The following is a 110,193-nucleotide window of genomic DNA, read 5'->3' as shown; positions in this document are numbered from 1 at the left end:
TCCGATGTGCTGACTCAACAAAGACCGGGGCCATTAGTCTCATTTCTAAAGGAGAGGGCCGGAGAAGGCGGCCGTGATGTCTTCTACAGGGCGAGAAATCGGGAAGACTCGCGGATGTATATCAATCCTATGGTTGATCCAGCCCGGTGATGACAGTGCCGTGACGTTATGAATACACTGGTAGGCACGGTGAAAGAACTCCTATCCATGGCCGGCGCGTCACCATCGGACTTGAAATCTGCGCCACAGGGTTCGGGTGTCCTCTCGGCGGTGCAGGCTCACGCCTGCTCAAGATGCCGGGCCGGGGCGAGATGCCCACTTCGCAAATTCGGCCGGACCGTCTCGGGATGCGAGTAAACCTGCCGTCCGGCACGCAGGCGCCCGACCAACACATCAATTCACAACGCTTAACTCGTCGCAGCCCCCGCTCGCTGCCTAGCTTTCCTTGCCGCTGTCCACCGACAGACGGACGCAGGGCCGGAGGGATGACCGTCCGGAAGATCCAAGCGGCCGAGCCCTGCGGCGGGCCGCCAAAGCCAGCTGCCGATCAAATTCCGACGCGAAGAGAGGAACCCGACCATGAAGACCACCGCTTCCGCCCTTCTGGCCACTGCCATCCTGGCCGCAGGCCTCCAACCCTCCGACGCGTCCGCGCAAGGCCAGGCGCCCGGCGTGCGCAACGTCGTCCTGGTACACGGCGCCTTCGCCGACGGCTCGGGCTGGCGCGGCGTCTACAACGATCTGACCGCCAGGGGCTATCGCGTCGCGATCGTGCAGAATCCCCTCACCTCGCTCGCCGACGACGTCGCGGCCACCCAGCGCGTGCTCGACCGCCAGGACGGTCCGACCATCCTCGTCGGTCACTCATGGGGTGGTACGGTCATCACCGAGGCAGGAGTCGATCCGAAGGTCGTCGGCCTCGTCTATGTCTCTGCGCTGTCGCCCGACGCCGGCGAGACGACCGCGCAGCAGTACAAGGGGTTCGCCGCCACCCCGGAATTCGTCATCGACGTTCAGAAGAGCGGGTACGGCTTTCTGAGCCCGAACCATTTCAAGGCGGGGTTCGCCCATGACGTCAGCGATGCGGAGGCCGCATTCATGCGGGATTCGCAGGTGCCGATCAACATGTCGGTCTTCGAAACCACTCTCAAGAACGCAGCCTGGCGGACGAAGCCGAGCTGGGCGGTGATCGCCACCGAGGATAAGGCGTTCGACAACGCCATGCTGGTTCACATGGCCAAGCGTATCAACGCAACCATCGTCGAGACGAAGGCCAGCCATGCCGTCTACGTGACTCAGGCGAAGGTGGTCGCCGACACGATCCACAGCGCTGCGCAGAGCGTGGTCAAAGCCGCGAAGTAACGACGCAGCGTCAGGAGACCGGCTGGAGCGCGCAGAAGGAGACTTCTGCGCGCTTCTTTGTTCCGGCGGGTAGTCTTGGCATACGATTTGATAAGCCATCGCGGATCGTTCGTCGCCTATCGGGGCGACGCAAAAGCCATCGGGGGGCGCGCCAGAGCGGAAGGGGCCGGCCGGCGTTTCCCGCCAGCGCGGCTTCGCGCTCATCCAGGAGGCGCGTGTTCGGATGCGCCGGCATGGGCCTGGGACGATGCCGATCGATCCAGTTCAGCATGTCGCTGAATTCATGCCGCTGGATGTCCCGGCCTGCCGGGTGGAAGAAGGTGGATCCGGAAGGAACGGATGCGCCATTCCCAACCCGGAACGAGAGGGACACGCCATGGAACCATCCGGGAATGCTGCCCCAGCACCGATCATTGGAGGCCGAGGCTCGGCGCCGCTGGCTGCGCGAGGGAGCACGCTCGTCGTGCGGGAATGGACCGGGCCGGGGCCGCGCTACCTGCACATCCACCGTTCCGACGACGAGGCCTGGCATGTGCTCGAAGGCGCGCTCCGGTTCCGCTTTGCGGACGCAGAGGTCGAGGCGCCCGCGGGTACGACCGTCTTTGTGCCCGCGGGCGTCGCGCATACCTACGAAATCGCGTCGGAGCCCTGTCGCTATCTGATCCTTCTCACGCCCAATCTCGACCGGCTCATCGCGCGGCTGCGGGACCTGCAGGACGTGTTCCGGATCCCCGAGACGCTCGCCGAACATGACACCGTCCTGTTCGGGAGAACGGATCCGGATCGCCCTGGCTGAAGTCTGCGAGGTCCGGTGCTCATGACGCAGGGAAGGGGCAAGCCCCTCCGTGACCTGCGCGGCCCCCAAGGGCTCAGGCATCCATCGGAACCGCTCGGCCTTCGTGCCCGCTGCGCAGGCGACCCGCACCATTGACGCGGCGCCGCCGCTTCGATATTTAGACGGTACTGGAAATATCGAAGAGACCGCTTCGAGCGGGGCTGGACCATGGAGAAAAAGGAGGCCTTGACGGCGCTGTCCGCGCTCTCGCAGGAGACCCGCCTGGATGTCTTCCGCATGCTGGTCCAGGCGGGTCCGGACGGACGCTCGGCGGGAGCCATCGCCGATGCGTTGGAGGTTACCCCCGCGACGCTCTCCTTCCATCTGACCCAACTCATGCATGCCGGGCTGATTCTCCAACGTCGTGAAGGTCGATCGCTGATCTATTCGGCCGATTTCGACCGCATGAACGGCCTCGTCGGCTTCCTCGCCGAGAATTGCTGTGGACATCCGGTCGATCCCGCCGCGTGCGGCCCGATCTGCGTGCCGTCCGGCGATGCAGCGAACGCCGCCGAGCGCGGCGACAAGGGCGCGGCCTCCCGTGCCTGACGCCGGGATCCGCCACTCGGCCGTGATCGCTGCCGGCGAGGCGGGCTGCTGCGCCCCCTGATCAATGAGGAGCGGGAACCATGGCCGAGGATCGCATCTACAACGTACTTTTCCTCTGCACGCACAACAGCGCGCGCAGCGTGATGGCGGAAGCGATTCTGAACCGCGACGGCAAGGGGCGCTTTCGAGCCTTCAGCGCCGGCAGCCATCCGGCCGGGCGCATCAATCCCAACACGCGCGACCTCCTGGAGCGGCTTCGCTTCCCGACTGACAGCCTACGCTCGAAGAGCTGGGATGAGTTCGCCGCGCCAGATGCCCCCCGCATGGACTTCGTCTTCACGGTCTGCGACAGCGCCGCCGGCGAGGTCTGCCCGGTCTGGCCGGGACAGCCGGTCACGGCCCATTGGGGCTTCCCCGATCCGTCCACCGCGCACGGAAGCGAGGCGGAGAAGGCTGCCTTCACGGCCGACGTGTTCCGCCAGATCCAGCATCGCCTCCAGGCTTTCATGAGTTTGCCGATCGCCTCGCTGGACCGTCTCGCCCTGAGGCGGAGGCTGGACGAGATCGGCCGCGAGACCAGCGGCGCGGCGGCCGAGGGACCGGCATGACCGCTGATGTCGATCCCATCACGGCAGCCCGCCCCGTCATGGGGATCTTCGAGCGCTATCTGAGCGTCTGGGTCGGGCTCTGCATCGTTGCCGGCGTCGCGCTCGGCCACCTGGCGCCCGGCGTCTTCCAGGCGATCGCCACGGCCGAGATCGCCCGGGTCAACCTGCCGGTTGCGGTGCTGATCTGGCTGATGATCGTGCCGATGCTTCTGAAAATCGACCTGGGCGCCCTCGGGCAAGTCCGGGAACACTGGCGCGGCGTCGGCATCACGCTGTTCATCAACTGGGCCGTCAAGCCGTTCTCCATGGCGCTGCTCGGCACGCTGTTCATCGGCCATCTGTTCGCGCCGCTTCTGCCGCAGGACCAGATCCCGTCCTACATCGCGGGGCTGATCCTGCTCGCGGCGGCGCCCTGCACCGCCATGGTGTTCGTGTGGTCGAACCTGTGCGAGGGCGAGCCGCACTACACGTTGAGCCAGGTGGCGCTGAACGACCTGATCATGGTCTTCGCCTTCGCGCCTCTGGTCGGTCTGCTCCTGGGCATCGCCTCGATCACGGTCCCCTGGGACACACTGCTGCTCTCGGTCGTCCTCTACATCGTGATCCCCGTGCTGGCGGCCCAGCTCTGGCGCCGCGGCCTGCTGGCATCGGGCGGCGAGGCCGCGCTGAACCGGACCCTGGGCGTGCTCCAACCCGTCTCGCTGCTGGCGCTGCTGATGACGCTCGTGCTGTTGTTCGGCTTCCAGGGCGGGCAGATCCTCGCGCAGCCCATGCTGATCCTGCTGCTTGCCGTACCGATCCTGATCCAGGTCTACTTCAATGCCGGCCTCGCCTACTGGCTTTCCCGCCGCTTCGGCGTCGCCTGGTGCGTGGCGGCCCCTGCGGCGCTGATCGGCGCCTCGAACTTCTTCGAACTCGCCGTGGCGACGGCGATCAGCCTGTTCGGCCTGGGCTCCGGCGCCGCGCTCGCCACGGTGGTCGGCGTCCTGGTCGAGGTGCCGGTGATGCTCAGCGTCGTCGGGATCGCGAAGGCCACGAGGCCGTGGTACGAGCGCGCAGACAGCGATTGAGGGGAGGGGACCTTGCGGGACACGGACATTTCCCAGGACGACACCTTTCCGAGCCTGGACGAGCGCTTCCTCGACACTCCCAACCTCGATCGGCTGAGGCCGGAGCGTGTCTCGACGCACCCGCCGCGCATCCTGCTGCTCTACGGCTCGCTGCGCGATCGCTCCTACAGCCGCTTCCTGGCCGAGGAATCAGCCCGCCTCCTGCGGCGCATGGGCGCCGAGACGCGGATCTTCGACCCTCGCGGCCTGCCCTTGCCCGACAGCGTGCCCGCCGATCATCCCAAGGTCGCCGAGCTGCGTGCATTGTCGCTGTGGTCCGAGGGGCAGGTCTGGGTCAGCCCGGAGCGGCACGGCACCATCACCGGCGTCATGAAGTGCCAGATCGACTGGCTGCCGCTGGTGAGCGGCGGAATCCGGCCGACACAGGGGCGTACGCTGGCGGTCATGCAGGTGTCGGGCGGGTCGCAGTCGTTCAACGCGGTCAACGCCATGCGGCTGCTCGGCCGCTGGATGCGCATGGTCACGATCCCGAACCAGTCCTCGGTCGCCAAGGCCTTCCAGGAATTCGACGAGGCAGGGCGCATGAAGCCTTCGCCCTACTACGAGCGCGTCGTGGACGTGATGGAGGAGCTCTGCAAGTTCACGCTCCTCGTCCGCGACCGCAGCGACTACCTGACCGACCGCTACAGCGAGCGCCGCGAGGCCGCCCTGAAGGCCGAGACCGAGGCGCAGGCCCTCGCCGCCGCCGCGATGGACGGCGAGAGGAAGGCCTAGCGTCCCATGGCGGGCGCCGTGGACGTCGTGGTGATCGGTGGCGGCCAGTCCGGGCTTGCCGTCGGCTATCATCTCCGGCGGGCAGGCCTCTCCTTCATCATCCTGGATGCCGAGGCCGCGCCCGGCGGGGCGTGGCGGCACGCGTGGCGGTCGCTGCGCCTGTTCTCCCCGGCCACGTGGTCCTCGCTTCCCGGGTGGCTGCTCAACGGCGGCGAGACGACCTATCCCGGCCGCGACGACATCCTCGGCTATCTCTCCCGCTACGAGGCCCGCTACGAACTGCCGGTCCGCCGACCGGTGACGGTCCGCTCGGTCGGGACGTCGGAGGACGACCTCGTCCGGGTGGTGACCGACGCCGGAGACTGGACGGCCCGTATGGTCGTGAGCGCCACCGGCACCTGGCGCCATCCCCTCATCCCGGATTATCCTGGCCTTGAGACGTTCCGGGGCGTCCAGATCCACTCCGCCAACTACCAGGCGCCCGAGCCGTTTGCGGGACAGCGGGTCCTGATCGTCGGCGGCGGGAACTCCGGCGCACAGATCCTTGCCGAGGTGTCCAAAGTCGCGGCGACGACGTGGGTGACCCTGCGGCCACCGGTGTTCCTGCCGGACGAGGTCGACGGCCGGGTCCTGTTCCACCGGGCCACCGCGCGCATCAAGGCGCTGCAGGAGGGGCGCGATCCGGACGCGATCCCGGGCGGGTTCGGGGATATCGTCATGGTGCCGCCCGTGGTGGAGGCCCGGAGCCGCGGCGTGCTGCGATCCGTCGGGCCTCCGGCGCGATTTACAGAAACCGGAGTGATCTGGCGCGACGGAGCATCGTCGGAATTCGACGCGGTCATCTGGTGCACCGGGTTCCGGCCGGCGCTCGATCACGTCGCCGGCCTCGGCCTCATCAGAGAGGACGGCACCATCGAAGTCGACGGCACCCGCTCGATCCGCGAGCCGCGGCTCTGGTTCGTCGGCTACGGTGGCTGGACCGGGCCTGCCTCCGCGACGCTGATCGGGGTTGGCCGCAGCGCGCGTGAGACCGCCGCGCGGATCTCCGAAGCGCTCGGCGCGGCGAGGCAGGGCGGGCGCTGAAGGACGTGCGCGCCCGGGACGAGGACATCCTTGCCACACGATCCCGTATTGTCGGGATCATCGAAATTATGCGTTGATGGCCCTCGTGCCCGCACGGGAGCATGAACGAGGGCTGGGATAGTCGATGACCGGGACGATGCTCGGCGGATTGGAGACCGTGGACGGCGGCGATGCGGGGCTGGTGGCGTTGCTTCGCGCTCATGGGCTGCCGACGGATGATCTCCGCGAACCCGGCCGGACGTTCTTCCGGCTCGGCACGCCTGACGGCACGACCGTGGGCTATGTCGGGCTGGAACTGCATGGCCGCGAGGCGCTCCTGCGCTCGCTGGTGACGGACGACGGGGCCCGTGGGCGCGGTCACGGCACACGCCTCGTCGAGCATGCCGCAAGCGAGGCGGCGGCGCTCGGCGTCGAGGATCTATATCTGCTCACGACCACCGCTGCGGACTTCTTCGCGGTGCGCGGCTTCGAGCGGGTGGAGCGCCGCAACGTGCCCCCGACGATCGCTTCCACCCGCGAGTTCGCCAGCCTGTGTCCTGCCTCGGCCACGGTGATGCGGCGGCCGCTGAGCAGGGTCTGATGTCACCCAGGCCCATGCGGACATTGGTTCCGGCCCTTTGCGCCGCCGAGATCCTCGGCATGGCCGGGTTCGCCTGCTTCGCGGCCCTGCTGCCGGAACTTTCCGCGGAATGGGGCCTGTCCAGCACCCAGGCCGGATGGGTGAGCGGCATCTATTTCGGGGGCTACATGGTGGCCGTTCCGGTGCTGGTCAGCCTGACGGACCGTATCGATCCGCGCCGGATCTACCTGGTCTCGACGCTGCTCTCCGGCGCCGGCGCGCTCGGCTTCGCGGCCCTGGCGGAGGGCTTTCTCTCGGCCATGGCCTTCCAGGCGCTCGCCGGAATGGGACTGGCCGGAACCTACATGCCGGGGCTCAAGGCGCTGAGCGACCGCCTCTCCGGTGCGGCGCAATCCCGTGCCACCGCGTTCTACACCTCAAGCTTCGGCCTCGGCACCAGCCTCTCCTTCCTGATGGCGGGCCAGGTCGGGATGTGGCTGGGATGGCGCTGGGCGTTCGGGCTGGCAGGCGTCGGAACGCTGATGGCGTTCCTGATCGTCGCCCTCGTGCTGGAGCCGCGGCCACCCGTCCGGCCGGAAGGACCTGCCCGGCACCTTCTCGACTTCCGCCCGGTCCTGTCCAACCGCCCCGTCATGGCGTCCGTAGTCGCCTACACGGCGCACAACTTCGAGCTCTTCGGCTTTCGCTCCTGGATCGTCGCATTCCTGGTGTTCAGCCAGGGCCTCCAGCCACCGGGCGGCTTCGCCGTCGAGCCGACGGTCGTGGCCGCGCTGCTGATCCTGGTCGGCATCCCCGCAAGCGTGCTCGGCAACGAGATGGCCCTGCGCATCGGCCGGGTGCGATGGGTCGTCGGGGTCATGGGGACATCCGCCGCGCTGGCCTGCGTGCTCGGCTTCGCGGCGCCGCTGCCGACCATGGGCGTCCTCGCCCTGTGCGTCCTGTACGGCGCGACGGTCACCGCCGATTCCGCGGCCCTGACCTCCAATGTCGTGGCGGTCGCGGACCCGGCGTACCGGGGCGCGACCATGGCGCTCTACTCGGCTGTCGGGTTCGCCGGGTCCTTCGCGGGGCCGCTCGTCTTCGGGACGGTCCTCGACCTGGTCGGCAGCCAGGAGGCGTCCGGCTGGGGCCTGGCCTTCGCGGCCATGGGCGCCGGCGTGGCGGTCGGCCCGCTGGCGCTCCTTGCGGAACGGGCCGCAAGTCGCAGAACCGGCACCTGCCGCTGAACGTCCGCCCGCGGCGCGCCTCCACGCCGTCCGGCCGGCCGACGACGCGCGCCGCGGGATCTGCTGCGCGCTCTGGCGCGAGCGTGCCGAAGGGGCTCCGGCGTCCCGGGGAATGAAGGCCCCGGATTTCTCCGGGGCCTTTGCGCGTCCGATCCGGACGATGCGCCGGGGGCAAGCGCCAAGGGTCAGCCGTTGACGGCGTCCTTCAGGCCCTTGCCCGCCGAGAACTTCGGCGCCTTGCTGGCGGCGATATTGATGGTCTCGCCCGTGCGGGGGTTGCGGCCCTCACGCGCGGCCATCTCGGCGACCTTGAAGGTGCCGAAGCCCGTCAGCCGCACTTCGTCCCCCTTCTGGAGGGAGGTGGTGATGCCGTCGAAGACGGCCTGCACCGCCTTGCCGGCGTCCGCCTTGCTCAGCCCGGACGTCTCGGCCACGAGGGCGGTCAAATCGGACAGGTTCATCACGTGCTCCTCTGCTGTCTGAACCGGCCGCACGGGAGGCCGGCAGCTCGACATGCTGATCCGTGCCCTACCTCGGCTAGCACGGAGCGCCGGCAAGCGGTTGGGACTTCAGTTGGGTCTGCCGGTCCCGGCGGGCCATCACGCTCCGTCGATCTCCCGTGTGACGCCTTCCCGGACCGGAGCCTGGTCCGGTGGTCCGGCTTAGACCATGATGCTGCCGGGCGCCGGCCGCGCGGCACAGCGGGGCAGGGCAGGGTGTGGCGGGAGGCACCAGGACATGGAGCAGGCATCATGAGCGGAAACGGCCCGGCGCCCCGCGTCGGATGCGGCGCCGCGATCATGCGGAGGCAGGATCCTGCTCGTCAGGCGACGGTGCCCGCCCGAGGCCGGGCACTGGGGGCTGCCCGGCGGCAAGGTCGACTGGCTGGAGCCCGTCCCCCGGGCGGTCGCGCGCGAGATCGCGGAGGAGCTCGGTATCGAGATCCGCGCCGAGCGCCTCCTCTGCGTCGTCGACCAGATCGATGCCGCGGCGCAGGAGCACTGGGTGGCGCCCGTCTATCTCGTGGAGGACGCGCGCGGCGAACCGCGCATCCTGGAGCCGGCGGCACTTGCGGAGTGCGGGTGGTTCGCGCTCGAAGGGCTGCCTTCGCCTCTGACCCGGGCGACCTTGGTGGCCCTTGACCACCTGCGTGACCGTGGTCCGGGAGGCCGAGCCGCCTCGGCCTGACGGCGGCCGAGCGGCTTCCAAAAGGAAGGAGCCGCCCGGGACCGAGGTCCCAAGGCGGCTCCTTCCTGCCGAATTTGCGGTATGCGGAGGGGACGGCCTCAGCCGGCCCCTCCGGCTACGAGCGCGAGCCCGGCGCCCTTCGCGCGGGACAAGGCATCCATGGACAGCGACGGGGCCGCCAGCACGGCGGCCGCCGCGACCTCGGCCTCGTCGAGCTCCTGCGGGGCCTCGAGCTTGTAGCCGCGCCCGTAGACGGTCTCGATGTACTTCCCGCCATCGGTCGCCTGGGCGATCTTCTTGCGAAGCTTGCAGATGTAGACGTCGATAACCTTGTCCAGCGTGTCGACGCCGGAGAGCCCGTAGACGGCCTCGTAGATCCGGTCCTTGGACACGACGCGGCGGTGGTTCAGCGCCAGGACCGTGAAGATCGCGTGCTCGCGCTGGCTCAACCGCAGGCGGATGCCGTCGATCTCGGGATCGCGCCCGTCGAGGAAGGCGGTGAGACGTCCGATGCTGATCGCGCTCGTGTTGTGGCCATGGGCGCGACGGCGCGCGGCCTCGATGCGGGCGGCGATCTCGGGTCCGTTGATAGGCTTCACGAGTACGTCGTCCGCCCCGGCCTGCAGGAGCTTCACCGTCGAGCCGGTGCACCTGAAATCGAGCAGGCAGACGACTGCGCAGCTCACGCCGTTGCGGCGCAGGTCGGCCACGATCGCTGCCGGATCGCCCCCGGATCCCACAACGACGGCATCATAGTCGCAGCGCTCCCGACCCATCCCGATCATGGTGCTGTCAAGTTCATCGGGGGAAATGATCTCGGTCGAGATACGCACCTTCTTCAGCATGCTGCTCGTAGCAACCGCGATTCCGCGGCTCTTCTCGATCAAGAGGATGCGCATAAGGGCTTCTCCACTTCGCCGGCCTTGGGAGGTTCGGGGCACGCAAGTGCTTCCAGCCCCCCTGAGCTTGTGGCCAAATGTCATCATTCGAGGCGGTGTCAGTCAATAAGGTGGTGCTACTTTCGGATTCGCGAGGATTGTAGATTTAACTGGCGCTTTACCGGTGTTTACCATTTTCGTCAGCGGAGCTCAGGCTTCCTTAAAGCAAAGAAATTTGGTATAAAATGCAATCTATACCCGAAACCTTTGGCAGCGCGCCGAGCGGCGGGCTTGGACCGAATCCCGCCAGCACCCTTTGCCGAGTCGCTGGCGGGAATCTGCCGCTTACACGTCCTTAACGAATTCGGTTGATGGGCACCTGTCCGGTCGTCGCAAAATTGGCACAGTCACGTCTCTAAAAAAGGGGTTATTCACCCGGTCCGGCTGGGGAAGGCGAATCAACAGCGGTGCCACGCGCCGCGTCGGGCGACACGAAATCTTCTCTTCAGATTCCGGTGCTATGGTACTTTCGCAACCAAGGGGGGCGGCCATGATTGATCGCGAGATCAGCGTGGTACACGAGCTTCAGGGTCTTCTCGTCAAGGCCTGCGAGCTGTCGGACGAAAATGGGCTTTCGCGCCTGCGCGACCTGCTGACCTATCTCAGCGAGGGTGCGGATCTCGTGGAGTTCCGCTGCGACGTCCCCGAGGGGCTCGAGCACAATCCCGTCCTGCGACGCATGCTCGCCACCGAGAGGCTTCTGACCGATCTTCCGATGGGACGCGCCTGATCCCGAAGCGGCCTCGGAACTTGCTGGCTCGGGAATCGAAACCCTGGTTTAGAACTCGACGCCTATGCTGATCCTCGCATTGTTTCCGCGAGGAGCGCATGGAAGACGTCAAGCTGGTCCCGGCCACGCGCGCCGAGCGCCGTCCAGCATCGCCGAGTGCAGCGTCCGATGCCCGGCAGGGCGCATTCGACGCTGCCGTGGACGAAGCGGGATCGCAACCGCAGCGAACCCCGACATCCGATCCCATCCCGCCGCGCGCCGGCGCCGAGGCGCCTGCCAGGCCACAGGGAGCCGCGCCCTGGACCGGCGCTGACGAGGCGCAAGGCTCCGAGCCGGCCGCGCTGATCGTTCCGAACCCCTACCTGTCCATGCAGCCGGTCCCGGCAGCCCCGGGCCTGCACCAGGCCGGAGCCGCGGCCGCCACTGCAGGCGGGGAATTGCCGGCGGACGGAGCGACGCTTCCCGCGGGCGCGATCCAGCCTGCCGGCGCGCAGGTCCCGCCGCCTGCCATTCCGGGCGCCCCGTCCAGCCCCGTGCCCACGCCCGATGCTGTCGCGGCCACGGCGTCGGACGCAGCCGCAGGCGCAACGCCGCTCCCGCAGCCCGAGCGGCCCGCACCGCAGGCGGGGCGTATCCAGGCCGGGCGGCCGGCGGCGGTCCCGGACGCCCCCCGGGCCGACGCCGAATCCGCGGGGGCCGCGGCGGCGAAGGCCGCGGCCGGCGCCCCGGAAAAGACCGGCGCCGGCGCGATCAAGGCGATGGTCCCGGAGACCGGTACGCAGCGCGAGCCCGGCCGCGACACGGCGGCGGAGGCGTCGGGACCCCTTGCCGGCCCGGCGCGCCCTTCGATCCCGCAGGGGGCAGAGGCAACGGCAACGACCTTCCGCGCTGCTGCCCCGGGCCCGGCGCCACACCCGTCCGAGCAGTTCCGTGAGCAGGTCGTGCGCGTGCTCGTCGCCGGGAAGAACGAGTTCCGCATCGAGCTGACGCCGCCCGAACTCGGCCGCGTGCATGTTAAGGCTGCCATGGACGATGGCGCGGTCGGGCTGGTGATCCAGGTGGACCGGGCCGAGACGCTGGACCTGCTGCGCAGGGACCTTCCCGCCCTTCAGCGCGCGCTCGGCGAAGCCGGCATGCGGCTCGACACCGGCAATCTTCAATTCCAGCTGCGCGGCGACGACGCTCCGCGTGGCTCGGGCCTGCCCTTCGCGGATCGGGACGGCACCGCCGGGCAGAACCGCCGCCACTGGGACGATCCCACGGCGGAGGAGGCCAGGGCGCCGCGGGAGATCGCGGTCGCCACGGCCGAGGGCGTCCTCGACGTATTGGTCTGATCCCGGAGCAGGTTGATGATTTCCAGCACCACCTCACCCAGCGGCGCCGCCGGATCCGGCGGCGCAGGGCTCGGCGCCGAGCAGAAGACGGACGCCAGCGCCACCTCGGCCGGCCTCACCGGCGCGGCGAAGGCCAGCGTCGACTACCAGTCCTTCCTGAACCTGCTGACGGCGCAGCTGAAGAACCAGGATCCGCTGGCGCCGTTGGACGGAACGCAGTTCGTGACCCAGCTCGCACAGTTCTCCTCGGTCGAGCAGGCGGTCCAATCGAATCAGAGGATGGCCGAGCTGCTGGAGGCCATGAAGGCCAGCGGCGCGCGTCTCGACATGGCCTATCTCGGACGTTCGGTCCAGGCGGAGACGGACGTCTTCGGCCTCTCGGGCGGCAAGGCTGAGGCGGTCTACGTCCTCGAGGGCGAGGCGACGAAGGTCAGCATCGACATCCTCGACGCCGGCGGGAAGGTCGTGCGCACGCTGCCCGGCGAGACGGCCTCGGGCAAGCACACGCTCTCGTGGGACGGCCGGAGGGCCGACGGGACGCAGCTTCCCGACGGCGCCTATCAGATGAAGGTGACGGCGGTCGGCAAGGACAAGCGTCCGGTGAGCACCGCGACCGTGGTGACGGACACCGTGGCCGAGGTCCGCTATATCGACGGCGGCACCGTGTTCGTGCTGAAGGGGGGCGCCCAGGTCTCGGGCGGCCAGATCCTCTCGGCCTCCTGACGGCACGGCCGCTCCGGACCCCGCGTTCGCAGCGGCCGACCGCGCCAGCCCTCCATCGCGCGGTCTCGACCGCGTCAGCGGTGCCAGCGCGGTGAGACCGCGGGCTCAGCCGCGCCGGTTGTCCTGGCGCAGCAGCCTTTCGAACAGAACCGCGCGGACGTTGCCGGGGCCGATCCGCTCTTCCGCGGCCTTCTGCAGGACCTGCGCCGCGGCCGCGGGGTCTACGGCCGGCCCTTCGAAGAAGCCGCTGCCGCTCAATCCGAAAAGCGCCTGGAGCAGGGCGTCTCGCAGCGTCGGCAGCCTTTGGCGCATGACTTCCGCCTGGGCGGGGCCGGACGCCTCCACCGTGAGCTGGGCGAGGACGATCGCGGTCGTTCTGCCGCCCGCCATCACGGGAACCGCGAACTGTCCGGCATCCACGAAGACCGAGGCGCTGGCCTCCTCTGCCGCAGTCCCGGCAGGTGCCGGCGCGCCGGGATTCGAGGGCCTGGCGAGCAGGCCGGCACCATAGCCGCCGGCGAAGGCGGCGGCTGTCGCACCGGCGAGGAGGATCAGCGCGCGCATGGCCTCACCACGGCATGATGATGTCGAAGATCTGCTGTCCGTAGCGCGGCTGCTGGACGTCGGTGATCTGGCCGCGCCCACCGTAGGAGATCCGCGCCTCGGCGATCCGGTCGTACTGGATCGAGTTCACGTTCGAGATGTCCTCGGGCCTGATCACGCCCGCGATCCGCAGCTCGCGCAGCTCGAAGTTGACCCGCACCTCCTGGCGCCCCGCGATCACGAGGTTGCCGTTCGGCAGCACCTCGGTGACCAGCGCTGCGACCCGCAGGGCGATCCGCTCGGCCCGGTTCACGGAACCCGTGCCCCTGCTGGTGCTGCCGCTGTCGAGCTCCACCAGGTTCTCGGGGTCGACCGCGTCCGGAAGCACGTTCTTGAGCTTGCCCTGCAGTCCGAAGAAGGAGGGAAGGGCCGCGTTCTCGCTGTTCTCGCGTTCGCGCTGGGTCTCGTTCTGGAGTTGCGCCTGGTCCTCGATGTCGATCAGCACGGTCAGGATGTCGCCGATCGTCTTGGCGCGCTGGTCGCGGAAGAAGCTGCGCGCTCCGACGCGCCAGAGCGACGAGCTCTCGGACTCGACGATCGACGGCGGCGGCATGGGCAGCGAGACGACCCTGGCCTCGGACTGCAGCGCGGGGTTGGTGATCTGGCTGATGGCGGGGGCGGAGCCGACCTCGGACAGCCGGGCGCAGCCGCCCAGGGCAGCCGCGGCGACAAGGGGAATCAGGCAGCCGATGCGCATGTCCGGGCTCCTCACGGCTTGACGGCGACCCGCTCGGGTCCGGTGACGGTCCCGGTGACGACCCCGCGGCTGGCCGCGTTCATGACGCGTACCGTGTCGCCGACGCCGCCGTCCTGCAGGGCGCGGCCCTGCGCCGCGAGGTGCAGCGCCCCGTCCTCGTAAACGAGGACCACGGGCTTGTTGCGCTCGACCACGATGGGCGCGCCGACCGACCCACGCATGATGATCCTTCCCGGCGAGAGCTGTCGCCGCGCGGCTTGGCCGACCAGCGTCGCGCGGTCGGTCAGGGTGGTGGCGGACAGCCGGTCGACGGGCATGGGAACGACGGCGAGGTCTCCTTCGCCGATGACCTCGCCGGGCAGCAGGCGCCGGGTCGGAACGGGCACGTCCACCTCGATCTCGGCGCTGCCGCCGACATCGAAGAGCCGCTCGCCGCTGGCGACGACGGCCTGGAACTGCCCCGTGCGCGGGTCATAGCGGAGGTCCCGCACGGCCTGTGCCGGGCCTGGGAAGGGCAGGGCGAGGCGCACCGAGACCCTGGCCTCGGACGGCATTGCAGGGCCGAGGGTGGCGGCGACCTCGGTCGCCAGCAGCTCCTCGACAGCGGCCGCCTGCGCTGGGCTTGCGAGCGGCGCCTGCAGGGCGAGCGCGAGAATGGGGACGAGCGCCGCGCTGCGGCGGGGGACGAGCGTCGCGCCGCGGCGGCGGATGCACGGCATGGCGGACGGTCTCAGCGGATCTGGTTGGCGGTCGCCGCCATCTGGTCGCCGGCCTCGACGACCTTGGAGTTCATCTCGTAGGCCCTCTGGGCGGCGATCAGGTCGGTAATCTCCTGCACCACGTTCACGTTCGAGGTCTCGAGGTAGCGCTGGCGGATCGTCCCGAAGCCCGGCGATCCCGCATTGCCGGTGGTCGGTGCGCCCGAGGCCGGCGTCTCGCGGAAGAGATTGTCGCCCAGCGCCTCGAGCCCCGCCGGATTGACGAAGACGCTCATCTCGATGCGTCCTTTCGATTCCGCCGTCGCGTTATCCGCGACATAGGCCAGGACCTCGCCGTTACGGTTGATGGCGACCTCGCGCGTGTTCTCCGGGAACTCGGTCACACCCATGACCTTGTAGCCATCGGCGGTGACGAGCGCGCCTTCCGGCGAGAGCTTGAAGCTTCCAGCCCGGGTATAGGCGGTCTCGCCGTTGGGCAGCTCGACATTGACGAAGCCGCGCCCCTCGATCGCGATGTCGAGCTCGTTGCCGGTCGAGGTCAGGTTACCCTGCGTGTTGATCCGGTTCACGGCGGCCGCCTTGGTGCCGAGGCCGATCTCGGTGCCGGCGGGCACCACGTTGCCGGTGTCCGAGGACACGCTGCCCTGGCGCCGCTCGCTCTGGTACATCAGGTCCTGGAACTCGGCCCGCGACCGCTTGAAGCCCGTGGTGTTGATGTTCGCGATGTTGTTCGAGATGACTTCGACGTTGAGCTGCTGGGCCATCATGCCGCTGGCGGCAATGCTGAGGACTCGCATGGTTCAGGCTCCCTGTGCCGGTCTGCCGAGGCGGGAGATGGCGCCGCGCAGCAGCTCCTGACCCTCCTCGATCATCTTGGTGACGCTCTGGTAGTCGCGGGTCAGCTCCATCATCCGCGACATCTCGACGATGGGTCGGACATTCGCGCTCTCCAGCATGCCCTGGACAATCCGTGCGCCCGCGGCCTGCTGCGGCTGGTCGCTCGCGAAGAGGCCGTCGGCCTGCCGGGTCATGGACTGCTCGTCGGCGAAACGCACGACGCCGATCCGGGCGAGAGGCGCGCCGTCGGCGCTGATCCGGCCTTCCGGCGAGATCTCGATCGCGGCCGTCTCGGCCGGCAGGTCGATGGGCAGTCCGCCGTCGTCGAGCACGGCGTGACCGCTGATGGTGACGAGCTGCCCAGCCTCGCTGCGCGCCATCCTGCCGTCGCGGGTGAACCGTTCGCCCTCGGGCGTGTCCACCCGCAGCCAGCCATCCCCGTCGATCGCGACGTCCAGCGGGTTGCCGGTCTGGCGCATTGGTCCGGCCTGGGTATCCGTGTAGGTGGCGCGGTCGATGGTGAAGGCGACCTCCTCGGTGCTCTTGCGTCCCGCGCGCTCGATGGCCGCTTCGAAAAGCATGCGGTCGGCACGGAATCCGACCGTATTCATATTCGCGATGTTGTTCGCGACCACCTCGAGCTGGCGCCGCAGGGCAATCTGCCGAGAAAGGCCGATATAAAGCGGGTTCTCCATCGTCTACATCCGCGATTTGAACGCGGGTTTAACCTAGGTGGTCGAGTTTAAAGCCACGTTTCGTTTTTGCCGGGCCCGGTGGTGACTTGTCGTCCGGCCAGAACGGCGCGTATTGGATTTTATGTAATTGCCTGGGGTGCGCATGAACCGCCTCTTCTCGACCCGGCTGATCCCGGCCGGCCTGCTCTTGGCCTTGTCCGTTGCGTCTCCGGCGCGGGCCGACGACGGGCCGCTGCGGGTCCTGCTGGGCGAGCACGGCGCCCACAGCCGGCTCGTGGTCGTGCTGCCCAAGGGGGGGCGTGCGGTCCTGGAGCCTCAGAGTTGCGGCGGGCGCGTGGTTCTAGGCAGGGCGTCGCGCTGGCCGCTGGTCGAACTGAACAGGACATGGGTGAAGCGCCTGTCCGACTTCCAGACTGCCGACAAGGGACGCGCGCTCGAATTCGCCTGGCCCTGTGGGGCGGAGGCCAGGGCCTGGCGCGAGCGGAACGCGTTCATCGTCGATGTGGCTGATCCCGTCCAGGACAAGCCGTCCCAAGCTTCGACGGCCGAACGGTCCGAGCCGCTCGCCGAGGCCGCGGCACCCGCGCGCAGTCCCGCAGCGGCCGAGCCGCCCCCCGTGCCGGTCGCTGCGGCATCCGATCCCGTTCCCCCGCCGGGGCCGTCCCAGCCGGCGTCTCCCGCAGGCGCGGCCGGGCCGGCTTCCGTGGCCGCGTCGGGGGCGCCCCAGCCGCTGATACCGCCGGAGGGACGCATGCCCAGCCGGCGCACGGCGTCGCCGACGCCCGAGCACGCCGTCGCGAATGCCGATGCCCCGTTGCCGGCGGCCATACCCGTCGCGGCGCCTGCGGGGCCGGCCTCCGCGCCGCCGGCGCCGAGGGGCTCGCGGCAGGCGCGCGACGCGTCGGCGCCCGGTGTGCGGCCGTCCGTCGATCCCGGCCTGGCGGATGCCGTGCGGCGTGCTGTCGATCAGCTCGGCACGGCGGACGCACCGGCTCCGCGAACCGCTCGACCCGGCCAGCGCGAGGGGGAGGCCGCGCCCAGCCTTGCCATAGGTCCCTTTGATCCCGCCGGCTGGGCCGGCCCCGATCATTCCCGGCGGAACGCCGAGTTGCGCGGGGCGCTCGACGCCGCCGCGCCGGCCCAGCGTGCCGAGGCGGCGCTCGCGCTCGCACGCTTCTATCTCGGCTGGGCGATGCCCGAGGAGGGGCGCGCCGCCCTTCAGGAGCTCGGGCCGCAGGCGACGCAGCCGCAGCGCAACACGGCCAAGGTCCTGGAGGAGGCGTTCCGCGTGACGTCCGGGCTGCCGGGCCCGGAGAAGGGCCTCCTCGTGACGACCCGCCCGGTGACGACCGACGATCACGTGGCCTGGCGCGCCGTCGCGCAGGCGCATCCCATCGCCGGGCCGGATGCCTGGCGCGAGGCCAGGCGGGACCTTCCGGCAGCGCTGCGGCGCCTGGCGGTCTATCCGCCGATGCTGCGCCTGCGTCTGTTGGGCTTCCTTGCCGACGGCGCCTCGGCCGCAGGCGACGCGGACGCTCTCGACCGGGTCGTTGCGCAGCTTGGCGCGCCCGATTTGGCGGCGCTCGCACCGCCGACGGAGCTCTACAGGGGGCGAGCCTCGGAGCTGCGCGGGCAGCTCGATACCGCCCTCGCGCAGTACGAGCGCGCCGGCGCCGGCGCCGGCCGGGCCGCCAGTCGCGCGCGGCTCGCCGCTCTGGAGCTGCGTCGCACGGCCGGACGGATCGACGATGCGACGCTGATCGACGCGCTGGAGAGCCTGCGCCGGGACTGGCGCGGCGATGACGTTGAGCCGGAGGCGCTGCGCGCGCTTGGCGAGGCGCAGATGCGCGCCGGCCGGATCGGCGGCGCGCTTGATGCCCTGGACCTGCTGGTGCGGCGCTTCACCGGTGCCCCTCAGGGCGGGGACAGCGCCCGTGCGGCCCGCGGCCTGGTCGACGCGCTGATGGATCGAGGGCAGGGGCTCGACCCCCTGGCGCTGCACCTTCGCTATGTCGACCTGATCGCGGCCGTCGATCCTGATGGGGCGCTGCGCCGCCGCCTTGCCGCGAAGCTGGCCGGCTCCGGCTTCGGCGTCGAGGCCGAGCGGCTGCTCTCCCGGGCGGCTGAATCCCTCGAAGGAGAGCCGGCTGCCGGCGCGGCGCTCGATCTTGCGGCGCTGCTGATCGCGGACGACCGCCCGGTGGAAGCCCTCGACACCCTCCGGCACGTCAGCGAGCGGGCGCTGCCCACCGCCACGGCGGACCGGCTTCGGCTGCTGCGCGCCGAGGCCCTGCTACGGGGCCAGCGCCCGTTGGAGGCGCTGGAGGCGGTCCGGACCCTCGAGGGAGCCGAGGCCGCCCGCCTGCGCGCCGCCGTCTTCTCGGAGGCCGGCGAATGGCGTGCGGCGAAGACGGCCTATGCCGGAATCCTGGAGGCCGCGCCGGCCACGCCCCGCAACCCCGACGACGTGGCACGCTACGGCATCGCTGCCTTCCGGTCCGGCGACGAGGTCGCGCTGAGGGAGGCCAATGCGCGCTATCGCGCTGAACTCCGGAACACCCGGTGGGAGGGGCTGCTCGAGGTGCTGGCGGGGGCGCCCGCCCCAACGCAGCAGGCTCCGGTATCGCGGGACGAGGTCACGCGCGAGTTGGAGGCAGCGGCCAACCTGATCGGCGTGGCTGCACGCTGGTCCGCGCCGGCTGCGCCGCGGTGACCGCGCCCGGGTAGAGCGCGGGCGCCGGGCTCCGGAGACGGCGATTTCGGCTTCACGCTGTACGGTTCGGGACCGCCGTGGCGCTGGCCTTGCTCTGGATCCAGCGGAAGCCTTCGTGCTTGGTGATCGCGGCGATCTCGACGGCGCCACCGACGGACTTCGGCATGAAAACCGCGAAGCGCACGAAGCCAATCGTCGTCTCGACCAGGAAGCGCGCCAGATCGATCGCGTCCTGGATCGGCATGGCTGGGACGGCGAGCGTCGCGTATAGATCCTTGACCAAGTTCTCCTGAAGCCTGCCGGCGTCATGCGGCGGGATCCCGTGCTTCACCAGGGCGTTGCCGATATCGAAGCCGAGCCCCAGGATCAGCCGGTTCAAGGCCTCGTATTGCCCGTCCCACAGGACGCCGAAGCTTGCCTCGTCCATGATGAGCCGCGGTGGCGGGCAGCCAAGCTGGGTCATGTTGACCTCCCAGACCTCGGCCAACGGACGGCCCGACGAATAACCGCAAATCCGCAGCTGGATGCTCGTCTCGTCCCGGCAGGCCGCCACCTTCTCTTCGAAGAGGAACCGCCGCAGCTTCCCGGAAACCTCCGCCATGGTGTAGGCGCCGGGGTCGAGGCGCCAATCAGCATGGGCTGGGCTGCGCCCTTCGAAGCGCTGCCGCAGATCCTTCATCAGCGTCTCGACGGATTCGTTGCCGATGCCGCCGGAGCCCGTGGACATCGCGCCGATCGGAAGTCCGCTGCACAGGTTGGCAATTTTATTCGCATGGGCATAGACCTGCCCGCTGACCATGGTTCCGGCGCTATCTGCCGCCATGACGATGCCGTCATTGATCTTCACGGAGACGATGACGGTCATTGCGGACTCTTCCCTGACTGCCGGTATTTGCGGAAACCGGGCAGATGGCCGGTCGTTGCCAAGGAGGCATTTCGCTGCCCATCGTCCAGCACATCCATGAACCGGCCGGGAAGTGCGCGCTCAGACTCTGGGCTCGGGCTGCGGTCGTCGTCCTGCAAGAAGCGCATGGCCGGAATCGAGCAGGCGGAATGCCGTCTGGCCTGATGGATCGGTAGTCGCCGCCATCTCGGCAAGGACGCCCTGACCCATCATCCGGCGCACGGTGCGGACGAGTACCGCCGGGTCCATCTCGGTTTCCCGCATCAGGGTATGGAGGCTCAAAGGACGAAGGCCACGGCTGTGCCTTCCGAACGCATCCAGCACCGCCGCTCCGCGGGCGGCGGATGCGGCTGCGCCGTCGTGTCCACCGGCTGGCGCTTCGCCGTAGCCGCTCCGCTGGCGCATGTCGGTCTCGTCCATTTCGGAGAGACGCCGTCGCGCCGCGTCCAGCCAGCCGTCGCGGATGACGGGTCGGCGCTGGGACCAGAGCACGCCCATCGGATGGGCGAGCTCGTAGGTCAACTGCGCCAGGGTCTCAACGTCTTGTCGGTCAATCAATTCTCTGCACTCCGCTTCCTTCATTCGGGAAAGCATTCGGGCCGATCCGCACCGGCCATCAAAGGCCCGGCGCGTCGTCACGCCGAGATGGCGGACCGGCGATTCCCCGCAGGGATCAAGATTTCCTGCGGCCGTCGCGAAGCCACGATCCGCCGAAGTCGATGTCCCGGCCATCGGGAGAGAAGTAGCTCCGCTCAGCGGATCGCGTGCGGCGGGGAATCGCATAGAGCTGGTAGTGTCCCCCATGCCGGCCCTGGCAGATCTCGATCAGGCCGGCATCATACATCCTGCGCGTATCGCCGATCTCCTGGCCTGCAACGGTCTGCCATGTCGCCATGGCCGTATCGGTGCGAATGGCCACCAGGTATCTGCGCAGGCGGGCTGGACCCTCGCTTGCCTCGGCGGGAGCCTTCATCTCGTCGATCTCCGATCAAGGGGCCGTGCGATGGGCGGAGCGTCGCACACATCGCTGTCAACCCACGGCAAAGCCTGATGGCGGGTGCGCCGGCTGAAACTGCTGGCGCGCGGGGCTCACGGCGCGGCGGGAGCCGCGCCGAAGCCGTTGTTGAGTGCCCAGATGGCGGCCTGGGTGCGATTGGTGGCGTCGATCTTGCGCAGCAGCCCTTTGAGGTGGACCTTGATGGTCGCCTCGCTGATGCCGAGTGCGTTCGCGATCATCTTGTTGCTGTCGCCGCCGAGCAGGCGCTGAAGGATCTGCGTCTCGCGCCGGGACAGCCCCCTCGGTGACGGGGCCGCGGAGAGGATCTCGTGCCCGGCCGTCCTGCCGCTGATCAGCATCGCTGCCAGATGAGATGGGAATACCTTCTCGCCCATCAGCACGAGACGCAGCGATTGCACCAGGCCAGCGACGGAAATGTCCTTCATCAGAAAGCCGTCGGCCCCTGCCTGGATGGCTTCCGCCATGTCATGAGCTTCCAGGTGGCCCGTAAGGACGACGACATGCGCATGCCGACAGCTGTCCTTGAGGGACCTGACGACCTGCGCCGTGTCGCCCATCGGGGCAGGATCGACGAGCACCAGCCGAGGCTCCGCGCCGGCCGGAATCTCCCGCAGCGCCTCCTCCAGGGAGGAGGCTTCGCTCACCACCGAGAATTCCTCGGCCGCAAACAGTGCTTTGAGCCCTTCGCGAGCCAAGCGGTTCTGATCGACCAGCGCGATCGACGTCGTTTCCATTGCAAAAGTACTCTCGGTGATTTGGCGGGGTCAAATAATGCACTATTCGCCCCGGAATAGCTATAGCGAAATTAACCATTTGGAAACTATTTCGATTTTGTCAGCTGAAATTGCTAGCGTGGTCCCACGGGATACTCCTCGGCCAAGTTCGTCGATCGCTTGGTTCAAAGGGGACGTGTCGGGCGTCGAGGTCGTCTCAGCCCTTCATTCGCCGGGCGAGGATCGCGGTAGGACCACAGGCTACCCCGCCGCTCCATCCTCAAGCAGGATTGCTTCGAGTTCCGAGGGCTCGACTGGCACCACCTGGACCTCTCCCGGATGGGATCCCGGTACCAGGACGACGCTGGATACCCGACGGTAGGCAACGACCGACAGGCCGTCGACCTGCTCCTCCTCGGTCTCGACCGTGTAGGTGCCGGCCGGCACCATCTCGTCCAGCGCCCTAAGCCGAAAAGGCTTCGTGAGGGTGACCGCCGACTGGTTGGATCTTCGCATCATCACTCTCCCCGTCCCACTCTCCCACCCCAGGCTGATCCCTTGCTGGTCGCCGGGGGACCGGTGGCCCGGTCCGTGGCGCCACGACGGCACCATGCGGCGGCCAGCGGCATGACGGACCATCAGCCGTGATCGCGGACGTTCCGCCGCACGTCGGCGTCGGTCAGTCCGAAGAAGCCATCGGCGCGCAGGGTCTTGGCGGTCTGGCGGATCGCTTCCTCGCGCGCGTCCGCCTCGGCGCCGATTTTCGTTCGAGCCGTATCAAGAAAGCCCAGGAAACGCCTGCGGACCTTCTCTGAGAAATCGGATGTGGTTTGCATCATGAACCCCGTTTTTCGGATCGCGAGGGGACCAGGGCACCGGCCTCGGCGCCCACGCGTGACAGGAGCGGAATCGGCTGTCCTATCGCGAAGCCGTCGCCGTGCACGGCTGGCCAGATCTCGGCCGGCCAGTCCGGGCGCTTGCTCGATGCTGAACGCATGGGATGACTCCTCGAAGGAACGAAGTCCATTTCGTGCGATGGGTGACGACGGCGAAGCGGCTGGAGGCTGTGGGGCCTCGGCGGGGCGCATTACCCCTCATGGGGTGCCCGCCTGGACGTCAGTCGACACGGCTCATCGCTTGTGCAGTCCACGGTTCCGAGCAACGCATTCCGGAGCGAGACGCCTTCCATGTTCGCCCCCTCCAGCCCTGCTCCCCGGAGATCGGCGTGGTCCAGCTTCGCGTCCTGCAGGTCTGCGCCGCTGAGGTCCGCATTCGCGATCCTGGCCTCCCACAGTGACGCACCGACGAGCTTGGTGCCTCGGAGCGACGCCCCGCGAAGGTCCGCGTGGTCGAGATTCGCGCCTGCGAGGTCGCTGAGGTCGAGGAGCGCGCTCCGGAGATCGATCCTCCAGAAGGACCGCCCAACCAGATCTCGACCGCTCAGGTCCAGCCGCATGCCCATGGCGCCGTCCGTGGCCAGCCAGAGCCGGTGGCTCTCCAGGCGCTCGTAAAGATCCATCGGGATCGTGTTTCCGCCTTCGGGCATAGAGTCTCCGATCTTGTTTTCTCAGGCCGATATCTGTTTCAGCCCGGTATCTGTTCAGGCGCGGTCATTGCCGAGCCTCCGGTGGGCATCGGCATCCGCAGTGCCGGGTGCTGCTCAAACCAGCCGCAGCGGAATTCCATACTGTCCAAAGCCGGATCGCCACCGCACCTCGTACGCGCCGCCGGACGCCCGACATGCGAGCACCGCGCTTGCGAACCCGAAGGTTTCCGCGGCCTCGGCCTCCTCGATGGCGTGCGAGAGAGCCTCGGAGTAGCTGCCGAAAGGACCGTAGCAATGATTTTCAGAGTGTACCAGCCACTTTCGGTGGGCGCTCGTGACGAAATAAGTAATTGTGGGATCTTGCATCTCCGAACCCTCGGCCCAGGGCAGGATTATTTTCCGGAACCCGGGGGCCCAAATATGTGCATGATCTTGTATATCAGGATTGACTATTTTGGGTGAGGGAGATTTTTCCTGAAGAAATATATTGCGCGAACCGTGCCGGGACCTCTGATTACGAAGGTGCCCCAGCGGGGCGGACCGGGCCGGAAGCCCCGGTGAATCGCCGCGATCGCAGAACGGTACCCGGGCCTTGGGACGGGCGCCGCCGACCGCAGCTTAAAAGCCGCTTTAAACGCGACCGCCTAGGGTCGTCCGGACGCCGCCCGGTGCGGCCCTGGAGGCTTGGCGATGCGATTCATCGTGGGATTCATCATCGTGGGGGGCAGCGTCCTCGGTGGGTTCACCGGCATGGGCGGGCATCTCTGGGTGCTCTGGCAGCCCTTCGAAATCCTGATCATCCTGGGGGCGGCGATCGGCTCCTACGTCGTCGCGAACCCCATGTCGGTGCTCCGCGACACGACGGTGACCATCGGCAGCCTCCTCAAGGGACGCCGCGCCGGGCGCACCGAGTATCTGGAGCTGATCTCGCTGATCTACCTCATCCTGAGGGCGGCGAAGTCCAAGGGCATGAACAGCCTTGAGAAGGAGATCGACAACCCGCGCGAGAGCCAGATCTTCTCGCAATTCCCGAGCGTGCTGCGCCATGAGCGGAGCCTGCGCTTCCTCTGCGACTACCTGCGCCTAATGTCGCTCGGCCTGGAGCGGCCGCACGAGGTCGAATCCCTGATGGACGAGGAGATCGTCACGCTGAGCCGCGAGCTGAACCAGGTCCCCAAGGCGCTTGCCGGCATGGCCGACGGGTTGCCCGCGCTGGGGATCGTTGCGGCCGTTCTGGGCGTGATCAAGGCCATGGGCGCCATCAGCCAGCCGCCCGAGGTGCTGGGGCAGATGATCGGCGGCGCCCTGATCGGCACCTTCCTGGGCGTGCTGATGTCCTATGGCTTCGTGGGGCCGATCGCTGGGGCCGCGCGCCAGCGCCGCGAGGCCGAGCTGAACCGCTACATCTGCGTCAAGGTCGGCCTGATCGCCTATCTGAACGGCTGCGCCCCGCAGATCTGCGCCGAGCACGCGCGCAAGGTCCTGTTTGCGGACGTCCAGCCCAGCTTCGACGAGGTCGAGGGCGCCACCTCCATGGCGTCGCTGGGCAAGAGCCGCGCCGACCGTCAGGCCGCCTGAGGCACCGGCCATGGCTGCGCCGAACAAGGACACGCCGATCATCCTGCGACGCAGGGGGGGCGAGCACGAGGAGCACGAGGAGCACGGCGGCACCTGGAAGATCGCCTACGCCGACTTCGTCACGGCGATGATGACCTTCTTCCTGCTGATGTGGCTTCTCAGCGTGACGACGCCGGAGCAGCGGAACGGGCTCGCTGAGTACTTCAATCCTGTGGCCGTCTCGCAGGAGCATTCGGGCGCCGACGGCATCCTGGCCGGGCGCTCGGTCGACGACAGCGGCTCTCTGACCTCGCCCCATGCCGAGGGCACGCGTTCCATTCCCGTCGCCGCGCCACCAGTGGTGGCATCCGTCGGCAAGGACGACCGCAACCCCGCCGGCGTGAAGGATCCCATGGCGGCGCCTCCCCCGAGCCCGGGACGCAAGGCCGAGCTCCGCGACCTTCTGAACGGCGGTGCGGTCGTAACAGCCGGTGTGGACGACATCCAGGCCTACATGAACGAGCGCGAGGCCGCGGCGCAGGAGCAGCGCAGCTTCGAGCGGCTCGAGCGCGAGATCGCGCGCGCCCTTTCCGCCCCGGACCTGCGCGGCGTCGCCGATAGCCTCGTGGTCCAGCAGGTCCCGGAAGGGATGCGCATCCAGATCACCGACCGGCCGCAGTTCTCGATGTTCGCGGTCGGTTCGGCGCAGATGAACGAGAAGGGGCGGCGCCTGATGCAGGCGCTCTCGACGATCCTGGCCAGCGTGCCCAACGGCATCGCGATCTCCGGGCACACCGACGGGCTCGCCTATGGCGGCGCAGCGAAGTACGGCAACTGGGAGCTATCGAGTGACCGGGCCAATGCGGCGCGCCGCGAACTCCTGGCGGCGGGCTTGCCGCCGTCGCGGATCAAGCGCGTCGAAGGGCGTGCGGACCTCGATCATCTCGAGTCAGGGAACCCGCTCGATCCCCGAAACCGCCGGATCGGACTGACCCTGCTGCGCCAGGTTCCTGCCGAGAGCCCGCATCGCGCCCAGTGAAATAGGCGCAAATCGATCTTTTAAGTCGCTTTAAGCGGGGGGCAATAAGGTTGCCTCGTCCCAAGTGCCGCCGCGGAGAAACCCGGACCTGCGACAATGACGGTCGCGAATAAGTTTGGAAGGGTAACGAGATGAGCTTGTTCACCGCCATGAGGTCCGGTGTTTCCGGTATGGCCGCGCAGGGATCGCGCCTGGCTGCGATCTCCGACAACATCAGCAATTCCGCCACGGTCGGCTACAAGCGCGCCGATGTCGATTTTTCGACCTTGATGACCGCGCAGGCCTCGGACACGACCTACGCAGCCGGCGGCGTCGCCTCCAAGGTAAAGTACGACATCGGCACCGGCGGCGCGATCGTCGGCACCGGCGTCAGCACCGACATGGCGATCTCCGGCAACGGCTTCTTCATGGTCGCCTCGCAGGCCGATGCCGCCGGCGGCCTTCAGAGCTTCGCCCTGACCCGCGCCGGACGGTTCGAGCCCGACGACGCCGGCTATCTCCGCAACACGGCGGGGCAGTACCTGCAGGGCTGGCCGCTGACATCCGGGGCGCTGCCCGCGGGTGTTCGTCGAGACGACACCGGCAGCCTCGTCTCCATCAACGTGGCGGGGCTGACCTATCAGGGCTCGGCCAGCAAGACCGTCGACTATAGCGCCAACCTTCCCGCCCAGGCGGCGGTAGGCGACACCTTCTCGACCACCTCGTCCTTCTACGACGGCCTCGGCAACGCCCAGGAGCTGACGCTGACCTGGACCAACACGGGGCCGAATACCTGGAGCGTCGGCATCGCGGCGCCGGGCTACACCGTCTCGACGCCTACCGTCGCCGGCATCACCTTCAACGCGACCGGCCCTTCCGCTGGACTGCCGACGGCCGCGATCCCGCCGATCACCCTGACCAGGGGCGCGGATACCGTCACGCTCGGCATGGATACCGTGACCCAGTTCAATGGTGACTACGTCCCCGTGGTGAACAAGGACGGTGCCAAGGCCGGACAGGTCAGCGGCGTCAAGGTCGACGAGGGTGGCAAGGTCTGGGTCACCTTCGACAACGGGGCCAGCCAGGCGCTGTTCCAGGTGCCGGTCGCCACGGTCACGAACCCGAACGGGCTGACGCCCATGGACGGGAACACCTATGCGCTGAGCAACGACAGCGGGTCGCTGTTCCTGGCCGACGCAGGATCCGGCAAGGCGGGCGAGATCCAGGGCGGCGCCGTCGAGCAGGCCAACGTGGACATTGCCGAGGAGCTGGTCTCCCTGATCGAGACGCAGCGCGCCTATTCGTCCAACGCCAAGATCGTCCAGACCGCGGACGAGATGATGGAAGAGGTCACGCGCCTGAAGCGCTGATCCCGGGCCAGTCCATGGAGTTCCCGCAATGAGCATCCAGATGGCCCTCAACGCTGCGCTGTCGGGGCTGAAGAGCACCCAGCAGCTGGCGGGCCTGACCTCCCACAACATCGCGAACGCCACGACCGAGGGCTTCGTCCGCAAGACGCTGCTGGTCAGCTCGTCCTCGATCGGCGGCATTGCCCAGGGCGTGAAGATCGGCGGCGTCTCGCGCGGCGTCGACGAGCTGCTGGTGCGCGATACGCGCTTCCAGCAGGGCCTCTACTCCGGCAACGGGGCTCGCGCCTCTGCGCTTTCGGAGCTGACCGACGTGCTGGGCCAGCCCCAGGAGGAGCGCTCCATCGCATCGGCGGTGGCGGCCCTGCGCGTCTCGTTCCAGAGCCTCTACGGCATGCCCGACAACGCCGGCGCGCAGGCGGGCGTCGTCGAGGACGCAGGGACCCTGGCCTCCCGCCTGCGCGAGACCGCCGCCGCGGTAACGGAGGTCGGCAGCGACGCGCAGGAGCGCCTTGCCGAGGCCGTCGCCAACGTGAACCAGAGCCTGCACGAGGTCAGCCGGCTGAACCGCTCCATCGCGACGGGGCTCGCCAGCGGCTGGGACGTCTCCGACCTGCAGGACCAGCGCGATATCCAGCTCGACCGCATCGCGGAGGAGATCGGCATCCGCACCTACACCGCCGAGGGCGGCGAGGTGGTGGTGATGACCCGCAACGGACAGATGCTGCTCGAGCGTGAGCTGGCCCCTGGCGAGACGCCGCTGCGAATCACTGGCGGCGCGCTGATGGCGGGTACCCATTCGCTGTCGGCGGATCCCGACCGCGAGATCCAGAGCGGTCGCATCAAGGGGCTGATCGACGTCGCCGACAGGGACGTGCCCGCCGCCCTGGCGCAGCTCGACGCGCTCGCAGAGGGGCTGATCCGCGGCTTCTCGTCGGCCGAGACGGACCCGACCCAGCCGGGTCTCTTCACGGATGCCGGCGGTCCGATCGGCGCGGTTCCGGGCCTTGCCGCCAGGATCGTCGTGAACGCCGCCCTGTCCGGCAACGCCTGGCGTGTGCAGAGCGGCGTTCAGGCGACGGCGCCTCTGGCGCCCGGCGACCAGACGCAGATCGCGAAATTCCTCAAGGTCTTCACCGATGTCGGGACCTTCGCGACACCGCCGCTGCCCACCAGCGCGACACTGGAGACCTTCGCGACTGCCTTCGTCTCGAACCAGCACACCGAAAGGGCCGCGGCCGAGAACGAGATGAAGATGCGCAAGGTCTCGGCCGACACGCTGCAGACCGCGCGGGTGAACCGCGACGGCGTGAACGTGGATACCGAGATGCAGAAGCTGCTGCTGATCGAACAGAGCTACGGCGCCAGCGCCCAGGTGATCCAGACCGCGGGGCGTATGATCGACACGCTGCTGCAGCTCGGGAGGTAGGCATGCTGTTCAACACCATTTCGACGCTGGGGCTTTCCAAGCGCACCCAGTCCGCCCTCACGCAGCTGCAGATCGACGTGACCCGCACCTCCGAGGAGCTGGGTTCGGGCAAGCATTTCGACGTGGCAGGCCGGCTCGGGGCGCGCACGAACCAAGCCATCAGCCTGCGCCACCTCCACGACCAGACGACCGAGCTGCTGACCGGGGCCTCGTATCTCGACGGGCAGATGGGCCTGATGAACGAGGCGATGACCGGGATGAACAAGGCGGCGAGCGACCTGCTCGCGGTCGCGTCCACCGGGCTGAGCCAGCCCTCGCAGACCATGCAGCAGATCCGCACGCAGGCCCGCGGCGCGCTCGAGCTGATGGTCGGCCTGCTGAACGCCAGTTCAGGCAGCGGATTCCTGTTCTCGGGGGTCGAGGTCGGGACGACGCCGGTCCGCCAGATCGACGGATCCGACGGTATCCTGCCACGCTCGCCGCTGCAGATCGTGCAGGATGCGATCGCTGCCGCGGCCGGCGGCCCGCTGCCGGTGACGGCGGCGGATTCGGTGGCGGTGGTCGCGACGCTCGACGCGCTGTTCGACGTCCGGGACCCGGCGCTGCCCGCGCCGGCGCCCCTGACCGACACCTTCGAGGGCGGGATCTATCGCGGCGCCACGGCCATGCAGCCGGGTGGCGCGGCCAATCCGCGCGTCTCGGCACGACCGGAGGATGGACGCGAGGTGCCCTATGGCATCCAAGCCAACGATCCCGCGATGCGTGACCTGCTCCAGGGCATGTTCATGCTGGCCTCGGTCGACGTGAACGCCATGGAGCTCGATGCCTACAAGCCCTACGTGGCGGCGGCGGTCGAGAAGCTGTCCGCCGGCCTGAAGGGCCTGACCGACGTTCAGGCGAAGCTGGGCGTCCAGCATGCCGAGATCGACGGGATCGTGCTGCGCCACAATGCGCGTCTCAAGATCCTGAACGAGCGGATCACGTCGCTGGAGGACGCGGACCCCATCGAGACGCAGACCAGGCTGGCCCAGCTCCAGGCGCAGCTCGAGGCCGCCATGAACGCGACGTCCATCGTCTCGCGCCTGCGCCTGACCGACTATCTCTGAGGCCGGACCGTCGATGCCCGTCCTATCCCCGACGCGCCTGCTCGCGGCGCTCGCCCTTGCGGCCGGGCTGGCCTTCGCTGGCCCGCCGCCGGCCGCGGCCCAGTCGCGGATCAAGGACCTCGTCTCGATCGACGGGGTTCGCCGCAACCAGCTCGTGGGCTACGGGCTCGTGGTCGGGCTCAACGGGTCCGGCGACCGCCTGATCAACACCCCGTTCACGCAGCAGAGCCTTCAGGGCATGCTGGAGCGGCTTGGCATCAACATCCGCGACGAGCAGCTCCGCACCCGCAACGTGGCCGCCGTGATGGTGACGGCGACGCTGCCGCCCTTCGCGCGCCGCGGCACGACCATCGACGTGAACGTCTCCACCATGGGCGACGCCACCAGCCTCCTGGGCGGCACGCTTCTGGTGACGCCGCTGATGGGTGCCGACGGCGAGGCCTATGCGGTGGCGCAGGGGCCGCTCACCGCGACGGGCTTCTCGGTCCAGGGGCAGTCGGGCTCCTCGGTCACCAAGGGCGTCCCGACGGCGGGCCGGATCGCCAACGGCGCCATCGTCGAGCGCGAGGTCCAGTTCTCGATGGAGGGCATGCAGACGGTCCGCATGGCCCTGCGCAACCCCGACTTCACCACGGCGATCCGCATCGCCGACGTCGTCAACCGCAGGCTCGGCGGCGTGCCGGCACGGGTCGTCGACCTGACGACCGTCGACGTGACAGTCCCCGCCGCCTACCGGAACCAGGTCGCGCGGATGATCGGCGAGGTCGAGCAGCTGACCGTGGCGCCCGACACGCTGGCGCGCGTGGTGGTGGACGAGAGGACGGGCACCATCGTGATCGGCGAGAACGTGCGCATCAGCCGCGTTGCGATCACCCAGGGCAACCTGACGGTGCGCGTGACCGAGACGCCCCAGGTCTCGCAGCCGCAGCCCTTCGCGTCCCGCGGCGACACGGTCGTGGTGCCGCGCACGGACATCGAGGTGAACGAGGGTGAGGCGCGGCCCTTCGTCGAGTTCGGCGGCAATGTCAGCCTGCAGCAGCTCGTGACCGGGTTGAACGCCCTGGGCGTCGCGCCGCGCGACGTCGTCGCGATCCTGCAGGCGATCAAGGCCGCTGGCGCGCTGCACGCGGATCTGGAAGTTCTCTGAGGAGGATCGGATGGAAATCCTGCCGGCAACGGCGGCGCAGGCGCCGCAGCGGCCCGACCCCGCAGCGAAGGCGGCGCGGGAATTCGAGGCCATGGCGCTCGCGCAGATGTTCGAGGCGATGTTCGAGGGCGTGCGGACCGACGGGGCCTTCGGCGGCGGACATGCCGAGGGGACCTGGCGCAGCTTCATGATGCAGGAGTACGGGCGCGCCGTGGCCGACCAGGGCGGCCTCGGCATCGCGCGCATGGTCGAGGCGGACATCGCCCGGCTCTATGCCCAGGCGGGGGACCAGTCGTGACCGTGCAGCTCAAGGACGTCATCCAGGAATTCGCCCCGCCGCCCGAGCCGCCGCGCCCGGCCGAGGCCGCCGTCGCCGCCGAGAGCGGGATCGACGGCGCCAGCGCCCTGGCCTTCGTCGCCTTCTCCGACGGAATGCTGGACCTGATCGCGCTGCTGGAAGACGAGACAAGCGCCATCGAGGCGGGGCGGCTCGACGGCCTCGGCGAGTTCACGCGCCGGAAGTCCGCCTTCGGCGAGCGCATGGCGGTGGTGCTTGCCGATAGGGCGGAAGAGGGGCCGCCGCGGCTCGACGCCCATATGCGCGAGCGCGCGGCCGAGCTGATCGCGCGGCTCGACCGTGCCGTCCAGGCCAACACGGGCGCGCTGACCGCCCTGCGCGAGGCGGTCCTCGCCGTCAATCGCAGCCTGCTCGCCGCAGCCGAGAAGGCCGCCAGCGACGGCGTCTACGGCAGCTCCGGCCACAGCCTCCGCCCCGTGGAGCTCGGCATGGCGGGCATCGACGCGCAACTCTGATACGTCCGCGGCCCGGCCGCGCCTGTTCTTTCCCTGGGAAGCCGGCGAATCGCCGGCTTCTTTGCTTTTCGGCGTGACCGGCCGAATTCACCTCCGAACAATTCGATCTTTTACTCCGGTTTAAACGGGGACTGGCAAAGTGAGCTCGTTGCCGTCGCGCCCGGAGACCCCAGGCGGTCAAACGGGAAGGCCCGCGACGAATGCAGCCCCGGCGTCAGAAAGGCGTCCGACCATCTCTCGAAAGGAGATACCATGGCCTCGATCATGACCAACGGCTCGGCGATGACCGCGCTGCAGACCCTGCGCGCCGTCACCAGCAACCTCGAAGCTGCCCAGGACCGGATCTCCACCGGTTTCAAGGTCGCCGTCGCCAAGGACAACGCCTCGTACTGGTCGATCTCCACCACCATGAAGTCGGACGTCGCCGGCTTCAAGGCGGTGTCGGACGCGCTCGGCCTCGGCACCTCGACCCTGATCTCCGCCTCCAACGGCGCCGACCAGGTCAAGGACATGCTGGTCGAGATGAAGGCTCGTATCGTTGCCGGTCAGTCCAAGGGCACCGATCCGAAGTTCATCCAGGACGAAGTCAACCAGTTCATCTCGCAGATCGAAAGCATTGTCTCCAGCGCTTCGTTCAACGGGGACAACCTGCTGAAGATCAACTATGCCGGCGACGGCAGCGCCAAGGACCAGCAGGTCGACATCCTGGCGACCCTGAGCCGCGGCGAAGCCGGCGTCACGCCCAGCTACATTACCTTCAGCCGGCAGGACATGCGGACGGACTCCATCGTCGGCCGCGCGACCATCGAGCAGGAAGTCGTCTCGACCGAAGCCGACAAGGCCTCGGTCGACATCAAGCTCGGTGCCGCCGGTGCGACCTTCATCAACGGCCAGAACCTCGGTCTGGGCGCCATGACGATGAAGTTCACGAAGGAGGACGGCAGCGTCGTCAACTTCTCGGTCGATCTGTCCGGCCAAGCCTACGACACCGACCTCGCTACGACGCAGGGCAACCTGGAGACCGCGATCAACACGGCGCTCGATGCCCAGCTTGGCGCGAACGTCGCCTCGGTCGCGTTCACCGGCGACAAGCTGACCTTCACCGTGGAAGACGCGAACACGGACACCAGCTTCACGGCGAAGATCGAGGATCTCTGGGTCGGCAGCAAGGAAGGCGATGCCTTCGGTGGCCTCGCTGACATCAAGCAGATCGACATCGCGAACAACGCCGAGCGTTCGCTGAAGGCCATCGACGACCTGCTGACCAAGGTCATCGACAAGGCCGCCGTCCTGGGCTCGATCGAGAACCGCGTCGAGATCCAGACGAACTTCGTCTCCAAGCTCGTCGATGCCATGAACAAGGGCATCGGCCTGCTGGTCGACGCGGACATGAACGAGGAATCGAGCCGCCTGCAGGCCCTTCAGGTCCAGCAGCAGCTCGCCACGCAGGCCCTCTCCATCGCGAACCAGGGCCCGCAGAACATCCTGTCGCTGTTCCGCTAAGCCAGGTCCGGCCGCCGGCTTCCGAGATCCGGAATCCCGGCGGCCGCCCATGGAACCGGCACGCCACCCTTCCAGAACGGAAGGGTGGCGTGTCTGTTTTCTTTAAACTTATGTACGGGTATTTGATCTTCGCGGTTTTTCATGCCGTTTTAATTGGCGGACGGTAGATTTTCTTTCATCCTCGCCACTGAGGGGTAAGAAGAATGAGCATTGCCGCCTATCAGCAGACCATCGCCGAGACCGAGGACCCGCGGGCGATGGAGTACCGGGTCTTCCTGAAGGTCACGCTCGAGCTGGAGAAGCATCTCGGCTCGGGCTCCGTCACCGAGGCGCTGAAGACGGCGCTGGCCCGGAACATGGAGCTCTGGAGCGCGCTGCGCGCGGACCTGATGGACGAGGACAACCTGCTGCCGGAATCCCTGCGCGCCGGGCTGATCTCGCTGGCCTTCTCCGTCGATCGGCACACGCCGCGGATCATCGCGGGAAAGAGCGACGTCCGGCTCCTGATCGACATCAACCGCGCGATCATGCAGGGGCTCAGGGGCATCGCGCATGCGGAGCCCGCGGAGGCATTCAATGGCGCTTAAGCTCCGTCTCAGGCCGCACGAGAGGGTGGTGATCAACGGCTGCGTCGTTCAGAACGCCGGCCGGCGCTACACGCTCACCATCGGGAATTTCGCCCAGATCATCCGGGGCTGCGACCTGCTGCAGGAGGACGAGGCCGATACGCCGATCCGCCGGGCCTATTTCGTGATCCAGAGCATGCTGCTCGACCCGAAGTCGGTCGAGCAGTACGGCGAGGTCATAGCCGGGATGATGGCCAAGCTGTACGTGGCGCTGCCCAAGGCGGCGCACCAGGAGCAGATCCTGCGGGCGATGGATCACGTGGGCGAGCGCGACTACTACAAGGCGCTGGCTTGCCTGCGTCCCGTGATGGCCTACGAGGAGACCGTCCTGCCGGGCGTCCGCCCGCTTCGCCCGCGCGTGGACGGCAGCGTCGGGGTGGCGGAGGGAAGCTGATCGGCCACTCGGCCGGCGCACCAGGGAGCAGACCATGGCGAAATCCATCGAGCCCGTCAGCGGGGTCACAACCGAGCGGTCCAATCCAGGGGTCGATGCGGTCCTCAAGGCCCGGGAGCGCCAGGCCGAGCTCGACCGTGTGAAGTCCGAGGAGGTCGCTGCCTCCGGCCCGGCCGAGGAGGGCGCCGCCGATACGTCGGGAAGCCGGCGGGACCCCCAGGTGCGTCCCTACCGCGTCAGCCTGGATCCCGACACAAAGCGTCTCACCACCGAGGTGCTGGACCGGGAGACCGGCGAGGTGATCCTGCGGATCCCGCCGCGCTATGTCGATCCCGAGGACGCGCTCGATCGCGACGCTGGCGAAGCCGACCGCAAGGACCTCGAGGCATGAGCACGTTCCAGGACCTCAGGACCGTTCGCGCCCGCATCGGCAGCTTCACGACGATGATCGAGCGTGACGCGCAGACCCGGCGCGAGATCGCCTATTTCAAGGCGAACATCGGCAAGGTCACCACGGCCGACGCGCTTCTGAAGGACACGAAGCTCTATCATTTCATGATGGAGGCCTTCGGCCTGGAGAGCCAGATCTTCGCCAAGGCGCTGATGCGCAAGGTGCTCAGCGAGGGCGTCACGGACGAGGACGCCATGGCCAACAAGATGACCGACCCGAAATTCAAGGAGATCGCGACGATCTGCGGCTTCAAGGAGGCTGGCGGCACGTCGCTGAAATCCCCCGTGGTCGTCCAGGCCATCGTGGACCGGCTGGTCCGCACGCGCCTGGAGGTCAAGCAGGGCGAGCAGAACGAGGCGGTGCGCCTCGCGCTCTACTTCGAGCGCAAGGCGCCGTCGGTCAGCAACTGGTACCAGGTGCTCGGCGACAAGGCGATGGCCGAGGTGGCGCTGACGGCGCTGGGCATCCCGCGCGAGATGCTGGCCAGCGACATCGACAAGATCAAGGCCAAGCTCGAGGCGAAGTTCGACATCAAGGACTTCAAGGATCCCGCGAAGCTCGAGACGTTCATCGGCCGGTTCGCGGCCATGAGCGATCTCGGCAAGGGGCTTTCCGGCACCTCGGCGCCGGCCGTTCCGCAGATCACGCTGTCGCGGCGCGCGTCCGTCGTCGCGATCGATCCCTCGATCACGCTCGCGCTGCTGAAAGTGCCGCGCTTCTGATCCGGCGGGGGCCGGGCGGAGGCGGGGCGGGGGAGCGCCCGCCGCCGCCCGTGCCTCGGTGATCCATACCGGATCAGCTGCGCGCCGTGGCTCGCCCTGCCTGCATCTCGTAGAGTGCGGCCAGGGTCCGCGGATCCGTGCCGCCCGTCGGGCCCGCAGCCGCGGGGAGCACCGTTGCGGAGCTTTCCGTCGGGCCCTGCGACAAGGCCTCCCTGGCCACGGCCGTGGAGACGGGCAGGGCAGTCTTCGCCGGTCCGCCCGCCATCCATGGCAGGCCCTGTGGCGCCGAAGCCGTTTCCGGCGCGGCCGCGCCGGCGCCGCCCGCGAGGCCGGCCAGATGCCCGCCCAGGCTGTCGCCGGTCGCGGCCTGCAGCGCGAGGGACGCTGCGCCGCCCAGCAGGCCGAGCGGTCCGCCGAAGAGGAACCCGCCCGCAAGCCGGCTCGCCGCCGAGATGCCGTCGCCCGTCGCCGCCTCGTAGACCAGTGAGACGCCGGGGATGTGGTGCAGCGGGTTGAGGGCGTCGATGATGTCCTCGAAGGCTGGCGCGGCCTCCGCCGGCGTCTCGGCCTTGGCGGGCGCGCGGGCGGGGGCGGTCGCCGCCAGCCCGCGGGCGGCCAGGCCAGTGTCTGCGGTCATGGGGTCTCCATGTGGCTGAGCGCCAGGATCTCCTCGAGCCCGGCGAATGTCCCTTCGGACGGGGTGCGGTCGTCCTTCCACTGTGTGAGGAAGGTCTCCAGCAGCGGGTGCAGGGCCACCGCCTCGTCGACCTCGGCGTCGGCGCCGCGCTTGTAGGCGCCGATGCGCACGAGCTCGCGCATGGCTTCGTAGGTCGCGGCGAGGGCCTTGGCCTTGCGCATCACTTGGTTCTGGTGGGGCGTGTGGCAGGCCGGAAGCGTGCGCGAGACGCTGCGCAGCAGGTTCACGGCGGGGTAGCGGCCGAGCTCGCCGATCCGGCGGTCCAGCACGATGTGCCCGTCGAGGATGCCGCGCACCGCGTCAGCCACGGGCTCGTCGTGGTCGTCCCCGTCGACGAGCACGGTGAAGATCCCGGTGATGTCGCCCTGCGCCTCGGTGCCGGGGCCGGCACGCTCCAGCAGGCCCGGAAGCTCGGCGAAGACGGTCGGCGGGTAGCCCTTGGAGGTCGGCGGCTCGCCGGCGGCCAGGCCGATCTCGCGCTGGGCCATGGCGAAGCGCGTCACGCTGTCCATCATGCAGAGCACGTGGGCGCCCCGGTCGCGGAACGCCTCGGCCGCGGCCAGCGTGAGAAGGGCCGCCTGGCGGCGCATCAGCGGCGGCTCGTCCGAGGTGGCGACGACGACGACCGACCGGGCCAGCCCCTCGGGCCCGAGATCGTCCTGGATGAATTCCTGGACCTCGCGGCCGCGCTCGCCGATCAGGCCGATCACGTTCACGTCGGCATCGGCATGCCGGGCGAGCATAGAGAGAAGGGTCGACTTCCCGACGCCCGAGCCCGCGAAGATGCCGAGGCGCTGCCCGCGGCAGATCGGCACGAAGCAGTCGAGGACGCGCACCCCAGTGTCCAGCTTGGCGCCCACGCGGCGCCGCGTATAGGCCGCGGGAGGCTGGCGGCGGAGCGGCGCCGCGGTGTCGCCGCTCGGCAGGGGGCCCTTGCCGTCGACCGGTCGCCCCAGCGCATCGACCACGCGGCCGAGCCATCCGGGACCCGGCCGGGGCGCCGAGAACTCGCCCGCGGTGTAGCCGAAGCAGCCCTCCGCGACGCCGTCGAGGGACTCGAAGGCCATCAGCAGCGTGCGGCCGTTCCGGAAGCCCACGGCCTCGCAGAGGACGCTCCGCCCGTCGCGCGCCTCGACCCGGCAGCGGTCGCCGACGCCCAGCAGCCGCTGCAGGCCGTCGAGCTCCAGCGTCATGCCGACGGCGTTGCGGACCTCGCCGCGCCAGACCGCCGAAGGAAGCCGCTCGATCCCGTCCGCAAGGGCTGGCAATGCGCGCATCTGTGAAGGGCCCGTCCCGATGTTGCTCGGGTAACCCTAGTCGAGCCGGTTTAAATCCGGCTTTAAACCGGCTGCCTCATGGTCTGACCGTCAAACGGAGGTCGACTGCGATGGACATCGGCGGCATCTCGCTGTTGAAGGTTGCGGGTCAACGGCTCGAATACTTAGCGCAGCGCCATCAGGTCATCGCCGAGAACGTCGTGAACGCGAACACGCCGGGCTATCTGGCGAAGGACCTGAAGCCCTTCGACGGCATCATGAACTCCCTCCGGCCGGTCACGACCGCGCAGACCGACGCCCGGCACTTCACGGTGTCGGCCGCGGGGAGTACGGCCCAGGAAGCGCGCCGCGCGGAATCCTGGGAGGTCGCGCCCGACGGGAACAGCGTGTCGCTGGAGCAGGAGATGATGAAGGCCAGCGAGACGCGCGAGGCTTACACGCTGGTCTCCAGCCTCTACCAGAAGAGCATGGGGATGCTGCGCGTCGCCTGGAGCGCGCGCGGCGCCTAAACCGAGGGAAGCATCCGGATGATCGTCGATCCGCTGACCGCCACCATGCGCATCGCCGCCTCGGGCCTAGAGGCCCAGGGAACGCGCCTGCGCGTCGTGGCCGAGAACATCGCCAACGCCGACAGCACCGCGACGGTGCCCGGCGGCGACCCGTATCGCCGCAAGACCATCGCCTTCTCGACCGCCATGGACCGCACGATCGGGGCCGAGACAGTGCGGATCAAGCAGATCGGGGTCGACCGCAGCGACTTCCAGCTCGTGCACGATCCCGCGCATCCCGCGGCGGACGAGAACGGCTACGTCAAGCGTCCCAACGTCACGACCCTGATCGAGATGATGGACATGCGCGAGGCCAGCCGGTCCTACGAATCCAGCATGGTCATGATCGAGCAGGCCCGCTCGATGATGACGCGCACCGTCGACATGCTCAAAGGCTGAGGACACCGATGCTCGACATCTCGATCGGCCGCGTGGCCGCCGCCTATGCCGCCAACCGCTCGGCGAATGTCGGCGAGGCGCTGGCCCTCCGGCCCGTGGCGCCGCCCGCGCCGGCCGCCGCAGCCGAGACCGATTTCGGCGCCTTCATCGACGAGCAGATCTCCCGCACGGTCCAGACCGTCCAGAAGGCCGAGAAGGCATCGCTGGCCGCCGTCGCCGGCAAGGCGAGCACGCAGGAGGTCGTCCAGGCCGTCATGGCCGCCGAGGTGACGCTCCAGACCGTCGTCGCGATCCGAGACCGCATGGTGCAGGCCTATCAGGACCTCACCCGGATGCCGATCTGACATGGCCCGGGCAAGCGCCGTGCCGGCGGGGCCATCATGAACGAGGCCGACGTCCTGGAGGTCCTGCGCTCGGGCATCTGGACGGCGCTGCTGATCGCCACGCCCGCCCTGCTGGTGGCGCTGGTGGTCGGCGTGACGGTCTCGCTGGTGCAGGCGCTGACGCAGATCCAGGAGATGACGCTGACCTTCATTCCGAAGATCGTCGTCATCCTGGTCACGACGGTGCTGTCCCTGCCTTTCATGTACGGTGCGCTGGCCTCCTATTCCGAGCGTCTCGCCGACATGATCGTCGCCGTGGACTGACGGGACCCATGGCGCCGCCGCCGATCCGCGGGATCGCGTCCGCGCTGGCGGCCTTGGCCTTTATGGCCGGCGCTGGCGCCGCCGGGGCCGAGATGCCTTCGGCCGCGATCGGCGCCTGGTCGCCGCGCTTCTTCTCGGCCCCCCGGCCGCAGCAGCCCGTGCAGGATGCCCTTCCGGACGAGGCGGCCTGCGTCGCCGCCATCCTCGACGCCGAGCGCGAAGCCGGCATTGCCGACCGCCGTCTCCTGGCCATGGGCTTCACGGAGGCAGGGCGCGCCCTGCCGGACGGACTCTTCACGGTCTGGCCCTGGACGGTGACGGCGGAAGGCAAGGGGCGGTTCTTTCCCGACCGGCCCAGCGCCGTGGCTCATGTGCAGAACCTGCTCGCCAGCGGCGTCCGCTCGGTCGATGTCGGCTGCCTTCAGGTGAACCTGCGCTGGCATCCCGACGCCTTTCCCGACATAGAGACGGCCTTCGATCCCGCCGCCAACGCGCGCTACGCCGCGCGCTACCTGACGGCGCTGCGCGGCGGGGCGGCGGGCGATCTCGGCGCCGCCATCGGCCGGTATCACAGCGCGCAGTCCGAGCGCCAGGACGCCTATCGCGCACGCGTCCAGGGCAACATGCGCTGGGTCTCGGCCGCCGAGGACTACGTCCAGGCCCTGGCCGCGCTGCCGGCGCGCCACAATCCCGGGCAGGGGCGCGGGCCCGCGCCGGCCGAACCCTGGGCCCTGGGGCGCGGCCATCCCGACCGCGGCCGGCTGGTCTTCCTGGCCGGCATCTATGCCAACGGGCCCGCGCGGCCGCTGCTGCCCGGCCATGGCGGCTGAGCCGCCTTAAATCCCGGTTTTACCCGGCCTCCCTAGGATCGAGGTCGAGGGCCGGCGCCCATTCCCAACTCGGCTGCAGCACGCAATGAGTCTTACCGGCAATCTCCGCGCCAGGGCGGCCACGCTCGGCGATATCGGCCTTGCGAACCGCGACGTCCTGTTCGCCAGCGCGATCATGGCCGTCCTCACAGTGCTGTTCCTGCCCATCCCGACCTGGCTGCTCGACCTCGGCCTCGCGGTCTCGCTGGCGCTGAGCGTCCTGATCCTGATGGTCGCGCTGTGGATCGAGCGCCCGCTGCACTTCTCTTCCTTCCCGGTGATCCTGCTGGTCGTCACGGTGCTGCGCCTCGCGCTGAACATCGCGTCGACCCGGATGATCCTGAGCGAGGGGCACACGGGCACTTCGGCGGCCGGGCACGTGATCGAGGGCTTCAGCCGCTTCCTGATGAACGGCAACTTCGTCATCGGGATCATCGTCTTCTGCATCCTGGTGGTGATCAATTTCGTGGTCATCACCAAGGGCGCGACCCGCATCGCCGAGGTCGGCGCCCGCTTCACGCTCGACGCGATCCCCGGCAAGCAGATGGCGATCGACGCCGACCTGTCGGCCGGCATGATCGACGACGTGGAGGCGCGCCGCCGGCGCAAGGAGCTCGAGGACGAGAGCTCCTTCTTCGGCGCCATGGACGGCGCATCGAAGTTCGTGCGCGGCGACGCCGTGGCGGGCCTGGTCATCACCGTCATCAACGTCGTCGGCGGGATGATCATCGGGATCGCCCAGGAGGGCATGCCCTTCGCCCAGGCGGCCTCGACCTACACGATCCTGACGGTCGGCGACGGGCTCGCCAGCCAGATCCCAGCGCTGATCGTCTCGCTTGCCGCCGGCCTCCTGGTCACCAAGGGCAGCAACCGCGGCTCGACCGACCAGGCGGTGATCGGGCAGCTCGGCGGCTATCCCAAGGCGCTGCTGGTCTCGGCCGGCATCATGTCCATGATGTCGCTGACGCCCGGGATCCCCGCCGCGCCCTTTCTGCTGCTGGGCGGCGGCTTCGGCGTCGCGGGATGGTACATCCCCCGGCTGCGGGCGCAGCGCGCCGCGGTCGAGCAGCAGGCGACGGAGGCCAAGGCGCCGAAGGTCGCCGCCGAGGAGCCCATCGAGGAGCTGCTGAAGGTCGACGACGTCCGGGTGGATCTCGGCAGCCAGCTCGTGCCGCTGATCGTGGACCGGAACGGCGCGCTGACCAGCAAGGTGAAGACGCTTCGCAAGCGCTTCGCCAAGGAGTTCGGCTTCATCCTGCCAGCGGTGCGGATCAAGGATTCCAGCTATCTCCCGCCCAAGGGCTATGTGATCAGCATCATGGGCGTCGAGGCCGCCCGCGGCGAGGTGCGGCCCAAGAGCCTGATGGCCATCGACCCGACCGGCGGCCAGGCCGAGGAGATCGCGGGGGAGCTGACGCGCGAGCCGACCTTCGGCCTGCAGGCCCGCTGGATCGATCCCTCCCGCCACGAGGAGGCGGTCGCCAAGGGCTACACCGTGGTCGACTGCGAGAGCGTCATCACCACCCACCTGACGGAAGTGATCAAGGATCACCTTCCGACGCTGCTGACCTACGGCGCCGTCCAGAAGCTGACCGAGGGGCTCGGGCGCGAGTACCAGAAGCTGCTCTCCGATCTGGTTCCGAGCCAGGTCACGCTGGTGGTGATCCAGCGCGTGCTCCAGACGCTGCTGGCCGAGCGCGTCTCCATCCGGAACTTCCCGGCGATCCTGGAGGCCGTCGCCGAGGCGGTGATCTGGACCCGCAACGTGACGCTGGTCGCCGAGCATGTCCGCGGCCGGCTTGGCCAGCAGCTCTGTCAGGCCCTGGCGGGACCCGACGGCTTCGTGCCGGCAATCACCCTGGGCCCCCAATGGGAGCAGGCGCTGCTCGAGCACATCCAGATCGAGGGCGAGGACCGCCGCTTCACGATGCCGCCGAGCAGGGTGCAGGAATTCCTGAACGCCCTGCGGCAGAAGATCCAGCGTCATGCAAGCCCCCAGCAGTGGCCGGCCCTGCTTGTCTCGGCCGAGGTCCGGCCCTTCGTGCGCTCGCTGCTGGAACGGGTGAGCCCGATGACCCCGGTCATCAGCCATGCCGAGCTGCACCGCAAGGTGGCGGTCAAGACGATCGACCAGGTCTAGGGGGCGCACTTGGACTCCCTGGAGGCCCTGCTCAGCATCGAGGTCTACCGCAGCTTCCTGGTCTTCGCGCGCGTCGGGGCGGCGCTGATGCTGATGCCGGGCTTCGGGGAGGTCGCCGTGCCGGCCCGTCTGCGCCTTGCCATGGGCCTCGTGGTCTCGCTCGCGCTGACGCCCGCCGTGCCCGCCCTGCCGGTCTCCGTGCCCGCCGAGGGAAGCGCCCTGGTGGCCGAGATCGGGGGCGAGCTGGTGGCCGGCCTCTTCCTCGGCGCCGCGGCGCGGCTGTTCCTGGCGGCGCTCCAGGTCGCGGGGATGCTGATGGGGCAGGCGATCGGCCTTGCCAATCCCTTCACCCCCATGGGAACCGGCTTCGAGGGCGGCACGGTCGTCTCGGGCGCCCTCATGATCGCGGGCATCGCCTTCGTCTTCGCAGCCGACATCCACTACCTCATGATCGAAGCGATCCTGCGCTCCTACGCGCGGATGCCGGTCGGGGCCGCCGTCGAGACCCAGGCGCTGGCCCACCGCTTCGCCGAGCTCACGGCGTCGTCGTTCCGGCTCGGCGTCGGCTTCGCCGCCCCGTTCATGGCCTTCGGCGTGATCTTCAACCTGGCCCTGGGGCTCGCGAACCGCATGCTGCCGAACCTCGCGGTCTTCTTCGTCGCGACCCCGGCGATGGTCCTGATCGGCCTGACGATGTTGAGCGCGACCGCCATCGCCACCATAGCCGGCTTCGGGGAGGCGCTCTCGGGCCTCCTCGCCGCTCCCTGAGGGCGCCATGTCCGGCGAGCGCGACGACGACCAGAAGACGGAGGAGCCGACCGAGAAGCGGCTCCGCGAGGCCGTCGAGAAGGGCAATGTCCCGCGCGCCCGCGAGATGGGCTCGCTCGCCATGATGGCCGCCGCTTGGCTCGCCGTCGCCATGGCGGCGCCGGGCTCCGTCGCCGCGCTCGGCAAGGCTCTGCTGCCGCTGATCGAGAACGCCGACGACATCCGGCTCGACGGCGGCGCGCAGGACGTGCTGGGCGGCCTGCTGGGGCTGATCGGCCGCGTGGGTATCGCCCTCCTGCCGGTGCTCGGCCTGCTGGTGGCGGGGGCGCTGGTCTCGGCCTTCTCCCAGGGGCCGGTGCTCGTGGCGTCGGAACGCATCCAGCCGAAGCTCTCGAACATCTCGCCGATGGCGGGATGGCGGCGGATCTTCGGGCGCATGGCGCTGCTGGAATTCATGAAGAACCTGGTGAAGCTCGGCGTCGTGGCGGCGGCCGGGTGGACCGTTGTGCGTCCGCTTCTCGACCGCACGGAGGCGTATGTGGGAGTCGACATCTCCGGTCTTCCGGACCTGCTGCGCGATCTCACCCTGCGCCTGCTCCTCGCCGTGCTCCTGGCGACGGTCCTGATCGCGGGCGTCGATCTCGTGTGGCGTCGCCTGGAATGGCGCAAGAGCCTGCGCATGACGCAGCAGGAGGTCCGGGACGAGTTCAAGCAGATGGAGGGCGATCCGCACATCAAGGCGCGGGTCCGCGAGGTCCGGCGCGAGCGGGCGCGGCGGCGGATGATGGCTGCCGTGCCCAAGGCGACGGTGGTGGTCATGAACCCCACCCATTTCGCGGTGGCGCTGGAATACGAGCGCGGGCGCACGCCCGCGCCGCTGTGCACGGCAAAGGGTGCGGACCTGATCGCGCTGCGCATCCGCGCCATCGCCGAGGAGCACGGGGTCCCCGTGGTCGAGAACCCGCCCCTGGCGCGTGCCCTCTACAAGGTCGTGGAGGTCGACCAGCCAATTCCCGCGGAGCATTACCGCGCGGTGGCCGAGCTGATCACCTATGTGATGCGCCTTGGCGGCCGGCGTGCCTGAGCCCTGGGCGGCGGCGCCTGCGCCCTATCGCGGCAGGGCCAGCGCGACCGACGGGGCCGGCGCGGCGGAGATGCCGTGGCGCTCGATGGGGCCCGGAACCGTCAGCGCGTAGGCGCCGATATAGCTTGCCGGGCGGAGGCCATCGGGCTCCAGGTAGCATTCGGGGTCGGCAAGCGTGTCGTAGCACCAGACCTGGACGACCGGCGGCGGGGCCGGCTCGCCCGTGCCGCATCCCGCGAGCCCCGCCGCCAAGCCAAGCGCCGCAAGCATCCGCACGCCGTTCATCGCCGCCTCCGCTCCTTCGCCCAGGACCGCAACGCGTGGCGGGGCGGAAGGCTGCATCGCGAAGGCGCGGTGCTCCGCCCGGGGAGGATGCGACCGGCCTATGCCGGGACCGGATTGTGCGCGGTGTATTCGCCTGCCGGATGTGCCTGACCCGGCGCCGCAAGCCTGACGGTGGCGATGCAGCCCTTGCTGGTGGCGAACTCGACCGTGCCACCGACCTGCCGGGCGAGAATCCGCACGAGCGTGGATCCGATTCCGCCGGACGGCGAGGCGCCGTCGCAGCCGATGCCGTCGTCGGCGATCCGCAGAACCATGCCCTGGCCCTCGTTCCGCAGCGACACGGTCACTCTGCCCGGCCGCTGGCCGGGGAAGGCGTGCTTGAGGGCATTCGTGACGAGCTCGTTGACCAGGAGTCCCAGCGGCATCGCCAAGTCGAGACGGCAGGGCGACGGGTCGGCCTCGACCGTCATGGTCACGCCGGGGCGACCGTTCACCGCGACGATCGCGTCGCACAGCGCACGCAGATAATCGGCAAGATCGACGCGCCCCAGACCGCCCGATGCGAAAAGCCGTTCGTGCAGCCGTCCCATCGCTTCGATGCGGCTCGAGAGCGCCTCGATCCGCCGCCTCCCGCGATCGCCCTCGGGCAGGTGGCGGACTTCGGTCCTCGCGAGGCTCAGCATGATCTGGAGGTTGTTCTTGACGCGGTGGTTGATCTCGTGGACGAGCGCGGTCTTCTCCTCCAGCAGGATCTCCTTCTCGCGGAGCGAGGTCTTCAGCTCCTGGTCCGCCAGTTGATAACCCGCGGCATAGCGGCCGATCGCGTTCGACAGCGTCGCGATTTCCCGGTAGTTCCGGCCGGCCGGGAGGTCGGGCAGGGTCCCGAGCGGAGCACATGCCACCGACCGTGCCATGGCCTGGAGCGGTCGCGCCACCCAGCCGGCGAGCAGGTAGCCGAGGCCGATGGCCAGTAGGCTGACCGCGGCGCCCCATGCGAGCACGCGGTTCCTAAGGGCGGACACGGGCTGCATCGCCAGTTCGGCGGGCTCTCGGACGACGACGCGCCAGCCGAGCCCGGGATAATCGCGATAGCCGCGGGTCGACGCCATGCTGGTCAGGTACTCGGGCCCGTCCGGCCACACCAGGGTGGCGGCGCCGGTGGACCCTGCAGCCGCTGGGTCCGCGGCCTTCCGTCCCATCAGCGGCCGCGGACCCAGGATGATGGTGCCGTCCGTGGACAGGATCATCGCCTCGATCTCGCGTGCCGGATCCATTTCGCCCAGGACCGACCGCTCGATCTCGGCTGCCCAGGCCCAGCTGAGATGGGCCGAGATGACGCCGATGACCTCGCCGGTCTCGCTCGTCACGGGCGCCGCGAGGTCCACGAAACGCGGCGGCTCCGGGTCGCCGGGAAACAGGATCTTCGCCAGCACGATCGCCTCGTGCACGTCGCCGACATAGGGGCGCTCCAGACCGTTCCGCCACCATCCCCGGGCGCTGACATTCGCGCCCTCGAGCACGCGCCCGGTGGAGGCCTGGAGGATACCGTCCGGCGTGATGAAGCCGATCCAAGGGTAGTGCGGGTAGGTGTCCTGGAGCCGCTGCACCACGGCGCGGCGCGCGTCCGCCGACGCGGTGGGAGACCGGATCGTGTCGAGCGAGGCAGCGATCTGCATGTCGCGCCACCGCTCGAACATGCCGCGGTCGAGCTTGTCCGCGACCTGCTGCGCAAGCGCATCGAGCTTTGCGGTGATCTGGCCGTGGAGCCTGCCGGTCGCCTCGGCCTGGATCAGCATCGCCGTGCCGACGGTGAAGAGCAGCCCGATCCCGCCGAGACAGGCCGCCAACAGAGCTTTCAGGTTGACCACCACTCCTCCGACGGGACCCGAGAGCACGGCCCGGCACATGATTGGTACCATAGTATGAAATCGAAAGGGGAGGTCGTCACCGGCTGTCCCGCGCGTGGGCTCCGACGATGGCGGCGGACGGTCACGGCCTGCCGGCTGCGGCGTTTTAAGCGCTTCTCAATAGCTTTCGTGCGAGGAAGCGGGGTATGCGTGTCAAAACCCCGGCAATCCAGGGCGCCCGATGGCAGCTACGGACGATCTTTTCGATGCGTACCGCTCCGACCGGGAGCGGCGCCGCGCTACGCTGGAAGGCGAGGGCTATGCCCAGGCGCTTGCCGCGAACGTGCGGCGCGCCTTCTCGCTGATGGAGAAGCTGGCGGCCGAGGTCGGGGATGCGCTGGCGACGGCGGGATACACGATCAAGCTCGCCCACGGCGTGATGGACCGCAGCGCCTACATGCGCGTCGACCGCACTTCGGAGGGCTTCCTCGACTACCTCCGGAGCTGGAGCGCCGTCCGCACGGGGCAGCCTCCGCAGGGCCTCCATTGGGAAGGCCAGATCACTGTCAGGGACTATCGCGGCTCAACCGCCGAGATCGGACTCGGCGTCACCATCGAGCGGCCGACCGGCGAGGAGGATGCCGATGCCGCCTTCGTCGAGTTCTGGACCACGGGCGACGGCATGCAGATCCCGAGCGGCGCCAAGGCGTTCCAGCGCGCCATCGTCAACTCCGTGATCCGCCTGGAGGATTCGGGAGCCCTGCGCTCCCGCCAGCCCAGGGCCTGAACCGGCTCCGTCCCGGCGCCTAGGTCCGGCCGGTCTTCGCGGGCGCAATCAGTTGGCGTCGCTCGTGGTGCGGCTCCCCGCCGGCCAAGCCCGGAGCGCCGCGGCGGCCGCCGCGCGGAGTTCGGCGGCGGTGGCGCCGTCCAGGGCCTGGACCGAGATGCCCTGCAGGACGGCCGCGAAGAAGCGCGCGAGCGACGGCGCGTCCGTCGTTTCCGGCAGCAGCCCCTCCTCGACGTCCCGTGCGATGCGGCGCTGCAGCGCCTCGCGGAGCGATGCCCGCAGCCTCCTGAGCTCGGCCACCAGATCGGCATTCTCGGGGGAGCTCATCAGCATGCCGCTGGAGATCATGCATCCCAGCGGCCGGCCTGGCGTCGTGACCGCCGCGATGCCGCGCTCCAGCATCAGGCGGGCGGCATCCTGGCTCGACGGCGCCGCGGCGATCTCGTCCGGGCTCATCCCGTTGGATCCATAGTGACGCAGCACCTCGCGGTAGAGATCCGCCTTGCTGCCGAAGGCGTGATAGAGGCTCGGCGCCGCGATCCCGATCGCCTTCGTCAGATCGGCGACGCTGACGCCCTCGTAGCCGTGCCGCCAGAACAGGTCGAGCGCGATATCGAGCGCCTCGTTCCTGTCGAAGGTCGCCTGCCGGCCACGGCGGCGCGGGGACGCATCATGGGGTTTGGTGGAGGAGGAATCCATGCGCGTCAGGATAGCCCCTTGACGTTCCGCCGCAAGCAGGCTTTCTTTAGTAGTCACTAAATAAATGGAGCAGCCCAATGGAAACCCGTGATGGCATCGACCGGCGGAGCCTGATGCTAGGCATGGCGGGGGCGGCAGCCCTCACGACCTTGGCGCCTCCGGTCCTCGCACGCGCGGGCATCGCCCAGCCGCCCCTCGCCCAGCCGGCAGCCCCGCGCGAGCCGTTCATCGCCCGGTCGGCAGACGGCACGATGCTCTCGGGCGAGGCGCAGGGCGATCCCGGCGCGCCCGAGATCCTGTTCATTCACGGTCTGCGCCAGAGCCGGCTGAGCTGGGACAAGCAGTTCGCGGATCCCGCGTTGGCGGGCTTCCGCCTGGTCCGCTTCGATCTCCGCGGCCACGGGGATTCGGACAAGCCGCGCGCGCCCGAGGCCTATGCCGATGCCGGGCTCTGGGGAGAGGACATCGCCGCGGTCATTGCCGCCGCGAAGCTCCGCCGTCCCGTGCTCGTGGGCTGGTCGCTCGGCGGGTTCGTCGCCGGCGGATATCTCCGCTCCCATGGCGGCTCACGGGTCGCGGGGATCAACCTGGTCGCCGCCGTCACCAGGCTGTCGCCGGATCTTCTCACGCCGCTTGCGGGCACCTATGCCCAGACCACCATCTCGCACGATCTCGGCGAACGCACCGCCGAGACCGCCAGCTTCCTTGGCGCCTGCTTCCACCGGCAGCCGCCGGCCGCCGAGATGCAGCGCATGCTTGTCGTCAACGGCATGGCGGAACGAGCCGTCGGCGAAGGTCTCGTCAGGACGAGCACGCCCGACCTCGAGCCCGACTTCCAGGCCTATGCGGGTCCCATCCTGCTGACGCACGGGATCCACGACCGGCTGGTCCGCCTGGCGATGTCGGAGAGGATCAGGGCGCTCAAGCCGGACAGCCGTCTCTCGGTCTACGGCGAAAGCGGCCACAGCCCCTTCTTCGAGGAGCCGGCCCGCTTCGGCCGGGAGCTTGCCGCCTTCGTGACCGCCGCGGCCGCGGGTTGAGGGCGCCATGACGAAACGGGACCCCGGCGTCACGGCGGAAGGCGGCACGGCGCCACTGTTCTTTCCGGGCTTCCGCAGGCTGGACGTCGATGCCGGCGGGGTCCGTTTCGCCGGCGTGACCGGCGGCGTCGGCCCTCCGCTCCTGCTTCTCCACGGCTATCCGCAGACGCATATCGCCTGGCGCAAGGTGGCGCTGGACCTCGCGCGCAGCAACACGCTGGTCATTCCCGACCTGCCGGGCTACGGCGCCAGCAGGCCCCATGCGATGGCACCGCGCTGGACGAAGCGGCGGGCCGGGGCGGCGCTGGTGGCGCTGATGCGGGCACTCGGGCATCAGCACTTCGCACTCGCCGGGCACGACCGCGGCGCGCGCGTGGGCTACCGTCTGGTGCTCGACCATCCCGGCACCGTCGTCCGCTTCGCCTCCCTGGCCGTCATTCCGACGCTCGACGCGATGCTGGCGGTCGACTTCCGCTATGCCCGCAGGAGCTATCACTGGTTCCTGCTGGCGCAGGAGCATGACCTGCCCGAACGCCTGCTCGCCGCGGCGCCGGACGCCTTCATCGATCGCGCCTTCGCGTCCATGGGCGGGGGCAGCGAGGAGGTGATCGAGCCCGCGGCGAGGGAGGCCTACCGCGCCGCCTTCCGGGACCCGTCCGTGCGGCACGCGATATGCGAGGACTATCGCGCCGCGCTGGACGAGGATCTCGCCCACGACGAGGCGGACCGCGCCGCGGGACGCAAGCTGGACTGCCCGGTCCTCGTGCTCTGGCCGGGTTCCAGGGAGAGCGGCGGCCGCGGCCCGGTCGAGACCTGGAAGGCCTGGGCCGACGAGGTCGCGTGTGCCGTGACAACCGGCGGTCATCTCCAGCCCGAGGACCGCCCGGCCGAGGTGGCTGCGGCGCTGGTCCCGTTCTTCGCGGGCGGGGCGGCCGAACGCATGTCCGGCGACGCGGATATCTGGTAGCCCGGAGCTCACTGCGCCCGACTTGCCCTAATCGATCAGGCGCCCCTCGGGGTCGAAGAAGGGCGACGCCCCGCCGAAGTCGCCGATCACGGCCGTATGGCTGCGGATGCCGGCCTCCGCGTCCCAGAGATGGATCTGGAAGCCCGGCGGCTCCATCACGAAGGCCGAAGGCCCGTCCTGGGTCAGGTCCAGCGCGACCTGATGTGCGACCGACGGCGCGGTGGAGGCTAGCGTCCCGCCGAACCGCGCCTGGATGGGCCGGTGGATGTGGCCGCAGAGCACGCGCTCCACGTGAGGATGCCGGCGTAGCACCTCGTCGAAGGCCGGAGCGTTTCCGAGGCCGATCCGGTCCATGTGGGCGATGCCGGTCCGGAAGGGCGGATGATGCATCAGGATCGCGGTCGGCGCCCCGGGCGCCTCCGACAGCCGGGCATCGAGCCATCGGAGCCGCTCGTCGCAGAGCATCCCGCCCCCCTGGCCCGGAACGACCGTGTCGAGCGCGATCAGCCGCAGCGGCCAGTTCTCGACCGCATAATGGAGGAAGCCGCCGTCACGCGGCAGATAGTCGTGGTCGGCGAAGGCCGCGGCGAGCGGTGCGCGCTGGTCATGGTTGCCGGGGATCACGTAGAGCGGCAGCGTGAGCGGCTTCAGCAACTCGCGCAGGAGCGCGTATTCCTCGGGAAGGCCGGCGTCCACGAGATCCCCGGTGATCACCACCACATCGGGCTGCGGATCAAGGCGCAGCAGGGCGTCCACGGCGGCCCTGAGGTGGAGCGCCGTGTCCACCCTCCTATAGGCGAGGCGCCCCGCGGGCTTGACGTGCAGATCGGTGAGCTGGGCGATGAGCATGGCGGTCACGGGCTCAGGATGCGGGAGGGATCGATACGCAGCCGGATCTGGTCGCCGCGCGCGAAGGGCCGGTGCGGGTCGGTGTCGATGGTCAGCTCCGTTCCGTCGGAGGTTTCCGCCACGAGGCGGGTACGGTCGCCAAGGAATACGGCCGCGGAAATCCTTGCCGGTAGCGTGTAGCCTTCGGCACCCGCCTCAGGCTCGACCGTGAGATCCTCGGGGCGCACCATCACCTCGACCGGCCCCATGGGGCCGGACCAGGGCAGGGTGGCGCCGCCGATGCGGAGGAGTCCGCCGCCACCCTCGGCCGGAAGGCGGTTCATGGTGCCGACGAAACCCGCGACGAAGGGGCTCGCAGGGTTGCGGTAGATCTCGCGCGGCGTGCCGATCTGCTCGATCCGTCCCTTGGACATCACGACGATGCGGTCGCCGAGCGCCATGGCTTCCGCTTGGTCGTGGGTCACGTAGACGGCAGTGATTCCGAGATCCTGGAGGAGCCGGTCGATCTCCAGCCGCAGCGTATCCCGCAGCTTTGCGTCCAGCGCCGTCAACGGCTCGTCCAGGAGCAGCACGCGCGGGCGGACGACCAGCGCCCGGGCAAGGGCGACCCGTTGGCGCTGACCACCCGAGAGCTGGTCGATGCGCCGGTCGGCGAGCGGGGCGATATGCGTCATCTCCAGCATCTCGCCGACGCGCCGGGCTCGTTCCAGGCGCTCGATTCCGCGCACGCGCAGCCCGTAGCCGACGTTCTCGGCGACGGTCATGTTCGGGAAGAGGGCATAGCTCTGGAACACCATGCCGACGTTCCGCCGCTCGATCGGCAGCGCCGTGACGTCCTCGCCGCCGAAGACGACGCGGCCGCCCGCGTCCGGCCACTCCAGGCCGGCGATCAGCCGCAGCAGCGTGGTCTTCCCGCAACCGGACGGGCCGAGAAGGACGAGGGTCTCGCCGCCCCCGATCTCCAGGTCCACGGGATCGAGGACCCGGACGCCCCCGTCGAAAGTCTTGGCGCACCGGATCATGCGGATCGGGACGGGTTCGAGGTGAAAGGGCTGGGTCACGGCTTGGCCTTGCGGGTTCGCGGGCGTCCTGTCGCGCCGAAGCGCTGAAGCAGGACGAGACACGGGATGATGATCACGAAGAACACGACGGTGTAGGCGCTGCCGATCTCGATCCGCAGCGAGGCATAGCTGTCGGCGAGCCCGACGGGCAGCGTCTTGGTCAGCGGCGTATGGAGCAGCCAGGTCAGGTTGAACTCGCCCACGGAAAGCGTCAGGACCATCAGCGACCCCGCCAGGATCCCTGACCGGCAGTTCGGCAGGACAACGCCGAAAAATCGCTGGTGGAAGCGGGCGCCGAGGCTCGCCGCGCCCTCCTCGAGCATCCGCAGGTCGATGGAGCACAGCACCGCGAGCACCGACCGGACCATGAAGGGCAGGGTGAAGAGGACATGCCCCACGAGGATGAAGAGCCAGCTGCGCCGGAAATCGCCGAAGCCGCCATAGGCGACGATCAGCGCCAGCGCCGTGGCGAGGCCGGGAACGGCGACCGGCATCACCAGCAGCTCCTCTATGGCGCGGGCGATCCGGCCGGGGCGGCGCGCCAGCACGTAGGCCGCCGGCACGCCGAGGACGAGGGTGCAGGCAAGACAGGCCAGCGCGATGCGCAGGGACAGGAAGATCGTGTCGGCGTACAGCCGCCAGACCTCGCCGATCCAGCGCAGAGTGACGCCGCCGCCGATTCCGACGAAGTAGTTGGCGGTGATCCCGGCCATGATGGACAGGCAGACCGGAACGATCAGGAAGGCGCAGACCAGCAGCGTGAAGCCGAGCTGCAGCCAGAAGGCGATGGGGCGCGACCTCATGCGATCACCCGGCCGCCGCGACGCTGCTGCCGGCGAAGTTGCGGGCGAGCGCCAGCGCCACCCAGGTGACGAGGCCCAGGACGAAGCTGAGCGCGGCGGCCGTGGCGATGTTCGCCTGCAGTGTGAACTCGGTGTAGATCGTCATGGGAAGCACCTCGATCCGGGTCGCCAGGGTGAAGGCGGTGCCGAAGGCACCCATGGCCGTGGCGAAGCAGATCGCGCCGGCCGACAGGAAGGCGGGTTTCAGGGCCGGAAGGACCACATGCGCCATGACCTGCCAGGGGCGCGCGCCGAGGGAGCGCGCCGCCTCTTCGAGCCGGGGGTCCAGTTTCTCCGCGGAGGCCATCACGGTCAGGATGACGCGCGGGATCGAAAAGTAGACATAGCCCAGGAAGAGGCCGGTCATCGAATAGGCGAAGACAAGCCGCTCGCCTGTCAGCGCGCGCGAGACCTCGCCGACGAGGCCCTGCCTTCCGGCCAGCATGATCACCATGAAGCCGATCACCACGCCTGGGAAGGCCAAGGGAAAGGTCAGCAGCGCCACCAGCAGCGAGCGGCCTGGAAAGCGGTTCCGCTCGAGGAACAGGCCGGCGGCCGTCGCGATCGCCAGCGTGACAGCCGTGACCGCCAGGGAGAGCAGCACCGTCGAGACGAGGCTGGAGAGATGGGCCGGGTTGGTCAGCACAGAAAGGTAGGCCGACCACCCGGCCGCACCCGAGCCTCCGATCGCGAAGAGACGAGCCAGGGGAACCAGGAAGAATGCCGAGAACACCACCGCGGCCGGCGCGAGCATGCCCGCGAGCAGGACGGCCTCGCGCCGGCCGGTCAGCCGGAGAGAAGGCGTGGTTCGCCCGCGCCGCGACCGCAACGGCAGGGCTCCCGCGCCGCTTCCTTCGCCCCCGGTCGCCATCAGCGAACTTCCGCCTGGTAACGGTCCATGAAGCCCTTCTGCGCCGCGGCCATCGCGGTCAGGTCGACGGCCTTTGCGCGGGTGTAGTCCGCGGCCGGCAGGAACTTCGCCGCCGCATCTGCCGACAGGGCCGAGGCCCGGACGGGACGCATGAAGGCATTGGCCCACAGCGACTGGCCGCGGTCCGACAGCACGAAGTCCAGCACCTTCTTCCCGCTTTCGGGGTTGGGGCCGTCCTTGACGAGGCTCATGACATAGGGGACGGACACCGTGCCTTCGGCGGGGATCACGAACTCGACAGGGGCCTTGTCCGTGTACTTGGCGCGGTAGGCGTTGAAGTCATAGTCGAGCAGGATCGGGATCTCGCCGGACAGGACGCGTGCGTAGGAGGTCTGCTTCGGGACGATCGGGTCGTTCTTCTGCAGGGCCTTGAAGAAGTCGATCGCCTTCGAGAAGTCCTTGTAGCTGCCGCCCATGGCTTCGTTGACGGCGACCGCGCCGACATAGCCCACCGCCGCGCTGGTCGGGTCGAGATAGCCCACCATGCCCCTGTAGTCAGGCTTCATCAGATCGGCCCAGGAGCGCGGAACCGGCTTGCCACCCAGGGCGGCCGTGTTCACGAAGAAGCCCAGAGTGCCGGAGTGGATCGTGAACCAATGCCCCTCGGCATCCTTCATGTCCGTGGGGATCTCGTCCCAATGCGCGGGCTTGTAGGCTGCCGTGACGCCGGCTTCCTTGGCCTGGATGCCGACCGAGCCGCCGAGATAGACGACGTCGGCCACGGGATTGGCCTTCTCGGCGATCAGCGCCGACAGCGACTGGCCGGAGTTCTTGTTGTCGTGGGGCACCGAGATGCCCGTGACCTCCTTGATCGCCTTCAGCTGCGCCGCCCAGTCGGCCCATTCCGGCGGGCAGTTGTAGCAGATGGCGCTCTGGGCCCGGGCCGTACCGGCGGCAAGTGGTGCTGCGAGCGCCGTGGCGACGGCCATGGCCGCCAGGAGCAGTCTTCGCGACATGGTGATCCTCCTCTGTATCGCTCGGATGACTAGGGCTGCGGTGACGGGGCCGGTCCGAGCGACCCCCCGTGCCGGAGCGTGAAGGGCAGGGTGAGCGGCGGGGCCGGCGGCGCCCCGTCCAGCCTCGCCAGAAGTCTCTCGAACGCCGCCTCGCCCATGGCGCGCGCCGGCTGGACGACGGTCGCAAGGCTTGGGCGAAGCAGGCTGCCGAAGCCGATTCCATCGAAGCCCGCGACCGATACGTCGTCCGGGATGCGAAGGCCGAGATCGTGCAGGGCGCCCATCACCGCCAGCGCCAGCAGGTCGTTGGAGCAGAAGAGAGCGGTCGGCCGACCCGATCCCGTCAGGGCGGAGCCGAACCCTCCGCCGAGGCGCAGATCGTCGAAGGCGACCTCGATCACGGGCCCAGGCGGCAGGCCAGCCTCGTTCAGCGCCGCCATGAAACCCGCATGGCGCTGCCTGGACCTGTCAGAAGCCAGAAAGCGCCCCGCGATCATGCCAATCCGCCGATGGCCCAGGGCGATCATCGCCGAGACGACCACGCGGGCAGCGGCGATGTTGTCCACGGCCACGGCCGGGCGGCAGGTAGCCTCCGGAAGGTTGTAGACGAGTTCGTAAGGGGTTCCCGACCGGTCGAGCTTCGCAAGGGCAGCGCTGCGGTCGGCATCGGCCACCGTCACCACGAGCCCCTCTACGCGATGGGAAAGAAGGCTCTCGATCTCCGCATCCTCGCGTTCGGCGTCATAGCCCGTCGCGGCAATCAGGACCGAGTAGCCCGCGCGCCGTGCAGCCGCCTGGATTCCGCCGACGCTGTCCGCAAAGACGGGATTCGAGAGGGATGGGATCAGGACGCCGAGGACCCGGGTCCGCGCGATCTTCAGGCCACGTCCGAGTCTGTTCGGGCGGAACTCCAGTTCCGCGGCCGCCGCGCGGACCTTCGCCGCGGTGACCGGGTTCGCGGGAACGTCGCCGTTCAGCACGCGCGAAACGGTCGCGATCGAGACACCTGCTCGTGCCGCCACGTCGCGTATCGTTGCCAGCCGCGCCATTCCCGCTCCTGCCTGGGTGCGGGCCGGACGCTAGAGCCGCGACGTTTCAGCCGCGTGACACGCTGGAAACGTTTTCATGAAACGATCCGGTACATGGTCCGGTACATGGATCGAGTCGCCGGACCGGCGTGTAACGAAAACGACATGCAATATTCATGGATTAATCCGCGAACTGCTCCTGTGATCCTCTGTTGGCATCCGAGCGACCACTTGGCGGGGCGATCAGGATGCTTAAGGGCATTTTCGGGAACGTCTTGCGGCTGCTGCGCCGGCGCAGGGCAACCTTGGGCCAGGTCACAGCCGCCATGGTGCTCGCGTCCGCCTGCATGGCGGGAGTGGCCCTGGCGCAGGACGACACCCCGGGGCAGGGAACGCAGCCCGTCGACTGGGTGTCGGTTGCCATCGGGTTCGCGGCAGGACTGTCGCTGTTCCTGTATGGCGTGACGCTGCTCTCGGAGCGCCTGCGGGAGATCGCGGGGGACCGGATGCGGCGGACCCTCGAAGCGTCTGCTCGCAACAGGGTCGTGGGCGTGGCGACGGGCACCGTCGCTACCCTCGTCCTGGACAGCTCGTCGGTGACGATCATCGTCCTGATCGCCATCGTGAATGCGGGGCTGCTGACCTTCGCCCATGCGCTGCCGGTGATCATGGGCAGCAACATCGGGACGACGCTTTCCAGCCAGCTCTTCGCGCTCGGGATCGACGAGTATGCGCCGCTGGGACTGCTCGCGGGGCTGCTGGTCACGGTGCTGTCGAAGGCCGAGCGCTGGCGCCGCGCCGGCATGATCGTCTTCGCTCTTGGCCTGATCTTCTTCGGCCTGAACGTCATCGGCGACGCCGTCAGGCCGCTGGAGGATCAGGCGGCGCTGGTGCGCTGGATGCAGAGGATGGAAACGCCCCTGCTGGGGGCCGCAGCGGGCTGCGCGATCACCGTGCTGATCCAGTCCTCCAGCGCCACCATGGGAATCGTCATCATGATGGCGAGCCAGGGCCTGGTGAGCCTCCCGGCCGGCATCGCCATGATGCTGGGTGCCGAGATCGGCACCTGTGCCGACACGCTCGTCGCGACGCTCGGGCGTTCGCGCGACGCCGTCCGTGCGGGCGTATTCCACCTCGCCTTCAACGTCGTCTCCGTGGCCCTGGGGCTCGTCTTCATCCAGCAGCTCACCGGCTGGGCCGTTGCCAGCGCCGGCGACGTGGCGCGCCAGATCGCCAACGCGCACGTCGCCTTCAACGTCCTCGGGACGCTGCTCTTCCTGCCGTTCACGGCAACGATCGCGCGGCTTCTCTCCCGGGCGATCCCGGACGGCCGGACGGAGCCGATGCCGCCCGCGGACGCGGTTCCGGCCCGGCAGGCGCGGTGACGGCTCAGCGCGCCAGGCGGGTCTCGGGAGCGCGCGTCTCGACCAGCTTCCCTTCCGCCGCACGGCGGTCGCCGGGAAGCTGCCGGCGCTGCATGATCGCGCGGGTGACCTCGCGGGCCTTGGCGTCGGCCAGCTCGGCGATGATGGGGGCGGAGCGGCGCTCCGGCAGCCGGTCGAGCAGGTCGATCACCATGTCGGTCTCCAGATCGCCGAAGATGCGGGCCGCATCCTTCGGCTTCATGGCCTCGTAGATCGCGACCATCCGCTTCAGGTCCTCCTCGGCGAGGTCGGAGCGCTGCTGCATCAGCGCCTCGACATCGCGCTTGACCGCGCGCAGTCGGTCGAGCTGCGTTCCAATCCGCATCTCGGTGGCGGAGAGCACGGCCTCGGCGTCGGCAAGCCGCCGCGAGCGCCTGTCGATCTCGCTGCGCTGGTCGGCGATGGCGCTGGCGAGCGCGGGATCGCCGCAGTTCGCGAGCGGCCCCGCCGGCAGCTGCGCCGATGGCAGCGATGTCGCCTGGGTCTCGCCCTGCGGTGCCGCAGGAGCCGGCGCCGCCCTGGCGCCCGAATCCGCGGCCGCCTTCAGGTCCTTGGCCCAGGGGCGGTCATGGGCGCCGAAGCCGGGGCTGACCTGCTGCGCGAATGCGGGGAACCCCTCGACGAGGCTGCCGAGCTTCAGCGGCAGCACCAGCATGAGGGCGACGAGGGTGAGCGGGATGACGCGCAGCATCGGTCAGGTCCGGGCGGGCAGGGTGCGGAGCGCGGCGTAGAACTCGCCGACGCCGAGCCGGTTCTCGGTTTCCGGGCGGCGCGGGGCCGCGGCCAGATCCGCCGGCGAGATCTCGCGGAACGGCATGGCCGCCGCCTCGCGCGGCTCCTCGGCCGCCGCCTCGACCTGGCTGCGCAGGGCCTCCATCAGCGCGGCCCGGGCCTTCTCGCGCATGTCGGCGGTGACCGGCGGCTCGGCCGCCGCGGAGGGCGCTCCCGACGCGACGGCCATGCCATCGACCTTGGCGGGGGCCGCCGCATCGTCCTCGCCGGGTTCGGCGCTGGCGCGGGGATCGGGCGTGACGGCCGGCGCGGCTGCTCGCTGCGGCCGGGTCGCCATGCCCTCGTCGAGCCGCTTCAGAAGCTGCTGGGCGTGGCGGCGGGAATCGTCGAGCCGCGCGGCCGTGCGCTCGCAGGACCCCAGCAGCAGGCCAACCTCCTCCTTCATCTCGGTCGCGCGCTCGACGGAGCTGCCGAGCACCGCCGCGACCTCGGTGGCCGAGCCGACGAGCCGCCGCACCGAGGCGTCGGCCTCGTCGATATCGCGGGCGAAGCCCTTGATCAGGGTGCCGAGCTCGGACTGGCCGTCGCGCAGCACGCGGAGCCGCCGGTTGACGACCACCATGTAGCCGGTCGCCGTGACCAGCATGACCGCAAGGAAGGCGTCAATGAGATAGGAGACCATCGATCAGCTCTCCCCTGGTGTCCAGGTCCGTGTCGATCTTGACAGAGATGTTCTCTGAGCGCTGGCCCATCCGGCCCGCGAAGAGGGGCGTCTCGCCGCTGACCAGGATCACTTGGTTGTCCGGACTGATCCGCAGCTTCAGCGAGGTGCCCTTCTTCCAGGCCAGCACCTCGGCGAGCGGCACCTCCATCTGGTGGAGGACGGCGATCATGTCGAGGCGCGTGCGCTGCAGCTCCGAGCGGAGATGGGTCTCCCAGACGGCGTCGCGGCCGAACTTCTCGCCCATGAACATCTGGACGAGCTTGTCGCGCACGGGCTCCAGCGTTGCGTAGGGGATCACGAGCTCGGCATGGCCGTGCCGGCCATCGACCTCGATCCCGATGCGCACGCGGATCGCCGCGTTGGTGCCGCGGGTGATCGCCGCGAATTGCGGGTTCACCTCGAGCCGGTCGAAGAGGAAGTCGACCTTGGTCAGCGGCGCGAAGGACTGGGTTAGATCCTGCAGGATCGTCTTGACCAGGCGCTCCGTCAGCTTGCGCTCGACCGAGGTGTAGGCTCGCCCCTCGACGCGGCCGGGCCTGGAGCGGCGGCCGCCGAGCAGCACGTCCATCATGCAGTAGATCAGCGAGCTGTTGACCGAGACGAGGATCTGGTTGTCCCACTGCTCGGCGCGTGCGACGCCGATCAGCGCGGGCAGCTCGATGGTGTCCAGGAACTCGCTGAAGCGCACCCAGTCCACGCGGACGAGCGTCGCCTCGACATTGCCTGAGGTGAGCTGGCGCAGCGAGCCGTTCAGCAGCCGGACCATCCTGTCGAAGACGATGTCGAGGAGCGGCAGCCGATCCTTGTTGATGGTCGTCGAGTTGACGAGCCGCTGGATGGCATCGACGCCGGGCTGCATGCCTCCCTGACCAGGTCTGTCCCCGAAGTCGAGCAGGTTGTCGATCTCGGCCTGGTTCAGCTGTTTGTCGATGCCCATGGCCGCGGCCATGTCGAGTTCTTCGTCATCCGGGACGTTCGGATCGCTCATGACTGGTCCCTACTGCGTGAGGAAGCTTCGGATCAGGACGTCGGCGACGGCATTCTCGCCGAGCAGCAGCGCCAGACGCCGGCGCATCTCGACACGCAGGCGGAACAGCCCGGCCGATCCCTGCATGTCCGTGTCGTCCAGCCCCCGCAGGTATTCCTGCAGGGCGCTGACGACCTTCGGCTGGTCCTGGGTGAGGAGGGCGCGGCGCTCCTCGGTCGTCGCCAGCGTGATGCCGATCTTGAGGTGCCTGGATCGCGAGGCCGGGTGCAGGTTCACGATCATATCCGGCAGCTCGACATAGGCGTGGACGGCGGCGCTCTCGGTGCGCGGCGCGAGCAGGCGGTCCAGCCCGCCTTCGCCTGCCGAAAGACGGAAGCCCGCAACGGCGGCTCCGACCACCAGGCCGGTGCCCACGAACGCGAGGACTAGGCGCCGCAGCGGCAGCGCCAGCAGCACTCGGCCGGCGCGCCCAGGCGTCGTATCCGCGCTGCCCACGCGGAGTCCAATCGACCGAAGGGTAGTTCCAGCCATTACTGGACAGCCTGCACAATTTTAAATGAAATCGACTTCAAGCTGCGGCTCCGGTGACTGGGACTCTGTGGCGCCTGTCGGATTTTTTACGCGCTTTAAAAGCTGTCTCGATAGTTTCGGCGTGCCCGTCACCGAAGTTATGGGCGCCGATTTTCGGAAACTTTAAAGCTCGGAGCGGCCGTCGTGAGCAGTCTCCTGGACACCCTGCGGACCCTGGGCCGGATGCGCCTGATGGCGCTCGGCGGCGTCGGTCTCGGCATCGTCGTGGCCGTGGGCGCCATGGCGGTGCTGCTGTCGCGTCCCGCCATGATGACCCTCTACTCGGGGCTCGACCCCGCCGAGGCCGGACGTCTCGTGAAGGCGATCGAGGAGACCGGTGTCCCGGTGTCCCTGGCGCACGAGGGCAGCGCGGTGATGGTGCCGCAGACCGATGTGGCGCGGGTGCGCATGGCGCTGGCCGAGAAGGGGCTGCCGTCGCGTCGCGGGACCGGATACGAGCTCTTTGACAGCGACAAGCCGCTGGGCATCACGAGCTTCATGCAGAAGGTGAACCGCCTTCGCGCGCTGGAAGGCGAGCTGGGGCGGACCATCGAGACGCTGTCGGGGGTCGATGCGGCGCGGGTCCATCTGGTCCTGCCCGACCGCGAGGCCTTCTCGCGCGATGCTCCGGTTCCCACTGCCTCGGTCCTGGTGCGCATGCGCGGCAACGGCGCCCTGGAGCGCCGGCAGGCACTGGCGATCCGGCACCTGGTCTCGGCCGCGGTGCCGAGCCTGAAGCCCAGCTCGGTCACCGTGATGGATTCCGCGGGCGAGGTCCTGCTGACCGAGGAGGACGGCGGCGGCATCGCGGCTGCCCGCAACGAGGGCCTGCGCGCCTCGACCGAGCAGCGCCTGAACCGCGCAATCGAGCAGGTCCTCGCCGCGCGGCTCGGGCACGGCAACGTGCGTGTGCAGGTCGCGGCCGAGCTGGAGACAAAGCGCGAGGTCCTGCGCAGCACGACCTTCGACCCCGCCAGTCAAGTCGTGCGCTCGACCCAGACCGTGGACAGCCGCGAGCGGAACACCGACGCGGCGGGCCAGACGCCGACGACGGTCGAGCAGAACCTGCCCCAGCGCGACGTCCGCGCGCAGCCGCAGCCCGCTCAGTCCAGCTCCGAGACCACCCGCCAGGAGGAGACCGTCAATTACGAGGTCTCGAACGTCCAGCGCGAGACCATGATCGAGCCCGGCGACATCCGCCGCCTGACCGTCGCGGTCCTCGTCAACGGTCGAACCTCGACAACCGAGGACGGCTCGCGCGTCTACGAGCCGCGCAGCCCCGAGGAGCTGGCGAAGCTCGCGGAGCTCGTCCGCTCGGCGATCGGCTTCAGCGAGGCACGTGGCGACAAGGTGACGGTGGAGAACCTGGAGTTCACCGACCCCACGGTGGCACTGCCGGAGCGCGGCGTCAGCGAAGCGGTGATGGACACGCTCTCGCGCAACGTCATGACGCTGATCCAGTGGGTCGTCCTGATGATCGTCATGGCCATGGTGATCCTGATGGGGTTGCGGCCGCTGATCCAGCGGATCGCGCCGCCGGCCGCGATCCCGGACGAGGGCGCCGCGGAGGGCGCGGCCATGGCCGCCGGGGAGCAGCCCGCGCTGCAGCTCGCGCCGCCGCAGCCCGGCGCCCCGGCGGCGGCTCTGGCCGCCCCCAGGGACGGGGACGCGGTGCCGGAGCTGCCGCCGCAGGAGCTCGGCGAGACCATGGACCAGCTCATCGAGCTGCGTGCGGTGGAGGGGCGCGTGCGCGCCTCGTCGATCCGGCGCCTCGGCGACATCGTCGACCAGTATCCCGACGAGGCGATCAACATCCTGCGATCCTGGCTTTACGAGGAGGCGGCGTAAATGGGGTTCCCACGCTACGCGTTCGACCAGCGCTTCGACGATCCGCCGCCGGCAAGCTTCCTCGACCCCAGCGCGCAGCCCAATCCTCAATCCGGTCCGCATCTCTCCGTACCGCAACCCGCGCCGGCCCCCGAGCCGGATCCCGGTGAGCTGCTGCGCTACACCGAGATCGACATGACCTCCGCGGTCGCCCGGGCCGAGCTCACGGCCTTCTCCGAGGGCTACGAGCGCGGCCGCGCCGATGCCGAGGAAGAGGCCGCCCGCCGGGCCGAGGCCCGGCTCGGCGACCTGATGGCGACCTTGGCGGACCGCCTCGCCGAGCTCGGCGGCAAGACCGACGAGATCGATCGTCTGCGCGAGGCGGAGGGCGCGGCGGTGCTCGGCGCGCTGGTCCGCCAGCTCGTGCCGCGCCTGCTGCGCCAGCAGGCCGAGGAGACGCTGGCCGGGCTGGCGGCCGAGGCGCTGCGCGTCGCCGGCCGGCGTCCGGAGATTGCGATCCACGTCCATCCCGATTTCGTCGAGCCGCTGAGGCGGCGGCTCGATGCCGGCGGCAAGGGGTCGGCTCCGCGCGTCGATGTCCGGCCCGACATCCGGCTGGCTCCGGGCGCGGTCGAGGCCGACTGGGAGACCGGCGGCCTCTCCTACGATCCAGCCGAGATCGAGCGGGGGATCGCCGCCCTCGTGGATCAGGCCTGCCCCGCGCCGGCTGAATCCGGCTCAACCCAACAGTGACGAGAGACGATCATGGCAACGCTCGAGCTTGAGACCCTGTCCGATGACGCGAAGCCGGCTGGCGCCGAGGGCGGTGAGCCGCTGACCGCGATCTACAACGTCCCCGTCCATGTCCAGGTGGTGCTCGGCCGCACGTCCATGCCCGTGTCCCAGCTCCTGCGGCTGGGACGCGGCGCGGTCGTCGAGCTCGACCGCAAGGTCGGCGAGGCCGTCGAGGTCCTCGTGAACCACCGGCTCGTCGCGCGCGGAGAGGTCGTCATCGTGGAGGACCAGCGGCTCGGCGTGACGCTGACCGAGATCGTCCGCTCGGATTTCGGCCTGGACTGAGGTCGCGGATGCCGATCCCTCGCGCCGGCACGCCCCGTCCGCATCCGCGGATCGCGGCCGGCATCGTCCTTGCCCTTGCGCTGCTCCTGGCCGCCCCCGCGGCGGCCCAGTCGCTCAACATCGACGTCGGCGCGCTTGGCCGCGACCTCGGCGATGCCAGCTCCCTGTCCGGGCGCATCATCCAGGGCATCGTCGTCATCACGGTCCTGAGCGTGGCACCGGGTCTGCTGATCATGGTGACCTGCTTCACGCGCATCGTGGTGGTGCTCTCGCTGCTGCGCTCGGCCATCGGGCTGCAGCAGTCGCCGCCGAACATGGTGCTGATCAGCCTCGCGCTGTTCCTGACGCTGCACATCATGGGCCCGGTCTTCGACGAGGCCTGGCGCGATGGCCTCCGTCCGATGCTCGACGAGCAGGTCACGCAGGAGCAGGGGGTCGACCGCATCATAGAGCCCTTCCGGACCTTCATGGCGACCCATGTGCGCGACAAGGACCTGGCGGCGTTCCGCGGCTTCTCGGCGCGTGGGGTGGCCGGTCAGGCGGACGCGGTCGCAGGGGACCCGGCCGTCCGGGAGGCGGCGGGGCCGGTCGACTTGCGGGTGCTGATCCCGGCCTTCCTCCTGAGCGAGCTGCGCCGGGCCTTCGAGATCGGATTCCTGCTGTTCCTGCCGTTCCTGGTGATCGACATGGTGGTCGCGTCGGTCCTGATGGCCATGGGCATGATGATGCTCCCGCCCGTCATGATCGCGCTGCCCTTCAAGATCATCTTCTTCGTCCTGACGGACGGCTGGTTCCTGATCGCAGGCAGCCTCATCCGCTCCTACACGGGCGGGTAGGGCGGACGGCAGCGGCACTACACGCGGACATGATGCCTAGGCGGAGTGGCAGATGGGCAACCCAGTGAAGATCCGGGACAACTACAAGAGCCTGAGCGGTGCCGAGAAGACGGCGATCGTGTTCCTGACGCTCGGCGAGGAGCGCGGATCGCGCCTGATGGAGCGCCTGGACGAGGACGAGATCCGCATGGTCAGCCGGGCCATGGCGGGGCTCGGCAACGTCACCTCGAATCTGGTCGAGGCGCTGCTGCGCGCCTTCACCGAGCGCTTCGCCAGCGCAGGGTCCGTGATCGGCTCCTACGAGAGCACCGAGCGCATGCTCCAGCGCTTCCTGCCCGTGGACCGCGTAACCGAGATCATGGGCGAGATCCGCGGACCGGCCGGTCGTACCATGTGGGAGAAGATGTCCAACGTGAACGACGGCGTGCTCGCCAACTATCTGAAGAGCGAGTACCCGCAGACCACGGCGGTCGTCCTGTCCAAGATCCGAGCCGAGCATGCGGCGAAGGTGCTGCCGCTGCTGCCGCCCAAGCTGCGCTTCGAGGTGATCGAGCGCATGATCCAGCTCGAGGCCGTGCAGCGCGAGGTCCTGATGGACCTGGAGGCGACGCTGCATGCCGAGTTCATGACGAACTACGCGCGCACCCACGGCCATGACGCGCATGAGCGCATGGCCGAGATCTTCAACCGGGTCGACCGAGATACGCTGAACGACATCCTCGGCGACCTCGAGCGCAACCTCCCGGATTCGGCGCAGCGCATCAAGCAGCTGATGTTCACCTTCGAGGACCTGATGCGGCTGGACCAGGCTTCCCTGCAGACCGTCATCCGGCGCTGCGACCCCGGCCGGCTGGCGATCGCCCTCAAGGGCGCCGAACCCGCCCAGCGCGAGCGCTACCTCTCGGCCATGACCGATCGCGGCCGTCTGATCATGGAGGACGAAATCGACAACATGGGGCCGCTGCGCATGCGTGACGTGCACGAGGCCCAGTCCGAGGTGGTGCAGGTCGCAAAGTCGCTGGCGGACGACGGCATCATCGTGATCCCGCAGGCCGGCGAGGCCGAGGCGGTCGTTTATTGAAATCGAGGTCCTGCGGGCTGCGCGGGGCCTGGAGGCGCTCATGACGGGCTTCTATGACAAGCGCCGTGCCTTCCGCGAAGCGCTCGAGGACGCAACCGTGTCCATCGACGGGCGCCTCTACCCGCTGCTGAACTGGAGCCGCGGCGGGTTCCTCCTGGGCGCCTGGACCGTGCCCGCCTCGCCGGGCGACCCCGTTGCCGCGCGCCTTCGCCTGACCCTGCGGGGCCGGGTGCGAGAGATCCCGGTGGCGGGAACCGTCGTTCGGGTCGACGCCGGAGCACGGCAACTCGCCATCCAGTTCCGGGACATGCCGGCGGAACTGCGGACGCTTCTCGACGAGCACTTCGACCCGACCATCGCGCTGAGGATCGCCTCGGCGAGCGTCGCCTATGGCGAGGCGGCCATCGTGCCGGACCATGCCGCGGAGCCATCCCCGGCTGCGCACGGCGCTATGCCGGCGGATTTCGAGGCCGTGCTGGAGGAGGTCGTCCGGTCGGCGCCGCAGGAGAGCCCGGTCGAAGCGGAGCTGTTCGATGCCTCCGCCGAGCGGATCGCCGGCGCCATGGCCTGCCTCAAGGCGATGCGCGTGGCCGTGGCCCGGCGCCTGCACCCGGATGTCAAGATCGACGACGGCAGCGTCGAGCTGCGCACGCGGCTGCTGGTGGAGCTTTGGCAGGTCATCGACGAGATGGAACGAACGGTCCAGGATCGCGGCGCCAGCGGCGGTGGGGTGGAACCGCGCAAGCTTCGCTAGGACGGTGTCCAATCCGTGCCCCTGTGTGAAGGACGGGCCTGCACCAAAGAACGGCCAGCTACTTCCGCGGGTGCATGGGCAGGTCCGCGCCTGAAAGTTCAGCCATGGGGCGCCATATGCTATCCAGACGCTCCATGGAGGCTTCCTTGAAATTCCTTCCGATCCTTGCGCCGGTCATCGCGGTGCTCGGGCTCGCCGCCTGCTCGCAGCCGGCGGTGCAGGCTCCGACGGCTGCGCTGTCACAGCGCGTATCGACGCTGTCCCCGAACCCCTGCAGTGACAAGACCGCCAGCGCCCTTGCTGGTGCCGGCGTCACTGCCGATCAGGTCGACAGCATCTACTACCAGCCCATCATGGGCGGAATCGACCAGGACCAGCTTGTCGGATACATGGCCTGGACCCGGCTGCGCAGCCAGCCCGGGCACCTGATCACGGACATGGAGACCGACGAGCTGGGCTCGTACTGTCGGGTCCGCACGGTCTACACCCGCGGCGGGCTCGAACTCGCCGGCGTTCCGTCCTTCTGAACGGCGAACCGGGCAGCCGGCGCTGCCGGCTGCCCGTAAGGAAGAAGGGCCGGGCTTGCGCCCGGGCCTTTCACTTCGGGATGGTCTGCTGAAAGGCCCTCGAGGATAGGGCGAGATCGAGGCCGAAGGAGACCAAGGGAGGGGCTTGCCGGTGCCGGTCGCGAGGAGACGCTCCCCTTGCGCCGGGAGGAGCCCGATCCCATGGCGCCTGCGGCTGGGCTCAGAGTCGTGCCGGGACGCACTCCCGCTAAGCGCTGCTTTTCTTCAAATTCTGAAGCTCGATCGACAGTTTATTGATGATAGACAGCCGTTCGTTGCATGCCTTGCTCAGGGCCTCTATCGCCTTCTGCCTTTCCTGGCACTGGAGTGCCAGTGACTCGATGACCTCAAGGCGTTCTCTGCACGCCCGGTCCAGCTCCTCAATGACGTGTTGTCTCTCATCGCAAATCTTTGCGAAATCTGTACGTTGTGCCACGGCTTGCGCCGAGAACTCTGCCAGCTCCCGTAGAGCTGCAGGCATCATTTCTTTAATGTACGCAACCTCATCCGACGATGAGTAGCCGCATTTCAGCATGGCATCGCCATGCAGCAGAAAGAAAACTGAGTTCAAGGACGGAGACCAGCGAGGGTCGCCATCCCATTGAGTCTGTCCCTGACGAAAGAACAATGGAGCCTTTTCTTGCAATTCGGCGAACGGGTTCTGCCAAGGCTGGCGGGGGCCGCGATGACCGACGAACTCTGCGAGGGCGTCCAATGTGGCCTCCGTCGGGTTGACGATCTCCTCATACTTCAAATGCAGCGTTGGTCCCTTCCGTCGAGACCATGCGTCGAAATGCGCCGACCACCCGCCGTAGAAGTCGCCATTCAACACGAGCTCGAGCAGCGACCTGGCGCCGTTCCCATTAAAATCCCGGTGGAAATAACTGTAGCTGAGAAGCGCTTTTCGCCCGTCTCTCACAACGTAGATAGCTGGCTGGCTGTCACGCGGCAGGCGGTGTGTCTTCACCAGGAACGTCTCGGACGATGCCGTGGCTTCGCGATAGAAGCGGTCCCAATCATCATCAGGAACGCTCAGGCCCCCAACATCCGAAGCGAGGCGTCCCTTGCCGGAAATCGGATCGGAGTCATTGGACTCATCCGAATAGGACTGGTACCCCATGGTTTGTTTCAGCAAAGTGCGAAGCAGGGTATTGCCAGACCGTGGAAATGATGAAAGCCAAATAATCATCGATCTAATCTCCTGTATCCGAGTAAATATAAAGAACGAGGAACGGCGTGCAAATCGTCCTAAGTTTCCTGCGGTAATTCCGAAAGAAGTGCTAGGGAGCTGTTTAGTAGTTCGTGCATCCACTCTGTTTCAATCGAGGGTGAGCGACGATCGAGCGTAATGTATCTGCAGCAATCAATAAGTCTATCGAGGCTTCTCTGCGGTTTATCTGGTAGTCTTGGCTGCGCTCCGGGTTGGCGCAGTAAAATGTGCTTGGCGTACTCTGCTGCGTACTGTTTCATCGACCGACAATCCCACTTCGCGGCGTGGTCAGAATGCACGATCCTTGGCTGGCTGCCGCGCTTGACCGTGAAGCCATTCAAGAGTGCGGCAATGGGAAAATAGTAATCCCACCAAGGAAGGCCGAATGCGAATTCGGTTCCCCGAAACAGTCGAAGAGCTTCCGTTCGAGCAATGAACAGATCGAAGCCAAGGCCGTATATGCCATGGCTGCTTCCGCTCGCATCGACATCTTCGCGGCTATAGATGACCAGATCGGCCGGTTGTGGGTTCCTGTGGAATCGCTCGTGCAGCGCAGGCCAGTTCACCCTGATATCGGCATTCACGATGACGGTGTGTCCGGCGCCCCATTTCTCGGCTATGCGCTCAATCGTGCTGATATAGATCCTCTTCCCGACGGCGTCCGTATCCGCGCAGGTGTGCACGAACACGGCATCGTCGATCGGTGCGCCGGTCCCCAGCTCCGCGCTTGAATTAAGGCTGCACGCAACGAAGCCGGCTTCACCGGCCCGTAGAAGGCTCTCCCTATGCGCCTGCGGTGCCGCAGGAGGCAGCGACGTTACCACCAGGATCTCGCCACTCGGTCGGGGCGGGGTGTCCGTGCATGGTTCAGGGGCACGAGGAGCCTGCCTTGCCACGCCATTGTGCACTGTTCCTGTCAGCGCGATGGCGTGCCTCAGCATTTCCGAGAGCCTTTCCAGATCTCGGGCCCATGCCTCATCCGCGTTCGGAAGCATGGATTGCACAACGTCAAGCGCCTCCTCGTACTTGTTCTGGGCATACAGATTCAGCGCATATTCCTGCTGGACGGAAGGCAAGTGGAAGAACGGGCTGTGTGGCACGTCTTGCAAAATTTCAGCTATCCGCGCCTTTGTGAAATAGGTCCTTGCGCCTCTCAGGCAGTCGACGAGAAGCGCGGGATTGCGGAGGCAATCACCCGTTCGCCATGACGCTTCAAGGTGCTCGACGAAATCTCCGCCGCCGCCTGCGATTAGAGTGTAGCGATTTTGGTAATACGCCAGCAGGTCAGCGTGCAGGTTTATCGATTTCACCTGATCTGAAACCAGCAGGTATGTCCCGAAATAATTATGATTCTGAAGAGATCTCAGACAGCGCTCGATCAAGCGGGCATCGTAGTTCGTTTCATGAAGGGTGGAGTCGAGCATGCGCTTGAACAGACGAAAGCTCCCGCGTTGAATGATCTCCAGAAGAATGTCGGCGAGCTGTGCCTGATATGTGTTGCCGCCCGTTTCGACTAATGCGGAAATGACGGCTCTTATGAGCCACGGCCTGGATAGCAAAGTGTTAAGTTCAGCTTCCTTAGAGGGAAGGTGCTGCGACAGGCTTTTTCCGAACGCCGATAAATCCGATGGGGCAATTGCTGCATCGGGTGGCGTTGTCAGAAGGCGCGCCATGACGCTCAGCAAGGCTCCCTTTGCTGGAGGAGGAAAGTTCGGACTGCCGCAGGTGCGCAGGAGAAAACCTGCCTCATCGGCCTTGAGGCAGTTCTGCTCCTTTTTGAGCATAAAGGCGACTGAAAGGATTGCGTGCTTCTGGCTCGAATGTGAGCCGACATTCTTGAGAACGTCGCAAGCCAGAGACGCTTCGCCTCGACCAAGATGTTCCCATGCTCTCGAAATAGGAGTGTGGGAAGGCGCCTGCTCGTGGTCAGGTAAATCCAAAAAATTTGTAGGAATTTTATGTTCTTGGCGAGCGGTGGATGGGGTTTGTTCTTTTGTCAGTCGATTTGTAGTTCGCATTTATATGCCACAGCGACCCTAATTACAGCGGGACATGGTTGGAGAAATTGATGAAGGACCTATTAACGCCAAAGTCGACTGGCCGTTACGGCCGCTGGATGGCCGTCGACACCGGCGAGATGGAGGTTCTAGCCGGGGACTCTACCGTCTCGTAGCGGGTGACGAAGGCAGCGGTCCTCGAGCTTGGCCCGGAGGTTCTTGACCTGCCGCTGGTCTATCGACGGATCATCGCCTCGTCCATGCGCCGGTCGCCCGGAAAGGCACGGCCCATCTCGGACCGCGCCTCGTCCAGGGCCCGCTTCGGGAATTTTATCCCACGCCGACAATGCTCGGCAGAAAGCTTTGCCTTAGGGGTCTCAGGTCTGGGCACCCGAATGCGGGCCGCCAGGCGTCGATACTGCCGAGAGGGCCTGTCCTGCTTTTTCGGACGGTTGGCCCTGGGCAAGATCGCCGAGCGAAAGGATCCCGACCAGGCGCTTGTTCCGGTTCATCACCGGTAGCCGGCGCAGGCGCTGCTCGGCCATGTTCGCGGCGACGTGGCCGAGATCCTCGTCCTCGTAGCAATAGCGCACATCGGCGGACATCACGTCGCGAACGGCCGTTTTCGCGGGATCGCGGCCCTGTGCTATGGCGCGCACCGCGATGTCGCGGTCCGTCAGCATGCCCACCAGGCGATCGCCCTCCGCGACCGGCAGGATGCCGGCATCGATTTCGGCCATCACCCGCGCGGCCTGCTGGACGGTTTCGTCCGCCCGGACGAGCCTGACCTCGTGGCTCATCACATCGGCGACGCGGGCCTGCTGCCGCCCGCCCTGGCCGCTGGTATCGCCGCTGGCCGTTGCGCCGAGGCTCTGCACGGCGCGCAGGAACTCCTCGGTGCCGCGGCTCAGCGCCTCCAGATACTCGCGTACGAAGCGCTGCTGGATCGCAGCGTATTCGCCGGGATTGGTCTGGTTCATCAATGCCTGCGCTATGCGGACGTTCGTCTCGACCACCCGCTCGGCGAGCTGTGTCGAGATGCCCTGAAGCCCGCGCAGCCCGTCCGCTGCGACGGAGGAGAAGGCCATCATGGTCCGCGCGTTGTCCGCGGCGTCCCGCGTCGCGCGGGCCATGGCCTCGCCGACGCGCTCGAGCTGCTCGGCCGCCGCGTCGGCGACCTCGCGCGCCGCCGCGCCGGTGCGTTCCTGACCGCGTGCGGTGCGCCGGCCCGCCTCCTCGGTGAGCCGGCGCGTCGTGTCGGCACCCTGGGAAGAGGCCCGGTCCAGCGCCTGGCCTCCATGGCGCAGCGCATCGCCCGCGGCGTGCGCTCCGGTCCGTGCGGCCTCCGCCATGCGGCCGGCGGCGGCTTCGATCTGCCGAGTTTCTTCCGAACGCCTTGCCTCGCCCTTGCCGCCGGTCTGCGGCCCATCGCCGGTCCGTGCGGCCTGGTTCTTGACCTCGCCTTTCGGCTCGTCTGTTCCCTGTGCCATGGTCCTGCTCCCTGGGATCCCGGTCCTGTCACCGAGACCCGGGCAACAAGCCCCGGAGTGGCATATCACGCAGGCACAAGAGCCTCCCCCATCGGTACGGCGGCCGGCCCGGCCAACGACTTCTCTCGGATTAATCAAATATGCAGATCCGAAGAAGTACGATGGCGCCAGGTGACTCTAACCCGCGACCCCGAGCCCCTCGAAGAATGTCGCTGCGAACACGCACAGCGCTCCTCTGGATCGTCGCCGTGGCGGCGGTGCAGGTGCTTTGCGCTTCGATCTACGTGGAGCTGCGGCGCGCCCAGGCAGATGCCGAATGGGTCGAGCGGACCCAGGAGGTCGTTCTGCGCGTGGCGGAGATCCAGGGCTCCGTCGATGTCGCGGAGACCGCACAGCGCGGTTTTCTGCTGACTCGGCGCGAAGCCTATCTCGCGCAGCTCGACCCGGCCCTGGAGCACAATGCCGGATCATTCCGGCGCGCCAACGAACTCGTCGTGAACCCCGGACAGAAGGACCGCCTCTCAAAGCTCGCAAAGCTCGTCGAGACGAAGTTCGCGGAACTGCGCGAGACCGTCGATCTCGGCAGGAAGGGCGACTTCGAGGCAGCGCTGGCCCTTGTCCAAGGCGATCGAGGACTGAACACGATGGCGCGGATCCGGCAATCGGTCGCCGAGATCCAGGCCGTGCAGCAGCAGTTGCTGGAGACCCGGAGCGAGTCCGCGCGGACGAGGACCCGCGGCATCTTCGCGACGATCCTCGGCGGCGGACTGGTCGTGGTCGTGACCATGCTCGCGCTCGGCCTCACGACCATGCGCCGCCTGAACCGCCCCCTCGAGCAGCTCGTGGAAGGGACGCGGCTCCTCGGCGCGGGGGCTTCCGGTCACAGGATCGCGGTGAGGAGCGACGACGAGCTCGGCCGCCTTGCGCATGCCATCAACGCGATGGCCGACCAGCAGGCGGCGGCGCTGGTGGCGCGGGAGGCTGCCGACCAGCAGATCCTCGAGGCCAACGAGGCGCTGAGCCGGAAGACGGACGAGCTCGTTGCCCGCGGTCGCGCCATCGAGACGTTGTCGCGCATGGCCCAGCGCCTGCAAAGCGCGGGAGGCGATGGGGAATTCGGGCAGGTCGCGGCGCGCCTCGTCCCGGAGATCCTCCCGGACCGGGCCGGCGCCCTGTTCGCCGTCAATCACTCCCGCAATCTCTTCGTCCGGATCGCCGCCTGGGGCGATCCGAACCTTCCGACCGAGTTCCAGCCGCAGGACTGCTGGGCCCTTCGGCGCGGCCAGTCCCATCACCGTGGGGACGACTACGGCGAAGTCGACTGCCAGCACTTCGCGGGAACGCCGGCCTCCTGCTACCACTGCCTGCCGCTGACGGCGGCGAGCGACGTCGTCGGTTTGCTCTACCTCCAGGGAGAGCTTTCACCCGTCGAGCGCGATGCCGCCGGCGCGCTGGTCGAGAGCGTGGCGCTCGCGCTGGTGAACCACCGGCTGCGCGCGAGCCTTCGGGAGCAGTCGATCCGGGATCCCCTCACGCGCCTGTTCAACCGGCGCTACATGGAGGAGACGCTCGCCCTCGAGTTCGCTCGCGCGGAGCGGACCGGGGGAGAGATCGCGGTGATCATGATGGACATCGATCACTTCAAGCGGTTCAACGACTCCTTTGGGCACGAAGCCGGCGATGCCATGCTGCAGGCGGTGGCGCGCATGGTTCTCGCCCGCGTGCGCAAGGGCGACATCGCATGCCGGTACGGCGGCGAGGAGTTGATCGTCGTGCTGCCGGGCGTCGGGCTGGACGGCGCCCTGGAGCGTGCCGGGGGCATTCTGGCCGGCGCACGGGAGCTGTCGATCGTCCATGAGGGCCGTTCCCTCGGCCACGTGACGCTTTCCCTGGGGGTGGCCGCGGCAAAGGCGGACACCACCTCGGCGCCGGCGCTGATCGCCCTGGCGGACCGGGCCCTCTACGGCGCGAAGGCGGCCGGCCGCGACCGTATCGAGCACTCCGGCGCGGAACCCGTCCCCGCCTGATCTCCTTGCCGGGTCTCCTCGGCGCCCCGTCCCCTCAGATCGGAAGCGCCGGGACGGATGCCACCAGCCGGCGCGTGTAGGGGTGCGTCGGGGCCGTGAAGATGCTGGCGGGCGGCCCTTCCTCGACGATCTCGCCGGCGGACATCACGGCGACGCGGTCCGCGATCGCCTCGACCACGGCGAGGTCGTGGCTGATGAAAATGTATGTCAGGCCGCGCCGGGCCTTCAGCTCGGCGAGAAGGCGCAGCACCTGCGCCTGGACCGAGACGTCCAGGGCCGAGACGGGCTCGTCCAGCACGATGATGCCGGCCCCGGCGGCGAGCGCCCGTGCAATGCCGATGCGCTGCGCCTGCCCGCCCGAGAGCTCGTGCGGGTAGCGGTCCAGGAAAGTGGCGTCCAGGTCCACTGCCGCCATCAGCTCGGCCAGGCGGGATGCCTGCGCCCGGGCGTCGAGCCCGGCCAGGAACCGGAGCGGCGCCGAAAGGGTCTGCCGTACGCTCTTGCGCGGGTTCAGGGACGACATGGGATCCTGAAAGACGTACTGCACGACGGCACCCAGCGACCCCGGTCCAGCGGCATGCTCCCCGACCGGCCGGCCGTCCAGCAGGATGGTCCCGGCACTGGGACGGACCAGCCCCACGAGGCTGCGGGCGAGGGTGGTCTTGCCGGAGCCGGATTCTCCGACGATCCCAAGCGTCTCGCCGCGCTTGGCATGAAGGGACACGCCCTTCAGCGCCTGCACGGCCGCGCGCGATCGCCCGAACAGCGAGAAGCGCGCGGGGTAGGTCTTGACGAGGCCGCGAACCTCCACCGCGGGCGGCGGGGAGGTCAAGGCAGCTCCTCCGCGCGTTCGGAGGCGCGCAGGATCTCTCTCGCGCGGCCGAGCACCGGCACCGCCGCGATCAGGCGTCGCGTATACGGATGGCGCGGACGGGCAAGGATCTGACGGGCCTCGCCGGTCTCCACGATCTCGCCCCGGTGCATCACCGCGACGCGGTCGCAGATGCGGGCGATCACGCCGAAATCGTGGCTGATGAAGATCATCGCGAGCCGGCGGCTCCTGCGCAGCGCGTCGAGCAGATCGAGGATCTCGGCCTGCACGGTGACGTCCAGCGCGGTGGTCGGCTCGTCGGCGATGATCAGGTCGGGATCGTTGGCCAGCGCCATGGCGATCGAGACCCGCTGGCGCTGCCCGCCCGAGAGCTCGTGCGGGAAGGCCTGCGCCATGGAGGCCGGGTCCGGCAGCTTCACGGCCGCGAACAGCTCGATCGTCCGGCGTCCGGCCTCCGCGGCGGGGACCGGCGCGTGGGCGCGGATCGCTTCCGTCACCTGCGCGCCGACCCGCATCAGCGGGTGTAGTGTCGTCAGCGGATCCTGGAAGACATAGGCGATGCGTCCGCCGCGCAGGCGCTGCAGCGGCCCCGCCGGCAGGGCCAGCAGGTCGGCGCCGTTGAATCGGACGGTGCCGCCGCGCACCACGCCTGGCGGCGAGGCGACCAGCCGCGCGATCGACAGCGCGGTCACGGACTTGCCCGAGCCCGACTCGCCGATGATGCCGAGGCATTCGCCGGGCATGACGTGGAAGCTCACGCCCTTCACGGCATCGACCGGGCCCGATGGCCCCTCGAAGGCGGTCCGCAGGTCCGAGACCGCGAGCAGCGCGCCGGACGCCGGCTCGCCCGGGGCGGCGCCGGCTGGAACCGCAGCGCCCGGAACGGAGGCCGTGGCGCGCGCGACCCGCGTTGCCGCGCTGGGCCGAGCCGGCAGGCCGGACCTCAGGCGCGGGTCGATCGCATCGCGCACGCCGTCGCCGACCAGGTTCATGCTCATCACGATCAGGAACACCATGACGCCCGGCACGGCCGTGACGTGCGGCGCATTGATCAGCGCCCTGCGGCCCTCGCCCAGCATGGAGCCGAGATCGGCCTGCGGCGGCTGCGATCCGAGGCCCAGGAAGGACAGGCCCGCCGTCTCCAGGATCATCCAGCCGATGGTGGTCGAGAGGGTGATCACGATCACCGGCATCACGTTGGGCAGCACCTCGCTCAGCAGGATCCGCAGCCCGCCCATACCCGAGAGGCGCGCCGCATCCACGAATTCCCGGTTCCTGAGCCCGGCTGCGGCCCCACGCACGTTCCGCGCGAAGAAGGGGATGTTGACGGCGACGACGGCATAGAGCGCGTTGAGCAGCCCGGGGCCGAGTGCGGCGACGATGGCGAGGGCCAGCAGCAGGTAGGGAAAGGCCATCAGCGTATCGATGCCGCGCATCAGCAGCGCGTCCGTGCGCCCGCCTGCGTATCCCGCCACCAGCCCCACCACCGAGCCGAGCAGCGCTGCGAGCAGCGAGGCGGAGATCCCAACGGCGAGGCTCAGCCGCGTCCCCCAGATAAGGCGCGAGAGGATGTCCCGGCCCAGCGTGTCGGTGCCGAGCCAGGCGCCCTCGCTGAAAGGGGGAGCGAGGCGGCGCACCGGCGCGGTCGCATCGGGATCCGCCAGGGGCAGCAAGGGCGCCGCCGCGGCCAGGAGCACGACCAGCACCAGCAGGATCAGCCCCGCCGCCGCGAGCCGATTGCGCAGCAGCCGGCGCAGGAAGGCGGCGGCTCCCGTCACGGCGCGATCCTCGGGTCCAGGAGGCGCTGCAGCAGGTCCGCGGCGAGATTGAAGAGGACGTAGCAGGTGGCGACCACCAGCACGCCGCCCTGGACCAGCAGCACGTCGCGCTTGGCGATCGCATCGACCAGCATGCGGCCGATCCCGGGCCACTGGAAAACGGTCTCGATGTAGACGGCGCCGCCGAGGACGAAGCCTGCCTGGATACCGATCACCGGGATCACGCCGACCATGGCGGCCCTGAGCGCATGGCCGAGGATCACGCGCCCTTCGCCTAGCCCCTTGGCGCGCGCGGTGCGCACGAAATCCTGGCGCAGCACCTCCAGCATGGCCGAGCGGGTCAGGCGGGCGATCACGCCCGCCGCGACGATGGCCAGCGTCACGGCGGGCAGGACGAGGTGGCGCAGCAGGTCCGCCAAATCCCCACCGCCATAGATCGCGTACATCCCGCTGGCCGGCAGCAGGCGCCAGCGCACCGCGAAGAGCAGGATCAGCAGCAGGCCGAGCCAGAAGGAGGGCAGGGAGATGCCCACCAGCACCGCGAGCGTCACCAGCTTGTCGGCGAGCCCGAACTGGCGCACGGCCGACACGATCCCGGCCAGAAGGCCCAGGACCGAGGCCAGCAGCAGTGCCGTGCCGGCAAGGATCAGCGTCGCCGAGAAGCGCTCGGCCACCTCGTCCAGCACCGGCCGGTTCAGGCTGTAGGACCGGCCGAGGTCGCCGCTGAGGACATTGCCAAGCCAGCTCAGGTACTGGACCGGCAGGCTCCGGTCGAGACCGAGGTCGCGGTTGATACGTGCCACGTTCTCCGGCGTCGCGTAGGGACCCAGGATCGCGAGCGCGGGGTCTCCCGGGATCAGAGCCATGATCAGGAAGACGATGAGGCTGAGCCCGAACAGCACCGGGACGAGCGCCAGGATACGGCCCAGGGCATAGGCGGCCACGGCCCGGCCTACTTCTTCGTAACGTCGTCAAGCAGCAGGAAGAAGGAGGGCTGCAGCGCGAAGCCCTGCACGGCTGCCGTCGTGACGGCGTTCTGCTTCCAGTGCGCGACGAAGGCCCAAGGCGCATCCTCGACGATGATCCGCTGCGCCTGGCGGTAGAGCTCGGCCCGCTCGGCCCGGTCGCTGCTGCGCCGTCCACGCTCCAGGATGTGGTCGAGCTCGGGGTTCGAGTAGTAGCCGGAGTTGAAGCCCCCGTTTTGCGGCTGCGCCTCGGTCCGCAGCGTCAGGTAGGGCAGGGTGTCGGGATCGTTGGTCATCCAGGCCATCTCGGCCATATCGGCCTTGCCCTCGAGACCGGGATTCACGTGGGCGAGGAAGGTGTTCCATTCGTATGTCTCGATCCGCACATCCAGACCGACCGTAGCGAGGTCGGCCTGAATGGCCGTTCCCATGGCCAGCGGGTCGAGCATGCCGGATCCGCCCTCGGCCACGTAAAAGGTCAGCCTTGCGCCCTCGGCGCCGGCCTCCTTCAGCAGGGCCCGCGCCCTGTCGGGGTCGTGGGGATAGCCCTCGAGGGTCGGATCGAAGGCCCATTGGAAGGCCGGGGCCATGGGTCCTTTGGCCGGGATCGCCGTGCCCTGGAGGATGTTCTCGGCGATGGCGCGCTTGTCGATGGCGTAGTTCACGGCTTGCCGGACGCGCCTGTCCTTCAGCGGGCCCTCGCGGGTGTTCAGGATCAGGAACCAGAGATGGGGGCCCGCCTGCTCGTGGATCCGGAAGCCGTCCCCGTCCCGGAACTGTGAGAGGGTGTCGGGCGGGACCTCGACCATGACGTCGATGCCGCCCGACAGCATCTCGGCGGCCCGCGTGTTCGCATCGGCCACGGGCCGGAACACCACCGCCTGCAGCTTCGCGGGATCGCCCCAGTAGTCGGGATTGCGCTCGACGGTCACCTGCTGGCCGCCCTGCCATTCCGCGAACCGGAAGGGGCCCGTGCCCACGGGATTGCGCCCGAATTCCTTGCCGCGCTTCGTGACCGCCGCGGGCGATACCAGGAGGCCGGTCGGATAGGCGAGGTTGGACAGGAACGGCGCGAAACGCTCCTTCAGGGTGAAGCGCACCGTGCGGGGGTCGACCGCCTCGACGCGGTCCACGGACGAGAAGAAGAAGGCGAGGGGGAAGGGCCCCGTGGCTGCGGCCGGATGGTCCTTGTCCAGCATGCGCTCGAAGTTGAACTTCACCGCTGCGGCGTCCAAGGGCGTGCCGTCGTGGAAACGGACGCCCTGGCGCAGCCTGAACTCGTAGGTCAGGCCGTCCTCGGAGAGGGTCCAGCTCTCGGCCAGGGCGGGTTCGACCTCCAGGGTGCCCGGCCGGTAGCGGACCAGGCCCTCGTAGAGGTTGATCAGGATCCGGAAATCGTTGGTTGCCGTGCTGACCGCGGGATCGAGCGAGGCCGGCTCGGCGATCTGGCCGACCACGAGCACGTCGTCTGGAACCTGCGCCGCTGCCGGCGCGGCGACCGCCAGGCCTGCCGCCAGCAGGATCGCTCCGAGCGCAGCACGGATCTCGGGCATGACGGTTCCTCCCACGGCTGGTGCCCGCCCCGGAGTGCGGGCAGGGGCCACGATCCAGGTGCCGCATCCGTCGGCACCATTCAGGCGCGAACATCGACCACGCGCTTTTGTTGCGGGGCGGCGCGCTCCGCCCTCCGCCGGGCGGCGGGGTCATGCGCTGACCAGGAACTCCTCCGCCCGTTCGCGGCCATGATCCATCAACGCGCGGAGGAAGGCCGGATCCCGGTCGAGTTTCGAGGCGTAGTCTAGGTCCCAGGCCATCTCGATCCGGCGGATCTCGATGATCTTGTAGCGGTCGTGGCTAAAGGCCCCCTGGCGGACGAACTCGTTGATCTTCTCGATGAAATGCAGCTCCTGCTCCAGCGACAGGTTTCCCGACAGTTCGTTCCGCCGGTCCAGGATCTCCTCGACCGTGCGCGGCTCGGCGGTGCTGGCGCGCGGGTTGATCTGCACGACCCAGATCTGGTCGGGCTTTGCGTCCGGCAGGTCGCGCACCGGCGGGTTGTGCGAGAACAGCCCGTCCCAGTAGAGGCCGGCGCCGACGGGGACAGCCCGAAACAGCGTGGGAATCGCTGCCGAAGCCAGGATCGCATCGGCGGTGATCTCGTGGTCGCGGAACACGCGGAAGGTCCCGCTCAGCACCTCGACGGCGCCCACGAAGAGGCTCGGGCTGTCCGGGCCCAGGAGGGCCGGGATGCCGGCGAAGTCCACATGTTCCCCCAGCAGCGCCCGCAGCCGCCTCTGACCCCAGTCCGGCAGCACGTAGGGGCTGACCTCGGGTGCGCTCACCCAGTTGCGCAGCCGGACGCCCCCGGTCACAAGCCCGTTCAGCAGCCGGTCCGGCCACGACGCCGCGGCATTGGCCTCCCAGAAGCTCTCGAGCAGGGCCCGGCCCATCCTGCGGTCGCGGTGCAGCAGCCCGTACCACGCCATCAGCGCGCAGATGGCGCCCCCGGACGTGCCGCTCAACGCGACGAGGTGGTGCTCGTCCTGGAGGATGCGGTCCAGGACCCCGGCGGTGAAGGCGGTGTGGCTCCCTCCGCCCTGACAGGCGACGGCGATGCGTTTGCGCTGCGGCTTCATGTGGCCTCCGGCGGCAGCTCGCTCCCGGCACCCCCATCATGTCACCCTTGACGGGTCGGCGGGCGGCCGATTCGGATGTAGCTGTCCGATGCACCGGTATTGTCCTTGCGATAAATGCGCAGGCCGGTCGCCCGTCATGCGGTGTTTAAAAATGCAGCACGGTGCGTTCGCCGCCGCGGCCGGCGCGCCGGCAAGCGTACGTATGTGGAGCGCGGAGGACGGCTGTCGTGGCATCGCGAGGGGCAGGGATCGCGCCGGGCGACCGGTTCGAGCGCGTGGGCCGCTTCCGGAAGGTCTACGTCGTCACCGACATCCGTGACCATCCGGGCCTGCCGACTCATGTCACCCTCGCCAATGAGGCGGACCTGCGCGAGGTCGTCACCATCGCGGCCAGCGTGCTGCTCGACCCTTCGCGGTTCCGGCCCGCGGACTGAGCGCCGCCACCCTCCGGGCATCGATGGTCCGGCTGGGAGCCGCGGCAGGATGGGGGCCCGTGCATTCGGGCTGGAAATCCTCCGCCGGGTGGGGCTCCCTACACGCCCGCCGGATGGCCGGTCTGCCGGACATGGCAGCCGACCGCCGCCCGTCGTGAACGATCAAGGAGGCGCGGATGGCAATCTCGGATCTCTTCTCCGCCGCGGACGTCATCCTGGACGCGAGCCCGGGGAACAAGTGGGCGCTGCTCGAGGCGCTGTCGACTGCGGCGGCGCCGAGGCTGGGCCTCCCCGAGCATGAGGTCCTCGACGCGCTGCAAGACCGGGAGCGCCTGGGATCGACGGCGCTGGGCAAGGGCGTCGCGCTTCCCCATGCGGAGCTCCGCGATGCGGAGACCCCGATCATGCTTTTTGCGCGCCTGCGCCGGGCAATCGATTTCGACGCCAGGGATGAGGAACCCGTCGATCTCGTTTTCCTCGTGCTGTGGCCCGCCGCGACCGGCAAGGGACTGCTCCCCGCCATGTCCGAGATCTGCAGGTCCCTGCGGGATCCGCAGGCGCTTCGCCGGCTGCGGGCCGCGGCCTCGCCGGACGAGGTCGTCGAGCTCGTCCACCAGCTGGCCGTTGCGGGAGCGGAGCCCGGATCGATACCGGAAAGGAAATGAACGCCCCGCTTGGCCGGTCCGGCTCCCGCACCGGCCGCACCTGAACCTGCCCCCTGCAAGAAGCCGTCGACGTCCGGATCCCGGATGTCCGATCGTAGGAGAAGATGCCGGACGCCCTGATCCTCCTGTCCTCCATCGCCCTTCCGTTCCTCGGAGCCATAGTGGCCGGGCTACTGCCGACGCATGCACGCAACGCCGCGGCCTGGCTGGCCGGGGCGATCGCACTTTCCATGCTCGCGTTCGTCTGGGCGGCCTACCCGACGGTTGCGGACGGGGGCGTCGTTCGCCACGCCATCCCGTGGATGCCGGCGCTTGGGCTCGACTTCTCGCTGCGAATGGACGGCTTCGCCTGGCTCTTCGCGGGGCTGGTGTCCGGCGTGGGCGCGCTCGTGGTTCTCTACGCGCGGTACTACATGTCGGCCGAGGACCCGGTCCCGCGCTTCTTCGCCTTCCTGCTCGCCTTCATGGGCGCCATGACGGGCGTGGTGCTCTCGGGCAATCTGGTCCAGCTCGCCTTTTTCTGGGAGCTCACGAGCCTCTTCTCGTTCCTGCTGATCGGCTACTGGCACCATACGGCGGCCGCGCGCGAGGGCGCGCGCATGGCGCTGACGGTCACGGCGACAGGTGGGCTCTGCCTCTTCGCCGGCGTGCTCGTGCTGGGCCATATCGTCGGCAGCTACGACCTCGACGTGGTTCTGGCTTCGGGCGAGCGGATCCGGTCCCATGCGCTCTACCTGCCGGCACTTATCCTCATCCTCCTGGGCGCGTTGACCAAGAGCGCGCAGTTCCCCTTCCATTTCTGGCTGCCGCAGGCGATGGCGGCGCCCACGCCGGTCTCGGCCTACCTGCATTCGGCGACGCTGGTGAAGGCGGGCGTGTTCCTGATGGCCCGGCTCTGGCCGGTGATGGCAGGGACGGAGGCCTGGTTCTGGATCGTCGGGACCGCCGGAGTTGCAACGCTGCTGCTCGGCGCGTATGTGGCGATCTTCCAGCTCGACCTGAAGGGCCTGCTCGCCTACTCGACCATCAGCCATCTCGGGCTGATCACGCTGCTGCTCGGCCTGAACAGCGAGCTGGCGATGGTCGCGGCGATCTTCCACATCCTGAACCATGCCACGTTCAAGGCGTCCCTGTTCATGGCCGTGGGGATCATCGACCACGAGACCGGCACGCGTGACATCCGCCGCCTGTCCGGGCTGAACCGCTCCATGCCCTTCACCGCTCGCCTTGCGCTGGTCGCCGCTGCGGCCATGGCCGGCGTGCCGCTGCTCAACGGCTTCCTCTCGAAGGAGATGTTCTTCGCCGAGGCGCTGTCGGCCCAGACCTCGCAGCTCTTCCTCCTGCAGATCCTGCCGCTCGCCGCCACGGCGGCGAGCGCCTTCAGCGTGGCCTATTCGCTGCGCTTCATCCACGGCGCCTTCTTCGGCCCCGACCCGACCGACCTCCCGAGAACCCCGCACGAGCCTCCGGCCTGGATGCGCTTCCCGGTGGAGATCCTCGTCCTCGCCTGCATCATCGTCGGAATCCTGCCGGCGGCCACGGTGGGGCCCTTTCTCGACATGGCCGCGCACGCGGCGCTCGGCGCCGCGACGCCCGATTACAGTCTCGCGGTCTGGCACGGCTTCAGCCTGCCCCTGCTGATGAGCTTCATCGCCCTGACCGCTGGCGTGGCGCTCTATATCGGGCTGCAGAAGCAGCTTCGGAGCGCCCCGGACGGCCCGCCGATGCTCCGCTCCTTCGACGGGCGGCGCATGTTCGAGCGGGCCATGGTCTTCCTGTCCTGGCGCCTTGCGCGTACGCTCGAGCGCCTGCTGGGGACGCGCCGCCTGCAGCCGCAGCTGCGCCTGCTGGTCTGCGTCGCGATCCTGGCCGGTGCCATTGCGGTGCAGGTACGGGGGCTGGGCCCCGGCAACGTGATGCCTTCGGGCATTGATCCTGTTCTGGCGCTTGTCTGGGTCGGCGGGGCGGCCTGCGCCTTCGGCGCCGCCTGGCTCGCCAAGTTCCACCGGCTCGCGGCGCTGATCCTGCTGGGCGGCACCGGGCTGGTGACCTGCGTGACCTTCGTATGGTTCTCGGCGCCCGACCTCGCCCTGACGCAGCTCTTGGTCGAGGTCGTGACGACGATCCTGCTCCTGCTCGGGCTGCGCTGGCTGCCGAAGCGGATCGACAATCCCGCCACCCGCCAGGCCGAGGTGGTCACCCTTACGCGCCGCCTGCGCGACCTGACCATCGCGATCTCGGCCGGCGCCGGCATGGCCGGTCTCGCCTATGGGGTCATGACCCGATCCCCGCCCGAGCTCCTGGCTCAGCATTTCCTGGCGCGCGCCTACACAGAGGGCGGCGGGACCAACGTCGTCAACGTGATCCTGGTGGATTTCCGCGGCTTCGACACCCTGGGCGAGATCACCGTCTTGGCTGCCGTCGCCCTGGTCGCCTATGCGCTTCTCCGGCGCTTCCGTCCGGCGCCTGACAGTGTCGAGATCCCCGAGCAGCAGCGTGACCAGAGCGCCTACGACGAGGCCCGGCCCGACCGCAGCGAGGGCGACACGGTCGCCGACTGGCTTCTGGTTCCCTCCGTCCTCACGCGGCTGCTGTTCCCGGTGATCATCCTGGTCGCGGCGTACCTGCTGCTGCGCGGCCACGACCAGCCCGGCGGCGGCTTCGTGGCCGGGCTGACAGCCTCGATCGCGATCATCCTGCAGTACATGATCGGCGGGACACATTGGGTCGAGGACCGCCTGCGGGTTCCCCCGCTGCGCTGGATGGGGGTCGGCCTCCTGCTTGCCGCGGGCACGGGGCTGGCTGCCTGGTTCTTCGGCAGACCGTTCATGACCTCGTACTTCTCGTATCTGGGCCTGCCGCTGTTGGGAGAGGTTCCGACGGCGAGCGCCCTGGTCTTCGACATCGGCGTCTTCGCGCTGGTGGTCGGTGCGACGGTCCTGATCCTGATCGCGCTCGCGCACCAGTCCGTGCGCGGGCAGCGCGCGGTGCCGCGTTCCTCCGAGGGACGCGCCGCCGCAACGCGCGTGGCGGGGGACGACTGATGGAGACCATTCTCGCCCTTGCGATCGGCGTGCTGACGGGATCGGGGATCTGGCTGCTGCTGCGGCCCCGCACCTTCCAGGTGATCATCGGGCTGTCGCTGCTGTCCTACGCGGTGAACCTCTTCATCTTCTCGACCGGCGGGCTGCGCACCGGCGCCGCACCGATCCTCGAGCGCGGCGAGGCCGGCAGTCTCGCCCAGTATGCCGATCCGGTGCCCCAGGCGCTGGTGCTCACCGCCATCGTCATCAGCTTCGCGACGACGGCGCTGTTCCTGGTCGTGATGCTCGCTGCGCGCGGCCTGACGGGAAGCGATCACGTGGACGGCAAGGAGCAGGACAGTTGAGCGGCTGGGCGGACCACCTGACGATCGCGCCGATCATCATCCCGCTGCTGGCCGGAGCGGCCATGATCCTGCTCGGCGACCGGCGCCGCCCCATCAATGCGCTGCTGGGCGTCGCGTCCGTGCTGGCGCAGCTCGCCCTCGCGATTGCGCTGCTGATGGCGGCTGACCAGGAGCAGGCCCTGGGCACCGCCACGGTGCGCGTGTACCGGCTGGGCGATTGGCCGGCGCTGTTCGGCATCGTGCTCGTGCTCGACCGCCTGTCGGCACTGATGCTGGTCCTGACCGCGCTTCTGGGGCTCGCGGCCCTGGTCTTCTCGCTGGCCCGCTGGCACCGCGCAGGAGCGTATTTCCATCCCCTGTTCCAGTTCCAGCTGATGGGGCTGAACGGGGCTTTCCTGACCGGCGACCTCTTCAACCTGTTCGTGTTCTTCGAGGTCATGCTGGCCGCCTCCTACGGGATGGCCATGCACGGGTCCGGCATTGCCCGCGTCAGGGCCGGGCTTCACTACCTCGCCATCAATCTCGCGACCTCGCTGCTCTTCCTAATCGGGGTGAGCATGATCTACGGCATCGCCGGCACGCTCAACATGGCCGAACTCGCGGGCCGCGTCGCGCCGCTGGCCGGCGAGGACCGGGCGCTGCTGGAGGCGGGCGCCGCGATCCTGGGCGTCGCCTTCCTGATCAAGGCCGGGATGTGGCCGCTGGGCTTCTGGCTGCCGACGACCTATGCGGCGGCCGGCGCGGCGCCCGCCGCGATCATCTCGATCCTGAGCAAGGTCGGCGTCTATGCCGTGCTGCGGCTCTGGCTGCTGCTGTTCGGGGAGGGGGCGGGGGTATCCGCGGGCTTCGGCGGCAACTGGCTGCTGCTGGGCGGGCTGCTGACCATCGCCTTCGGGTCGGTGGCCGTTCTGGCGACGCAGAACACCGCGCGCCTGGCCGGCGCCAACGTCCTGGTCTCCTCCGGCACGCTGCTGGCCGCCATCGGGTCCGGTCAGGTTGGGGTGACCGGCGGAGCGCTGCTCTATCTCGCCAGCTCCGTGCTGGCGATCGGCGCCTTCTTCCTCCTGGTCGAGCTGGTCGAGCGTGGCCGCGAGGTCGGCGCGGACGTGCTGGCCGTGACGCGCGAGGCCTTCGGCGGCGAGGAGGACGATCCCTACGACGATGAGGTGGGTGTCGCCATCCCCGCCTCCACGGCCATTCTCGGCCTGAGCTTCCTGACCTGCGCACTGCTGCTGGCGGGGCTGCCGCCGCTGTCCAGCTTCCTCGCCAAGTTCGCGATGCTGGCCCCGCTGTTCGCGCCCGGCGGCAGCACGTCGCCGGGCAGTTGGGCGCTTCTAGCCGCCCTGATGCTGTCGGGCCTGGCGACGATCGTCTCGATGACCCGCGCAGGCATCGAGGTCTTCTGGACCACTCCTGCCACTGTGCTGCCGCGCGTGCGCGTGATCGAGATCGCTCCCGTCGTGCTGCTGCTCGGCCTCTGCGTGGCTCTGACGGCGGGGGCCGGGCCCGCCATGCGCTACATGGAGGCGACCTCGCAGATGCTGCACGCCCCGCGGGATTACGTCCGCGGCGTCATCGGCCCGGCGGCGGCCGGATCCGGGACCGGAGCCGCACTGTGAGTCGGTGGCGCACCATCGTGGTGCCCGCTGCCGGCCTGCTGGCGATCTGGCTGCTGCTGCAGGGCAGCCTGTCGCCGGGCTCGGTGATCCTGGGCGCGATCCTGGCGACCGGCGCCGCCTGGGTGCTGATGGCGCTCGACCCGCCGGCAAGCTCGTTCCGGCGTCCACGGGCCGCTCTCGGGCTCGCCGCCAGGGTCGCGGTCGAGGTCGTCCGGTCCAACTGGGCCGTCGCGGGCATCATCCTGGGCCGGGGCAGGCGGCCCCGGACCTCGGGATTCGTACGGATCTCGCTCGACATGCGCGCACCCTACGGCTTGGCGGCGCTCGCCTGCATCATCACGGCCACGCCGGGCACGGTCTGGGTCGAGTACGACTCCTCCGAGAACTCCATGCTGCTCCACGTTCTCGACCTGATCGACGGCGAGGAATGGGTCCGCATCATCAAGGAGCGCTACGAGGCCCCGCTGATGGAGATCTTCGAATGACGGCCGCGCTGCTCGGCTGGTCGATCCTCGTGGCCCAGCTCTTCCTGGGGCTCGGCATGGGCTGCGCGGCCTTCCGCCTGATGCGGGGCCCCCGTGCGCAGGACCGCGTGCTCGGGCTCGACACCATGTACGTGAACGCCACCATGCTTCTGCTGACCTTCGGAATTCGGACCGGCAGCACGCATTATTTCGAGGCCGCGCTCGTCATCGCCCTGCTCGGCTTCGTCGCGACCGCCGCCCTGGCCAAGTTCCTGATGCGGGGCGAGGTGATCGAATGAACCCGGCCGCGGACATTCCCCTGTGGGTGGCGGTTCCGACCGCGCTGCTGCTGCTGCTCGGCGCCGGGCTGGCGCTGGTCGGATCCCTCGGGCTGCTGCGGCTCGGCAGCTTCTATGAGCGCATCCACGCCCCGACGCTGGGAACGACACTCGGGATCGCCTCGGTGCTGGCGGCCTCGATGCTGTACTTCTCGGCGCTGCAGACGCGCCCCGTCCTGCACGAGATCCTGATCGGGATCTTCATGGTCGTGACCACCCCGGTTACCCTGATGCTGCTGGCGCGCGCAGCCCTCTATCGCGACCGCACCGAGGGCAGCCGCGACGTTCCGCTTCCGTCACCCCCGCCGCAACGGCCGGGCACGGACGCCAGCGCCCCGGACTCCGTCATTGTCCAGAGCGGTGCCGAGAAAGGGCGCCAGGGTCTCTAGGAAGCGTGCCGGCCCGAACCGGCCTGCCGCGCACAGCGCCGATCCCCCATCCGACGGGGGCGGCTGACGCGAGCCTTGGGCTGCAACCCGGTCCTGCCGTTCATGGCCCGGTTCGACAACGCCTCGATCCATCCCTGCTCGCCCCACCATCGGCGCTTGGCCGCTCGGCCAGCGGGCGCACGGCCAGCGGGCGCACGGCCGTGTGACGCGCTGCCGGTGCCGAGGGGTGCCAGGGCTCCTGAACATCGGCCCCCGGCAGGTCGAAGCCATCCAATGCTCCCCATCCGAGGGCTCGTCCGCCCGCGCGGCCGCGCTCCCGCCGATCCGGAACCAGAATCCTCCTTGCCAAAGCGGAACGAGGTTCCGTATAAGATTCGGAACGCTGTTCCATTTTGTGCGCGATCACGGACGGCGACAACCCCCACCAAACGTTCACGGGAGCAAAGCCATGCAGTACCGAACGCTGGGACGAACCGGCATCAGGGTCAGCCCCTATTGCCTCGGCGCGATGATGTTCGGCGCGGCCGGGAACCCCGACCACGACGATGCGATCCGGATCATCCACAAGGCGCTTGATGCCGGGATCAACTTCGTCGACACCGCCGATGTCTACAGCCGCGGGGAGTCCGAGGAGATCGTCGGGAAGGCGCTCAAGGGGCGGCGCGACGGCGTCGTGCTGGCCACCAAGGCGCACCTTCCGATGGGGAGCGATCCGAACCAGCAGGGAAGCTCGCGACGCTGGCTCGTCCAGGAGATCGAGAGCTCGCTCCGGCGCCTCCAGACCGACTACGTCGATCTCTACCAGATCCACAGGCCATCGCCGGATACCGACATCGAGGAGACCCTCTCGGCCCTTACCGACCTGATGCGGGCGGGAAAGGTGCGTGCCATCGGAACCTCGACCTTCCCGGCTTCCGAGATCGTGGAGGCCCAGTGGATCGCGGAGCGGCGCGGGCTGGCGCGCTTCCGCACCGAGCAGCCGTCCTATTCCATCCTGAACCGCGGCATCGAGCGCGAGGTGCTGCCCACCTGCCGGAAGTATGGGATGGGCGTAATGGTCTGGAGCCCGCTGGCGATGGGCATGCTCACCGGCCGGTACCGACGCGGCCAGCAGTCCGAAGGCGGGCGCATGAAGTACAATCCCCGGTACTTCGCCGACCAGGGCAAGCTGGATGCGATCGAGCAGCTCATCCCGCTGGCGCAGGAGGCGGGGCTGCCGCTCGCTCATATGGCGGTGGCCTTCGTGATCGCCCATCCCGGCGTGACCTCGGCCATCCTGGGCCCACGTACGATGGAGCAACTTGACAACCTGCTCGCCGGCAGTGGGGTCGTTCTCGGGGACGAGGTCCTGGACCGGATCGACGCGATCGTCGCGCCCGGAACCGACATCGGACCGCTGCACGCGCCCTACATGCCGCCGGCGCTGACGCAGGCGGGATTCCGCCGTCGCCCCCTGGTCGAGCGCGCTGCCACGGGGGCCGCCGCCTGAGCCGGCCATGAAGTGGAGCCGGGAGCCGTTCCCCGGACAGGAGGCAAGGATCGCCGCCAGGATCCGGGGCCGGCGGCGGCGATGCGGCGAAGCTCCTCGAGGCGGCGGAAAGGCCGCCTCGACCCTGTCCGGCCCCTTGACCGCGTCCGCGGGAGCAAGGCGGCAGTCGCTGCCGTCATGGCCGGCCTGGATCGTCGCATGGCTGGTGCCGTAGCGGGCGCGGGCAGGCAGAGGCAGAAGCCAGGTCGCCGACGGCACCCCAGCCGCCCGGCGGTGTTTGAAGGGTAGGACCCGCCACCGCGAACTTCCTCATCAAGGACGCCATGCAGCAGGACTCCCCGACGCTCGACAGGGCGCCCGAGGGCACGCCCGACGGAACGGTCGACGGACGGCGCCCCACGGCCGAGGGGGTACGGCTCGTGCGCACGCTGCGGCAGCGGGCGCGCGCCGCGCTGCGGGGGCTCACGCGCAAGCACGCGCGCAACAACGAAATTCTGGTCGTCGGTCTGGCGGCCCTCGTCGGCTGTGTCGTAGGCCTGGTGGTGACCCTGCTGCACGAGGTGGTGCAGTGGATGCACGAGCTGCTCTTCCTGATCGAGGGGGGCGCGCATCTGAGCCAGGGCGTCGATCTGACGCCGTGGCACGTGGTCGCCGTGCCCGCCGTGGGCGGGCTGGTGGTCGGCTTGGCGATCCACTGGGTACGACGGATCCGCCCGCGTGAGGTCATCGATCCCATCGAGGCGAACGCCCTCTATGGCGGACGGATGTCGCTGACGGACAGCCTGCGCCTGACCGCCTCGACCATGCTGTCGACGGGGTGCGGAGCCTCGGTCGGGATGGAGGCGGCCTACGCACAGCTCGGCGCGGGGCTGGCTTCCAAGGCCGGGAAGTTGACTGGGCTGCGGCGCAGCGACTTGCGCCTGCTGGTGGGCTGCGGTGCCGGTGCCGCCCTGGCGGCCGCGTTTCACGCGCCCTTTGCCGGCGCCTTCTACGCCTTCGAGCTGGTCATTGGTACCTATGCCGCGTCCAACCTCGGTCCGGTCCTGGTGGCGAGCCTGGCGGCGACCTTCGTCGCGCAGATCGGCACGGGCTCGGAGCCGATCTTCTCCGTCGCCTCCTCGATCGCCCTCGAGCGGCACGACTACGTCTTCTTCATGCTGCTGGGCGCCCTGGCGGCCGCGCTGGGCGTGGCCGTAATGCGGACGGTCGCCGCCATCGAGAGGCAGGCCGCGCGCCTGCCCTTGCCGCGCTGGATCCGCCCGGCGATCGGAGGACTGGTGGTGGGGCTGGTCGCTCTGGCCTATCCGCAGGTGCTGGGAAGCGGGCAGGGGGCGATCCAGACCACGATCGATGTCGGCCTTCCGCTTGAGCTGCTGCTGGCCCTGCTGGCGGCAAAGGCGGTCGCCTCGGCCGTGTCGGTGGGGGCCGGGTTCCGGGGCGGCCTGTTCGGCTCGTCCCTGTTCCTCGGCGCATTGCTCGGCGGCGCCTTCGCGGGTGTCGTCGACTGGGTGGCCCCCAGCCTTGCGCTGGACCGCGTGGCGACGGTGCTGGTCGGCATGGGGGCGATGGCGGCAGCCGTCATCGGCGCGCCGGTGACCATGACGCTGCTGGTCCTGGAACTGACGGGCGACTTCTCGGCCACGGTCGGCGTGCTGGTGGCTGTGGTCACGGCCTCCTTCGCCGTGCGGCAGACCTTCGGCTATTCCTTCTCGACCTGGCGCTTCCACATCCGCGGCGTGCCGATCCGCGATGCCAGCGACATCGGCTGGATCCGCGACCTCACCGTCGGCTCGCTGATGCGCAAGGACGTCCAGACCGCCCCGGAGGACTTGCCGCTCGCGGATCTGCGCGCGAGATATCCGCTGGGCGGAACCAAGCACGTCTTCCTGGTCGATGCCGAAGGCAACTATGCCGGCATCGTCGCCATGACCGAGGCCCATTCCCCTGACCTGGATGCGAAGCTGGACGAACTGCGCGCCTGCGACATCCGGCATGGTCCGACACAGTATCTCCTGCCCGGCCAGAATGTGCGCACGGCGCTGAACCGGTTTGTCTCCGCGGAGATGGAGACGCTGGCGGTGATCCCCGCAACCGGGGTGCGCAAGCCGATTGGATATCTGACCGAAGCCTATGCGCTGCGCCGCTACAACCAGGAGCTCGAGCGCAACCGCGCTGCCGAGCTCGGCGACAGCGCGCTGTTCGGGCCGTCCTGAGGCGGGCTGCGGCAAGGCCACTGGCGCAGGGTGGGCCGACGCGCGATCATCGGGGCTTCGGGATCACGCGCTCCTGGGAAGGCCGGACAGCACCATGCGGGGACTTGAAGCGGAAGGGTTCGTGGAAGCCGACGGCGCGCGGCTGGAATACCGCTGGATCGCGCCGCGGCGGGCCGGCCTTCCGACCCTGGTGCTGCTGCACGAGGGACTCGGCTGCGTGGCGGTGTGGAAGGACTTCCCCGACCGCTTGGCAGAGTCGACGGGCTGCGGCGCCTTCGTCTACAGCCGCAGAGGATACGGCAGGTCCTCGCCCGTCCCGCTGCCGCGCCCGCTGACCTACCTGCACCACGAGGCACGCGTCGTGCTGCCGCAGCTGCTTGCGCAGCTCGGCCTGCGCGACGTCGTGCTGGTCGGGCACAGCGATGGCGCGTCGATTGCGCTGATCCATGCCGGCAGCGCTCATTCGGGACCGGTCCGCGGCGTGATCGTCGAGGCGCCCCACGTCTTCAACGAGGATCTCTCCGTCGCCGGCATCCGCAGAACGGTGGAGGCCTATGCCACGGGTGACCTGCGGACGCGGCTTGAGCGACTGCATGGCGGGAACGTCGATGGCGCGTTCCTGGGCTGGAGCGGCGCGTGGCTGGACCCCGGATACCGCTCCTGGAACATCGAAGAGGTCCTGCCGGCGATCCGGGTGCCCGTGCTCGTGATCCAGGGCGTGGACGACGAATACGGCACCGCCGCCCAGTACGAGGCGATCCGAGCCCAGGCGAGTGGACCGGTGGAGGTGCTGGCGCTGGAGCGGTGTCGCCACACCCCGCACCGGGACCAGGCGGAGGCAGTGCTTGCGGCCATGACGGGGTTCGTCTTGGCGCTGCGCCGCTCCTGAGCGCAATGCGCCACGAATCAGGGCGCGCCCTGCGGCCCCCCGTTCTCCCCGTCCGATGGATCCAGTACGGCCCCGGAGTTCGGCTCGATCCAGACCAGCTGATCGTTGACTTGCCGTACACCCGGGACGTTCTCGGCGGCCACGCGCAGGGCCTTACGCCGCCGCTCGTCGATGACCACGCCCCGGAGGACGACGATCCCGTCGTGCACGGAGATGTGCAGCGAGGCACCCGGCGCCCAGGGTTGGGATCTGAGCTCGGCCTCGATGCGCTCTCGGATGACCTCGTCATCCAGCCGTGAGCCTGCATGCGTCGGAGCCAGGGTCAGCAGCGCGCGCACCAGGTTGGCGCGGCTGATCACGCCGACGAGCTCGCCCTCCCGGGTCACCGGAAGGCGCTTGACGCGGTAGCGCTCCATCAGGCCAACCGCCTCGGCAAGCGAGGCCTGGGCGTCGACCGTGACCGCTCCCCGGGTCATCACGTCCTCGACCCTGCGGCCACGGACCTGGACGTACTCATCGGCGATGCGTCCGGAACCCAGCAGGAATTCGAGCCAGCGCGACCGGCGGCGTTCGGTTCCACTCTCGATGCGGCGTAGGAAGTCGCCTTCGGTGACCACGCCGACCAGCCGGCCATGCGCGTCGGTGACCGGCAGGCCGCTGATCTCGTGCTCGATCATGCGGCGGACCGCATCCTCCACCGAGGCCCCGGCGAAGATGGTCACCACCGGCATCGTCATTACGTCGGCGACACGCATCCGATCCTCCCCTCGCTGCAGCCAGCATGCTGGTCGTGCTGACGTGCCCACCATGACGTGGATCAAGGCCTGCTTTCGCATGCGCAGGCCGCACCGGCGCGGCACGGCGGCCGCGGGAGCCGCAATCTCCCACGGTCACGTGCCTGCGCCGGAATGGCGGCGGCAAGGGAAACGGACGGATCGCCTTCGGATGCGTCAGGTGTTGCGGCTGGCCTCGAAGAGGAACCAGAGGCGCTCCTCGGCCTGGTCGGTCCACTCGTCCACGATGCCGGATGTCGCGTTGTCGCCGGCCGCCTCGGCCTGCTCCTTGACGACCCGCAGGCCTTCGATCAGCCGCTGGTTGTCGGCGCGCAGCTCCTGGAGCATGTCCTGCGGAGACACGAAGTCGGCATTGTTGTCCTGGATGCGCTGCAGGCTCTGGACATGGCCGATGGAGCGCAGCGTCGTTCCGCCGGTCTTGCGCACCCGCTCGGCGATCGCGTCGGTGATGCCCAGGATCTGCTGCGCCTGGTCGTCGAGCAGCAGATGGTAGTCACGGAAATGGGGGCCGGAGACATGCCAGTGGAAGTTCTTCGTCTTCATGTAGAGGGCGAAGCTGTCCGCCAGCACTTGGTTCAGCGCGTCGCGCACGCCCTTGAGCTGGTTGGCCTTGAGGTCCGTCGGCGTGTCGAGGTTGGGGTTCTCTGCCATCGAAAGCTCTCCTGAAGCGGCTTCGGCGTCGGCTGGTCCGACGCGGATTCGTCTTTTCGTCGACGACGTTGAGAACGTGGCTGCGCCGGCGCGGTTCCCCAATTGTCCGGCGGGATAAGCCCCGGCGGACAAATGGGGAAGCGCGTCTCCGTCCCTCAGGGCAGGATCCGCTGGCGCTTGAGGCTGTCGAGCGCGGCGCGCAGCGAGGCTGCGGAATCCATGCGTTCCCTGAAGCCGTGGCGATAGATCTTGTTCACGTCGGAGATCACGTCGGTCTCTGTGTGGAAGATGAAATCGCCGAAGCCCCATCCCACCAGCGTCGCCAGGTCGGGCTGCACCAGCCCCTTCGCCGTCGCGATCTCCCGCCAGAGCGGGCCCTTGTCGGCCATATGGCGCTCCAGCGTCAGGGGCACCGGTGCCGCCGTCTCCATCCCCAGATGGGCGGCGGCGTCGGCCCACATGCGCTCCCAGCGGAAGACATCCCCGTTGGTGACGTTGAAGGCCTCGCCCGAGGCCCGCTCGCTGCTGGCGGCCCAGGCGCTCGCGCGGGCCAGCAGCCCGGAATCCGTGAATTGGACGAGCTGCCGGTAGGCGAGGTCCGTCCCCGGAAAACGCATGGGGATGCCCAGCGCGCGGGAGAGCTCGGCGAAGACGCCGACGACCAGCGCGATGTTCATGGGGTTTCCGTGGATGTCCCCGACCACCACGTCGGGCCTGAGCGCGACGAAGTCCCACGCGCTCCGTTCGGCCCGACGGCGCAGCTGAGCCTCCTGGGCGAGGTAGATGTTTGGCGGCATGTGCGGGGGATCGCTCTCCCGCGCGGGCGTGGGAACCTTGGCGCCGAGATGGATGCCGTAGATCTTGAAGCCCTGGTAGATCACGACGCGCCGGAGCGGCGCGCCCGTCTCCTCCAGCCCGTCCAGCAGGTTGCCGAGCATGCGGCCGTTGCGCTCCGCCTCGGTGGCGAGGTCGGGATCCGGGTTTAGCGCCGCATAGAACAGGTGGGTGGTGCCGGAGGCGGACCGCAGCGCATCGGCCGTGCCGCGCGCGTCGGTCAGATCGGCCTGAATGGAAGCGAAGCCTGCGACGGGGCGGCGGGCCAGCGCCGTCACGCGCCAGCCCTGCCTCGCCAGCTCCTGGCAGACGGCATGGCCGATGATGCCGCCCGCACCGGCCACGAGGGCCACGTTCGATGAAGGGTCCGCAGCGCTCATGTCCCGGTCGTCTCCCATCCCTGGCGCGAAGCCGCACGGGCATAACGCAGGACGGCCGCATCCGGCCCCGATCGCCGCGAACGGCGCGACCAAGCCCGGTTTCGGCATGCCGGCATCAAACCTGTGCATGTGCATCGCCCATGCCCCTTCCGCTATGGATTCGAGGCTGAGGCGTCGATCCGCCTGCAGCCTTGTGCCGGCCGGACCTCGGAGCCCCTTCTGAGGCAAGGCCTGGTGGAGCGCCGGCGGTGCGGCAGGGAATGACCCCTTCGTGGCGCCGCGGGGCCACCACCGTACGAGGGAAGCGGCCCGACATGTCCGATGACGAGAAGCGCGCCTGGGTCGAACGCGTCCTGGACTATCCCTTAGACGCCGGTAGCCGGGACTTCCCCACGGCGGGGGCCGCAGCAGCCGAAGCCGACACCCTCGTCCGCGAGGCCTCGGACAAAGGCCATGCGGCACGCAATGCTGCTGCCGCATGGCGCGAGGCGATCGGGGAGGCCGATGCGCAGTTCACGGCCCTGGCGTCGGTGCTTCGCAGCACCGATGACGATGAGCTCCACTACATCGCGGATCTCGGCCTGGATGCCGTGTTCGGTGAGATGCGGGGGCTGCTCACGACTGCCCTGACGGACCTGCAACACAGCCCACCTGACAGGATCGCCGCAGTAGCCGGCAAGGCTGCGGACTTGGCGATGAGCCTGCGCAAGCACATCGAGGCCGATGCGCGGATCCGTGTCTGCGACACCAATCCCTTCGGCGTCACGCTGACCCTGGGAGAGAAGCTGGGGCAAGGCCTCCGGACCGTCGAAACCACCCTCGCCGGACTGTCATGACGGCGCCGTGCCCTTGATGGAGCTGACGGCATGTTCGAAGCGTTCAAGGAAGCATGGCTCGATCCCGAGGCGCGCGCCCAGGCAACGATGGCGGCTCTCGACGTTTGCCGCGATGGCGTGCGCGCGCTCAGGGCGCAGGGGATCGACACGGCTCAGTTCGAAGGGACGATCCAGGTCCTCGCCGGCCAGAAGACAGCGATCGAGAACCTGGACATGAGGGCGGGCGCGAAGTGCCGGGATCTCGAGGCGATCACGGACCAAGCCAATGCGCTTCTCAGGACGGTCCGCGACCAGGCCCGCCGGGCCGGCGAGTGCCAAATACGCAAGAGCGTCATCGAGAGCGGGATCGCAGGCGCCGAGTCCGGGATCGAGGGGATTGCCGAGCCTTTCGTGCACAAGGTTCTGGACGCACAACTCGCCGCGGCGAAGCTGGAGCGGGACCAGGTCTTCGCGCTCGGCGACCTCGATCAACTCGAGACGGACCTGACGGCGCTGGAAACGACCGTGCAGACGCTCGCTGATAATGTCGCAGAGGCCCCAAATAGCCTTCGCGAAATACAGAAAATCCGGGAGGTATTTGATACTTATGATGCCGTAATCGGATCTGAAATATCTGGGATCAGCTATGATCGCCCGAAGTACGTGCTCAACGCCGCCTTTCAGCGATTCAGCTCCAGCGTGATCGCGCTTTACGACGCGCCTAATCTTGATGCGTTCCGGGCAGACGCCCGCACGCTGCGCGCGTCTGCGCGGGATCTGTACGATGCCGCGGTGGATATCGCTGCAAACTGCCACGCGATCGACAGACAGCTCGCCGTCGTGGAGGCGTGCATCGAGAAATGGAAAACGGAGCCGGCATTCGATCCCATCATCGACCCCTACGCCGAGACCATCGCGAATCTCGAAGCTCTGCTGACAGGGTCCGACGTGGGGGACACACAGTCGAAGGCCCAGGCAGTCCTCCGCGATATCGAGGCGTGCGCAAGGGATGCCGAATTCTTTACGATCATTAGGGAGTCAGCGTCCTGGACGACTGCGATCGATGCGGCGCTGGACGAGATCGAAGCCATCATCGGGAGAGTTTCCGCGGCGAGCGGCGCCCCACCCGAATTGACGGATCTGATGGAGGATTTGGCCACCCTGAAGGACGGCCGTGACGACCTCGACACAACCGGAGGGAACGAATTCGCTAGACGCGTAAAGGCGCTGTACGACGCCGCGCATGAGTTGCTCAAAGCCGCGGCAAAGCTCCAGTTCGAGGCGATGCTGGAGGAACCCGGCGGCAAGGCGGCGCTGGACGCGCTCGTGGCCGGCATGTCCGGCCGAACGGGCAGACGCAAGGACGAGATGATCTGCCAGGCCGCCATCGAGGCTCGCTTCAACGTGACGCTGACGGTCGGCGACGGCATCCGGACCGAGAAACTGCCCAGGATGTACGACCTGCTGCTGAAGGTGCCGGAGGCGGACACGGTGACCAACAGCAAGCTGGAGGCCATCGAATGGGATACCGAACACGAGTCCTCAGGGAACTATCATCGCGCCTCGAGGATCGTCTTCAATGACCTGCCGGAGGACGAGCACACGCGCTCCTACGTGCCCGATTTCGGCGATCCGCTCGAGACCATCTACTACGATGCCACCACGCTGCACGAGGTCGGACACGCGGTGGACGACAACGAAGGCTTCATGGCGACGCACGGTGGCTCGCCCGGGTACGGCCAGTGGATGGCGGAGACGCTCGACAGCGTCATCGAGGCGCATGGCAGCCCCACGGGCGGAAACTTCTTCCGGCACAGCGGCACGGGCAGAACGCCGACCATCGACGACCTCAGGCTCTATCTCAGGATGCTGCTGACCGGTAGGAACCCGGTGAAGCCGAGCGACAGCGCCGCGCCGCTGAGCTCGCTGACCGATGACTGGGACGCCGTCGCCGCCGACCCGACGGCGGCACGGTGCCGCGACAGCTTATGCTCCGAGAAGCCGTGGAACGGAGGCAAGGCGATGGCCGAGCAGCTCGCTATCGGCGGACGGGTCTACCAGGAATCCTACCCCGGCAAATGGACGAGCTATGCCCTCGAGGAGCGCGCCTCGTCCGGCGTGTCGACCTATCAGTGGCGTGCGCCGGGAGAATGGTTCGCAGAGATCTACGCGCTTTATTATCTGGGCAAGCTGAAATCCAGCCACCCCATGAAGAATTGGCTGGACCGCCACTCCGGGACCATCGCGACGGGCCCCTGAGCGGGACCTGCGTCGCACAAGCATCGTCGCACCGTCATCGCATTACCGGTGGAGCCCGCTCCGCCGCCCCTCGGGAGACCACGATGTCCCTGTTCAACAGCGTCGCGATCGAATGCCCGGTCTGCAAGACCGCCAATGCCTTCGAGCTCGCCGCGAGCGTGAATGCCGACCGCCGGCCCGACCTCAGGGACGAGATCCTCGCAGGGACCTTCCAGGCGCTGCGCTGCGGGCAATGCGGCGCCCGGCTCAAACCCCCGCCGGCCATGACCTACATCGATGTCGGCCGGCACCAGTGGATCCTCGTGCAGCCCTTCGCGCAGCTCGAGCAATGGCAGGCCTTCGAGGAGCAGGCGCGCGCGGTCTTCGAGCGGACCTTCGGCGCCGCGGCCCCGCTCGCCGCGCAGGCCATGGGCAAGGCACTGGACGTACGCATCGCCTTTGGCTGGCCGGCGCTGCGCGAGAAGATCCGCTGCCGGGAGCTCGGCCTGGACGACGTCGCGCTGGAGCTGCTGAAGATGGCGGTCCTGCGCAACGTCTCTGGAGCGCCGGTGTCGGACGATGCCGAGCTGCGCCTGCTGGGTGCCGAGGATGGGATGCTGGAGCTCGGCTGGGTGCGCGGCGAGGAGGAGGCGGTCGTGGCGAGCCTGAAGGTCCCCCGCGACGTCTACGACCACGTGGCCGCGGACAGGGGGGCGTGGCAGCCCCTGCGCGACCAGCTCAGCGGCCGCCCCTTCGCCGACTATAACCGCTTCCTGGTCGAGCCCGCTGCTCCCGCGCCTCGGCCGGACCCGGGCGCTGCTCCCTGACCCCTCCGAATGGGCCGGTACGTAGGAGGCTCCATAGCCATCGCGGTTATCGGAGGAGCCGTATCCGAGGACGGCACCAAGCCAGGGTTCGGCATGGCGGCATCGGACCTGCGGATATGCATCATGCGTGACCCTGCCCTTATGGATTTGGGGGCGAGCCTTGTCGACCTGCCGTGTGGCAGTCGGACTTCGGAGTATCTTGGAGCGAGGCCGGAGGGAGCGCCGGCGGCGCGGCGCTCTGAAGCGCGCACCGCGCGCCGCCGCCGCGCCGCAGCGAGTTCGACCAGGACGTGCCTGGCGGCTGGAGCTGCAGGCGACCGCCTGCGGCAGCGGGCGTGTGACCTGCATTGAAGGCGAAAGCACGCACTTTGCCCACCATGGCCAAAAGCTCCCTCTCATGCCCGCAGCCGACGGTTGGGCAGAGGAACGATGCCGCGGCTGCGGCGGTTTCCTTGGCTGGGCGGCGGCCCGCTGTTGCCCCGCCGGGTCTCGCTGTGCCGCCGCCAGTCCTCGGCATCGATGCGCTGCTCCTCAGCGCGGTCCACGGGGAGGTGCGTCTTCCCGGAGCCCGTCCAGAGCTCCCTGGCGTCCTTCACCGGCCGTTCCCTCCCTTCCTGTCACGTTGACAGTTGGCTCACCGGGGGATCGAATCCAGCCCGCGCTTCCTCTTGCGCGCCGCGCTATGCGCGAGGAGCTCGCCACCACGCCGGGCGGTTCTTCGACGAGTGGTGGCGGCGCAAATATCTCCCTGCCGAAAGGATCCGGCGATGGCTTCCTTCCCCCCTGGCGTGCCCGGCGCGGGCGTGGAGACGGTCGAGACGCCGGCACTCGTGCTGGACCTCGACTGCTTCGAGGCGAATCTCGATGCCATGACTGCCTGGACCGCGCAGTCAGGGCTGCGTCTGCGCCCACACGCCAAATCCCACAAGTGCTCGGCCATCGCCCTGGCCCAGATCGCCCGCGGCGCAGTCGGGGTCTGCTGCCAGACGCTCGGGGAGGCCGAAGCCATGGCGGCCGCGGGGATCGCCGATATCCTCGTGACGAACAATCTCGTCCACCCCGGCAAGCTCCAGCGCCTGGCCAGGCTTTCAGCCACCGGCCACGTCGGGCTCCTGTTCGACCACGTCGAGCAGGTGCGGCGCGCCGGCGAGGCCTTCGCGGCCGTTGCCGGCACATGCGACGCGTATGTGGAGATAGAGGTCGGAAGCTCACGTTCTGGCGTGGAGACCGTCGAGGCCGCCGTGGCGCTGGTGCAGGCGATCGAGCGCCAGCCGGGACTGAGATTCGCCGGCGTGCAGGCCTATCATGGCCGCGCACAGCATATGCGCGCTCCCCGGGAGCGGGCGGCGGCGGCCGATCACGTCGCGGACAGGGTGCGCCGGCTCCGCGAGCGATTGGGATCGTTGGGACATGAGGATGTCGTCGTGACCGGCGGCGGTACTGGCAGCTTCATGGCCGATGCGGCCAGCGGTGCTCTCGATGAGCTCCAGTGCGGGTCCTATGTCTTCTTCGACGTCGACTACGACCGGAACGACCGGACGGGCGAAATCCCGTTCCGGCAGAGCCTGTTCGTCCAGACAACCGTGCTGTCAACGCCGACCGCCGACCGCGCAATCTGCGACGCCGGATTGAAGGCGCTGTCATTCGATTCCGGAGTTCCGGCCGTCGCCGGGCGCAACGATCTCACCTATTTCGGGCCCAATGACGAGCATGGGCGCATCGCCACGGCCGAGGCCACGGAGCCGGTGCGGATCGGTGATGTCCTTCGGCTCGTGCCCGGTCACTGCGATCCCACCGTCGCCATGCACGACTGGATCGTCGGAATCCGCGGGGACACCATCGAGGCCCTCTGGCCGATCGACGGGAGAGGTCCGCGCTAGAGTAGGTTCTGTCTGCCGGGCTACTGATGCTGTCTGGAAGGAAGCACCGATTGATGGTGGGCCAGCGGTTGTGCGGCCGCTCCAATCGCTTGAGGCGAGTGGCCGCCCAATGTCGCACTCGACGGAGCGGGCTGCCGGCGCTGCCGGCCCCATGGGGAGCCCCGGCGATTGTCACCGGGGCTCCCAGTTACTGCCGGCCCATGCGGCTCACGCTGCGCGAATACCGGCGAGGAAGCGGTCCACCTCGCCCTTCAGCATGTCCGACTGGCGCGCGAGTTCGCCCGCGGCACTCAGCACCTGGGTTGCGGCGGAGCCGGTCTCGGTGGCGCCGTGGCTGACCTCGGCGATGTTGGTCGTGACCAGCTCCGTGCCGCGTGCGGCTTCCTGGACGTTACGGGCGATCTCGCCGGTGGCGGCGCCCTGCTCCTCGATGGCCGAGGCAATGGACGTCGCGATCTCACTGATCGAGCCGATCGTTCCGCCGATCCCGGTGATCGCGACAGCGGCCTCACTGGTCGCCGTCTGCATCGATGAAATCTGGCTCGCGATCTCCTCCGTGGCTTTCGCCGTCTGCGTCGCGAGGTTCTTGACCTCGCTCGCCACGACGGCGAAACCCTTCCCGGCTTCACCCGCACGGGCCGCCTCGATGGTCGCGTTCAGCGCCAGCAGATTGGTCTGGCTGGCGATCGAGTTGATGAGCTGCACGACATCGCCGATGCGCTGCGCCTGTTCGACAAGACCCTGAACGCGCGTGTTCGTCTGCTGCGCCTCGCTGACCGCCTGGCCAGCGATGCTGGTCGAGCGGGCTACCTGACCACTGATTTCGTTGATGGACGCCGACAGCTCGTCGGTCGCCGCGGCGACCGTCTGGACATTCATGGAGGCCTGCCGTGCGGCCGTGGCGGTGTTCGAGGCCTGCTGATTGGTCTGCTCGGCCGTGCTCGACATGGTGTTGGCGGTCGCGTCCAGTTCCGTGGCTGCAGAGGTGACCGTGCGCAGAATGCTGCTCACGCTGCTATCGAACTCCTGGATCAACTGCTCAATAGCGGCGCTCCGGCGCTCCTTGGCGGCGCGCTCGGTGGCCTCGGCCGCGGCCAAGCGGTCGCGCTCGATGGCGTTCTGCTTGAAAACCTCGAGCGCCTTGGCCATGCCGCCGATTTCATCTCCGCGCTCGGTGCCTGGGATCGCGACCGCGCTGTCGCCCGCGGCCAGGTGGGTCATGGTCGCGGTGATCGACGCGACCGGGCGCGAGATGCCCGTCCGGGCGATGAGCATGCCGACGAGGATTGCGAGGGCGATGCCGCCGATGCCGACCACCATCATGATGCTCAGCATGCGAGCATTGAAGGTTCGGAGCTCGTTGTTGGCTGCCTCGATCGCTTCCATGTTCCGTTGGACGCGGCCCTCGATAGCGTGGCCAAGCGCGGTACGGACTGCGCGGATCGCCTCGTTGTTTCCGAGTTCGGTCGCCTTCGCGAGATTGCCTTCGGTAGCGAGCCGTGCAATTTCGATACGGCTCTCGATGAAGGGTTTCGCGCTCGCACGGAGTTCCTGGAGGTCTGCTTTGCGATCGGACGGGAGGAGGATTTCCCACTCGTTCAGGCGCTGATCGAAGAGCTTGATCGTAGCCTGGAGACCCTTGACGAATGTGGCCGCGCTCTTGGCGTTATCTGCTGCGTAGATGCCGCGGGAATCCATGACCATCTTGAAGACGAGGCCGTTCACCTGCTCGCCGAGAATGGCGCGCTGAGAGAGATTCTGGATGTCGTCGACCCGTTCTTCGTAGGTCTTCATCCCGATGAAGCCGACCAGCCCTATGACCGCCGCCACTGCGGCCATGAAGACTACGACGATGTAAATCTTCGCGCTGATACCGATGCGCGCCAGAACGCCGGCCATGCTTTCCTCCTCATCACCACCTGGGGCGTATGCCACACGGCATAAGCCCGACCCGTGAAGAGAGCCGAAGCGGGATTAAGATTCTCATAAAATGTGATGCATTGGTGGGGCGACGCGTGTCCAGCTAGGGTCCGAGCTTCCTTTGATCCGAAGCTTGGCATCGGCGAGAACTGGGGTTCGGGGGTGCTGTCCTCGTCTTAATCGAGCCCGAACGGGGCGCGCTCGGCCGCCGAGACGCGGGCCTCAGAGGTGGCAAAGGTGTGGGCGGTCGTCCGATAGCCTAGCTCGTCGGCATGCCGGATCAGCTGGCACCCCCAGCGGACTCAGCGAGCGGCGCCACCAGCCAAGGTGCTCGAGGCCAAGAGGCCGCTCGGCTTGCCAGCCGGCCCACAGGCGAGGGTTGTCGCTGGAACAATTCACCAGGGGAGGACGCCCATCGTGGCGTGCGTGAACGTACCCGTCGGCCCTTCGGAACCGAGAAGCGCCACGCGCACGGCCTCGGCAGCGCCCTGCTCGGGAGTATCCACGCCAGAATATCCGGTGAGCCTCGTCCTGGTGTGGCCGGGGGAGACTGCGTTGACCTTAATGCCGTCGCCCTCCAGCTCGATCGCCATCGCGACCGTCAGGGCGTTGAGCGCAGTCTTCGAAGCCGAATACGTGGCATCGAAGAGCGATCTCAGCGGGAAGTTCGGGTCGGAATTCAGTGTGAGCGACCCCATGCCGCTGGAGACATTGACGATGCGCGAGTTCGGCGTTTCCCTCAGGATCGGCACCATCGCCTGATAGACGGCAAGCACGCCGAACACGTTCGTGTCCCAAACCTCACGCATGTCATCGAGGGGAACGATGCTGGGACGGTTCGCTTCTGCGAGTTCTTCCCCGCTTTCGAACACGCGATTGCCAGCGGTGGCGATGCCGGCATTCTGAACCAGCACGTCGAGGCGTCCGAATTCCTTACGTACCCGATCCGCAGCGGCGGCGATCGATGTCTGCTCCGTCACATCCAGTCGGAGTGCAACAGCGGACGGACCCAACTTCGCGACAGCGGCTTCGCCACGCTCGATACTGCGTGATCCCACAAGGACAGTGAAGCCTTCGGCGATCAGACCCTTGGCGATCTCGAAGCCGATGCCTTGATTGGCGCCTGTGACCAGCGCGACGGGCTTATCCAGCATGATTGTTCCTCCGTGGATTGCCATCCCGGCAGTGACTCGATAATCAATAGACGGAGCGTTGCTCCGGATTTGTATACGGAGCAACGCTCCTCTTAGCAAGCGACGAAGATGCCAAACCCGGATTCAGGCCACCAGTTGACCGGTGCGTCGGGAGCAACGGAAAGTGGTCGCAGCCTGCGCGCCGACGCTCAAAGAAGCGTCGATGCGTTGGTCGCAGCGGCGCGGGAGTTGTTCGCGACCAAAGGGGTCGATGCGACGACGCGGGAGATCGCCGACCGCGCCGGCGTCGGCATGGGCACGCTGTATCGCCGGTTTCCCCGGCGGGCTGACCTGATCGGCGCCGTCTTCCGGGAGGAATTAGACGCCTGCGCAAATGCCGCCAGGACGCTCGCCGAGGAGAACTCGCCGTTTGAGGCAATGTTGAAATGGATGCAGGCTTACGTGCAACTCATCGGCACGAAGCGCGGTCTGGCCAAGGCTGTGAGTTCCGACGATCCTGTATATGTCGGCATGGCTGCGCGTTTCGATCAGCAGCTTCGGCCCGCCGCTGAGGCGCTTTACGAAGCTGCGGCCGCCGCCGGCGAGGCACGGCCCAATCTGGACGCAGCGGAAATACTGGCCGCTGTTTCGGCCTTGTGCATGTCCACCTATGATGGAAGACCAGATCATCCGAGCCGGATGGTGGCTCTATTCGTCGAAGGTCTCCGATTGCCACGCTGAGCCGCAAGGTCTGCGAACGTATCTAGCCACGTTCGAGCACCAGGTCGCGGGCGCGCGCGACGTGACTTCAACGACCACACACCGGAGCTGTCTGGCGGACGGAAGCAGGGCCTCATGACTTGTTGCTGATCCGGTCCCCCCTCAGTTGACGCCGCGACGCCCAAGGGCCCCGCGCAAACGCCCTGGCCGAACAGGCCGCGACCTTCAGCCTGCAAGGCGACGGAAGCAGTCATGACGAGCAGGCCGTGCCGCGCTCGGCCGTCGGCTGGCTAAAGGTGGGAAGCTACGGCTGGGGAATTTTGGGCATCGAGCCCGCGCGACGCGTGGTTTTCCATCATTCCGTAAGGCCGACTTAGCGGGTCGCTAGCGCCGCCTCTACCTTCAGCGCGTCGGCTCCGTCTACCTGACCGAGCCGTTCCGATCTGTTCCGCCGCGTCATCGCCCTCGGCGATGGCCCGCAGAAGGACATGGAGCTTCGAGGATCTTCAGCTTGAAGCAGCCCCTCGCCGGCGAGTTCGCGCATGGAATGGGAACGGTCCCTTGTGTTCCGGTGCGGTGCGGCGTGCAGCGCGGAACGCCACAGCTCACCGCGGAACCAGATCGGAAGGTCGTGTCGGACGATCGCAAAGATAAAACGGATCCTGGAGCATCGACCGTCCTGGGGTTGCCGCATATCCTCCCATGCGAATGTCAAAGTCGAGCAGCCGCGAGATCGCGCCTGCCGACGAGCGGAATTCGACGAGCGGAATTTCGCTGAACCAGCCAAGCCGCTCCTAAACCCCGGAGTCACTATGATCGTCGTAACCGCTCCCACCGGCGATATTGGTCATCAGGTCGTCCAGATCCTTCTCCAGTCGGGTGCTCCGATCCGAGTGATCGCACGCAATCCGTCCCGTCTGGCGGAACAGGTGCGCGCCAGCGCCGAGATCATCGAAGGCTCCCACGGGGACGCTGGCGTCGTGAATGAAGCGTTCAGCGGCGCTGACACGGTATTCTGGCTGACGCCCCCTGACCCGAAGGCCGCTTCCGTCATGGCGGCCTACGTCGATTTCACCCGTCCCGCCGCAACGGCTTTGAAGGAGCAAGGCGTCAAGCGCGTCGTCGCGATCACGGCGCTCGGCCGCGGCTCGCCCCTCGCCGGCAAAGCGGGCTACGTCACCGGGTCGCTGGCGATGGACGACCTGATCGCCAGCACGGGCGTCGCCTTCCGTGGCCTCGCCAACCCTTCGTTCATGGACAATATCGCCCGTCAGGCGGCGGCAATCAGACATCAGGGCAAGTTCTTCCTTCCGATCTCCGGCGACCTCAAGCTTCCCAGTGTGGCGACGCGTGACATCGCCGCCGTCGCCGCGCGCTGGCTGCTCGATGACAGTTGGAGCGACCAAGGCGAGGTGCCGGTCCTGGGCCCCGAAGACATTTCGTTCAACGACATGGCCGCGGTCATCTCCAATGTGCTCGGTAAGCCGGTCAGCTATCAGCAGATCAGCTTCGACGCCTACAAGGCGCGCTTCATGCAGTTCGGCATGTCCGACGCGATGGCACAGGGCATGACGGATATGGCTTGGGCGAAGAATCAGGGCCTCGATCTGACTGTTCCCAGAAGCCTCGAGACTTCAACCCCGACGACCTTCCGCCAGTGGTGCGAGGCAATCCTGAAGCCTGCCGTCCTGGGGTGAGGGATCGGACCATGGCGAGATCCGCCGTGCGAAGCCGCTCGCGCCTTAGATGTAGAGGAAAACCCACATCCGGTCCGCAAGAACCGATCCAGCCACCAAACCCGGCGGTGCACTCGCAGCCGTTGGGTCCGAAATCGGCGCTCAGTGTCTTGCATGACCGCTTGTCGGGCAGCCAGCCCGCCACCCCCAAAGCATAGCTCGATCGAGCTCAATCCTCATCCCTGCCTTGGAGACCGATGAAAGGGAACTTCATCATGAGCAGCGCACAAGTTCAGGAAGTACGGCAGGCGTCGCCGCAGGCCGATCACAGCCAGCCACGCGGCAAATTCATTCTCTGGACGCTGATCGCCTCGGTCGTGGCAGCCTTTGCCGCATGGCTGAGCGCAGCCCTCAGCCTGGAAGTCTGGGTAATGTTCGCAGGCTTCATCGCTTGGTTCACACGCCCCACGTCGCTCAAGAACAGTGCTGCGGCGATGATTTGCCTATGGCTCGGCATCGCGATCGGCGCGGTGTCGCACATCATGACCGGCGCCCTCGTCCCCTCGCTCAACCACCTGGCTCTGCCGGTCGTTGTGTTCCTTGTCGCGATCCTCATCGTTGGGCTGCGTAGCCACGCTCTTCTGGGCAACATGTTGGCATGGTTCCTCGGCATGGTGACCTATTTCGCGGCTGAGTTTGACCTCGCTGCCGCATCCTTCGTGCATCTCGCCTTTGCGACCGGGATCGGCGGGCTGGCTGGCTACACCTGCCAAGCCCTCAATAGGCGGTTTGCGGAATAGCGCCTCCTCCGACCAAGGGTCGCCACTATGGTACTGCGAGACATCGGTATGGCACCAAGCGCCGTGGATACGCGGCGCTTGACCGCTTGCACGTCGAACGGTCGAGGCCGCAAAATTACCAAAATCTTCCCAACCGTCCGGAACTAGATGGACCCTCTCTCCCAAGTTCTCTCTCTGCTCAAGCCGCAGAGTTATATTTCCTCTGGCTTTCATGCCGGGGGAGAATGGTCGGTGCAGTTCGGCGACCAGAGCCAACTCATCAAATGCTATGCGGTCGTGTCGGGCTCGTGCTGGCTCCAGATCGATGGTGTCCCCGAGCCGTTGACCCTTGAGGAGGGCGACAGTTTCGTCCTGCCGAGCGGCCAGCCCTTTCGTCTCGCCAGCAATCTTGACCTGCCGCCCGTGCCGGCCTCCGAGATTTTCCCGCCCGCGCGGCGCGGCGGCGAGGTCTTCATCAATGGTGGTGGCGACCTCTTCATGGTCGGAAGCCGGTTTGGCGTTAGCGGTGGTCATGCCGGAATGCTGTTGGCGATGCTGCCGCCGGTCGTGCATCTCCGTAAGGCATCGGACCAGGCGACGCTCCGCTGGTCGGTCGAACGGATGATGCAGGAATTGCGTGAGGGCGAGCCGGGTGGCTATCTGATCGCCCAGCATCTCGCCCACATGATGTTGGTTCAGGCGCTGCGCGCTCATCTGGCCGAGGGGCCTGGCGTCGGCGTGGGGTGGTTCTTCGCCCTGGCGGACAAGCAACTTGCCAAGGCGATCGCCGCCTTACACTCCGATCCGGCCCGCCGCTGGACGTTGCAGGAACTCGGCGAGATAGCAGGGATGTCCCGCTCGACCTTCGCGCTGCGCTTCAGGGAAACGGCGGGCGAAACGCCGATGGAGTATCTCAGCCGATGGCGGATGCTGCTCGCTTGCGACCGGCTGGAGACGTCCGGCGATCCGGTCTCCGTCATCGCGCCTACGATCGGATATGAGTCCGAAAGCGCATTCAGCACGGCATTCAAGCGGGTGATGGGTTGCTCACCCCGCCAGTATGGACGCATGCGAAGACCGGCTGCAGCGCAGGGCGACGGACGAGCTGCGACGCAGCCTCTGGCAAGCTAGGACTGCCGCAGCGATTTCCATCCGCGCGATCGCTCCGCTCCTTTTGGTCGTCTATGGCGGACACGCGCGCCTTCCAAGCCAGTGCCAGTGCAGCATGCCTCGCTGCATGACTGGTCCGGCTGCGTTCGACTTCGAGCGACATCTCCACTCCCGGCCGCCCTGAAGTGAGTTCGCGGGTTTGCAAACGACGCGAAGCGTTGGCCGCCACAGGTCATGTTCGGGGACAAAGGGGGGCATGGTCAGGAGCCAGTCTAGGAAACGCTCTTTGGATTTCGAATGCTTCACCCTCGCCAGCTTCAAAAGGTGTCAGCGACCAGACGTTCCGTCCGCTCGACAGCGGCGCGATGCAGAAACCGGCCGAGATCCGGGGGCTCGATCGAGTTCCGGACGATCGCGACGATATCTCGGACCGCGGAGAATGGATCGCCTGCCAAGACCGGCCTAGCTTCCTGGCGAAAAATACTGGTCGAAAGGCCAGCGCAGCGCATCGATCCGGAAACCAGCCAGGAAGGATGTCGCATGCTCAAGTTGGTCGGTGGCGCCTGCGGCGTCGCGTTCACAATCCTCTGCCTTACCGGCACCGTCCTGGCCCATCACGGCGTGACGGGGCGCTATGATGCCGCCACCCCGATCGTTCTTTCGGGTACGATCACCGCGGCCACATTCGCCCCGCCGCATCCAGTGTTGTCGATCCGGGTGGACACGGCCGAGCTTCCCGCGTTCGAGGTCGGTCGGCCAGCGGAGTATTTCGGGCGCGCCGTCGTTCGGGCCGAGGATGTAGGCAAGGTACGAGAGATCGAGCTTTCTCCGGTCCGCATGTTCTACCAACTCTCCGACCGGCTGAGCGTCGGCGATCGGATTGTGATTGTCGCCCTGCGCAACTGCCTTTCGCCTCACCAACTCCGCAGCACTTGGCTGCGCCTCTCGGACGGCACTGTCGTTTCCTACACCGGAGACTGGGCGCCAGATGTCAACGGATGCAGTTGATATCGCTATTCCAGTGGATAGAGGCGGCGCCCGCGGTGCGGCTTATCGTGGTCGTACCCTGGCTCTATCCGACCATTTCGGCGCTTCACATCCTGGGTGTCGGCATCCTCATCGGCTCGATCGCTTCGGTGGATCTTCGCCTGCTGCGTATCCTCGGCCCCAAATTCGATCCGGTCCTCCCGACACTCATTCGCCTGGCGATGATCGGCTTTGCGATTGCCGTGGCGACCGGCCTTCTGCTCGTGTCGGTCCGGATCGGAAACTACGTGCGGGATCCTGCATTTCTCGCGAAGGTCCTCATCCTGCTGGCGGCGGGGGGGAACGCGGTCGCTCTGCACATCGCCTCGCGCCCCGAAAGCGTTGCGAGCATGGTGGGACGGGCCAGAGGCCGTGTCGCCGCCATCTTATCGCTCGGCTTGTGGCTCTGTGCCGTTTTCGCGGGCCGATGGATCGCTTTTGCGTGAGGAAGGGATAGGCGTGAAGGTCGCAGCTGCTTCGATATCGTCCCTATGACGATGTCCCGCGCTATCCCGCTATCCCGACCTTTCCTTTACGGGCCGCCGCCATTTCGCATGCCGCGCGCTGAAGCCCATGCGCCGTCGCCGCCGCCTCCCTGAGGAAATGCTCGCCACCCGCGGTCAGGCGTATTCCGCCCCGGTGTCGCTCGAACAAACGCGGTTAGGACGCTGCTCAAGCAACTGCACGCGCCGGCTGCTCGTGCACTTCGGGACGCCCAGAGCCGAGCGGTGCGTCGGAAGCTGCCATAGTCCGCGGCGTGATCGCATAGCGCAGGAAGCGTAGATCGAGCGCAAGGTCGGGCATGCGCCTCCGATCCAGCAGATCTCGTCGGGCTCCCTCTAAGGCGCAACTGGATCGATGTCGGACATGTTGCGCCTTCGCCATTTTCATCCGACGGGCGCAGGTTGCCGCGATGAAAGGCGGACAGGGTGGATAGGGGCGGGATGCCTGCGCCTGATCCGGTAGACCGCCGCAGGAGGAAGGTTGGCGAGCGTGCCGCCGATCCGTTCGGCCTCGAGCCCGAGATGATCGAGCAGTCTGGGCGGGACCGGGCAACGCGGCCCATAGGTGAACTGGTAGACCGCGCCATCCGGCCTCATCTTGCGGAACGCGCCGATTAGGATCGCGATTACCTTGCGCGGCGGCATCGACAGGACGGGCAGTCCGCTGACGACGGCGCCGGCTGGTCTGCCGTCGAAGAGGTCGACCATCCGCAGGCGAGCTGCGTCCATCCAAAGAGTGCGCGCTCGCGGGTATTGGAGGTGGAGCGCGGTGGCGAACTCGGATCCGAACTCGATCAGCGCCAGGTCTTCCTGTCTGACGCCACGGGCGATCAGGGCGCGCGTGAACGCGCCGGTGCCCGGCCCAAGCTCGATGACTGGTCCGGTGTCGTGTGAGATTTCGGAGGTGATCAGGCTGGCGAGCGCCTGTCCTGACGGCGCGATGGCCGCGACGCGCAGGGGGTTTCTGAGCCATGCGTGGAAGAAGCCGAACGTCTCGGCCATAAGGTGTTGTTTCATGGAAAGCGATCTCGAAGTCGGTTTGCGTTGAAGCGGCGGGGCGACCGGTCGCGCACCGCAGATGTGATCAGACCCCGTACGACATGGCATCCGGATTCCGGCGGACGCGAACCCGTCGCACGGCCCAGAACAGGGCGGCCTCCACAACCAGGAGGCAGCCGAGCGCCGCCAGGGCAAGGACCGTTGTGTTTGTCGTCTGGATCGAATGAGAGGCGTAGACTCCAAGGCCGATGAACAGGCCGTTCCACACCGCAATGCCGGCTGCCGATGCCACGAGGACACTGCGCGCGTTTCCGCGCAGAAGAGCGGCGAATGCCGGAACGAATAGTCTGACGGTCGGCACGAGCTGCAGCGCGAAGGCCAGCGCGGTCTGGTTCCGGCGGAGGGAAGCGACCCCGCGCCGTATGCGATCGGCGGACATCCCGAATAGCCGACCAGTCTTGTTGAGGAGGCGCGCGGAGCGGACAGCGCCCAGTCTCCGGGCGGCGTAGAACCAGACCGCGCACGCGGACACGCCGCCTGTGGTGGTTGCGATGAACGCGGCGGGTAGCGACCACACCCCGTCCGCCGCGCCGATGCCGATGGCCAAAAGAAGCCCATAGGACGGCATTACGGGCACGAAACGCTCGGCCAGGGCGACGAGGAAGAGACCTACGAGGCCGTAGGCGCCGACCCACGCTATGACCGCGCCGACCGGGTCGAAATCCATTGGCTGTTCCTCTTCTCTCAAACTGTCGGTGGATGATTTTGGCCACCGAATGCGTTCAGCTGTCGGGTTCGGTTTTCGGTGGTTGCGGAGATTGCTGACGGATTGGGGATATCCGGCGATCCACCTTTCGCATCGTTCGAACGGGGCGGCGATTCCCTGATCCGTTTTCAGGTCGTGGCGACCGGAGCTGCTCTCAGCGGCGGCTTTGGCGGCACTTCGCGGACGCGTTGCATCCAGGCCGGATACTCCGGTGCGATCCCGCTGACAGCGTCCAATCTGGCGAGGTCATCGGCGGTGAGCACGACATCTGCGGAGCCCGCACTGTCGTCGAGCTGCTCTTTGCGTTTTGCACCAACGATCACGCTGGTGACGTGCGGCTGGTGCAGCAGCCAGGCGAGCGCGATTTGCGCGACACTGACGTCCTTGTCGGCTGCGATCGCCTCCATGGCATCGATCACCTCATAGGCACGGTCCATG

114 protein-coding genes (1 of these 114 only partly in view) are annotated in these 110,193 nt (G+C 68.2%); 69 read left to right on the top strand and 45 right to left on the bottom strand.

Annotated elements, in window-relative coordinates; genetic code table 11:
- Positions 1-579 precede the first annotated feature (579 nt).
- The 9 genes from JUB13_RS04050 to JUB13_RS04010 all read left to right on the top strand — a co-directional run bounded on the left by JUB13_RS04050 (position 580) and on the right by JUB13_RS04010 (position 8,087).
- Entirely contained in the window at positions 580-1,362 is a 783-nt protein-coding gene (locus JUB13_RS04050) for an alpha/beta fold hydrolase (protein WP_207477368.1), read from the top strand.
- Between the two features lie 463 nt (positions 1,363-1,825).
- Entirely contained in the window at positions 1,826-2,158 is a 333-nt protein-coding gene (locus JUB13_RS04045) for a cupin domain-containing protein (RefSeq protein ID WP_207477367.1), read from the top strand.
- A gap of 207 nt (positions 2,159-2,365) precedes the next feature.
- Complete coding sequence (locus JUB13_RS04040) at positions 2,366-2,746, top strand: ArsR/SmtB family transcription factor (protein WP_207477366.1); 381 nt, start codon at positions 2,366-2,368, stop codon at positions 2,744-2,746.
- 80 nt (positions 2,747-2,826) lie between these two features.
- A complete protein-coding gene (locus JUB13_RS04035; RefSeq protein ID WP_207477365.1) occupies positions 2,827-3,354 on the top strand; it encodes an arsenate reductase ArsC in 528 nt (175 codons plus the stop codon).
- Between the two features lie 38 nt (positions 3,355-3,392).
- Complete coding sequence (gene arsB / locus JUB13_RS04030; RefSeq protein ID WP_207477454.1) at positions 3,393-4,424, top strand: ACR3 family arsenite efflux transporter; 1,032 nt, start codon at positions 3,393-3,395, stop codon at positions 4,422-4,424.
- A 12-nt stretch (positions 4,425-4,436) separates the two neighbouring features.
- Positions 4,437-5,198, top strand: coding sequence for an arsenical resistance protein ArsH (arsH, locus tag JUB13_RS04025; protein WP_268914313.1), 762 nt, complete (start codon positions 4,437-4,439; stop codon positions 5,196-5,198).
- 6 nt (positions 5,199-5,204) lie between these two features.
- Positions 5,205-6,281: an ArsO family NAD(P)H-dependent flavin-containing monooxygenase gene (locus JUB13_RS04020; RefSeq protein WP_207477364.1), complete on the top strand. Its 1,077-nt coding sequence runs from the start codon at positions 5,205-5,207 to the stop codon at positions 6,279-6,281.
- 124 nt (positions 6,282-6,405) lie between these two features.
- A complete protein-coding gene (arsN2, locus tag JUB13_RS04015; protein WP_207477363.1) occupies positions 6,406-6,861 on the top strand; it encodes an arsenic resistance N-acetyltransferase ArsN2 in 456 nt (151 codons plus the stop codon).
- The gene (locus JUB13_RS04010; RefSeq protein WP_236024679.1) at positions 6,861-8,087 is read left to right on the top strand and encodes an MFS transporter; all 1,227 of its coding nucleotides are present in this window, start codon (positions 6,861-6,863) and stop codon (positions 8,085-8,087) included. Before arsN2 ends, JUB13_RS04010 begins: the two co-directional genes overlap by 1 nt.
- A 185-nt stretch (positions 8,088-8,272) precedes the next feature.
- Here the strand turns inward: JUB13_RS04010 and JUB13_RS04005 are convergent, their stop codons facing one another.
- Positions 8,273-8,602 carry an HU family DNA-binding protein gene (locus JUB13_RS04005; protein ID WP_207477362.1) on the bottom strand — a complete coding sequence of 110 codons (330 nt, stop codon included), beginning with the start codon at positions 8,600-8,602 and terminating at the stop codon, positions 8,273-8,275.
- 298 nt (positions 8,603-8,900) lie between these two features.
- Between JUB13_RS04005 and JUB13_RS04000 the strand changes: the two genes are divergently transcribed.
- On the top strand, positions 8,901-9,275 hold the full coding sequence (locus tag JUB13_RS04000; RefSeq protein ID WP_456237106.1) for an NUDIX domain-containing protein: 375 nt from the start codon (positions 8,901-8,903) through the stop codon (positions 9,273-9,275).
- A gap of 98 nt (positions 9,276-9,373) precedes the next feature.
- Here the strand turns inward: JUB13_RS04000 and JUB13_RS03995 are convergent, their stop codons facing one another.
- On the bottom strand, positions 9,374-10,174 hold the full coding sequence (locus JUB13_RS03995) for a response regulator transcription factor (protein WP_207477361.1): 801 nt from the start codon (positions 10,172-10,174) through the stop codon (positions 9,374-9,376).
- A 529-nt stretch (positions 10,175-10,703) separates the two neighbouring features.
- On the opposite strand from JUB13_RS03995, the gene JUB13_RS03990 reads away from it, so the two are divergent.
- From JUB13_RS03990 to JUB13_RS03980, 3 genes are all read left to right on the top strand, one after another.
- Complete coding sequence (locus JUB13_RS03990; RefSeq protein WP_207477360.1) at positions 10,704-10,943, top strand: hypothetical protein; 240 nt, start codon at positions 10,704-10,706, stop codon at positions 10,941-10,943.
- Between the two features lie 98 nt (positions 10,944-11,041).
- Positions 11,042-12,277, top strand: coding sequence for a flagellar hook-length control protein FliK (locus JUB13_RS03985; RefSeq protein WP_207477359.1), 1,236 nt, complete (start codon positions 11,042-11,044; stop codon positions 12,275-12,277).
- A gap of 15 nt (positions 12,278-12,292) precedes the next feature.
- Complete coding sequence (locus tag JUB13_RS03980; RefSeq protein ID WP_207477358.1) at positions 12,293-13,000, top strand: flagellar hook assembly protein FlgD; 708 nt, start codon at positions 12,293-12,295, stop codon at positions 12,998-13,000.
- Positions 13,001-13,105: 105 nt separating this feature from the next.
- On the opposite strand, the gene JUB13_RS03975 is transcribed toward JUB13_RS03980, so the two are convergent.
- Genes JUB13_RS03975 through flgF form a run of 5 tightly spaced genes read right to left on the bottom strand, consistent with a single transcriptional unit; the run spans position 13,106 to position 16,551 of the window.
- Positions 13,106-13,564 carry a flagellar basal body-associated FliL family protein gene (locus JUB13_RS03975; protein ID WP_207477357.1) on the bottom strand — a complete coding sequence of 153 codons (459 nt, stop codon included), beginning with the start codon at positions 13,562-13,564 and terminating at the stop codon, positions 13,106-13,108.
- Between the two features lie 4 nt (positions 13,565-13,568).
- Positions 13,569-14,300: a flagellar basal body L-ring protein FlgH gene (flgH, locus tag JUB13_RS03970; RefSeq protein ID WP_207477356.1), complete on the bottom strand. Its 732-nt coding sequence runs from the start codon at positions 14,298-14,300 to the stop codon at positions 13,569-13,571.
- 11 nt (positions 14,301-14,311) lie between these two features.
- Positions 14,312-15,019: a flagellar basal body P-ring formation chaperone FlgA gene (flgA, locus tag JUB13_RS03965; protein ID WP_207477355.1), complete on the bottom strand. Its 708-nt coding sequence runs from the start codon at positions 15,017-15,019 to the stop codon at positions 14,312-14,314.
- Between the two features lie 11 nt (positions 15,020-15,030).
- Positions 15,031-15,816, bottom strand: a complete 786-nt coding sequence (gene flgG / locus JUB13_RS03960; RefSeq protein WP_207477354.1) for a flagellar basal-body rod protein FlgG — start codon at positions 15,814-15,816, stop codon at positions 15,031-15,033.
- A 3-nt stretch (positions 15,817-15,819) separates the two neighbouring features.
- Positions 15,820-16,551 (bottom strand): flagellar basal-body rod protein FlgF, encoded by a 732-nt coding sequence (gene flgF, locus JUB13_RS03955; protein WP_207477353.1) that lies wholly within the window; start codon positions 16,549-16,551, stop codon positions 15,820-15,822.
- 142 nt (positions 16,552-16,693) lie between these two features.
- Between flgF and JUB13_RS03950 the strand changes: the two genes are divergently transcribed.
- A complete protein-coding gene (locus JUB13_RS03950; protein WP_207477352.1) occupies positions 16,694-19,264 on the top strand; it encodes a hypothetical protein in 2,571 nt (856 codons plus the stop codon).
- A gap of 52 nt (positions 19,265-19,316) precedes the next feature.
- Here JUB13_RS03950 and JUB13_RS03945 read toward each other — a convergent pair whose 3' ends face one another.
- From JUB13_RS03945 to JUB13_RS03925, 5 genes are all read right to left on the bottom strand, one after another.
- Positions 19,317-20,129 (bottom strand): hypothetical protein, encoded by an 813-nt coding sequence (locus JUB13_RS03945; RefSeq protein ID WP_207477351.1) that lies wholly within the window; start codon positions 20,127-20,129, stop codon positions 19,317-19,319.
- 120 nt (positions 20,130-20,249) lie between these two features.
- The gene (locus JUB13_RS03940) at positions 20,250-20,750 is read right to left on the bottom strand and encodes a hypothetical protein (RefSeq protein ID WP_207477350.1); all 501 of its coding nucleotides are present in this window, start codon (positions 20,748-20,750) and stop codon (positions 20,250-20,252) included.
- 91 nt (positions 20,751-20,841) lie between these two features.
- A complete protein-coding gene (locus JUB13_RS03935; RefSeq protein WP_207477349.1) occupies positions 20,842-21,141 on the bottom strand; it encodes a hypothetical protein in 300 nt (99 codons plus the stop codon).
- A 116-nt stretch (positions 21,142-21,257) separates the two neighbouring features.
- Positions 21,258-21,920 carry a LuxR C-terminal-related transcriptional regulator gene (locus tag JUB13_RS03930; RefSeq protein WP_207477348.1) on the bottom strand — a complete coding sequence of 221 codons (663 nt, stop codon included), beginning with the start codon at positions 21,918-21,920 and terminating at the stop codon, positions 21,258-21,260.
- Positions 21,921-22,160: 240 nt separating this feature from the next.
- On the bottom strand, positions 22,161-22,418 hold the full coding sequence (locus JUB13_RS03925) for a hypothetical protein (protein ID WP_207477347.1): 258 nt from the start codon (positions 22,416-22,418) through the stop codon (positions 22,161-22,163).
- A gap of 125 nt (positions 22,419-22,543) precedes the next feature.
- Here JUB13_RS03925 and JUB13_RS03920 point away from each other — a divergent pair, with 125 nt between their 5' ends.
- Positions 22,544-22,714, top strand: a complete 171-nt coding sequence (locus JUB13_RS03920) for a hypothetical protein (RefSeq protein ID WP_207477346.1) — start codon at positions 22,544-22,546, stop codon at positions 22,712-22,714.
- A gap of 272 nt (positions 22,715-22,986) precedes the next feature.
- On the opposite strand, the gene JUB13_RS03915 is transcribed toward JUB13_RS03920, so the two are convergent.
- Entirely contained in the window at positions 22,987-23,445 is a 459-nt protein-coding gene (locus JUB13_RS03915) for a pentapeptide repeat-containing protein (protein ID WP_207477345.1), read from the bottom strand.
- A gap of 690 nt (positions 23,446-24,135) precedes the next feature.
- On the opposite strand from JUB13_RS03915, the gene motA reads away from it, so the two are divergent.
- The 13 genes from motA (at position 24,136) to JUB13_RS03850 (ending at position 35,578) form a co-directional block, all read left to right on the top strand.
- Positions 24,136-25,023 (top strand): flagellar motor stator protein MotA, encoded by an 888-nt coding sequence (motA, locus tag JUB13_RS03910; RefSeq protein WP_207477344.1) that lies wholly within the window; start codon positions 24,136-24,138, stop codon positions 25,021-25,023.
- Positions 25,024-25,033: 10 nt separating this feature from the next.
- The gene (locus JUB13_RS03905; RefSeq protein ID WP_207477343.1) at positions 25,034-26,041 is read left to right on the top strand and encodes a flagellar motor protein MotB; all 1,008 of its coding nucleotides are present in this window, start codon (positions 25,034-25,036) and stop codon (positions 26,039-26,041) included.
- Between the two features lie 131 nt (positions 26,042-26,172).
- A complete protein-coding gene (locus JUB13_RS03900; protein WP_207477342.1) occupies positions 26,173-27,390 on the top strand; it encodes a flagellar hook protein FlgE in 1,218 nt (405 codons plus the stop codon).
- 28 nt (positions 27,391-27,418) lie between these two features.
- Entirely contained in the window at positions 27,419-28,816 is a 1,398-nt protein-coding gene (flgK, locus tag JUB13_RS03895; RefSeq protein ID WP_207477341.1) for a flagellar hook-associated protein FlgK, read from the top strand.
- 2 nt (positions 28,817-28,818) lie between these two features.
- Positions 28,819-29,922, top strand: coding sequence for a flagellin (locus JUB13_RS03890; protein ID WP_207477340.1), 1,104 nt, complete (start codon positions 28,819-28,821; stop codon positions 29,920-29,922).
- Between the two features lie 13 nt (positions 29,923-29,935).
- Positions 29,936-31,069 (top strand): flagellar basal body P-ring protein FlgI, encoded by a 1,134-nt coding sequence (locus JUB13_RS03885; protein ID WP_207477339.1) that lies wholly within the window; start codon positions 29,936-29,938, stop codon positions 31,067-31,069.
- A gap of 10 nt (positions 31,070-31,079) precedes the next feature.
- Positions 31,080-31,367, top strand: coding sequence for a rod-binding protein (locus JUB13_RS03880; RefSeq protein WP_207477338.1), 288 nt, complete (start codon positions 31,080-31,082; stop codon positions 31,365-31,367).
- Complete coding sequence (locus JUB13_RS03875) at positions 31,364-31,882, top strand: flagellar protein FlgN (RefSeq protein WP_207477337.1); 519 nt, start codon at positions 31,364-31,366, stop codon at positions 31,880-31,882. The genes JUB13_RS03880 and JUB13_RS03875 overlap by 4 nt, the downstream gene beginning before the upstream one ends.
- 252 nt (positions 31,883-32,134) lie before the next feature.
- Positions 32,135-33,385, top strand: a complete 1,251-nt coding sequence (locus tag JUB13_RS03870) for a flagellin N-terminal helical domain-containing protein (RefSeq protein ID WP_207477336.1) — start codon at positions 32,135-32,137, stop codon at positions 33,383-33,385.
- A gap of 203 nt (positions 33,386-33,588) precedes the next feature.
- The gene (flaF, locus tag JUB13_RS03865; protein ID WP_207477335.1) at positions 33,589-33,972 is read left to right on the top strand and encodes a flagellar biosynthesis regulator FlaF; all 384 of its coding nucleotides are present in this window, start codon (positions 33,589-33,591) and stop codon (positions 33,970-33,972) included.
- On the top strand, positions 33,962-34,405 hold the full coding sequence (locus JUB13_RS03860) for a flagellar biosynthesis repressor FlbT (protein WP_207477334.1): 444 nt from the start codon (positions 33,962-33,964) through the stop codon (positions 34,403-34,405). The genes flaF and JUB13_RS03860 overlap by 11 nt, the downstream gene beginning before the upstream one ends.
- 34 nt (positions 34,406-34,439) lie before the next feature.
- Positions 34,440-34,796, top strand: a complete 357-nt coding sequence (locus JUB13_RS03855; RefSeq protein ID WP_207477333.1) for a flagellar protein FlaG — start codon at positions 34,440-34,442, stop codon at positions 34,794-34,796.
- Positions 34,793-35,578, top strand: a complete 786-nt coding sequence (locus tag JUB13_RS03850; protein ID WP_207477332.1) for a DUF1217 domain-containing protein — start codon at positions 34,793-34,795, stop codon at positions 35,576-35,578. Before JUB13_RS03855 ends, JUB13_RS03850 begins: the two co-directional genes overlap by 4 nt.
- Before the next feature lie 73 nt (positions 35,579-35,651).
- On the opposite strand, the gene JUB13_RS03845 is transcribed toward JUB13_RS03850, so the two are convergent.
- Both JUB13_RS03845 and fliI read right to left on the bottom strand, forming a co-directional pair.
- Positions 35,652-36,215 (bottom strand): hypothetical protein, encoded by a 564-nt coding sequence (locus JUB13_RS03845; protein ID WP_207477331.1) that lies wholly within the window; start codon positions 36,213-36,215, stop codon positions 35,652-35,654.
- Entirely contained in the window at positions 36,212-37,552 is a 1,341-nt protein-coding gene (fliI, locus tag JUB13_RS03840) for a flagellar protein export ATPase FliI (protein ID WP_207477330.1), read from the bottom strand. The genes JUB13_RS03845 and fliI overlap by 4 nt, the downstream gene beginning before the upstream one ends.
- A 110-nt stretch (positions 37,553-37,662) precedes the next feature.
- Between fliI and JUB13_RS03835 the strand changes: the two genes are divergently transcribed.
- The 8 genes from JUB13_RS03835 (at position 37,663) to flhB (ending at position 44,007) form a co-directional block, all read left to right on the top strand.
- A complete protein-coding gene (locus JUB13_RS03835; RefSeq protein WP_207477329.1) occupies positions 37,663-38,061 on the top strand; it encodes a flagellar biosynthesis protein FlgG in 399 nt (132 codons plus the stop codon).
- An 18-nt stretch (positions 38,062-38,079) separates the two neighbouring features.
- Positions 38,080-38,499, top strand: coding sequence for a flagellar basal body rod protein FlgC (flgC, locus tag JUB13_RS03830; protein ID WP_207477328.1), 420 nt, complete (start codon positions 38,080-38,082; stop codon positions 38,497-38,499).
- Between the two features lie 8 nt (positions 38,500-38,507).
- Positions 38,508-38,843 (top strand): flagellar hook-basal body complex protein FliE, encoded by a 336-nt coding sequence (locus tag JUB13_RS03825; RefSeq protein WP_207477327.1) that lies wholly within the window; start codon positions 38,508-38,510, stop codon positions 38,841-38,843.
- A gap of 36 nt (positions 38,844-38,879) precedes the next feature.
- A complete protein-coding gene (gene fliQ / locus JUB13_RS03820; RefSeq protein ID WP_207477326.1) occupies positions 38,880-39,146 on the top strand; it encodes a flagellar biosynthesis protein FliQ in 267 nt (88 codons plus the stop codon).
- Positions 39,147-39,154: 8 nt separating this feature from the next.
- The gene (locus JUB13_RS03815; protein WP_236024678.1) at positions 39,155-39,976 is read left to right on the top strand and encodes a lytic transglycosylase domain-containing protein; all 822 of its coding nucleotides are present in this window, start codon (positions 39,155-39,157) and stop codon (positions 39,974-39,976) included.
- Positions 39,977-40,061: 85 nt separating this feature from the next.
- Complete coding sequence (gene flhA / locus JUB13_RS03810; protein WP_207477325.1) at positions 40,062-42,155, top strand: flagellar biosynthesis protein FlhA; 2,094 nt, start codon at positions 40,062-40,064, stop codon at positions 42,153-42,155.
- A 9-nt stretch (positions 42,156-42,164) separates the two neighbouring features.
- Positions 42,165-42,923, top strand: a complete 759-nt coding sequence (locus JUB13_RS03805; RefSeq protein WP_207477324.1) for a flagellar biosynthetic protein FliR — start codon at positions 42,165-42,167, stop codon at positions 42,921-42,923.
- 7 nt (positions 42,924-42,930) lie between these two features.
- Positions 42,931-44,007 (top strand): flagellar biosynthesis protein FlhB, encoded by a 1,077-nt coding sequence (flhB, locus tag JUB13_RS03800; RefSeq protein ID WP_207477323.1) that lies wholly within the window; start codon positions 42,931-42,933, stop codon positions 44,005-44,007.
- A 24-nt stretch (positions 44,008-44,031) separates the two neighbouring features.
- On the opposite strand, the gene JUB13_RS03795 is transcribed toward flhB, so the two are convergent.
- Together JUB13_RS03795 and JUB13_RS03790 are read right to left on the bottom strand one after the other, a co-directional pair.
- Positions 44,032-44,292: a hypothetical protein gene (locus JUB13_RS03795; RefSeq protein ID WP_207477322.1), complete on the bottom strand. Its 261-nt coding sequence runs from the start codon at positions 44,290-44,292 to the stop codon at positions 44,032-44,034.
- Positions 44,293-44,390: 98 nt separating this feature from the next.
- Positions 44,391-46,160, bottom strand: a complete 1,770-nt coding sequence (locus tag JUB13_RS03790) for a sensor histidine kinase (protein WP_328702859.1) — start codon at positions 46,158-46,160, stop codon at positions 44,391-44,393.
- A gap of 220 nt (positions 46,161-46,380) precedes the next feature.
- Here JUB13_RS03790 and JUB13_RS03785 point away from each other — a divergent pair, with 220 nt between their 5' ends.
- Positions 46,381-46,926: a hypothetical protein gene (locus JUB13_RS03785; protein WP_207477321.1), complete on the top strand. Its 546-nt coding sequence runs from the start codon at positions 46,381-46,383 to the stop codon at positions 46,924-46,926.
- Positions 46,927-46,974: 48 nt separating this feature from the next.
- Here the strand turns inward: JUB13_RS03785 and JUB13_RS03780 are convergent, their stop codons facing one another.
- Entirely contained in the window at positions 46,975-47,625 is a 651-nt protein-coding gene (locus tag JUB13_RS03780; protein ID WP_207477320.1) for a TetR/AcrR family transcriptional regulator, read from the bottom strand.
- Positions 47,626-47,702: 77 nt separating this feature from the next.
- Here JUB13_RS03780 and JUB13_RS03775 point away from each other — a divergent pair, with 77 nt between their 5' ends.
- Both JUB13_RS03775 and JUB13_RS03770 read left to right on the top strand, forming a co-directional pair.
- Positions 47,703-48,665, top strand: a complete 963-nt coding sequence (locus JUB13_RS03775; protein WP_207477319.1) for an alpha/beta fold hydrolase — start codon at positions 47,703-47,705, stop codon at positions 48,663-48,665.
- Positions 48,666-48,672: 7 nt separating this feature from the next.
- Entirely contained in the window at positions 48,673-49,632 is a 960-nt protein-coding gene (locus JUB13_RS03770) for an alpha/beta fold hydrolase (RefSeq protein WP_207477318.1), read from the top strand.
- Between the two features lie 27 nt (positions 49,633-49,659).
- Here JUB13_RS03770 and JUB13_RS03765 read toward each other — a convergent pair whose 3' ends face one another.
- From JUB13_RS03765 to JUB13_RS03740, 6 genes are read right to left on the bottom strand one after another with little or no spacing between them, the layout of a single operon-like run.
- The gene (locus tag JUB13_RS03765; protein WP_207477449.1) at positions 49,660-50,481 is read right to left on the bottom strand and encodes a phosphodiesterase; all 822 of its coding nucleotides are present in this window, start codon (positions 50,479-50,481) and stop codon (positions 49,660-49,662) included.
- Positions 50,482-50,486: 5 nt separating this feature from the next.
- Entirely contained in the window at positions 50,487-51,542 is a 1,056-nt protein-coding gene (locus JUB13_RS03760; protein WP_328702858.1) for an ABC transporter ATP-binding protein, read from the bottom strand.
- Positions 51,539-52,345 carry an ABC transporter permease gene (locus tag JUB13_RS03755; protein ID WP_207477317.1) on the bottom strand — a complete coding sequence of 269 codons (807 nt, stop codon included), beginning with the start codon at positions 52,343-52,345 and terminating at the stop codon, positions 51,539-51,541. Before JUB13_RS03755 ends, JUB13_RS03760 begins: the two co-directional genes overlap by 4 nt.
- 4 nt (positions 52,346-52,349) lie before the next feature.
- Positions 52,350-53,255, bottom strand: coding sequence for an ABC transporter permease (locus JUB13_RS03750; RefSeq protein WP_207477316.1), 906 nt, complete (start codon positions 53,253-53,255; stop codon positions 52,350-52,352).
- The gene (locus JUB13_RS03745; protein ID WP_207477315.1) at positions 53,255-54,271 is read right to left on the bottom strand and encodes an ABC transporter substrate-binding protein; all 1,017 of its coding nucleotides are present in this window, start codon (positions 54,269-54,271) and stop codon (positions 53,255-53,257) included. The genes JUB13_RS03750 and JUB13_RS03745 overlap by 1 nt, the downstream gene beginning before the upstream one ends.
- Before the next feature lie 29 nt (positions 54,272-54,300).
- Complete coding sequence (locus tag JUB13_RS03740; RefSeq protein WP_207477314.1) at positions 54,301-55,320, bottom strand: substrate-binding domain-containing protein; 1,020 nt, start codon at positions 55,318-55,320, stop codon at positions 54,301-54,303.
- A gap of 284 nt (positions 55,321-55,604) precedes the next feature.
- On the opposite strand from JUB13_RS03740, the gene JUB13_RS03735 reads away from it, so the two are divergent.
- Entirely contained in the window at positions 55,605-56,684 is a 1,080-nt protein-coding gene (locus tag JUB13_RS03735) for a Na/Pi cotransporter family protein (protein WP_207477313.1), read from the top strand.
- A 4-nt stretch (positions 56,685-56,688) separates the two neighbouring features.
- Here JUB13_RS03735 and JUB13_RS03730 read toward each other — a convergent pair whose 3' ends face one another.
- The 4 genes from JUB13_RS03730 to JUB13_RS31755 are packed head-to-tail and all read right to left on the bottom strand — an operon-like array spanning position 56,689 to position 59,662.
- A complete protein-coding gene (locus JUB13_RS03730; RefSeq protein WP_207477312.1) occupies positions 56,689-57,414 on the bottom strand; it encodes a MotE family protein in 726 nt (241 codons plus the stop codon).
- A 3-nt stretch (positions 57,415-57,417) separates the two neighbouring features.
- Positions 57,418-58,137: a DUF6468 domain-containing protein gene (locus tag JUB13_RS03725; protein WP_207477311.1), complete on the bottom strand. Its 720-nt coding sequence runs from the start codon at positions 58,135-58,137 to the stop codon at positions 57,418-57,420.
- Positions 58,118-59,167, bottom strand: a complete 1,050-nt coding sequence (gene fliM, locus JUB13_RS03720; RefSeq protein WP_207477310.1) for a flagellar motor switch protein FliM — start codon at positions 59,165-59,167, stop codon at positions 58,118-58,120. The genes JUB13_RS03725 and fliM overlap by 20 nt, the downstream gene beginning before the upstream one ends.
- A gap of 9 nt (positions 59,168-59,176) precedes the next feature.
- On the bottom strand, positions 59,177-59,662 hold the full coding sequence (locus tag JUB13_RS31755) for a flagellar basal body-associated FliL family protein (RefSeq protein WP_207477309.1): 486 nt from the start codon (positions 59,660-59,662) through the stop codon (positions 59,177-59,179).
- Positions 59,663-59,881: 219 nt separating this feature from the next.
- Between JUB13_RS31755 and fliF the strand changes: the two genes are divergently transcribed.
- From fliF to JUB13_RS03680, 7 genes are all read left to right on the top strand, one after another.
- Positions 59,882-61,585 carry a flagellar basal-body MS-ring/collar protein FliF gene (gene fliF / locus JUB13_RS03710; RefSeq protein WP_207477308.1) on the top strand — a complete coding sequence of 568 codons (1,704 nt, stop codon included), beginning with the start codon at positions 59,882-59,884 and terminating at the stop codon, positions 61,583-61,585.
- Entirely contained in the window at positions 61,586-62,317 is a 732-nt protein-coding gene (locus JUB13_RS03705) for a FliH/SctL family protein (RefSeq protein WP_207477307.1), read from the top strand.
- Positions 62,318-62,329: 12 nt separating this feature from the next.
- The gene (gene fliN, locus JUB13_RS03700; protein WP_207477306.1) at positions 62,330-62,644 is read left to right on the top strand and encodes a flagellar motor switch protein FliN; all 315 of its coding nucleotides are present in this window, start codon (positions 62,330-62,332) and stop codon (positions 62,642-62,644) included.
- Positions 62,645-62,652: 8 nt separating this feature from the next.
- Complete coding sequence (fliP, locus tag JUB13_RS03695) at positions 62,653-63,480, top strand: flagellar type III secretion system pore protein FliP (protein WP_207477305.1); 828 nt, start codon at positions 62,653-62,655, stop codon at positions 63,478-63,480.
- A 52-nt stretch (positions 63,481-63,532) separates the two neighbouring features.
- Entirely contained in the window at positions 63,533-64,561 is a 1,029-nt protein-coding gene (locus tag JUB13_RS03690) for a flagellar motor switch protein FliG (RefSeq protein WP_207477304.1), read from the top strand.
- 40 nt (positions 64,562-64,601) lie between these two features.
- A complete protein-coding gene (locus JUB13_RS03685) occupies positions 64,602-65,315 on the top strand; it encodes a PilZ domain-containing protein (RefSeq protein WP_207477303.1) in 714 nt (237 codons plus the stop codon).
- Between the two features lie 146 nt (positions 65,316-65,461).
- Positions 65,462-65,842, top strand: coding sequence for a hypothetical protein (locus JUB13_RS03680; RefSeq protein ID WP_207477302.1), 381 nt, complete (start codon positions 65,462-65,464; stop codon positions 65,840-65,842).
- A gap of 247 nt (positions 65,843-66,089) precedes the next feature.
- Here the strand turns inward: JUB13_RS03680 and JUB13_RS03675 are convergent, their stop codons facing one another.
- The 3 genes from JUB13_RS03675 to JUB13_RS03665 all read right to left on the bottom strand — a co-directional run bounded on the left by JUB13_RS03675 (position 66,090) and on the right by JUB13_RS03665 (position 70,578).
- Positions 66,090-67,070, bottom strand: a complete 981-nt coding sequence (locus tag JUB13_RS03675) for a sulfotransferase domain-containing protein (protein ID WP_207477301.1) — start codon at positions 67,068-67,070, stop codon at positions 66,090-66,092.
- Between the two features lie 59 nt (positions 67,071-67,129).
- Positions 67,130-68,875, bottom strand: a complete 1,746-nt coding sequence (locus JUB13_RS03670) for a hypothetical protein (RefSeq protein ID WP_207477300.1) — start codon at positions 68,873-68,875, stop codon at positions 67,130-67,132.
- A 590-nt stretch (positions 68,876-69,465) separates the two neighbouring features.
- On the bottom strand, positions 69,466-70,578 hold the full coding sequence (locus JUB13_RS03665; protein WP_207477299.1) for a CBS domain-containing protein: 1,113 nt from the start codon (positions 70,576-70,578) through the stop codon (positions 69,466-69,468).
- A 206-nt stretch (positions 70,579-70,784) separates the two neighbouring features.
- Here JUB13_RS03665 and JUB13_RS03660 point away from each other — a divergent pair, with 206 nt between their 5' ends.
- Positions 70,785-72,605, top strand: a complete 1,821-nt coding sequence (locus JUB13_RS03660) for a sensor domain-containing diguanylate cyclase (protein ID WP_207477298.1) — start codon at positions 70,785-70,787, stop codon at positions 72,603-72,605.
- A gap of 34 nt (positions 72,606-72,639) precedes the next feature.
- Here the strand turns inward: JUB13_RS03660 and JUB13_RS31150 are convergent, their stop codons facing one another.
- The 5 genes from JUB13_RS31150 to JUB13_RS03635 all read right to left on the bottom strand — a co-directional run bounded on the left by JUB13_RS31150 (position 72,640) and on the right by JUB13_RS03635 (position 78,816).
- A complete protein-coding gene (locus JUB13_RS31150; protein ID WP_236024677.1) occupies positions 72,640-73,437 on the bottom strand; it encodes an ATP-binding cassette domain-containing protein in 798 nt (265 codons plus the stop codon).
- On the bottom strand, positions 73,434-75,215 hold the full coding sequence (locus tag JUB13_RS31145; protein ID WP_328702857.1) for a dipeptide/oligopeptide/nickel ABC transporter permease/ATP-binding protein: 1,782 nt from the start codon (positions 75,213-75,215) through the stop codon (positions 73,434-73,436). Before JUB13_RS31145 ends, JUB13_RS31150 begins: the two co-directional genes overlap by 4 nt.
- On the bottom strand, positions 75,212-76,159 hold the full coding sequence (locus tag JUB13_RS03645; RefSeq protein WP_207477297.1) for an ABC transporter permease: 948 nt from the start codon (positions 76,157-76,159) through the stop codon (positions 75,212-75,214). The genes JUB13_RS31145 and JUB13_RS03645 overlap by 4 nt, the downstream gene beginning before the upstream one ends.
- Before the next feature lie 8 nt (positions 76,160-76,167).
- Positions 76,168-77,733, bottom strand: a complete 1,566-nt coding sequence (locus JUB13_RS03640; RefSeq protein WP_207477296.1) for an ABC transporter substrate-binding protein — start codon at positions 77,731-77,733, stop codon at positions 76,168-76,170.
- Positions 77,734-77,883: 150 nt separating this feature from the next.
- Entirely contained in the window at positions 77,884-78,816 is a 933-nt protein-coding gene (locus JUB13_RS03635) for a patatin-like phospholipase family protein (RefSeq protein ID WP_207477295.1), read from the bottom strand.
- 227 nt (positions 78,817-79,043) lie between these two features.
- Between JUB13_RS03635 and JUB13_RS03630 the strand changes: the two genes are divergently transcribed.
- The 11 genes from JUB13_RS03630 (at position 79,044) to JUB13_RS03580 (ending at position 90,704) form a co-directional block, all read left to right on the top strand.
- Entirely contained in the window at positions 79,044-79,250 is a 207-nt protein-coding gene (locus tag JUB13_RS03630) for a hypothetical protein (protein WP_207477294.1), read from the top strand.
- A 176-nt stretch (positions 79,251-79,426) separates the two neighbouring features.
- Positions 79,427-79,915, top strand: coding sequence for a PTS sugar transporter subunit IIA (locus JUB13_RS03625; RefSeq protein ID WP_207477293.1), 489 nt, complete (start codon positions 79,427-79,429; stop codon positions 79,913-79,915).
- A gap of 104 nt (positions 79,916-80,019) precedes the next feature.
- A complete protein-coding gene (locus tag JUB13_RS03620) occupies positions 80,020-82,959 on the top strand; it encodes a monovalent cation/H+ antiporter subunit A (RefSeq protein ID WP_207477292.1) in 2,940 nt (979 codons plus the stop codon).
- Positions 82,959-83,303 (top strand): Na+/H+ antiporter subunit C, encoded by a 345-nt coding sequence (locus JUB13_RS03615; protein WP_207477291.1) that lies wholly within the window; start codon positions 82,959-82,961, stop codon positions 83,301-83,303. The genes JUB13_RS03620 and JUB13_RS03615 overlap by 1 nt, the downstream gene beginning before the upstream one ends.
- Entirely contained in the window at positions 83,300-84,922 is a 1,623-nt protein-coding gene (locus JUB13_RS03610) for a monovalent cation/H+ antiporter subunit D (protein WP_207477290.1), read from the top strand. The genes JUB13_RS03615 and JUB13_RS03610 overlap by 4 nt, the downstream gene beginning before the upstream one ends.
- A complete protein-coding gene (locus JUB13_RS03605; protein WP_207477289.1) occupies positions 84,919-85,407 on the top strand; it encodes a Na+/H+ antiporter subunit E in 489 nt (162 codons plus the stop codon). Before JUB13_RS03610 ends, JUB13_RS03605 begins: the two co-directional genes overlap by 4 nt.
- On the top strand, positions 85,404-85,685 hold the full coding sequence (locus JUB13_RS03600) for a K+/H+ antiporter subunit F (RefSeq protein ID WP_207477288.1): 282 nt from the start codon (positions 85,404-85,406) through the stop codon (positions 85,683-85,685). The genes JUB13_RS03605 and JUB13_RS03600 overlap by 4 nt, the downstream gene beginning before the upstream one ends.
- Positions 85,682-86,113, top strand: coding sequence for a monovalent cation/H(+) antiporter subunit G (gene mnhG, locus JUB13_RS03595; RefSeq protein WP_207477287.1), 432 nt, complete (start codon positions 85,682-85,684; stop codon positions 86,111-86,113). The genes JUB13_RS03600 and mnhG overlap by 4 nt, the downstream gene beginning before the upstream one ends.
- Positions 86,114-86,561: 448 nt before the next feature.
- Entirely contained in the window at positions 86,562-87,602 is a 1,041-nt protein-coding gene (locus tag JUB13_RS03590; RefSeq protein WP_207477286.1) for an aldo/keto reductase, read from the top strand.
- A 323-nt stretch (positions 87,603-87,925) separates the two neighbouring features.
- Positions 87,926-89,815 (top strand): chloride channel protein, encoded by a 1,890-nt coding sequence (locus tag JUB13_RS03585; RefSeq protein WP_207477285.1) that lies wholly within the window; start codon positions 87,926-87,928, stop codon positions 89,813-89,815.
- Positions 89,816-89,909: 94 nt separating this feature from the next.
- On the top strand, positions 89,910-90,704 hold the full coding sequence (locus tag JUB13_RS03580; RefSeq protein ID WP_207477284.1) for an alpha/beta fold hydrolase: 795 nt from the start codon (positions 89,910-89,912) through the stop codon (positions 90,702-90,704).
- Positions 90,705-90,721: 17 nt separating this feature from the next.
- Here JUB13_RS03580 and JUB13_RS03575 read toward each other — a convergent pair whose 3' ends face one another.
- From JUB13_RS03575 to JUB13_RS03565, 3 genes are all read right to left on the bottom strand, one after another.
- Complete coding sequence (locus JUB13_RS03575; RefSeq protein WP_207477283.1) at positions 90,722-91,459, bottom strand: CBS domain-containing protein; 738 nt, start codon at positions 91,457-91,459, stop codon at positions 90,722-90,724.
- 195 nt (positions 91,460-91,654) lie between these two features.
- On the bottom strand, positions 91,655-92,149 hold the full coding sequence (locus JUB13_RS03570; protein ID WP_207477282.1) for a Dps family protein: 495 nt from the start codon (positions 92,147-92,149) through the stop codon (positions 91,655-91,657).
- A gap of 155 nt (positions 92,150-92,304) precedes the next feature.
- Positions 92,305-93,363, bottom strand: coding sequence for an SDR family oxidoreductase (locus tag JUB13_RS03565; RefSeq protein WP_207477281.1), 1,059 nt, complete (start codon positions 93,361-93,363; stop codon positions 92,305-92,307).
- Positions 93,364-93,677: 314 nt separating this feature from the next.
- On the opposite strand from JUB13_RS03565, the gene JUB13_RS03560 reads away from it, so the two are divergent.
- From JUB13_RS03560 to JUB13_RS03550, 3 genes are all read left to right on the top strand, one after another.
- A complete protein-coding gene (locus tag JUB13_RS03560) occupies positions 93,678-94,199 on the top strand; it encodes a hypothetical protein (protein ID WP_207477278.1) in 522 nt (173 codons plus the stop codon).
- Positions 94,200-94,229: 30 nt separating this feature from the next.
- Positions 94,230-96,437 carry a hypothetical protein gene (locus JUB13_RS03555; protein ID WP_207477276.1) on the top strand — a complete coding sequence of 736 codons (2,208 nt, stop codon included), beginning with the start codon at positions 94,230-94,232 and terminating at the stop codon, positions 96,435-96,437.
- An 83-nt stretch (positions 96,438-96,520) separates the two neighbouring features.
- A complete protein-coding gene (locus JUB13_RS03550; protein WP_207477274.1) occupies positions 96,521-97,243 on the top strand; it encodes a CpXC domain-containing protein in 723 nt (240 codons plus the stop codon).
- 395 nt (positions 97,244-97,638) lie between these two features.
- Here JUB13_RS03550 and JUB13_RS03545 read toward each other — a convergent pair whose 3' ends face one another.
- Positions 97,639-97,839, bottom strand: a complete 201-nt coding sequence (locus tag JUB13_RS03545) for a hypothetical protein (protein WP_207477272.1) — start codon at positions 97,837-97,839, stop codon at positions 97,639-97,641.
- A gap of 171 nt (positions 97,840-98,010) precedes the next feature.
- On the opposite strand from JUB13_RS03545, the gene JUB13_RS03540 reads away from it, so the two are divergent.
- Positions 98,011-99,123 (top strand): DSD1 family PLP-dependent enzyme, encoded by a 1,113-nt coding sequence (locus JUB13_RS03540; RefSeq protein WP_207477270.1) that lies wholly within the window; start codon positions 98,011-98,013, stop codon positions 99,121-99,123.
- Positions 99,124-99,330: 207 nt separating this feature from the next.
- Here JUB13_RS03540 and JUB13_RS03535 read toward each other — a convergent pair whose 3' ends face one another.
- Positions 99,331-101,022, bottom strand: coding sequence for a methyl-accepting chemotaxis protein (locus JUB13_RS03535; protein ID WP_207477268.1), 1,692 nt, complete (start codon positions 101,020-101,022; stop codon positions 99,331-99,333).
- A 416-nt stretch (positions 101,023-101,438) separates the two neighbouring features.
- Positions 101,439-102,197 (bottom strand): SDR family oxidoreductase, encoded by a 759-nt coding sequence (locus tag JUB13_RS03530; RefSeq protein WP_207477266.1) that lies wholly within the window; start codon positions 102,195-102,197, stop codon positions 101,439-101,441.
- A 108-nt stretch (positions 102,198-102,305) separates the two neighbouring features.
- Here JUB13_RS03530 and JUB13_RS03525 point away from each other — a divergent pair, with 108 nt between their 5' ends.
- The 6 genes from JUB13_RS03525 (at position 102,306) to JUB13_RS03500 (ending at position 107,933) form a co-directional block, all read left to right on the top strand.
- Entirely contained in the window at positions 102,306-102,917 is a 612-nt protein-coding gene (locus JUB13_RS03525) for a TetR/AcrR family transcriptional regulator (RefSeq protein ID WP_207477263.1), read from the top strand.
- A 791-nt stretch (positions 102,918-103,708) separates the two neighbouring features.
- Positions 103,709-104,593 carry an NmrA family NAD(P)-binding protein gene (locus JUB13_RS03520; RefSeq protein ID WP_207477262.1) on the top strand — a complete coding sequence of 295 codons (885 nt, stop codon included), beginning with the start codon at positions 103,709-103,711 and terminating at the stop codon, positions 104,591-104,593.
- Positions 104,594-104,847: 254 nt separating this feature from the next.
- Positions 104,848-105,372, top strand: a complete 525-nt coding sequence (locus JUB13_RS03515; RefSeq protein WP_207477260.1) for a DUF1097 domain-containing protein — start codon at positions 104,848-104,850, stop codon at positions 105,370-105,372.
- 147 nt (positions 105,373-105,519) lie between these two features.
- Entirely contained in the window at positions 105,520-106,482 is a 963-nt protein-coding gene (locus JUB13_RS03510) for an AraC family transcriptional regulator (RefSeq protein WP_207477258.1), read from the top strand.
- A 519-nt stretch (positions 106,483-107,001) separates the two neighbouring features.
- On the top strand, positions 107,002-107,469 hold the full coding sequence (locus tag JUB13_RS03505; protein WP_207477256.1) for a DUF6152 family protein: 468 nt from the start codon (positions 107,002-107,004) through the stop codon (positions 107,467-107,469).
- Positions 107,460-107,933: a hypothetical protein gene (locus JUB13_RS03500; RefSeq protein WP_207477254.1), complete on the top strand. Its 474-nt coding sequence runs from the start codon at positions 107,460-107,462 to the stop codon at positions 107,931-107,933. Before JUB13_RS03505 ends, JUB13_RS03500 begins: the two co-directional genes overlap by 10 nt.
- 441 nt (positions 107,934-108,374) lie before the next feature.
- Here JUB13_RS03500 and JUB13_RS03495 read toward each other — a convergent pair whose 3' ends face one another.
- The 3 genes from JUB13_RS03495 to JUB13_RS03485 form a co-directional block, all read right to left on the bottom strand.
- Complete coding sequence (locus tag JUB13_RS03495; RefSeq protein WP_236024676.1) at positions 108,375-108,992, bottom strand: class I SAM-dependent methyltransferase; 618 nt, start codon at positions 108,990-108,992, stop codon at positions 108,375-108,377.
- Between the two features lie 82 nt (positions 108,993-109,074).
- Positions 109,075-109,716 (bottom strand): DedA family protein, encoded by a 642-nt coding sequence (locus JUB13_RS03490; RefSeq protein ID WP_207477250.1) that lies wholly within the window; start codon positions 109,714-109,716, stop codon positions 109,075-109,077.
- Between the two features lie 167 nt (positions 109,717-109,883).
- Positions 109,884-110,193 carry the 3' end of an aldo/keto reductase gene (locus JUB13_RS03485; protein WP_207477248.1) on the bottom strand. It continues 740 nt past the right edge of the window, so only the last 310 of its 1,050 coding nucleotides appear in the window; its start codon lies beyond the right edge, outside the window; it ends in the stop codon at positions 109,884-109,886.

The organism is Arenibaculum pallidiluteum (genome assembly GCF_017355985.1).
Taxonomy (GTDB): domain Bacteria; phylum Pseudomonadota; class Alphaproteobacteria; order Azospirillales; family Azospirillaceae; genus Arenibaculum; species Arenibaculum pallidiluteum.
This window is presented reverse-complemented; position numbering and strand designations above follow the sequence as displayed.

Excerpts from the sequence above, each read along its gene's own strand:
- JUB13_RS03780 (WP_207477320.1), bottom strand. The coding sequence starts at position 47,625 with ATGGATTCCTCCTCCACCAAACCCCATGATGCGTCCCCGCGCCGCCGT.
- flgG (WP_207477354.1), bottom strand. The coding sequence starts at position 15,816 with ATGCGAGTCCTCAGCATTGCCGCCAGCGGCATGATGGCCCAGCAGCTC.
- JUB13_RS04005 (WP_207477362.1), bottom strand. The coding sequence starts at position 8,602 with ATGTCGAGCTGCCGGCCTCCCGTGCGGCCGGTTCAGACAGCAGAGGAG.
- JUB13_RS03755 (WP_207477317.1), bottom strand. The coding sequence starts at position 52,345 with ATGAGGTCGCGCCCCATCGCCTTCTGGCTGCAGCTCGGCTTCACGCTG.
- flhA (WP_207477325.1), top strand. The coding sequence starts at position 40,062 with ATGAGTCTTACCGGCAATCTCCGCGCCAGGGCGGCCACGCTCGGCGAT.
- fliP (WP_207477305.1), top strand. The coding sequence starts at position 62,653 with ATGCCGATCCCTCGCGCCGGCACGCCCCGTCCGCATCCGCGGATCGCG.
- motA (WP_207477344.1), top strand. The coding sequence starts at position 24,136 with ATGCGATTCATCGTGGGATTCATCATCGTGGGGGGCAGCGTCCTCGGT.
- JUB13_RS03530 (WP_207477266.1), bottom strand. The coding sequence starts at position 102,197 with ATGCTGGATAAGCCCGTCGCGCTGGTCACAGGCGCCAATCAAGGCATC.
- flaF (WP_207477335.1), top strand. The coding sequence starts at position 33,589 with ATGAGCATTGCCGCCTATCAGCAGACCATCGCCGAGACCGAGGACCCG.
- JUB13_RS03825 (WP_207477327.1), top strand. The coding sequence starts at position 38,508 with ATGCTCGACATCTCGATCGGCCGCGTGGCCGCCGCCTATGCCGCCAAC.
- JUB13_RS03930 (WP_207477348.1), bottom strand. The coding sequence starts at position 21,920 with ATGGAAACGACGTCGATCGCGCTGGTCGATCAGAACCGCTTGGCTCGC.
- JUB13_RS03900 (WP_207477342.1), top strand. The coding sequence starts at position 26,173 with ATGAGCTTGTTCACCGCCATGAGGTCCGGTGTTTCCGGTATGGCCGCG.
- JUB13_RS04010 (WP_236024679.1), top strand. The coding sequence starts at position 6,861 with ATGTCACCCAGGCCCATGCGGACATTGGTTCCGGCCCTTTGCGCCGCC.
- JUB13_RS03540 (WP_207477270.1), top strand. The coding sequence starts at position 98,011 with ATGGCTTCCTTCCCCCCTGGCGTGCCCGGCGCGGGCGTGGAGACGGTC.
- JUB13_RS03550 (WP_207477274.1), top strand. The coding sequence starts at position 96,521 with ATGTCCCTGTTCAACAGCGTCGCGATCGAATGCCCGGTCTGCAAGACC.
- fliQ (WP_207477326.1), top strand. The coding sequence starts at position 38,880 with ATGAACGAGGCCGACGTCCTGGAGGTCCTGCGCTCGGGCATCTGGACG.
- JUB13_RS03950 (WP_207477352.1), top strand. The coding sequence starts at position 16,694 with ATGAACCGCCTCTTCTCGACCCGGCTGATCCCGGCCGGCCTGCTCTTG.
- JUB13_RS03945 (WP_207477351.1), bottom strand. The coding sequence starts at position 20,129 with ATGACCGTCATCGTCTCCGTGAAGATCAATGACGGCATCGTCATGGCG.
- JUB13_RS03675 (WP_207477301.1), bottom strand. The coding sequence starts at position 67,070 with ATGATTATTTGGCTTTCATCATTTCCACGGTCTGGCAATACCCTGCTT.
- fliM (WP_207477310.1), bottom strand. The coding sequence starts at position 59,167 with ATGAGCGATCCGAACGTCCCGGATGACGAAGAACTCGACATGGCCGCG.
- JUB13_RS03845 (WP_207477331.1), bottom strand. The coding sequence starts at position 36,215 with ATGACCGCAGACACTGGCCTGGCCGCCCGCGGGCTGGCGGCGACCGCC.
- JUB13_RS03860 (WP_207477334.1), top strand. The coding sequence starts at position 33,962 with ATGGCGCTTAAGCTCCGTCTCAGGCCGCACGAGAGGGTGGTGATCAAC.
- JUB13_RS03990 (WP_207477360.1), top strand. The coding sequence starts at position 10,704 with ATGATTGATCGCGAGATCAGCGTGGTACACGAGCTTCAGGGTCTTCTC.
- JUB13_RS03640 (WP_207477296.1), bottom strand. The coding sequence starts at position 77,733 with ATGCCCGAGATCCGTGCTGCGCTCGGAGCGATCCTGCTGGCGGCAGGC.
- JUB13_RS03670 (WP_207477300.1), bottom strand. The coding sequence starts at position 68,875 with ATGCTCAAAAAGGAGCAGAACTGCCTCAAGGCCGATGAGGCAGGTTTT.
- arsN2 (WP_207477363.1), top strand. The coding sequence starts at position 6,406 with ATGACCGGGACGATGCTCGGCGGATTGGAGACCGTGGACGGCGGCGAT.
- mnhG (WP_207477287.1), top strand. The coding sequence starts at position 85,682 with ATGAACCCGGCCGCGGACATTCCCCTGTGGGTGGCGGTTCCGACCGCG.
- JUB13_RS03940 (WP_207477350.1), bottom strand. The coding sequence starts at position 20,750 with ATGAAGGAAGCGGAGTGCAGAGAATTGATTGACCGACAAGACGTTGAG.
- JUB13_RS03535 (WP_207477268.1), bottom strand. The coding sequence starts at position 101,022 with ATGGCCGGCGTTCTGGCGCGCATCGGTATCAGCGCGAAGATTTACATC.
- JUB13_RS03885 (WP_207477339.1), top strand. The coding sequence starts at position 29,936 with ATGCCCGTCCTATCCCCGACGCGCCTGCTCGCGGCGCTCGCCCTTGCG.
- JUB13_RS03765 (WP_207477449.1), bottom strand. The coding sequence starts at position 50,481 with ATGCTCATCGCCCAGCTCACCGATCTGCACGTCAAGCCCGCGGGGCGC.
- JUB13_RS03870 (WP_207477336.1), top strand. The coding sequence starts at position 32,135 with ATGGCCTCGATCATGACCAACGGCTCGGCGATGACCGCGCTGCAGACC.
- flgC (WP_207477328.1), top strand. The coding sequence starts at position 38,080 with ATGATCGTCGATCCGCTGACCGCCACCATGCGCATCGCCGCCTCGGGC.
- flgF (WP_207477353.1), bottom strand. The coding sequence starts at position 16,551 with ATGGAGAACCCGCTTTATATCGGCCTTTCTCGGCAGATTGCCCTGCGG.
- JUB13_RS03905 (WP_207477343.1), top strand. The coding sequence starts at position 25,034 with ATGGCTGCGCCGAACAAGGACACGCCGATCATCCTGCGACGCAGGGGG.
- JUB13_RS03585 (WP_207477285.1), top strand. The coding sequence starts at position 87,926 with ATGCAGCAGGACTCCCCGACGCTCGACAGGGCGCCCGAGGGCACGCCC.
- JUB13_RS03740 (WP_207477314.1), bottom strand. The coding sequence starts at position 55,320 with ATGGCGCGGCTGGCAACGATACGCGACGTGGCGGCACGAGCAGGTGTC.
- JUB13_RS03890 (WP_207477340.1), top strand. The coding sequence starts at position 28,819 with ATGCTGTTCAACACCATTTCGACGCTGGGGCTTTCCAAGCGCACCCAG.
- JUB13_RS03925 (WP_207477347.1), bottom strand. The coding sequence starts at position 22,418 with ATGATGCGAAGATCCAACCAGTCGGCGGTCACCCTCACGAAGCCTTTT.
- JUB13_RS03570 (WP_207477282.1), bottom strand. The coding sequence starts at position 92,149 with ATGGCAGAGAACCCCAACCTCGACACGCCGACGGACCTCAAGGCCAAC.
- JUB13_RS03785 (WP_207477321.1), top strand. The coding sequence starts at position 46,381 with ATGGCAGCTACGGACGATCTTTTCGATGCGTACCGCTCCGACCGGGAG.
- JUB13_RS03560 (WP_207477278.1), top strand. The coding sequence starts at position 93,678 with ATGTCCGATGACGAGAAGCGCGCCTGGGTCGAACGCGTCCTGGACTAT.
- JUB13_RS03835 (WP_207477329.1), top strand. The coding sequence starts at position 37,663 with ATGGACATCGGCGGCATCTCGCTGTTGAAGGTTGCGGGTCAACGGCTC.
- JUB13_RS03660 (WP_207477298.1), top strand. The coding sequence starts at position 70,785 with ATGTCGCTGCGAACACGCACAGCGCTCCTCTGGATCGTCGCCGTGGCG.
- JUB13_RS03705 (WP_207477307.1), top strand. The coding sequence starts at position 61,586 with ATGGGGTTCCCACGCTACGCGTTCGACCAGCGCTTCGACGATCCGCCG.
- JUB13_RS04020 (WP_207477364.1), top strand. The coding sequence starts at position 5,205 with ATGGCGGGCGCCGTGGACGTCGTGGTGATCGGTGGCGGCCAGTCCGGG.
- flhB (WP_207477323.1), top strand. The coding sequence starts at position 42,931 with ATGTCCGGCGAGCGCGACGACGACCAGAAGACGGAGGAGCCGACCGAG.
- JUB13_RS03815 (WP_236024678.1), top strand. The coding sequence starts at position 39,155 with ATGGCGCCGCCGCCGATCCGCGGGATCGCGTCCGCGCTGGCGGCCTTG.
- JUB13_RS03490 (WP_207477250.1), bottom strand. The coding sequence starts at position 109,716 with ATGGATTTCGACCCGGTCGGCGCGGTCATAGCGTGGGTCGGCGCCTAC.
- JUB13_RS03770 (WP_207477318.1), top strand. The coding sequence starts at position 48,673 with ATGACGAAACGGGACCCCGGCGTCACGGCGGAAGGCGGCACGGCGCCA.
- JUB13_RS03880 (WP_207477338.1), top strand. The coding sequence starts at position 31,080 with ATGGAAATCCTGCCGGCAACGGCGGCGCAGGCGCCGCAGCGGCCCGAC.
- JUB13_RS03995 (WP_207477361.1), bottom strand. The coding sequence starts at position 10,174 with ATGCGCATCCTCTTGATCGAGAAGAGCCGCGGAATCGCGGTTGCTACG.
- JUB13_RS03635 (WP_207477295.1), bottom strand. The coding sequence starts at position 78,816 with ATGAAGCCGCAGCGCAAACGCATCGCCGTCGCCTGTCAGGGCGGAGGG.
- JUB13_RS03525 (WP_207477263.1), top strand. The coding sequence starts at position 102,306 with ATGCCAAACCCGGATTCAGGCCACCAGTTGACCGGTGCGTCGGGAGCA.
- flgA (WP_207477355.1), bottom strand. The coding sequence starts at position 15,019 with ATGCCGTGCATCCGCCGCCGCGGCGCGACGCTCGTCCCCCGCCGCAGC.
- JUB13_RS03975 (WP_207477357.1), bottom strand. The coding sequence starts at position 13,564 with ATGCGCGCGCTGATCCTCCTCGCCGGTGCGACAGCCGCCGCCTTCGCC.
- JUB13_RS03580 (WP_207477284.1), top strand. The coding sequence starts at position 89,910 with ATGCGGGGACTTGAAGCGGAAGGGTTCGTGGAAGCCGACGGCGCGCGG.
- JUB13_RS03855 (WP_207477333.1), top strand. The coding sequence starts at position 34,440 with ATGGCGAAATCCATCGAGCCCGTCAGCGGGGTCACAACCGAGCGGTCC.
- JUB13_RS03775 (WP_207477319.1), top strand. The coding sequence starts at position 47,703 with ATGGAAACCCGTGATGGCATCGACCGGCGGAGCCTGATGCTAGGCATG.
- JUB13_RS03685 (WP_207477303.1), top strand. The coding sequence starts at position 64,602 with ATGACGGGCTTCTATGACAAGCGCCGTGCCTTCCGCGAAGCGCTCGAG.
- JUB13_RS04040 (WP_207477366.1), top strand. The coding sequence starts at position 2,366 with ATGGAGAAAAAGGAGGCCTTGACGGCGCTGTCCGCGCTCTCGCAGGAG.
- JUB13_RS03745 (WP_207477315.1), bottom strand. The coding sequence starts at position 54,271 with ATGTCGCGAAGACTGCTCCTGGCGGCCATGGCCGTCGCCACGGCGCTC.
- JUB13_RS03730 (WP_207477312.1), bottom strand. The coding sequence starts at position 57,414 with ATGCTGCGCGTCATCCCGCTCACCCTCGTCGCCCTCATGCTGGTGCTG.
- arsB (WP_207477454.1), top strand. The coding sequence starts at position 3,393 with ATGGGGATCTTCGAGCGCTATCTGAGCGTCTGGGTCGGGCTCTGCATC.
- JUB13_RS03600 (WP_207477288.1), top strand. The coding sequence starts at position 85,404 with ATGACGGCCGCGCTGCTCGGCTGGTCGATCCTCGTGGCCCAGCTCTTC.
- flgH (WP_207477356.1), bottom strand. The coding sequence starts at position 14,300 with ATGCGCATCGGCTGCCTGATTCCCCTTGTCGCCGCGGCTGCCCTGGGC.
- JUB13_RS03590 (WP_207477286.1), top strand. The coding sequence starts at position 86,562 with ATGCAGTACCGAACGCTGGGACGAACCGGCATCAGGGTCAGCCCCTAT.
- flgK (WP_207477341.1), top strand. The coding sequence starts at position 27,419 with ATGAGCATCCAGATGGCCCTCAACGCTGCGCTGTCGGGGCTGAAGAGC.
- JUB13_RS03750 (WP_207477316.1), bottom strand. The coding sequence starts at position 53,255 with ATGGCGACCGGGGGCGAAGGAAGCGGCGCGGGAGCCCTGCCGTTGCGG.
- JUB13_RS03795 (WP_207477322.1), bottom strand. The coding sequence starts at position 44,292 with ATGAACGGCGTGCGGATGCTTGCGGCGCTTGGCTTGGCGGCGGGGCTC.
- JUB13_RS03725 (WP_207477311.1), bottom strand. The coding sequence starts at position 58,137 with ATGGTCTCCTATCTCATTGACGCCTTCCTTGCGGTCATGCTGGTCACG.
- JUB13_RS03510 (WP_207477258.1), top strand. The coding sequence starts at position 105,520 with ATGGACCCTCTCTCCCAAGTTCTCTCTCTGCTCAAGCCGCAGAGTTAT.
- JUB13_RS03690 (WP_207477304.1), top strand. The coding sequence starts at position 63,533 with ATGGGCAACCCAGTGAAGATCCGGGACAACTACAAGAGCCTGAGCGGT.
- fliN (WP_207477306.1), top strand. The coding sequence starts at position 62,330 with ATGGCAACGCTCGAGCTTGAGACCCTGTCCGATGACGCGAAGCCGGCT.
- JUB13_RS03665 (WP_207477299.1), bottom strand. The coding sequence starts at position 70,578 with ATGGCACAGGGAACAGACGAGCCGAAAGGCGAGGTCAAGAACCAGGCC.
- JUB13_RS03850 (WP_207477332.1), top strand. The coding sequence starts at position 34,793 with ATGAGCACGTTCCAGGACCTCAGGACCGTTCGCGCCCGCATCGGCAGC.
- JUB13_RS03915 (WP_207477345.1), bottom strand. The coding sequence starts at position 23,445 with ATGCCCGAAGGCGGAAACACGATCCCGATGGATCTTTACGAGCGCCTG.
- JUB13_RS03505 (WP_207477256.1), top strand. The coding sequence starts at position 107,002 with ATGCTCAAGTTGGTCGGTGGCGCCTGCGGCGTCGCGTTCACAATCCTC.
- JUB13_RS03620 (WP_207477292.1), top strand. The coding sequence starts at position 80,020 with ATGCCGGACGCCCTGATCCTCCTGTCCTCCATCGCCCTTCCGTTCCTC.
- JUB13_RS03555 (WP_207477276.1), top strand. The coding sequence starts at position 94,230 with ATGTTCGAAGCGTTCAAGGAAGCATGGCTCGATCCCGAGGCGCGCGCC.
- JUB13_RS03575 (WP_207477283.1), bottom strand. The coding sequence starts at position 91,459 with ATGCGTGTCGCCGACGTAATGACGATGCCGGTGGTGACCATCTTCGCC.
- JUB13_RS03625 (WP_207477293.1), top strand. The coding sequence starts at position 79,427 with ATGGCAATCTCGGATCTCTTCTCCGCCGCGGACGTCATCCTGGACGCG.
- JUB13_RS03980 (WP_207477358.1), top strand. The coding sequence starts at position 12,293 with ATGATTTCCAGCACCACCTCACCCAGCGGCGCCGCCGGATCCGGCGGC.
- JUB13_RS03520 (WP_207477262.1), top strand. The coding sequence starts at position 103,709 with ATGATCGTCGTAACCGCTCCCACCGGCGATATTGGTCATCAGGTCGTC.
- JUB13_RS04050 (WP_207477368.1), top strand. The coding sequence starts at position 580 with ATGAAGACCACCGCTTCCGCCCTTCTGGCCACTGCCATCCTGGCCGCA.
- JUB13_RS04035 (WP_207477365.1), top strand. The coding sequence starts at position 2,827 with ATGGCCGAGGATCGCATCTACAACGTACTTTTCCTCTGCACGCACAAC.
- JUB13_RS03615 (WP_207477291.1), top strand. The coding sequence starts at position 82,959 with ATGGAGACCATTCTCGCCCTTGCGATCGGCGTGCTGACGGGATCGGGG.
- JUB13_RS03495 (WP_236024676.1), bottom strand. The coding sequence starts at position 108,992 with ATGGCCGAGACGTTCGGCTTCTTCCACGCATGGCTCAGAAACCCCCTG.
- JUB13_RS03500 (WP_207477254.1), top strand. The coding sequence starts at position 107,460 with ATGCAGTTGATATCGCTATTCCAGTGGATAGAGGCGGCGCCCGCGGTG.
- fliI (WP_207477330.1), bottom strand. The coding sequence starts at position 37,552 with ATGCGCGCATTGCCAGCCCTTGCGGACGGGATCGAGCGGCTTCCTTCG.
- JUB13_RS03565 (WP_207477281.1), bottom strand. The coding sequence starts at position 93,363 with ATGAGCGCTGCGGACCCTTCATCGAACGTGGCCCTCGTGGCCGGTGCG.
- JUB13_RS03985 (WP_207477359.1), top strand. The coding sequence starts at position 11,042 with ATGGAAGACGTCAAGCTGGTCCCGGCCACGCGCGCCGAGCGCCGTCCA.
- JUB13_RS03515 (WP_207477260.1), top strand. The coding sequence starts at position 104,848 with ATGAGCAGCGCACAAGTTCAGGAAGTACGGCAGGCGTCGCCGCAGGCC.
- JUB13_RS03935 (WP_207477349.1), bottom strand. The coding sequence starts at position 21,141 with ATGAAGGCTCCCGCCGAGGCAAGCGAGGGTCCAGCCCGCCTGCGCAGA.